At 61.7% G+C, this 115,343-nt stretch carries 89 protein-coding genes, 3 pseudogenes and 1 riboswitch (1 of these 93 only partly in view); of the genes and pseudogenes, 43 read left to right on the top strand and 49 right to left on the bottom strand.

Translation table 11 applies throughout. The features are described 5' to 3' along the window. Positions 1-75 precede the first annotated feature (75 nt). Positions 76-813: an RsiV family protein gene (locus AB4O23_RS01600; RefSeq protein ID WP_017526447.1), complete on the top strand. Its 738-nt coding sequence runs from the start codon at positions 76-78 to the stop codon at positions 811-813. Here the strand turns inward: AB4O23_RS01600 and cytX are convergent. Together cytX and thiC are read right to left on the bottom strand one after the other, a co-directional pair. After that, complete coding sequence (gene cytX, locus AB4O23_RS01605) at positions 782-2,071, bottom strand: putative hydroxymethylpyrimidine transporter CytX (protein WP_065879451.1); 1,290 nt, start codon at positions 2,069-2,071, stop codon at positions 782-784. The two genes, AB4O23_RS01600 and cytX, sit on opposite strands and share 32 nt — an antisense overlap. A gap of 92 nt (positions 2,072-2,163) precedes the next feature. After that, complete coding sequence (gene thiC, locus AB4O23_RS01610) at positions 2,164-4,053, bottom strand: phosphomethylpyrimidine synthase ThiC (protein ID WP_068937579.1); 1,890 nt, start codon at positions 4,051-4,053, stop codon at positions 2,164-2,166. A 148-nt stretch (positions 4,054-4,201) separates the two neighbouring features. Continuing rightward, positions 4,202-4,307: riboswitch (TPP riboswitch) on the bottom strand. A gap of 192 nt (positions 4,308-4,499) precedes the next feature. Here thiC and AB4O23_RS01615 point away from each other — a divergent pair. Beyond that, positions 4,500-5,939 carry a TolC family outer membrane protein gene (locus AB4O23_RS01615; RefSeq protein WP_017526450.1) on the top strand — a complete coding sequence of 480 codons (1,440 nt, stop codon included), beginning with the start codon at positions 4,500-4,502 and terminating at the stop codon, positions 5,937-5,939. A 56-nt stretch (positions 5,940-5,995) separates the two neighbouring features. On the opposite strand, the gene waaA is transcribed toward AB4O23_RS01615, so the two are convergent. Further along, positions 5,996-7,273, bottom strand: a complete 1,278-nt coding sequence (gene waaA, locus AB4O23_RS01620) for a lipid IV(A) 3-deoxy-D-manno-octulosonic acid transferase (RefSeq protein ID WP_065879453.1) — start codon at positions 7,271-7,273, stop codon at positions 5,996-5,998. Positions 7,274-7,296: 23 nt separating this feature from the next. After that, a complete protein-coding gene (locus AB4O23_RS01625) occupies positions 7,297-8,187 on the bottom strand; it encodes a LysR family transcriptional regulator (RefSeq protein WP_065879454.1) in 891 nt (296 codons plus the stop codon). Positions 8,188-8,290: 103 nt separating this feature from the next. Here AB4O23_RS01625 and AB4O23_RS01630 point away from each other — a divergent pair, with 103 nt between their 5' ends. The 4 genes and pseudogenes from AB4O23_RS01630 to AB4O23_RS01645 all read left to right on the top strand — a co-directional run bounded on the left by AB4O23_RS01630 (position 8,291) and on the right by AB4O23_RS01645 (position 11,668). Then, the gene (locus AB4O23_RS01630; RefSeq protein WP_068937577.1) at positions 8,291-8,626 is read left to right on the top strand and encodes a DMT family transporter; all 336 of its coding nucleotides are present in this window, start codon (positions 8,291-8,293) and stop codon (positions 8,624-8,626) included. A 55-nt stretch (positions 8,627-8,681) separates the two neighbouring features. Next, entirely contained in the window at positions 8,682-9,857 is a 1,176-nt protein-coding gene (locus AB4O23_RS01635; protein ID WP_135196333.1) for an NAD(P)/FAD-dependent oxidoreductase, read from the top strand. After that, positions 9,854-10,666, top strand: coding sequence for an aldo/keto reductase (locus tag AB4O23_RS01640; RefSeq protein WP_460150374.1), 813 nt, complete (start codon positions 9,854-9,856; stop codon positions 10,664-10,666). Before AB4O23_RS01635 ends, AB4O23_RS01640 begins: the two co-directional genes overlap by 4 nt. Before the next feature lie 41 nt (positions 10,667-10,707). Continuing rightward, a pseudogene (locus AB4O23_RS01645) lies at positions 10,708-11,668 on the top strand (metal ABC transporter ATPase). Positions 11,669-11,716: 48 nt separating this feature from the next. On the opposite strand, the gene AB4O23_RS01650 reads toward AB4O23_RS01645, so the two are convergent. The 3 genes from AB4O23_RS01650 to msbA all read right to left on the bottom strand — a co-directional run bounded on the left by AB4O23_RS01650 (position 11,717) and on the right by msbA (position 16,002). Then, positions 11,717-12,652 (bottom strand): NAD-dependent epimerase/dehydratase family protein, encoded by a 936-nt coding sequence (locus AB4O23_RS01650; protein ID WP_017526457.1) that lies wholly within the window; start codon positions 12,650-12,652, stop codon positions 11,717-11,719. Then, on the bottom strand, positions 12,645-14,069 hold the full coding sequence (gene hldE, locus AB4O23_RS01655) for a bifunctional D-glycero-beta-D-manno-heptose-7-phosphate kinase/D-glycero-beta-D-manno-heptose 1-phosphate adenylyltransferase HldE (RefSeq protein WP_017526458.1): 1,425 nt from the start codon (positions 14,067-14,069) through the stop codon (positions 12,645-12,647). Before hldE ends, AB4O23_RS01650 begins: the two co-directional genes overlap by 8 nt. A gap of 127 nt (positions 14,070-14,196) precedes the next feature. Further along, complete coding sequence (msbA, locus tag AB4O23_RS01660; RefSeq protein ID WP_017526459.1) at positions 14,197-16,002, bottom strand: lipid A export permease/ATP-binding protein MsbA; 1,806 nt, start codon at positions 16,000-16,002, stop codon at positions 14,197-14,199. Between the two features lie 158 nt (positions 16,003-16,160). Between msbA and AB4O23_RS01665 the strand changes: the two genes are divergently transcribed. Continuing rightward, the gene (locus AB4O23_RS01665) at positions 16,161-18,044 is read left to right on the top strand and encodes an O-antigen ligase family protein (protein WP_460105664.1); all 1,884 of its coding nucleotides are present in this window, start codon (positions 16,161-16,163) and stop codon (positions 18,042-18,044) included. 27 nt (positions 18,045-18,071) lie between these two features. Here AB4O23_RS01665 and AB4O23_RS01670 read toward each other — a convergent pair whose 3' ends face one another. The 16 genes and pseudogenes from AB4O23_RS01670 to glnE all read right to left on the bottom strand — a co-directional run bounded on the left by AB4O23_RS01670 (position 18,072) and on the right by glnE (position 36,759). Beyond that, on the bottom strand, positions 18,072-18,956 hold the full coding sequence (locus AB4O23_RS01670; RefSeq protein ID WP_017526461.1) for a glycosyltransferase: 885 nt from the start codon (positions 18,954-18,956) through the stop codon (positions 18,072-18,074). Beyond that, positions 18,953-20,107 carry a glycosyltransferase family 4 protein gene (locus AB4O23_RS01675; protein ID WP_017526462.1) on the bottom strand — a complete coding sequence of 385 codons (1,155 nt, stop codon included), beginning with the start codon at positions 20,105-20,107 and terminating at the stop codon, positions 18,953-18,955. The genes AB4O23_RS01670 and AB4O23_RS01675 overlap by 4 nt, the downstream gene beginning before the upstream one ends. After that, positions 20,104-20,988, bottom strand: a complete 885-nt coding sequence (locus AB4O23_RS01680) for a DUF6625 family protein (protein WP_460070212.1) — start codon at positions 20,986-20,988, stop codon at positions 20,104-20,106. Before AB4O23_RS01680 ends, AB4O23_RS01675 begins: the two co-directional genes overlap by 4 nt. Before the next feature lie 59 nt (positions 20,989-21,047). Beyond that, positions 21,048-22,463: a PIG-L deacetylase family protein gene (locus tag AB4O23_RS01685; RefSeq protein WP_065879460.1), complete on the bottom strand. Its 1,416-nt coding sequence runs from the start codon at positions 22,461-22,463 to the stop codon at positions 21,048-21,050. Beyond that, complete coding sequence (locus AB4O23_RS01690; RefSeq protein WP_017526465.1) at positions 22,460-23,356, bottom strand: antimicrobial resistance protein Mig-14; 897 nt, start codon at positions 23,354-23,356, stop codon at positions 22,460-22,462. The genes AB4O23_RS01685 and AB4O23_RS01690 overlap by 4 nt, the downstream gene beginning before the upstream one ends. Further along, positions 23,356-24,486: a glycosyltransferase gene (locus AB4O23_RS01695; protein WP_116078998.1), complete on the bottom strand. Its 1,131-nt coding sequence runs from the start codon at positions 24,484-24,486 to the stop codon at positions 23,356-23,358. Before AB4O23_RS01695 ends, AB4O23_RS01690 begins: the two co-directional genes overlap by 1 nt. Next, the gene (locus tag AB4O23_RS01700) at positions 24,470-26,227 is read right to left on the bottom strand and encodes a carbamoyltransferase family protein (RefSeq protein ID WP_017526467.1); all 1,758 of its coding nucleotides are present in this window, start codon (positions 26,225-26,227) and stop codon (positions 24,470-24,472) included. Before AB4O23_RS01700 ends, AB4O23_RS01695 begins: the two co-directional genes overlap by 17 nt. A gap of 134 nt (positions 26,228-26,361) precedes the next feature. After that, the gene (locus AB4O23_RS01705) at positions 26,362-26,697 is read right to left on the bottom strand and encodes a YceK/YidQ family lipoprotein (RefSeq protein ID WP_065879462.1); all 336 of its coding nucleotides are present in this window, start codon (positions 26,695-26,697) and stop codon (positions 26,362-26,364) included. A gap of 105 nt (positions 26,698-26,802) precedes the next feature. Next, a complete protein-coding gene (locus AB4O23_RS01710; protein ID WP_065879463.1) occupies positions 26,803-28,257 on the bottom strand; it encodes a lipopolysaccharide kinase InaA family protein in 1,455 nt (484 codons plus the stop codon). Further along, positions 28,257-29,010, bottom strand: a pseudogene (locus AB4O23_RS01715) (lipopolysaccharide kinase InaA family protein). Before AB4O23_RS01715 ends, AB4O23_RS01710 begins: the two are co-directional and overlap by 1 nt. Then, positions 29,007-29,741, bottom strand: a complete 735-nt coding sequence (locus tag AB4O23_RS01720) for a lipopolysaccharide kinase InaA family protein (protein ID WP_017526471.1) — start codon at positions 29,739-29,741, stop codon at positions 29,007-29,009. The pseudogene AB4O23_RS01715 and the gene AB4O23_RS01720 overlap by 4 nt, the downstream one beginning before the upstream one ends. Then, complete coding sequence (gene rfaP / locus AB4O23_RS01725) at positions 29,741-30,547, bottom strand: lipopolysaccharide core heptose(I) kinase RfaP (protein WP_137220162.1); 807 nt, start codon at positions 30,545-30,547, stop codon at positions 29,741-29,743. The genes AB4O23_RS01720 and rfaP overlap by 1 nt, the downstream gene beginning before the upstream one ends. Beyond that, positions 30,544-31,668, bottom strand: a complete 1,125-nt coding sequence (locus tag AB4O23_RS01730) for a glycosyltransferase family 4 protein (protein ID WP_017526473.1) — start codon at positions 31,666-31,668, stop codon at positions 30,544-30,546. Before AB4O23_RS01730 ends, rfaP begins: the two co-directional genes overlap by 4 nt. Continuing rightward, on the bottom strand, positions 31,668-32,729 hold the full coding sequence (waaC, locus tag AB4O23_RS01735) for a lipopolysaccharide heptosyltransferase I (protein ID WP_017526474.1): 1,062 nt from the start codon (positions 32,727-32,729) through the stop codon (positions 31,668-31,670). Before waaC ends, AB4O23_RS01730 begins: the two co-directional genes overlap by 1 nt. A 1-nt stretch (position 32,730) precedes the next feature. Continuing rightward, positions 32,731-33,765 carry a lipopolysaccharide heptosyltransferase II gene (gene waaF, locus AB4O23_RS01740; RefSeq protein WP_460061917.1) on the bottom strand — a complete coding sequence of 345 codons (1,035 nt, stop codon included), beginning with the start codon at positions 33,763-33,765 and terminating at the stop codon, positions 32,731-32,733. Between the two features lie 54 nt (positions 33,766-33,819). Beyond that, the gene (glnE, locus tag AB4O23_RS01745; protein WP_460061920.1) at positions 33,820-36,759 is read right to left on the bottom strand and encodes a bifunctional [glutamate--ammonia ligase]-adenylyl-L-tyrosine phosphorylase/[glutamate--ammonia-ligase] adenylyltransferase; all 2,940 of its coding nucleotides are present in this window, start codon (positions 36,757-36,759) and stop codon (positions 33,820-33,822) included. Positions 36,760-37,142: 383 nt separating this feature from the next. On the opposite strand from glnE, the gene aceE reads away from it, so the two are divergent. The 4 genes from aceE (at position 37,143) to msrA (ending at position 45,162) form a co-directional block, all read left to right on the top strand. Further along, a complete protein-coding gene (gene aceE / locus AB4O23_RS01750) occupies positions 37,143-39,788 on the top strand; it encodes a pyruvate dehydrogenase (acetyl-transferring), homodimeric type (RefSeq protein ID WP_017526477.1) in 2,646 nt (881 codons plus the stop codon). A 10-nt stretch (positions 39,789-39,798) separates the two neighbouring features. Continuing rightward, positions 39,799-41,445 (top strand): dihydrolipoyllysine-residue acetyltransferase, encoded by a 1,647-nt coding sequence (aceF, locus tag AB4O23_RS01755; RefSeq protein ID WP_460061923.1) that lies wholly within the window; start codon positions 39,799-39,801, stop codon positions 41,443-41,445. Positions 41,446-41,747: 302 nt separating this feature from the next. Beyond that, positions 41,748-44,441, top strand: a complete 2,694-nt coding sequence (locus AB4O23_RS01760) for a putative bifunctional diguanylate cyclase/phosphodiesterase (RefSeq protein ID WP_065879467.1) — start codon at positions 41,748-41,750, stop codon at positions 44,439-44,441. A 73-nt stretch (positions 44,442-44,514) separates the two neighbouring features. After that, positions 44,515-45,162: a peptide-methionine (S)-S-oxide reductase MsrA gene (msrA, locus tag AB4O23_RS01765; protein ID WP_017526480.1), complete on the top strand. Its 648-nt coding sequence runs from the start codon at positions 44,515-44,517 to the stop codon at positions 45,160-45,162. A gap of 71 nt (positions 45,163-45,233) precedes the next feature. On the opposite strand, the gene AB4O23_RS01770 is transcribed toward msrA, so the two are convergent. Beyond that, positions 45,234-46,070: a 23S rRNA (adenine(2030)-N(6))-methyltransferase RlmJ gene (locus AB4O23_RS01770; RefSeq protein ID WP_017526481.1), complete on the bottom strand. Its 837-nt coding sequence runs from the start codon at positions 46,068-46,070 to the stop codon at positions 45,234-45,236. A gap of 173 nt (positions 46,071-46,243) precedes the next feature. On the opposite strand from AB4O23_RS01770, the gene AB4O23_RS01775 reads away from it, so the two are divergent. Next, a complete protein-coding gene (locus tag AB4O23_RS01775) occupies positions 46,244-47,521 on the top strand; it encodes an aminotransferase class V-fold PLP-dependent enzyme (protein WP_116078985.1) in 1,278 nt (425 codons plus the stop codon). Here the strand turns inward: AB4O23_RS01775 and AB4O23_RS01780 are convergent. The 6 genes from AB4O23_RS01780 to putP form a co-directional block, all read right to left on the bottom strand. Continuing rightward, positions 47,507-48,232: a DUF4123 domain-containing protein gene (locus tag AB4O23_RS01780; protein WP_460061930.1), complete on the bottom strand. Its 726-nt coding sequence runs from the start codon at positions 48,230-48,232 to the stop codon at positions 47,507-47,509. The two genes, AB4O23_RS01775 and AB4O23_RS01780, sit on opposite strands and share 15 nt — an antisense overlap. A gap of 72 nt (positions 48,233-48,304) precedes the next feature. Further along, positions 48,305-48,691 carry a hypothetical protein gene (locus AB4O23_RS01785; RefSeq protein ID WP_017526484.1) on the bottom strand — a complete coding sequence of 129 codons (387 nt, stop codon included), beginning with the start codon at positions 48,689-48,691 and terminating at the stop codon, positions 48,305-48,307. A 457-nt stretch (positions 48,692-49,148) separates the two neighbouring features. Further along, the gene (locus tag AB4O23_RS01790) at positions 49,149-49,535 is read right to left on the bottom strand and encodes a hypothetical protein (RefSeq protein ID WP_065879471.1); all 387 of its coding nucleotides are present in this window, start codon (positions 49,533-49,535) and stop codon (positions 49,149-49,151) included. Continuing rightward, positions 49,535-50,386, bottom strand: a complete 852-nt coding sequence (locus tag AB4O23_RS01795; protein ID WP_217855724.1) for a hypothetical protein — start codon at positions 50,384-50,386, stop codon at positions 49,535-49,537. The genes AB4O23_RS01790 and AB4O23_RS01795 overlap by 1 nt, the downstream gene beginning before the upstream one ends. Next, positions 50,343-52,586 carry a type VI secretion system Vgr family protein gene (locus AB4O23_RS01800; RefSeq protein ID WP_241665016.1) on the bottom strand — a complete coding sequence of 748 codons (2,244 nt, stop codon included), beginning with the start codon at positions 52,584-52,586 and terminating at the stop codon, positions 50,343-50,345. The genes AB4O23_RS01795 and AB4O23_RS01800 overlap by 44 nt, the downstream gene beginning before the upstream one ends. A gap of 204 nt (positions 52,587-52,790) precedes the next feature. Then, positions 52,791-54,275, bottom strand: coding sequence for a sodium/proline symporter PutP (gene putP, locus AB4O23_RS01805; RefSeq protein WP_460061935.1), 1,485 nt, complete (start codon positions 54,273-54,275; stop codon positions 52,791-52,793). Between the two features lie 461 nt (positions 54,276-54,736). Here putP and putA point away from each other — a divergent pair, with 461 nt between their 5' ends. Together putA and AB4O23_RS01815 are read left to right on the top strand one after the other, a co-directional pair. Continuing rightward, positions 54,737-58,690 (top strand): trifunctional transcriptional regulator/proline dehydrogenase/L-glutamate gamma-semialdehyde dehydrogenase, encoded by a 3,954-nt coding sequence (gene putA / locus AB4O23_RS01810; RefSeq protein ID WP_460061938.1) that lies wholly within the window; start codon positions 54,737-54,739, stop codon positions 58,688-58,690. A gap of 227 nt (positions 58,691-58,917) precedes the next feature. Continuing rightward, positions 58,918-60,720: an acyl-CoA dehydrogenase gene (locus AB4O23_RS01815; protein ID WP_460150375.1), complete on the top strand. Its 1,803-nt coding sequence runs from the start codon at positions 58,918-58,920 to the stop codon at positions 60,718-60,720. Here the strand turns inward: AB4O23_RS01815 and AB4O23_RS01820 are convergent. Both AB4O23_RS01820 and AB4O23_RS01825 read right to left on the bottom strand, forming a co-directional pair. Next, positions 60,717-61,007: a cell division protein ZapA gene (locus AB4O23_RS01820; protein ID WP_017526490.1), complete on the bottom strand. Its 291-nt coding sequence runs from the start codon at positions 61,005-61,007 to the stop codon at positions 60,717-60,719. The genes AB4O23_RS01815 and AB4O23_RS01820 overlap by 4 nt on opposite strands. Next, entirely contained in the window at positions 61,004-61,234 is a 231-nt protein-coding gene (locus AB4O23_RS01825; RefSeq protein WP_017526491.1) for a hypothetical protein, read from the bottom strand. Before AB4O23_RS01825 ends, AB4O23_RS01820 begins: the two co-directional genes overlap by 4 nt. Positions 61,235-61,594: 360 nt before the next feature. On the opposite strand from AB4O23_RS01825, the gene AB4O23_RS01830 reads away from it, so the two are divergent. The 3 genes from AB4O23_RS01830 to selO are packed head-to-tail and all read left to right on the top strand — an operon-like array spanning position 61,595 to position 68,285. Further along, entirely contained in the window at positions 61,595-63,337 is a 1,743-nt protein-coding gene (locus tag AB4O23_RS01830; RefSeq protein WP_460070203.1) for a potassium/proton antiporter, read from the top strand. 52 nt (positions 63,338-63,389) lie between these two features. Then, positions 63,390-66,773 (top strand): mechanosensitive channel MscK, encoded by a 3,384-nt coding sequence (gene mscK / locus AB4O23_RS01835; RefSeq protein ID WP_017526493.1) that lies wholly within the window; start codon positions 63,390-63,392, stop codon positions 66,771-66,773. Positions 66,774-66,821: 48 nt separating this feature from the next. Next, entirely contained in the window at positions 66,822-68,285 is a 1,464-nt protein-coding gene (gene selO, locus AB4O23_RS01840; protein ID WP_460150377.1) for a protein adenylyltransferase SelO, read from the top strand. A 2-nt stretch (positions 68,286-68,287) separates the two neighbouring features. Here selO and AB4O23_RS01845 read toward each other — a convergent pair whose 3' ends face one another. Continuing rightward, the gene (locus AB4O23_RS01845; RefSeq protein ID WP_017526495.1) at positions 68,288-68,692 is read right to left on the bottom strand and encodes a helix-turn-helix domain-containing protein; all 405 of its coding nucleotides are present in this window, start codon (positions 68,690-68,692) and stop codon (positions 68,288-68,290) included. Then, a complete protein-coding gene (locus tag AB4O23_RS01850; RefSeq protein ID WP_065879476.1) occupies positions 68,689-68,994 on the bottom strand; it encodes a type II toxin-antitoxin system HigB family toxin in 306 nt (101 codons plus the stop codon). The genes AB4O23_RS01845 and AB4O23_RS01850 overlap by 4 nt, the downstream gene beginning before the upstream one ends. Positions 68,995-69,201: 207 nt before the next feature. Here AB4O23_RS01850 and trxC point away from each other — a divergent pair, with 207 nt between their 5' ends. Further along, a complete protein-coding gene (gene trxC, locus AB4O23_RS01855) occupies positions 69,202-69,636 on the top strand; it encodes a thioredoxin TrxC (protein ID WP_460061948.1) in 435 nt (144 codons plus the stop codon). A 137-nt stretch (positions 69,637-69,773) separates the two neighbouring features. Here the strand turns inward: trxC and AB4O23_RS01860 are convergent, their stop codons facing one another. Continuing rightward, positions 69,774-70,544: a ParA family protein gene (locus tag AB4O23_RS01860; RefSeq protein WP_003171256.1), complete on the bottom strand. Its 771-nt coding sequence runs from the start codon at positions 70,542-70,544 to the stop codon at positions 69,774-69,776. Between the two features lie 327 nt (positions 70,545-70,871). Between AB4O23_RS01860 and AB4O23_RS01865 the strand changes: the two genes are divergently transcribed. From AB4O23_RS01865 to AB4O23_RS01960, 20 genes are read left to right on the top strand one after another with little or no spacing between them, the layout of a single operon-like run. Beyond that, positions 70,872-71,591: a beta-ketoacyl synthase chain length factor gene (locus tag AB4O23_RS01865; protein WP_017526498.1), complete on the top strand. Its 720-nt coding sequence runs from the start codon at positions 70,872-70,874 to the stop codon at positions 71,589-71,591. After that, a complete protein-coding gene (locus AB4O23_RS01870; protein ID WP_017526499.1) occupies positions 71,567-72,379 on the top strand; it encodes a lysophospholipid acyltransferase family protein in 813 nt (270 codons plus the stop codon). The genes AB4O23_RS01865 and AB4O23_RS01870 overlap by 25 nt, the downstream gene beginning before the upstream one ends. Further along, positions 72,357-72,626, top strand: a complete 270-nt coding sequence (locus AB4O23_RS01875; protein ID WP_017526500.1) for a phosphopantetheine-binding protein — start codon at positions 72,357-72,359, stop codon at positions 72,624-72,626. The genes AB4O23_RS01870 and AB4O23_RS01875 overlap by 23 nt, the downstream gene beginning before the upstream one ends. A 9-nt stretch (positions 72,627-72,635) precedes the next feature. Beyond that, complete coding sequence (locus AB4O23_RS01880; RefSeq protein ID WP_003187949.1) at positions 72,636-72,890, top strand: acyl carrier protein; 255 nt, start codon at positions 72,636-72,638, stop codon at positions 72,888-72,890. After that, positions 72,887-73,432 (top strand): COG4648 family protein, encoded by a 546-nt coding sequence (locus tag AB4O23_RS01885; RefSeq protein WP_017526501.1) that lies wholly within the window; start codon positions 72,887-72,889, stop codon positions 73,430-73,432. The genes AB4O23_RS01880 and AB4O23_RS01885 overlap by 4 nt, the downstream gene beginning before the upstream one ends. Then, positions 73,429-75,099, top strand: a complete 1,671-nt coding sequence (locus AB4O23_RS01890) for an ApeI family dehydratase (protein WP_460061956.1) — start codon at positions 73,429-73,431, stop codon at positions 75,097-75,099. The genes AB4O23_RS01885 and AB4O23_RS01890 overlap by 4 nt, the downstream gene beginning before the upstream one ends. Beyond that, on the top strand, positions 75,092-75,826 hold the full coding sequence (locus AB4O23_RS01895) for a glycosyltransferase family 2 protein (RefSeq protein WP_460105671.1): 735 nt from the start codon (positions 75,092-75,094) through the stop codon (positions 75,824-75,826). Before AB4O23_RS01890 ends, AB4O23_RS01895 begins: the two co-directional genes overlap by 8 nt. Beyond that, entirely contained in the window at positions 75,823-76,758 is a 936-nt protein-coding gene (locus AB4O23_RS01900) for an LpxL/LpxP family acyltransferase (protein ID WP_065879479.1), read from the top strand. The genes AB4O23_RS01895 and AB4O23_RS01900 overlap by 4 nt, the downstream gene beginning before the upstream one ends. Further along, positions 76,742-78,283 carry an HAL/PAL/TAL family ammonia-lyase gene (locus tag AB4O23_RS01905; protein ID WP_065879480.1) on the top strand — a complete coding sequence of 514 codons (1,542 nt, stop codon included), beginning with the start codon at positions 76,742-76,744 and terminating at the stop codon, positions 78,281-78,283. Before AB4O23_RS01900 ends, AB4O23_RS01905 begins: the two co-directional genes overlap by 17 nt. Further along, positions 78,276-78,701 carry an acyl-CoA thioesterase gene (locus AB4O23_RS01910; protein WP_017526506.1) on the top strand — a complete coding sequence of 142 codons (426 nt, stop codon included), beginning with the start codon at positions 78,276-78,278 and terminating at the stop codon, positions 78,699-78,701. The genes AB4O23_RS01905 and AB4O23_RS01910 overlap by 8 nt, the downstream gene beginning before the upstream one ends. Next, the gene (locus tag AB4O23_RS01915; protein ID WP_068937015.1) at positions 78,698-79,393 is read left to right on the top strand and encodes an outer membrane lipoprotein carrier protein LolA; all 696 of its coding nucleotides are present in this window, start codon (positions 78,698-78,700) and stop codon (positions 79,391-79,393) included. The genes AB4O23_RS01910 and AB4O23_RS01915 overlap by 4 nt, the downstream gene beginning before the upstream one ends. Next, positions 79,383-81,692 (top strand): MMPL family transporter, encoded by a 2,310-nt coding sequence (locus AB4O23_RS01920; RefSeq protein WP_017526508.1) that lies wholly within the window; start codon positions 79,383-79,385, stop codon positions 81,690-81,692. The genes AB4O23_RS01915 and AB4O23_RS01920 overlap by 11 nt, the downstream gene beginning before the upstream one ends. Before the next feature lie 36 nt (positions 81,693-81,728). Then, positions 81,729-82,976: an NAD(P)/FAD-dependent oxidoreductase gene (locus AB4O23_RS01925; protein ID WP_223271432.1), complete on the top strand. Its 1,248-nt coding sequence runs from the start codon at positions 81,729-81,731 to the stop codon at positions 82,974-82,976. After that, positions 82,973-83,707: a class I SAM-dependent methyltransferase gene (locus AB4O23_RS01930; protein ID WP_017526510.1), complete on the top strand. Its 735-nt coding sequence runs from the start codon at positions 82,973-82,975 to the stop codon at positions 83,705-83,707. Before AB4O23_RS01925 ends, AB4O23_RS01930 begins: the two co-directional genes overlap by 4 nt. Further along, complete coding sequence (locus AB4O23_RS01935) at positions 83,704-84,186, top strand: hypothetical protein (RefSeq protein ID WP_017526511.1); 483 nt, start codon at positions 83,704-83,706, stop codon at positions 84,184-84,186. Before AB4O23_RS01930 ends, AB4O23_RS01935 begins: the two co-directional genes overlap by 4 nt. Then, complete coding sequence (locus AB4O23_RS01940) at positions 84,183-85,349, top strand: beta-ketoacyl-[acyl-carrier-protein] synthase family protein (RefSeq protein ID WP_017526512.1); 1,167 nt, start codon at positions 84,183-84,185, stop codon at positions 85,347-85,349. The genes AB4O23_RS01935 and AB4O23_RS01940 overlap by 4 nt, the downstream gene beginning before the upstream one ends. After that, positions 85,346-85,807 (top strand): hotdog family protein, encoded by a 462-nt coding sequence (locus AB4O23_RS01945; protein ID WP_460150379.1) that lies wholly within the window; start codon positions 85,346-85,348, stop codon positions 85,805-85,807. Before AB4O23_RS01940 ends, AB4O23_RS01945 begins: the two co-directional genes overlap by 4 nt. Continuing rightward, complete coding sequence (gene fabG / locus AB4O23_RS01950; protein WP_017526514.1) at positions 85,804-86,532, top strand: 3-oxoacyl-ACP reductase FabG; 729 nt, start codon at positions 85,804-85,806, stop codon at positions 86,530-86,532. The genes AB4O23_RS01945 and fabG overlap by 4 nt, the downstream gene beginning before the upstream one ends. Continuing rightward, positions 86,532-87,758, top strand: coding sequence for a beta-ketoacyl-ACP synthase (locus AB4O23_RS01955; RefSeq protein ID WP_017526515.1), 1,227 nt, complete (start codon positions 86,532-86,534; stop codon positions 87,756-87,758). The genes fabG and AB4O23_RS01955 overlap by 1 nt, the downstream gene beginning before the upstream one ends. Positions 87,759-87,784: 26 nt before the next feature. Next, positions 87,785-88,228, top strand: coding sequence for a hypothetical protein (locus tag AB4O23_RS01960; protein ID WP_065879484.1), 444 nt, complete (start codon positions 87,785-87,787; stop codon positions 88,226-88,228). Between the two features lie 67 nt (positions 88,229-88,295). On the opposite strand, the gene AB4O23_RS01965 is transcribed toward AB4O23_RS01960, so the two are convergent. Beyond that, on the bottom strand, positions 88,296-89,189 hold the full coding sequence (locus AB4O23_RS01965) for a LysR family transcriptional regulator (protein WP_017526517.1): 894 nt from the start codon (positions 89,187-89,189) through the stop codon (positions 88,296-88,298). A gap of 124 nt (positions 89,190-89,313) precedes the next feature. Between AB4O23_RS01965 and AB4O23_RS01970 the strand changes: the two genes are divergently transcribed. Further along, entirely contained in the window at positions 89,314-90,582 is a 1,269-nt protein-coding gene (locus tag AB4O23_RS01970) for an MFS transporter (RefSeq protein WP_065879485.1), read from the top strand. 68 nt (positions 90,583-90,650) lie between these two features. Here the strand turns inward: AB4O23_RS01970 and hemE are convergent, their stop codons facing one another. The 10 genes from hemE to pilM all read right to left on the bottom strand — a co-directional run bounded on the left by hemE (position 90,651) and on the right by pilM (position 105,094). Further along, a complete protein-coding gene (gene hemE / locus AB4O23_RS01975; RefSeq protein WP_017526519.1) occupies positions 90,651-91,718 on the bottom strand; it encodes a uroporphyrinogen decarboxylase in 1,068 nt (355 codons plus the stop codon). A gap of 254 nt (positions 91,719-91,972) precedes the next feature. Further along, a complete protein-coding gene (locus tag AB4O23_RS01980) occupies positions 91,973-93,391 on the bottom strand; it encodes an FAD-dependent oxidoreductase (RefSeq protein WP_010213750.1) in 1,419 nt (472 codons plus the stop codon). Positions 93,392-93,423: 32 nt separating this feature from the next. After that, complete coding sequence (gltB, locus tag AB4O23_RS01985; protein WP_017526520.1) at positions 93,424-97,869, bottom strand: glutamate synthase large subunit; 4,446 nt, start codon at positions 97,867-97,869, stop codon at positions 93,424-93,426. Positions 97,870-98,217: 348 nt separating this feature from the next. Next, entirely contained in the window at positions 98,218-99,774 is a 1,557-nt protein-coding gene (locus AB4O23_RS01990; protein WP_017526521.1) for an SPOR domain-containing protein, read from the bottom strand. Between the two features lie 10 nt (positions 99,775-99,784). After that, positions 99,785-100,885 (bottom strand): 3-dehydroquinate synthase, encoded by a 1,101-nt coding sequence (aroB, locus tag AB4O23_RS01995; protein WP_017526522.1) that lies wholly within the window; start codon positions 100,883-100,885, stop codon positions 99,785-99,787. Between the two features lie 115 nt (positions 100,886-101,000). Then, positions 101,001-101,519 (bottom strand): shikimate kinase AroK, encoded by a 519-nt coding sequence (gene aroK / locus AB4O23_RS02000; protein ID WP_003171222.1) that lies wholly within the window; start codon positions 101,517-101,519, stop codon positions 101,001-101,003. Between the two features lie 4 nt (positions 101,520-101,523). Beyond that, on the bottom strand, positions 101,524-102,852 hold the full coding sequence (locus tag AB4O23_RS02005) for a type IV pilus secretin PilQ (RefSeq protein WP_068935682.1): 1,329 nt from the start codon (positions 102,850-102,852) through the stop codon (positions 101,524-101,526). A gap of 69 nt (positions 102,853-102,921) precedes the next feature. After that, a complete protein-coding gene (locus AB4O23_RS02010; protein ID WP_223495203.1) occupies positions 102,922-103,893 on the bottom strand; it encodes a pilus assembly protein PilP in 972 nt (323 codons plus the stop codon). Next, on the bottom strand, positions 103,890-104,444 hold the full coding sequence (locus AB4O23_RS02015) for a PilN domain-containing protein (RefSeq protein WP_135196341.1): 555 nt from the start codon (positions 104,442-104,444) through the stop codon (positions 103,890-103,892). Before AB4O23_RS02015 ends, AB4O23_RS02010 begins: the two co-directional genes overlap by 4 nt. Continuing rightward, complete coding sequence (gene pilM / locus AB4O23_RS02020; protein ID WP_460061968.1) at positions 104,441-105,094, bottom strand: type IV pilus biogenesis protein PilM; 654 nt, start codon at positions 105,092-105,094, stop codon at positions 104,441-104,443. Before pilM ends, AB4O23_RS02015 begins: the two co-directional genes overlap by 4 nt. Positions 105,095-105,314: 220 nt before the next feature. Here pilM and AB4O23_RS02025 point away from each other — a divergent pair, with 220 nt between their 5' ends. Continuing rightward, complete coding sequence (locus tag AB4O23_RS02025; RefSeq protein ID WP_411736589.1) at positions 105,315-107,774, top strand: penicillin-binding protein 1A; 2,460 nt, start codon at positions 105,315-105,317, stop codon at positions 107,772-107,774. A gap of 146 nt (positions 107,775-107,920) precedes the next feature. On the opposite strand, the gene AB4O23_RS02030 is transcribed toward AB4O23_RS02025, so the two are convergent. The 3 genes from AB4O23_RS02030 to rpmE all read right to left on the bottom strand — a co-directional run bounded on the left by AB4O23_RS02030 (position 107,921) and on the right by rpmE (position 110,425). Continuing rightward, complete coding sequence (locus AB4O23_RS02030; protein ID WP_049710409.1) at positions 107,921-109,189, bottom strand: malic enzyme-like NAD(P)-binding protein; 1,269 nt, start codon at positions 109,187-109,189, stop codon at positions 107,921-107,923. Positions 109,190-109,370: 181 nt separating this feature from the next. Continuing rightward, entirely contained in the window at positions 109,371-110,177 is an 807-nt protein-coding gene (locus AB4O23_RS02035) for a thermonuclease family protein (protein ID WP_065879488.1), read from the bottom strand. Positions 110,178-110,191: 14 nt separating this feature from the next. Further along, a complete protein-coding gene (gene rpmE / locus AB4O23_RS02040) occupies positions 110,192-110,425 on the bottom strand; it encodes a 50S ribosomal protein L31 (protein WP_005784030.1) in 234 nt (77 codons plus the stop codon). Between the two features lie 227 nt (positions 110,426-110,652). On the opposite strand from rpmE, the gene AB4O23_RS02045 reads away from it, so the two are divergent. From AB4O23_RS02045 to AB4O23_RS02055, 3 genes and pseudogenes are all read left to right on the top strand, one after another. Further along, positions 110,653-112,872 carry a primosomal protein N' gene (locus AB4O23_RS02045; RefSeq protein ID WP_017526529.1) on the top strand — a complete coding sequence of 740 codons (2,220 nt, stop codon included), beginning with the start codon at positions 110,653-110,655 and terminating at the stop codon, positions 112,870-112,872. 186 nt (positions 112,873-113,058) lie between these two features. After that, complete coding sequence (gene argS / locus AB4O23_RS02050) at positions 113,059-114,795, top strand: arginine--tRNA ligase (protein ID WP_460150380.1); 1,737 nt, start codon at positions 113,059-113,061, stop codon at positions 114,793-114,795. A gap of 12 nt (positions 114,796-114,807) precedes the next feature. Beyond that, positions 114,808-115,343: pseudogene (locus AB4O23_RS02055) on the top strand (SPOR domain-containing protein); its annotated part runs 154 nt beyond the window's last position; the annotation flags it as partial.

A 115,343-nucleotide genomic window follows, 5' to 3' on the forward strand; every position in this document is an offset into this window, starting at 1 on the left:
TTAGTGGCGAACTGACTGCCTTGCCGGTAGTCGAAGCTGCACAATTTCGCTCTTATCGATAGACGAAGGACATCCATGTCGCTTTTAAAAATCGCCTCCGTGGCCTGCATCGCCTTGACCCTCGGCGCCTGCCAAAGCCTGTTCCAACCCAACTGGCGCACCCCGCTGGAAGCCACCCGAGACACCACCGAACAAACCCGGCCGGGCTGTGCCAGCGCCGATTGCGCGCTGGTGAATATCGACACCGTGCACTTTGCCAAGGAACCCAAGCTGGACGCGCTGATCGAACAGCGCCTGCTGGAGATGACCGGCGCCAACCCGCTGCCGACCAGCCTTGCGACCTATCGCGAGCAATTCCTGCAAACCGCCGCACCGAACAACAGCATGTATTTGCAGGCCAAGGTACGTGAGCAGCATGACGGCTTGGTGATCATCGAGTTGTCCAGCTACCTGGACCAGGGCGCCACCCATGGCGAGCCGGGCCGCGCGTTCATCAACTATTCGCGTCAGCAGCAAAAAGCCCTGTCGCTCAGCGATATGCTGCTGCCCGGCAAGGAAGACGCGTTCTGGAAAGCCGCCCAGGTGGCGCACAACAGTTGGCTGATCAGCACCCGCCTGAGCCTGGAAGCGGAATTCGTCAAAAAATATCCCTTCCAGAAAACCCCAAACGTGGCGCTGACTTACGGTGGCGTGATCCTCAAATACCCCACCACCACCATCGCGCCCTATGCCCTGGGCCATGTCGAGTTGCAGATCCCCTACTCGCGCCTGGACGGCATCCTCAAGCCTGAGCTGGTGCCCGTACGCCGCTGAAAGCCCGACCAAGGATGAACTGCAACAGCCCTGCCAGCACCAGCGCCGGCAGGGTTGCGCCGACATCCGGATACAGGTTGGCCAGCAGATGATAAGTGCCGATGCCACCCAGCCAGGCCAACAGCGCTGGCCAACGCAGGCCGGCGACCACGCCCCGGCCACGACGGCGAAGCACGAAATGATCGACCAGCACCACGCCGAACAGCGGCGCGAACACCGAGCCGATCAGCAACAGGAAGTTCTGGTACTGCGCCAACGGAGCAAAACAGGCGATCAAGGTGCAGATGACGCCGATGGCCAACGCCAGATGCTCGACCTTCAAGCGCAATAGAATCCCGCTGGACACCGCAGCCGAGTGAATATCGGCGAAGGCGTTCTCCGACTCGTCCAACAGGATCAGCAACAGCGGAATCCCCAGGCCCGCGCCGGCCAGCGCCAACAGCAGCGCATTCACCTCGCCACTTGGCGCAAACGCCAGGGTGTAGGCCACGCCCAGGCTCATCAGCCAGAAATTACCGATAAAAAACCCCAGCGCAGTGCCGCCGAATACACTTTTGGCGCGTTTGCCGAAGCGTGAGTAGTCGGCAATCAGCGGCAACCACGACAGCGGCATGGCGATGGCAATGTCAAAGCCCACGGCAAACGGCATCGAACCATCACCCGCCTGGGCCCAGAGCGCCGCCAGGTCGGCCTTGGCAAACAGGTTCCAGGTCAGCCACAGGCACGCGGCGAGCAACAGCCAGATACCCCATTTGCGCAGGATCTGGCGCACAAAGGTCAATGGCCCGCTGACTGCCAGCAAGGTCGCCAACCCCCCGAAAAACAGGGTCCACAGCAACGGGCTGGCCCATAGACCACCCTCGCCGAACGCCCGCGCGCCCAAGAGGCTGGCCGCATCGCGCATCACGATGATTTCAAACGAACCCCAGCCGACCAGTTGCAGCAGGTTAAGCAGCGCGGGCAGGCTGGCCCCCTGGGTACCGAGGCTGAGCTTGAGCGCGGCCATGGCGGACAGGCCAGTGTCGCTGCCGATTACACCGACGGCGGCCAGCAACAGCACGCCCACCAGCGTGCCGAGGAAGATCGCCAGCAACGAGCCGAACAACCCCAGGCCCGGCGCGAGTAGGGCGCCGGTTTGCAGGACCATCAGGCCGATGCCGAGGGAGAACCATAGAGAGAACAGGTCGCGGGCGCCGAACACGCGTTTGTCGCTCGGCACTGCGATATCAGGGGAGTAGGTGCTGGGTTGAATGCTCAAGGGTGTTGTCTCTGAAGAACATTTGTTGTTTGGGAGATTGCTATCGGGGGCAAGCCCCCGATGAGGCCAGTACCAGCACCTCCAATCTTTGATCAGACCTTTTTGTACAACTGACTACCTTCCTGCTTGAACCGCTGCGCCTGCTCCGCCAAACCCTTGGCCACGTCCACGTCCACCGCATCAATGCGCTGGTTGGCGGCGTATTCCCGCACTTCCTGGGTGATTTTCATCGAGCAGAACTTCGGCCCGCACATCGAGCAGAAATGCGCGACCTTGGCCGAGTCTTTCGGCAGGGTTTCATCGTGATAGGAACGCGCGGTGTCCGGGTCCAGGCCGAGGTTGAACTGGTCCTCCCAGCGGAACTCGAAACGCGCCTTGCTCAAGGCGTTGTCGCGGATCTGCGCGCCTGGGTGGCCTTTGGCAAGGTCGGCGGCATGCGCGGCGATTTTGTAGGTGATGATCCCGGTCTTCACGTCATCCTTGTTCGGCAGGCCCAGGTGTTCCTTGGGCGTGACGTAGCAGAGCATGGCGCAGCCGAACCAGCCGATCATCGCCGCACCGATGCCGGAGGTGATGTGGTCGTAGCCGGGCGCGATGTCGGTGGTCAAAGGGCCAAGGGTGTAGAACGGCGCCTCGTCGCAGCATTCAAGCTGCTTGTCCATGTTCTCCTTGATCAACTGCATCGGCACGTGGCCCGGGCCTTCGATCATGGTTTGCACGTCGTGCTTCCAGGCGGTCTTGGTCAGCTCGCCGAGGGTTTCCAGCTCGCCGAATTGCGCGGCATCGTTGGCGTCGGCAATCGAGCCGGGGCGCAGGCCGTCGCCGAGGGAGAAGCTGACGTCATAGGCCTTCATGATTTCGCAGATTTCGTCGAAATGCGTGTAGGTGAAGTTCTCCTTGTGGTGCGCCAGGCACCACTTGGCCATGATCGAACCGCCACGGGAGACGATGCCGGTGACGCGCTTGGCGGTCAGCGGCACGTAGCGCAGCAGCACGCCGGCGTGGATGGTGAAATAGTCGACGCCCTGCTCGGCCTGTTCGATCAGGGTGTCGCGGAACAGCTCCCAGGTCAGGTCTTCGGCGGCACCGCCGACTTTTTCCAGGGCCTGGTAGATCGGCACGGTACCGATCGGCACCGGCGAGTTACGGATGATCCACTCGCGGGTTTCATGGATGTGCTTGCCGGTGGACAGGTCCATCACCGTGTCCGAACCCCAGCGAATGCCCCAGGTGAGTTTCGCCACTTCTTCTTCGATGGACGAACCCAGGGCGCTGTTGCCGATGTTGCCGTTGATCTTCACCAGGAAGTTACGGCCGATGATCATCGGCTCCAGTTCGGTGTGGTTGATGTTGGCCGGAATGATCGCACGGCCGCGGGCGATTTCTTCGCGCACGAATTCTGGCGTGATGATCTTCGGCACGCTGGCGCCGAAGCTGTGGCCGGCGTGTTGCTGGTCAAGCAGGCCGCTGGCGCGGGCCTCTTCGAGCTTCATGTTTTCGCGGATGGCGACGTATTCCATCTCGGCGGTGATGATGCCTTTGCGCGCGTAATGCATCTGAGTGACGTTGGCGCCGGCCTTGGCGCGGCGCGGGTTTTTCACATGGGCGAAACGCAGGGCGGTCAATTCGGCATCGCTCAGGCGTTGCTGGCCGAAGTGCGACGTGAGGCCAGGCAGGCGCTCGGTGTCGCCGCGCACTTCGATCCAGGGTGAGCGCACATCGGCCAGGCCTTTGCGCACGTCGATGATCACGTTGGGGTCGGTGTAGGGGCCAGAGGTGTCGTACACAGTGACGGGGGCGTTGATTTCACCGCCGAAATCGGTGGGGGTCACGTCCAGGCTGATTTCGCGCATCGGCACACGAATGTCCGGGCGAGTGCCCTGCACGTAGATTTTTTGCGAACGGGTAAACGGTTGCACGGAGCCGGAGTCGACCTTGGCCGATTCACTCAGGTGCACGGTATTTTTTTGTGTTGTCGTCATCACGGGCTCTCCAACTTATCCAGGCGGTGGATTTTTGTCGGAGCGAACCTGTGACGGATGGACGCACTGCAAGCAGTGCTGTGCTCAATACAGAGGACTGTTCGATTGTCGAACAGCATCCCGGACGAAGCACAAGAGGACTCGCCGGGTGACGAGAAATCTTGTTCCCTACGCAGGCGCTAACCTGATCAGGTTCAACGGGATCCGGTATTTACCGATCTCAGCCTTCCAACAAGGCACCCCGACAAGAACGCGGCCAGTCTAGACCATGGCGTGGGCAAATTGCCAATGGCGGTGCATTCAGCGTGATGAATGGCGTGATTGCAGATTGTTGAGCCGTGGAACCGCCACTACACTCGGCTACGGCTTAAGGCTTGACGCTCTGGAAGAGTCGCCGTAGCCTTGGCCGATAAATTATAGCCGTAATATTAATCAGGGATCGCCTCATGCTGCGCAAACTTTCACTGGCTGTTGCCGTGTCTTGTGCAACCAACACGATGGTCTGGGCAGTTGAAGCGCCCTTGTCCGCCAAAACCGACCTGGTCAGCGTGTATCAGGAAGCGGTGGATAACAACGCCGACCTGGCCGCCGCCCGCGCGCAGTACGGCGCACAAAAGGAAGTGATACCCCAGGCCCGTGCCGGGTTGCTGCCAAACCTGTCGGCCGGTGCCGATATCAACAATGTCCGCACCCAGATCGACACCCCCGCAGCCACCGCCAACCGGGATGCCCATTCGTGGCGCGCCACCCTGAGCCAGCCGCTGTTCCGCGCCGACCGCTGGTTCCAGTTGCAAGCCGCCGAAGCCGTCAACGAACAGGCCGCGCTGCAACTGTCGGCCACCGAACAGAACCTGATTCTGCAAAGCGCCGAAAACTACTTCGCCGTGCTGCGCGCCCAGGACAACCTGGCGTCCACCAAAGCCGAAGAAAATGCGTTCAAGCGCCAGTTGGACCAATCCAACGAGCGCTTCGATGTGGGCCTGTCGGACAAGACCGACGTGCTGCAATCCCAAGCCAGCTACGACACCGCCCGGGCCAACCGCATCCTCGCCCAGCGCCAGGTCGAAGACGCCTTTGAAGCACTGATCACGCTGACCAACCGCCAATACAACTCGATCCAGGGCATTGTCCATACGCTGCCGGTGTTGCCGCCGCTGCCCAACGACGCCAAGGCCTGGGTCGACACCGCCGGCCGCCAGAACCTGAACCTGCTCGCCAGCAATTACGCCGTCACCGCCGCCGAAGAAACCCTCAAGCAGCGCAAGGCCGGCCACGCCCCCACCCTGGACGCGGTGGCACAGTATGAAAAAGGTGATAACGACGCCCTCGGTTTCAGCAACCCGAACGCCTTCGGCACGCCGTACCGTGGCGACGTAGAGCAACGCACCATCGGTTTGCGCCTGAGCATTCCGCTGTACAGCGGCGGCTTGACCAGCTCACAAGTGCGTGAATCCTATTCGCGCCTGGGCCAGACCGAGCAGCAGCGCGAAGGCCTGCGCCGCCAAGTGGTGGAAAACACCCGCAACCTGCATCGCGCGGTGAACACCGATGTGGAACAGGTGCAGGCACGCCGCCAGTCGATCATCTCCAACCAGAGCGCCGTGGAAGCCACGGAAATCGGTTACCAGGTGGGCACGCGCAATATCGTCGACGTACTCGACTCCCAGCGCCAGCTGTACGCGTCGGTGCGCAATTACAACAACAGCCGCTACGACTACATCCTCGATAACCTGCGCTTGAAGCAGGCGGCGGGGACGTTGAACCCAGGTGACTTGCAGGACCTGGCGCGCTACCTCAAGGCCGACTACAACCCGGACAAAGACTTCCTGCCGCCGGACCTGGCCAAAGCCGCCGCCGAGCAGCTCAAGGCTCGCCCGGGCTACTGACCACAACACAAAACAAATGTGGGATGGGGCTTGCCCCCTCCCACATGTTGAACATGTCAGCGACTTAGCAGTCTGCCCAACCCATCCAGCAAACGCTTCAGCGCGCCCTGGTTCGCCTGCATCACCGTCAGCCCCGCCTGCGCCATCTTGCGCGCGTCCTGCGGCAGTTCGAACAACTGGCGCACGGCTTCAGCGAGTCCTTCAGCGTCATCAACCTCTCGCAGCGCTCCCGCTTCACGCAGCATTGCGGTGATTTCCAGGAAATTGAATACATGTGGCCCCATGATCACAGGCTTAGCCAGGGCCGCCGGCTCCAGCGGGTTGTGCCCGCCCGTCGCAACCAGGCTGCCGCCGACAAAAGCGCTGTCGGCCAAGGCGTATAGAAACAGCAGTTCGCCCATCGTATCGCCGAGCAACACCGCAGTGTTTGCGCTCACCGGCTCACCGGTGGAACGGCGCACCGTGGCAAAGCCTTGCTGCTCGCACAAGTCGAACATCGGGCCAAAGCGTTCCTGGTGACGCGGCACAAGAATCAACAGGGCATTCGGATAGCTGGCGAGCAATTGACGATGTGCCGCCAACACCACTTCATCTTCACCTTCGTGAGTACTGGCGGCGATCCACACCGGGCGCTCGCTGGCGCCCCATTGTTCACGCAGGGCGGCCGCACGCGCGAGCAACTGCGGGTCGATGGTCAGGTCGAACTTGATCGAGCCGGTGACTTCCACGGTTTCCGGCCGGGCCCCAAGGCTCAGGAAACGCTGGGCCTCGGCCTGCGTCTGCACGGCGAACCAACTCATTTGCGCCAGCATCGGCGCCGTCAGCCTGGCAAACCGCCCATACCCCTTGGCCGAACGCGCCGACAGCCGCGCATTGGCCAGCGCCACCGGAATACCGCGCATGGCGCAGGCATGGATGTGGTTGGGCCACAGTTCGGTTTCCATGATCACCGCGAGCGTGGGCTGCACACGGTCGAGAAAACGCTTGGCGGCGCAGGGCAAGTCATAGGGCAAGTAGCAATGCTGAATGCGCGGCTCATTGGCGAACAACGCCTGGATCCGCTCGGAACCGGTGGGCGTCATGCAGGTGACGGTGATCGGCAGCTGTGGATAACGCGCCAGCAACCCACGGATCATCGGCGCCGCGGCAATGCTTTCGCCCACCGACACGGCATGCACCCAGATCCCGCCAGGCTGCATGGCCGGCAAGCCGTAGGAAAATCGCTCGCCCACGCGCCTGGCATAGGCCGGCGCCTTGCGCGCGCGCAGCCACAGACGTAAAGCCACCAACGGCAGCGCCAGGTAAAACAGACAGCTATAGAGAGTTCTATTCATGGCGGCGGAGTTTATCGGCTTTTTTAGTCAATGGCCCGCAGGCACTCGGCAAAACGTTGGGCGAGAAAGCGCGCGGCGGGGCCCAGGGGCTCGTCGCGGCGCCACACCAACTCAACAACCAGCGCGGGCGGGGTCCATTCGCTGTCGAGTTCGACCATATGAGTTTGATAGGCGGGGTATTGCACCACGTGCCTGGGCAACCAGGCCCAGCCCAGGCCACGGATCAACCATTCGGCCAGCACGTAGAAGCTGTCGGCGCGCCATACCTGCGGGCTGGCGGCTTCGCTGCCGGGGTACACGCTGGTCTGGGTCGACATCAGCAACTGCCGAAACTGCGCCAGACGCTGACAATCCACGCTGCTCTGCGCAGCCAAGGGGTGGTTGCGCCCGCAGACAGTGACCATCTCGACACTGCCCACCACCCGCCGCTCCAGCGCTTCAGGGATCTGGTCGTGATAGAACAGCATGCCCAGGTCAGCCTTGCGCTCCACCAGCTTGCGTGCGACATCGCCTTGTGCGGCGCTGGAAAGCTGCACCTCCAGGTTCGGAAATTTCCCGGCCAGGGCATCCAGGCTGTCCAGAACCGGCTGGTACAACATCGCCTCGTCCTGGGCCAGGCGCAGGCAGGCCTCTTCGCCGCGCATCAACGACAGCGCACGGCCATTGAGCCGCTCGCATTGGCGCAAGACCTCCCTGGCTTCTTCAAGCAATACCGCGCCGGCTTCGGTCAGACGGGGCTGACGGCCGCTGCTGCGTTCAAACAGGCTCACGCCCAAGTCGGCCTCCAGCAACGCAATCCCATTGCTCACCGCCGATTGAGCCTTGCGCTGCCCGCGCGCGACCGCCGAAAACGAACGTTGCTCGGCGACACTCACAAACAAGCGCATCTGCTCCAGATTCCACTGCACGCTCATGGCACAACCCATCTCTCAATCGGATAGGTAATGACTTTACCGCATCTGAGCAACCCCTAGAATAGCGGCCATATCAAAGCGCCCAACACTGAGGACCAACGCCATGAACATCGCTTACTACTACCTGGCCATTGCCATTTGCTCGGAAGTGATCGCCACTGTGTCGATGAAAGCCATCAAAGGTTTGAGCACGCCTATCCCGCTGTTGCTGGTGATCGTCGGCTACGGTGTGGCCTTCTGGATGCTGACCCTGGTCGTGCGCACCGTGCCGGTGGGCGTGGCCTACGCCGTGTGGGCCGGCATGGGTATCGTGATGGTCAGCATTGCGGCGTTGTTTATTTACGGGCAAAAGCTCGACCTGCCGGCAATGCTGGGCATGGGCCTGATTGTGCTGGGCGTGGTGGTCATCCAACTGTTCTCGAAAACCGCCGGGCACTGACCGTCACTCAACAGCCTGTATACTGCGCCTCTTGTCTTGAACACTGAGGTCGCCCATGCCATCCGTTATTTCCACCGACGTTCTGATTGTCGGCGCTGGGGTTGCCGGCCTTTGGCTGAACGCGCGCCTGCGCCGCCAGGGCTTTTCCACGGTGGTGGTTGAAAGCGCCACCTTGGGTGGCGGACAAAGCGTGAAGTCCCAGGGGATTATTCACGGCGGCGCGAAATACGCCCTGCACGGCGCCCTCACCGGCGCCTCCGAAGCCATTGCCGATATGCCGCGCCGCTGGCGCGAAGCCCTGGCCGGCACCGGCGAGCTGGACCTGTCCGGCGTGCGCGTGCTCTCCCAGGCTCATTACCTGTGGTCGCCTGGCACGCTCGCCGGCAACCTCACCAGCTTCTTCGCGAGCAAGGCCGTGCGCGGCCGAGTCGACCAGGTCAAGGGCGACGACTTGCCGCCGGCGCTGCAAGACCGCCGTTTCAAGGGCAAGGTGTATCGCCTGTCGGAGTTGGTGGTGGATGTGCCCAGCGTGATCAACCGCCTGGCGCAATTGGCCGGTGACGGTCTGCTCGCCGGGCAACACATCGAACCGCTGCGCGACGGCGAGACCCTGGTGGGCTTGAGGGTCGATGGCCGTGAGATCCGCGCCCAACGCATCGTGCTGAGCGCCGGCGGCGGTACCGCTGATTTACTCGCCGCCCTTGGCCTGAGCCAGCCGGCCATGCAAACCCGCCCATTGCACATGATCATCGCCAAAGGGCCGGGCCTGAAGCCGCTGTACGCGCATTGCCTGGGGGGCGGCACCAAGCCGCGCCTCACCGTCACCACTCACCCCGCGGCCGATGGCAACTGGGTGTGGTACATCGGCGGCGATATTGCCGAAGCCGACGGTGTGGCCCGTACCCCCGAAGAACAAATCGTCACCGCGCAAAAAGAACTGGCGCAACTGCTGCCGTGGATCGACATGAGCCACACCCAGTGGGCCACCCTGCGCGTCGAACGGGCCGAACCGCTGCAGTCGGGCCTGAGCCGCCCCGACAACGCCTTCGTGGCCGAAAACGACCGCCTGCTGGTCGGCTGGCCGACCAAACTGGCCCTGGCGCCGGACTTCGCCGACCGGGTGATCAACAGCCTCGAACGTGACGGCATCCGCCCAAGCGCATCGGCGCCGCTGCCCGACCTGCCAAAACCCAGCGTCGGCGTACCGGCCTGGGAGCATCTGTTGCCATGAGCCTGCCCACCCTGCACGACCTGCATCGCCCCCTGGGCAGCACCGACCTGCTGGTATCGCCACTCGGCCTGGGCACCGTCAAGCTGGGCCGCGACCAAGGGGTGAAGTACCCCAACGGTTTCCAGATCCCGGATGACGACGAAGCGCGGATGTTGCTGCGCCAGGCACACCAACTGGGCATCAACCTGATCGACACCGCGCCCGCCTATGGGCGCAGCGAAGAACGCCTCGGGCCGCTGTTGCGTGGCCAGCGCAAAGACTGGGTAATCGTCAGCAAGGTCGGCGAAGAGTTCGACAACGGCGTGTCCCGCCACGATTTCAGCGCAGCCCATACGCGCCTGTCGATCGAGCGCAGCTTGAAACGCCTGGAAACGGATTTTATCGACCTGGTGCTCGTGCATTCCGACGGCAACGACCTGCACATCCTCAACGACTGCGAGGTTTACCAGACCCTGGCGCAGTTGAAACAAGAGGGCAAGATTCGTGGTTTCGGCTTCTCCGGCAAAACCGTCGAAGGCGGCGTTAAGGCTCTGGAACAGGGCGACTGCGCGATGGTCACCTACAATTTGAACGAACAGGCCGAGGAAGCCGTCATTGACTATGCGGCGGCCCACGGCAAGGGAATCCTGGTCAAAAAGGCGCTGGCCAGCGGCCATGTCTGCCTGGAACCTGGAATGGATCCAATACACGCCAGTTTCATGCTGTTGTTTGCGCACACGGGCGTTGCCAGTGCTATTGTCGGGACCATCAACCCGCTGCACCTGGCCCATAACGTGGCAACCGCCGCCAAGGTCATTCGTCAACTCTGATGCCGCCGACGCGGCCGACCCCGTCGCACAAAGGAGCCGACATGCCGCGAACGCTCATTAGAAAAAACCCGAGCAACTTTAAAACACTGCCGCTGCACGTCGAAGCCACCCCCGAAGGCCTGAGCTACCAAAGCGTGGGCATGCCGCTCAATTTCGCCCAGACCCTGCAACGGCGCAAGCCGGTCGACGTGCCAGACGCCGAGCGCTTCGCCGTCGAACTGGCGAACCTCGGCGTGTCGGTGCGACTGACCCTGCATTGGCAAAATCGCGATTATTGGGTGCTGGTGCGCCAACGCCGCCAAGACCGTGGCGATGTGGTGCTCAAGCTGATCTCCGGCTACGTCCCGGCCCATGAACTGAACCTGCCGCTGCACACGGCCATCCAGGAAATTGCCGAGGAGTGCCTGCTGGAAACACCTGAAGGCTGGCTCGGCGGGCGCTTCAATGACACGTGGCTACCCGCGCCCTACTCCGCCGCGCTGCATTACCGCGAAGCGCTGCCCTTTCGCTTGAGCCCGCTGTCTGGCGCCGCCCGCCCGGTGCGTTGCGCAACCACCCAACTGATTGAACGTCCTCGGGCCTATGTGCATTTGCCCACGGCGTCGCTGCAACTGATTTACGACCTGCGCCTGGAAGTGCCGAAGGAAGCCAAGTCCCTGAGCCTGTTCCATGTGGATGAGCGCTTGGAGGGCGACCAATTGGTCGCACGCCTTGATCGCAAGCGGCCGGATTTGTACCTGATGCCGCTCAAAGATGGCCAGCCGCTTCCGGAGCTTTATACCGTCAAGAAAGACCAGTTGTACCCGGCCAGTACACGGGGTTTGTACCTGGCAGAAAGTTTCGCCCGGCAAGAGGGATGGCTGGTGCGTGAAGAACGCATTCGCTGGAAGGATTGGCTGAGGCAGCAGAAGCCTGGCGGAGCCGGAGAAAGAATCGAAGTTGAAGGGATTGGCGCGGCGCGTGCTGCGTAAGATCGTGCCGAAGAAAAAGGCCAAAGGCTAAATACTCACATGTGGCAGGGGTTGCCCCCCTGCCACATTGAGATCGCGGTTAGCCGTTAAGCAGGCGCTGCAGCCCCACCTTTAACGGTGTTGGCTGCGGCAATGTGAAGTTGGCCAGCAACCGCTGGTTATTCGCCCGCGAATGCCGAATGTCCCCCGAACGCGCAGGCCCGTAGGTCACGGCAGGCAGCGAGCCCACCGCTTCTTCCAATGCCTGCAGCACTTGCTTGAGCGTGGTGGTGCGGTTCCAGCCTACGTTGATCGCGCCCAACGGCGCGTCCGGCGCTTCGATGGCCTGCACCAGTACGTCCACCAGGTCTTCCACGTACATGAAGTCACGGGTCTGCTCGCCATCGCCAAACACGGCAATCGGCAAGCCCTGCTGGGCACGTTCGCTGAAGATACTAATCACGCCGGAGTACGGCGAGGACGGGTCCTGGCGCGGCCCGAAGATATTGAAGAAGCGGAAAATCACCGGCTCCAGACCATGCTGGCGACGGTAGAAATCGAAGTAGTGCTCGCCGGCCAGCTTGTCCACGGCATAGGGCGTCAACGGTGCCTTGGTGGTCTCTTCATTGATTGAAGCACCTTCGCCGTTATTGCCGTACACCGCAGCGCTGGAGGCATACACCACGCGCTTGACGCCCGCTTTGCGCATGGCTTCGCAGACGTTCAAGGTGCCGACGAAATTGCTTTGGTGCGTGCTGACCGGGTCATCCACCGAAGCCTGTACCGACGCCACCGCCGCCAGGTGCACCACCGCCATCGCGCCGACAGCGGCGCGCGCCATCAGCTCGGCATCGGCCACATCACCTTCGATCAGCTCGACACGGGGGTTGTCCAACGCCAGATTGCCGCGCTTGCCCGTGGACAGGTTGTCCAGCACACGCACGGCGTAGCCCTTGGCAAGCAGCGCATCGACCAGGTGCGAGCCAATAAAGCCCGCGCCGCCGGTAATCAGAACCCGTGGATCAGCCTTAGTCATTGCTGCGGATCTTCTCGACAATCGCCGTGGTCGAGCTGTTCTCAACCAGGCCCAGCACTTTGACCGTACCACCGTAGGCGCTGACGATATCGGCGCCGACCACCTGGTCGACGGAGTAGTCGCCGCCCTTGACCAGCACGTCGGGCTTGACCTGGGCCAGCAGGTTTTCCGGGGTCGCTTCAGGGAAGCTGATCACCCAGTCCACCGCGCCCAGCCCGGCCAGCACGGCCATGCGTCGGTCGACACTGTTGATCGGACGGCCCGGACCTTTCAAGCGGCTGACCGAAGCGTCGTCGTTGACCGCGACGATCAGGCGATCGCCTTGGGCGCGCGCCTGCTCAAGGTAGGTCACGTGGCCTGCGTGCAGGATGTCGAAGCAGCCATTGGTGAACACAATGCTTTCGTTATGCGCACGCGCATCGTCAATCGCCAGCAGCAATTGCTCGATGGTCAACACACCGCGCTCCGAACCCTCGGAACGCTGGATAGCGCGGCGCAGCTCAGGCGCGCTGATGGCAGCAGTACCCAGTTTGCCGACCACGATGCCCGCCGCCAGGTTGGCCAGGGCCACGGCGTGGGGCAGTTCTTCGCCGGCCGCGATGGACGCGGCCAGGGTGGAAATCACCGTGTCACCGGCACCGGTGACGTCGAACACTTCACGCGCCCGCGCCGGCAGGTGCATGGCCGGGTGGCCGGGGCGCAGCAGGGTCATGCCGTGCTCGCCACGGGTCACCAGCAAGGCCCCCAGGTCGAGATCGGCCATCAGCGCGGCGCCTTTGCTCACCAGTTCGTGCTCATCGGCGCAACCGCCGACGATGGCTTCGAACTCGCTGAGGTTTGGCGTGATCAGGCTGGCGCCTCGATAAATCGAGAAGTCCTTGCCCTTGGGATCGGCCAATACCGGGATGCCCTTGGCCTTGGCGGCCTGGATCAACGCCTGGTGGTTCTTCAACGCGCCTTTGCCGTAGTCGGACAGCACCAGCACCTTGATGCCTTCGAGCAGTTCGTCGACCTGGCCGCTGAGGGCCAATGCGTCGGTGGCGAAGGGTTCTTCGAAATCGATACGCAGCAATTGCTGGTGACGGCTCATGACCCGCAGCTTGACGATGGTCGGCTGATGGGCGATGCGCTGGAACAGCGCACGCACGCCAGCACCGCGCAGGCTGTTGGCCAGGCTGTCGGCGGCTTCGTCGTCGCCGGTCACTCCCACCAGGGAGGCCGGGGCGCCGAGGGCGGCAATATTGAGGGCAACGTTGGCAGCGCCACCTGGACGGTCTTCGATTTGCTCGACCTTGACTACCGGTACCGGTGCCTCAGGGGAAATCCGTGAGGTACCACCATGCCAGTAACGGTCGAGCATGACATCGCCGACCACCAAGACAGGGGCTTGATCGAATCGCGGCATGGACAACTTCATGGAGCAACCCACATACAAAATGAACAGGGGCGCGATATTAGCACAGGGTTACAGAAGGCTTGTGGGGGGTGTGAAGAAGATGTTGCAGGAGCCACAGGTGAGGCGGATTGCCCGCCTCACCTCAGGTTCAGGTGATATCCGCCGACACTGGCGCATCCAGGCCCATGGCGTGCAGGCGAGCGTAATAGCCATTTTGTGCCAGCAGCTCGCGATGGGTGCCACGCTCGACAATCCGCCCATCGTCCATCACCAGGATCAGGTCGGCTTTCTCGATGGTGGACAAGCGATGCGCAATCACCAGCGTGGTGCGGCCCTGCATGACCTTGTCCAGCGCCACCTGGATGTGCCGCTCGGACTCGGTGTCCAGCGCCGAGGTGGCCTCATCGAGAATCAGCAGCGGCGCATTCTTGAGCAAGGCCCGGGCGATCGCCAGACGCTGGCGCTGGCCGCCGGACAGGAGCACGCCGTTTTCGCCCACCTGCGTGTCGAAGCCTTTGGGCAACTGGTCGATGAAGTCCTTGGCATTGGCATCCGCCGCCGCCGCTTCAACGTCCTCGCGCGGTGCGCCCGCCAAATCGCCATAGGCGATGTTGTTGGTCACGGTGTCGCTGAACAGGGTCACATGCTGGGTCACCTGGGCAATGTGCTTGCGCAGGTTGAGCAGCTTGTAGTCCTCGATCTCGACGCCATCGAGCAGGATCTCGCCGCTTTCATGATGGTAGAAACGCGGGATGAGGCTGGCCAGGGTCGACTTGCCGCTGCCGGAACGTCCGACCAGGGCGATCATCTGTCCGGGCTCGGCGGTAAAGCTGATGTCCTTGAGCACATGGCGTTCGGTGCCAGGATAGGTGAAGTTCAGGTGACGCACTTCCAGGCGGCCGCTGACTTTATCGCGCTCGATGGTGCCGCGATCGACCTCCATCTCCTCGTCCAACTGCTCAAAAATGCTCTCGGCCCCTGCCACGCCCTTCTGGATAGTCGAGCTGACTTCCGACAATTGGCGAATCGGCTTGGGCAACAAGCCGGCCAGCGTGATGTAGGCCACCATGTCACCGGCGGAGGCATCGCCACGCAGGTAAAGCACCAGGAACATCAACACGGCCATTGCGGTGTAGATCACCAGTTGCAGCGCCGGCGTGTAGATGGCGCCGGTGCGGGTCATGCGCAGCTGCTTGTCGGTATTGCTTTGGCTGGCCTTGAGGAAGCGCTTCTCCTCATAGACCTCACCGCCAAAACTGCGCACCACGCGGTAGCCCTGAATGGTTTCCGACGCAACGTGCGTGACATCACCCATCGCCGCCTGGATCTTCTTGCTCTGCTTGCGGAATTTTTTGCTGGCGGTGCTGACCATGACCGCGATCAACGGCAGGATGGCGATCATCACCAGCGTCAATCGCCAGTTCATGTAGAGCAACGAGGCAAACAGGAAGATCACCGTCATGCCTTCACGGATCACCACCTTGATCGCATCAGTGGCCGCCCCCGTGACCATAGTCACGTTGAAGGTGATACGCGAAATCAGGTGCCCGGAGTTGTGGTTGTCAAAGTAGCGGTTGGGCAAGGTCAACAAATTATTGAACAACTGCACACGCAGGTCGTGGACCAGGCCCAGGGAAACCTTGGCCAGCAGGTAGTTGCCCAGGAACGAACCCAGGCCCTGCCAGGCCGCGATCAGAATGATCAGCAGCGGTACCGCCTGCAGCAACTGAAGGTCCCGCAGGTACGGCACGTTCGGGAACAGCACGGCTTGCGGATTGGAAAGGCCATCCACGAAATATTTGAGGATGTAACCCAGCATGGGCTGGGTCGACGCGAAAATCAGAAATCCAACGATACTCAGCGCGAACAAGCCGGCATAGGGCTTAACGTAACTGAGCAGGCGGAAGTATATTTTCAAGCTCGAAGGGCTTGCGCTCGGACTGGAGTCGGTCATATCACGCGGCGTTTTTGAAAAGGATGCTGACTTTAGCACAGCTTCTCTGTTGTACTTGCACCCGGCTTGACCCCACAGCCTGGTTGGATGCGACCGGCGACATTATATAGCCACCACCTTAAGATGGTCGGCTTTCTCTTTCTGGAATGGCTTCATTTATGCAGTCCAAGCGTTTTCTCTACGGTTCCAACCGTGTTTTCGATTTTCTGGTCCTATGGGTTTTGCCGGTCGGACTGCTGTTGTTACTGAGTTCATTGTTCTTTCTGGCCAATCGCAATGGCCTGCACCGGCTCTATTACCTCCTGTTCAGTGCCCCTGCACTTGTGCTGCTTTGCCTGCGCCCCAGCGAACTCAAACAGCTGGTGCGCGAGCCACTGATCATCGCGTTCCTGCTGTTTGCGGGCTGGGCCCTGATCAGCCTGTTCTGGAGCCCGGAACCCGAGGTGGACTCAGGCTTATTCAAAACGCCATTGCACACGTTCATGCTGTTCGCCGGGTGCGGCTTGCTGCTGCACTATCGCAGCGAATTGCTGGCGCCGATTTTTTTCAGCGCCGCCGTGATCGCCCTGGTAGTCAGTGCGTGCAACCTGGTGGCCTTTGCTCCCCACTTTGCTGAAGGCTTGCGCATGGTGGGTGGGCTGGGCGCGCTGGACAACCCGCTGCTGAGCTCCCACGTATTCGGGTTCTTCTGCGTCTATTGGCTATATATCTGCATGACCACCCAGCGCCTGCAGGTGTTCATGTTCAGCCTGCCTGCCCTGGTGATCATGACCGCCGCCGTACTGGCGACGGGCTCAAGAACGCCACTGGTGGCCCTGGTGCTGGCGATACTGTGGATGAGCTTCACCACCCGCAACCGTCGCTCGGCCCTGCTGATTGTCGGCATGGTACTGCTGGGCGCCGCGATCTTGCTGTTTTACCCCGAGCTGATCACCAACCGCGGAAGTTCATTGCGCTTCGAGTTGTGGGGCATGACCCTGCAACGTATCGCCGAGCACCCATGGATCGGGCACAGCTACAACGCCGAACTCTTTCTGACACCTTCCGACGGCTATGAACTTCGCGAACCCCACAGTTTCAGCCTGGGCGTGCTCTATTACGTTGGCATCATCGGCTTTATCCCATGGGTCTTCATGCTCGGCCGTGACCTGTACGTAGGTCTGCAGCAACGCGCACAACCGTTGTTCATCCTGGCCTCTTCGCTGTTGGCCTATGGGATTGGCGGCGGCCTGACCGAAGGCGGCGGGATTCTTTCGCGCCCCAAGGAACACTGGTTCCTGTTATGGATACCGCTGGCCCTGATTGCCGGCTTGAGCATCGCCCAACGCCGTCGCAGCCTGCTACGCGTGCCCGTGCAAACGCTTGCTCCACAGGCTCGCGAACAATTGTGTGCCAACGCCCACGTCGTTGAAGCCGACGGTCTGGGCCCGAAAGTCCTGCGACTGGAAGACGGCAGCTTCCTGAAGCTGTTCCGTGCCCGCCGCTGGTACACCTCCGGCAGGTTCAACCCGCTGTCGGAACGCTTCGCCCGCAACAGCCAACAGCTGCGCGAGCACGGCATTGCCTCACCTTCGGTGCTCAACCTGTACACCCTGCGCGATGGCAGCACTGCGGTTCGCTATCAACCGTTGCCCGGTCAGACACTGCGCCAGGTGCTGCAAGGCCTCGACACCAGCCTGCAGGAATCGCTGGTAGAGCGTTTTGGCCGGTTCGTCGCTCAACTGCACGAACGCGGCGTGTACTTCCGCTCCCTGCATCTGGGCAACGTACTGTTGATGGATGACGGTGAGTTCGGCTTGATCGACCTGGCGGACATGCGCATCTATCCGTCGGCGCTGCGCAACGCCTTGCGCCAGCGCAACTTGAAGCATATGCAGCGCTATCCCCAGGACCGCGGCTGGCTGTTCGAAACTCACTTTGAACAACTGGCCACGGGCTACGCGTGCGTTGCATCCCCACAAGCCACGCTGAGCATCCGCGAGCAGGCCCAGTCGTTCACGCTACGCACGCCGCAGGCTACGGGGCCGGCGGCAACACGCTAACGTTGACCCGGCGTAGCGGCGCCGGGTTCAGTCTTTTTCCAGCGGCGAAAAATACAGACGGGCCAGGCCACGCCAGGTCTTCTTGTTCCAGGCACGGAAAGGAATCTGTGCCAGCAGCTCACGAGCCAACGCCCGATTACGGTTGGAGGTCTTGAGGAACATGGAACTGAGGAACTTGTAACGCACCTCGTCGTACTGCGGATGATCACTGAACAACGCGTAGGAACGCAGGATGTTGTCGACCATGAATCGATGATTCTTGTACGAGTTGGTAGCGTGTTTACGGTACCGGGCCATGAGCACGTTCAAACCGTCGATAAAGTACCCGGCACGGGTAATTTTCAACTCGATCAACAAGTCTTCCAGACGAATCTCAGGGTCAAACCCACCGACCTTTTCCAGCGCCTCGCGCCGGATCATCAGCGTGGGCGCCGGCGGGTAAGGTTTACGCTCCAGGAACATATCGTCGAAGTCCAGGCGCCGGAACGGCACATCACGACGCTGGCGTTTTTCCGGGAAAAGCTCGCCATTGGAATCGATCAGCTCGATGTTGCCCGCGCAGATTCCCACCTCAGGCTTGCCATCCATATACGCAACCTGTATCGCGATACGCTCGGGCAACATGATGTCGTCCGAACCGAACGGCACGATCAGCGTCCCCTTGGCCCGCGCAATAGCACCGTTGAGCGTATTGGTCAGCCCCTGATTCTGCTGGACGCGAAAATCGAACGTGTAGCGCTCCTGCAGGCGGCGGATGCGTTCGACGCTGTCGTCTGTCGAGCCATCATCAATCACCAATAGTTCGATGTTGGGATACGTCTGGTTCAAGGCACTGAGGATGCTGTCCTCAATGTAGGGCCCATGGTTGTAAGACGCGATGATCACTGTGACCAAGGCCTGACTCTGATTCATATGTCGTTCCTGCGTGCTTGAGCCAATCCTGAGTCGATCAATGCCAGGTACTCCTGGCGGAACACCTCGATATCGTGTTGCGCCTGCAGGTACCGGTAGGCCTGCTCGCCTTTCTGCGCGAGCGCTTCATCGGACAGCGCCAGGTAAGTGTCGAGTGCCTGGGTCAATTCAGGCACGTTGGCCGGCTCCACCGCCAGGCCGCCCGCCCCTTCAATCAGTGGAAGCATGGCCGGTACGCTCGAGGCGATCACCGGCAGGCGCCCACTCATGCCCTCCAGCAGCGCGAGCCCCAGGCCCTCCGCCAGCGAAGGCATTGCCCAGATATCAAAGGCGCGCACGTATTGCAGCGCATTCTCCTTGAACCCCAGCAAATGCACGCGACCATCCAGGCCAAGGCTCTGGATTTGCGCGGCCAGGCTGGACGCCTCGCGCCCGGCGCCAATGATGGCGAGTTGCGCGGTCGGGTACTTGTCTTTCAGGGCGGCGAACGCCTGCAACAAATAGGTATGGCCCTTGACGGGCACCAGGCGCCCCAAGGCACCGATCAAGCGTACCGCCGGGTCAATGCCCAACAACTCGCGCGCGGCTTCACGCGAATGCTGCAAGGCTTCGGCCTGCTCGATATCGATCGCATTGGTAATGGCGTAGGTGTTGCGGTCGGTAAACCCGCACTGGCAATCCAGCAGGTACTGCTTGACCGCCGGCGATACACCCACGAAACGCCAGTGTTCATCGATCAGGCGCTGCGCCTGTTTGCGCCGGTAGAGACGGTCATACTCACCAAAACCATGGGAAATGCCGATGCACAACGGGATCTTCAGCCACCGATTGAGCTGCAACATCATGTTGACGGGCTTGAAGCGGTTGCACACCACCACGTCAAACTTTTCCTTGCGACAAAACTGATAAAGCCGCCACATGGCGCGCAATCTCATGCCCTTGAGAGCCTTATCGGGAAACTCGAAGTAGACGGAGGTCGCAGCGCGGCTTGTCGGCTCGCCAGGCCCCGGTCGGCCCCGCAGGAACGCTGCGGTGACTTCGTAGCGGTCAGCGGGCAGCGCTTTGACGATCTGTTCGGCCAGGTCGGCAAAATCATGGGATTTAACATTGTAGTCCGGCTGCAATTGCAGGACTTTGAAACGCCGGCTCATAACTCTCCTCGATGGAAACCTTCGGCATCAACGACCCAGGACATCTCGGCGACCAGCGCCTCGACGTGCTCGGCGCTTGGCGGCGGCAGCGACGACCACTGATTACGCTTCCAACAGACGAAATGAAAATACGGAAATTCCCGGTCGCCATCCCGGTCATTGGTCAAGCGACCCTTCTTCCAAAACCATTGGTGCGGGAAGCGGTCAGTGCCGTCATGCCACTTGATCACACCACCGGGCGTACTGTACGCCTCGGTGAAATCACTGCGACGGCGCCAGGGGTTGAACTTACCCACCAGCTCGAACAACGGCTTCGGAAAGTTCTTACGCCACAGAAAGATCCTACTGAAGGCCCCTTCATCCAGCGCATGATGCTCCTGATCAGTGAAGCGCGCTTCCCAATCCTTCATCTGCATAAACACTTCGCGCTTTCTGGCGGTGTTACGCATCAGGCACAAATGGCCGGCGACCCGTCGCTCATGTGTCGAGAACAGGTCAAAACCAGCCAGGCGCTCGGCGGTGAAATACCGGCGCAGGTTGCCATAGATCAAATCCAGGTCACCAAACGCCCAGAAGTCATAACCCGTGAGGCGATCAGCATGGATATGCCCCAGCGCAGGCTTGATGTCACACAACTTGTAAGCCTGCTGAGGCGCAAACTTGATATTCAACCGCTGTGAAACCAACGCGCAATAATCGGCAAACGTAATGCTTTCAATCCTGACGTTGTCAGGCACGTTATTCGGAACCGGGCAATCGCTGAACAGCAGCCAGTCAATATCGGCGTTATGCCGGCAGCTTTCGAGAAAAAAGGGCATCCAGAACGGCCAACGGCCAAAGTAAGGGATGAGGAACAGAATGCGAGGGCACTGTTTGATCACAAGGAGACTCACTGTCATTTTTTAATGGAGCGCTCTGCGCCCCAGGTACGTGGCATACGTTACTTGTGCTTGATGACCCAAAAAAGTTCATGGCGCCGAATGGCCTTGCGGAAAAATTCGTTCTCGCCCCAGGGCGAGACCGCCCGTGCAGCCAATACGCGTTGAATCAGCCGCCGCACCCGCCGCTTGAACGGCATCCTTGGTTGCAGGTCATGCATCATGCCAAGCGACATCGCCTTGTCACACTGGCGCTGCGCGGATAACGACAGGCAATAAGGTCGCAAAGTGTACGTTGGATCAAAGCAGGGTGGCAAAGCGACACTGGCCCCTGAATCCCCCATCGGCCAGCGGTCATTGTCATGCAGGTGGTTGGCGTAGCCGAGCAATGTGTCCGGCTGCCATGCCAGCCCCTGCAAGGCCTCCAGCACGGCTTGCTGGGCGCAGATATGATCGGGGTGCGGATCGAGCACCGGATGAGGCAGCACGATGACCTCAGGCCGCGCCTTCAGCAGCAGCGCCCGCAGGTCCGCCACCAGGTTGTTCCAGGTCGGTAAGCCATCGGCGTCCGCAGGCAACGGGAACGGATTGAACTGGCGAAATAGGCGGATATCACTCAAATCGGCTTCTCGGGAAGCCACTGCGCGGTCAGGCTCAGCCTTCATCGCCGCCAGTTGCAGGCAGAAATACCCCAACTGCACGCAATTTTCCTGTGCCACCCCGGCCCAGCGCGGCACGGCAATACTGTCCCAGGCTCGCAAACGCCCTTTGAGCCGTGCGGCGTCAGGCTTGCTCAGGCCCATTTGCTGGTAGTGCCCGGCTTCGATCTCGCCGGCCGTCAACGTCACAATCCACGGCTGCGTGGCCTGGCTGTACAGGCCAAAAGCCGCAAGCTCGGCATCATCGGCATGGGGCGCAATGACCATGATGCGTTGCCGGCACACATCGGGCTGACGGAATACAGACAGCACCGGCGCGCCCAACACGCGACAGAAGCGACCGCGCAACACAAGCCGCCCCTCGATCAAGGCTTGCGTCTGGCCGGTGAGGTTCAGGTAGCGCAGCCCATCGACGCCGCGCTCGAAGACCTGACGATCGCCCCCGGGCAATTCAATACAGGGGTCGATAAAGCGGCCCAACCAACCACTCTTGAGGCGCAGCGCCAGGACCAGCGTCTCATCGCCCGACAGCTCCAGCGCCTGGCCCAGCACCAGCCGGCCATTTTCCAAGCTGACTGGCGGCTGCTCATCCGGCGACTCGAACTGATACTGATAGTCGTCGCTGGGCGAGTAAAACAGGTGGTCGGCAAACCAGGCTTCATGGGCCACCCACCCCACGACCGCCAACAGCAGCGGCAGCCACCAGGCCACCATCACACCGATGCAGACCAACAGCAGCAAGCCGACCAACAGGCTTATGCGTTTATTACGACGATGGCGCTTGAGCAGCGCCTGTTTACGGCTCGCGGACTCACTCATACGCTGAATACCGGCACGGGGTTGCACCAACGGTCCTTGTATTCGCGGTCGGCACGCCCAAAGGAAAAACGCAGCGGCTTGCCGAGTTCGCGCGCCTGTTCCCAGGCGCTTTGGGTGTTGAGGAAGCTCAACACGCTACCCGGGCTGAACGCGCGAGTTTGCGGGTCAACACCGCCGTTGACGTATTCCACGCTGATCCACTCGGGCGACTCGACCCGGTACACCAACTGGACGGCGATGGGCGCCTCGTTGAGGAAGATCACCGAGCCGATCAGCCATTCACGCAGCAGCTCGATCACCTCGGCCATGCGCTCGGCGCCCGTGGCGACAAAGCCCCAGCGACGCAGGAACAAATCGCAGTAGATCGCCGCCAGCTCCCGACTGGAAAACTCACTCACCGGTCGCACCACTCCCCCGGCCTCCTCCAGCAGGCGCAGTTCGCGGCGCTGGTTGTAGCGAAACTTCTTCGACAGCTCTTCCGGGGTTCGCGCCATGGCCAACTGCTCGGCCTGCAACTTGAGACCGCTGAAACGGCCTTCGTTCAAGGTCGACAGGTAACGTGCGCGATGACGCAACGGCGCCTGGGCGTTAGCGGCGGCCGGCAGGATCAACTCGGCATTGCCCAGGTCAAACAGGCCTTTCTTGCCCTTTTGCTTGAGCACATCTTTGGACAACGCCAGGTCGCGCCCCCAGGTGGCGATACACGCCTGCAACTCACCGCCCTGTTCCCAGGCCAGGTAGCGCACCGGGATATCGGCCAACCCGGCCAGGCGTTCGATCACCTGCGGATGGGTGGCGACGCTGCCGCCAAAGCGTTGCCAGGCGTCGCTGTAGGCAGGTGCGTCGACGACGGACCAGCCGCGCTCGCGCCAACCTTGGAATCGATTGAGCATCAAGCCCCCGCAGTCAGTTCAATAACATGCGGCAGTTGCCAGAAGGTATCGCGTACCGCCTGATCCGAGAAATGCGTGCGCAGACGCTCCAGCATCATCTCGGCGCACTGCCGTCGCTGGTGGTGATCCATTGCCGCCAGGTGCCGCAGCCCCTGGGCGAGGTGTTCGGCGTCGCCGAAGGGAAACAGGATACCCACGCCTTCGACCACTTCCCGCGCACCGCCACACGCCGTGGCCAGCAACGGCACGCCGGCCGCCATGGCTTCGAGCAACACCATGCCGAACGGTTCGTGATCGGAACTCAGGGCAAACACATCGAACGCGCGAAAATAGCGGCGCGCATCCGGCACCTGGCCGAGGAACAGCACGTTGTCGGCAATACCCAGTTCGCGGGCCTGGCTTTTCAGGTCTTGCTCCAGCCGCCCGGTACCGAGGATCGCCAGGCGGCTTTGCGCCGGTAAGTGCGGCAGCGCAAGGGCAAAGCCCTTGAGCAGCGTGGCCTGGTCCTTGTCCGGGTGCAGGCGGCCGACATTGCCGACTACCCATTCGTCCGGCGACACGCCCAAGGCGTCGCGCGCCTCGTCCACAGGCACCTGAATGGCCTGCAACGCGTCGACATCAATGCGGTTATACAAGGTCTGGATACGCGCCGCAGGCCAGGCCGGCAGACAGCGGCGCATGTCGTCACGCACCGCGTCGGAAACCCCGAGCAGGCTCAGGCGCTTGCGGAAAAACCCGGCAAACAGCTTGCGGCTGCCACGCAGGTAATCCCCAAAGGCGTGATGCACACCGATCACCGGCAGCCGCGTACCGAGCAAGGCGATGTAGATCGGCTTGAAGCGATGCGCAATACAAAAACTGAAGTTGCGCGACGCAGCGATTTTGCGCAGCTCACGGATGGCGCCCAGCTTCAAACCACGAATGGCCTTGGAGCTGAACTCCATGAACAACACCTCATCGGACGCGCAACCGGCGGCCACTTGCGGGTCGGCGACCCCGGTGAGAAACACCGTGGTCACCTTGTAGCCTGTGCCTGCGAACAAACTGGCGTATTGCCGTGCGCAGTCCAGGAACGGCCCATCGTAACCGTGGCAAAACTGCAGGACGTGGCGGTCAGCCGAGCGCGTCATAAGGATCCACGCCGTCTTTGACGACCAGGATGTCTTCCATGATCAGGTATTGCAGGTCAGAGCCGAAGAACATGTCCAGCGCGTCTTTCGGCGAGCAGATCATCGCTTCGCCACGACGGTTGAGCGAGGTGTTCAGCGACACGCCGTTGCCGGTCAGTACTTCGAGCTCTTTCATCATGTCGTAGTAACGCGGGTTGTATTCGCGCTTGAGCACCTGGGCGCGGGAGGTGCCATCTTCATGGACCACTTCCGGCACACGGGCCTTCCATTCTTCGGCGACTTCAAAGGTGAAGGTCATGAACGGCGCCGGGTGATCGACCTTGATCATCTGCGGGGCGACGGTGTCGAGCATCGACGGGCAGAAAGGCCTCCAGCGCTCGCGGAACTTGATCTGGTGGTTGATGCGATCCGCTACGCCGGTCGCGCTCGGGCAACCGATGATCGAGCGACCGCCCAACGCGCGCGGGCCAAACTCCATGCGGCCCTGGAACCAGGCCACCGGGTTGCCGTCGACCATGATCTTGGCGATGCGCTGGGGCATATTTTCGATCTTGCGCCAGTTCGGCTTGCTCTCGTGCCTGGCGCACGCGGCGATCACCTCCTCGTTGCTGTAGGACGGGCCGAGATAGACGTGTTCCATCTTCTCCACCGGCACACCACGGGCGTGGGACACGTAGGCGGCCGCACCGACAGCGGTGCCGGCATCGCCGGACGCCGGCTGCACGAACAGTTCCTTGACGTCGTCGCGGGCGATGATCTTCTGGTTCAGCTTGACGTTCAGCGCGCAGCCGCCGGCGAAGGCCAGCTTGCCGGTGTCCTTGAGGATGTCGCCCAAGTAGTGGTCGATCATCTGCAAGGCCAGCTTCTCGAACAGCGCTTGCATGCTCGCGGCGTAGTGGATGTAAGGCTCGTCGGCGATGTCGCCTTCGCGTTTCGGGCCCAGCCACTCGATCAGTTTTGGCGAAAAGTAGAAACCCTTGCCCTTCTCTTTATAGCGGCGCAGGCCGATGACGTTGGCGTAGTCGGTGTTGATCACCAATTCGCCGTTTTCAAAGGAGGCCAGGCGCGAGAAATCGTATTTGCTGGCATCGCCGTACGGCGCCATGCCCATGACCTTGAACTCGCCGTCGAGCATCTCGAAACCGAGAAACTCGGTGATCGCGCCATACAGGCCACCGAGGGAATCAGGGTCGTAGAATTCCTTGATCTTGTGGATCTTGCCGTTCTCGCCGTAGCCGAAGAACGTGGTTGCGTACTCACCTTTACCGTCGATACCGAGGATCGCGGTTTTTTCCTGGAAACCCGAGCAGTGGTAGGCGCTGGAAGCGTGGGCCAGGTGGTGTTCAACCGGTTCGATCTTGATTTTCTTCGGATCGAAACCCAGTTGCTCCAGGCACCAGACGATCTTGTTGCGGTAGCGCTTGTAGCGACGGTTGCCCATCAGGATCGCGTCGAGCGCACGGTCAGGGGCGTACCAGTAACGCTTGGCGTAGTGCCAGCGCGCCTCGCCGAACAGGCTGATCGGGGCGAACGGAATGGCCACCACGTCAACGTCGCAAGGTTTGATGCCGGCCTGCTCCAGGCAGAACTTCGCCGACTCGTAGGGCATGCGGTTCTTTGCATGTTTGTCGCGCACGAAGCGCTCTTCTTCGGCGGCCGCGATCAGCTTGCCGTCGATATACAGGGCTGCGGAAGGATCATGGCTAAGGGCGCCGGACAGGCCAAGAATCGTCAATGCCACAGGGGTCTAGCCTCTTTTTGGTCAGCATGCAGGCGGGTTGCGCCTGAAAAAAGTGTGCATCCCGCCTGGGCGAGAAACAGCTAAAGGGCGGGATTATAGCGTAAAAGCGTTGAAAAGCAGTTAGCGACAAAGGGCTAGCGAAGCTCAATGCTGCCGTCGGCACTTTGCCGGTAGATCGTATAGGGCAGGATGAGCGTGTCCATGACACCCGAGAGGGGCACATCGATGAAAGCCCAGGGAACGCTATTCAATGTGAACCCCGCTCGCGAATTCGGCGGCCCATGCAATACACACAGGTTGTAGGCCACACCGCTGTAGATACGTGGGACAGACTCGCAATAGGTTTTTTTCGCCTTGAGCGCCTGGACGGTGACGGCGTCTTCGCGCAATGCCGTGGTCACCGTACCGCAGCCACTCACAACCAAGGATGCCCACCCCAATACCCATAACCCGACAATTTTAGTGCGCATGACCCGCTCTTCTTTATAATCAAAAGGGAGCGGAAATCTAGCACCACGAAACCCGTTGTTCAGAGCCTGGATGCGCCAATTGGCGTGGGAAACGTCCTGTTCCGCTTAACGACCAGGGGCGTCGACCTCCCTGGGTAACCGCTGATCGATCAACTGATACAACGCACTCTCCCGCGGCCAGTTCCGCATGAACCGCGCGCGGTCCCGGGCAAACGCCGGCGCGAAGCTGGCGGCCGAGTGGTGCTGGCACATGGCATCGAGGTCGATCAGCGCCCAGCGGCCTTCATGCCAGAACAGGTTATGGCCCTTGAAGTCGCCATGGCTGATGCGCTCGCGGATCAGTTCGGCAAACAGGTGATCCAGCGCCAGCAATTCGTTTTCCGGCGCGTCGCCGTGTTCGACGTAGGGCGCGAAGCGCTCGATGATGTCCGGCCCCGGCAGGTATTCGGTGATCAGGTAAGCACGGCTGCGCAGCCAGAAAAAACGCTTTTCCAGCACGGCCAACGGCGTTGGCGTAGCGATGCCGAGGAACGCCAGGCGGTTGCCTTCGCGCCATGAATGCCAGGCGCGGCTCGGGCGCCAGAAGCGCTTGAGCCAATGAGCGAAGCCCTTGATGTTGTAGCGCTTGATCACCAGCGCGCGACCGTCCACTTCGACCTTGGCCACGCTGGCGGCGCCGCCGGTCTTGTACATGTGGCCGTTGTCGAGCAGCGCATCGGCCTGCTCCAGTACCGGCAGCATCGCAGGCTCTTCTTCACGCCGAATCGCGCGCAAGCCAAATGCGCCGCGAGCCACGCTGAACAGCGTGCATTCGCGGCCGACCTTGTTCAAAAAGTCCTTCAAGCGCCAGGCGCTGACCTTGCGCACCTGTTTCTCCAGCGCTTGCAGCGGCAAAGCATGTTCGCCATTGCCGAGCAGGTAGTACACCAGCAACTCTTCGGTAAACGGCTCGAGGTTTTTGGGCAGCTGGGCGAAAAACACGCCGAGGTTTTCCAGCACTCGGTGACGCGACAGCGGCTTGCCCGCCTCTTCGACACGGATACCGGCACCGTCGATCAAGTACAGCTTGTCGCGCTGACGCAGCAGGTTGTCCAGGTGCAGATCTTCCTGCCACAAGCCTTGCGTGTGCATGTGCGCAATCGCACCTAACGCCTGGGCAAGCACGGCGGTTTGCTCGTCAGCCAATGGCGGCAGGCTTTCGACAGCGTGCCAGGCGTCGGCCAAGCTTTCGGCGCCTTCGATAAACTCGAACAGCAGCCAGCCCCCTTCGCCCTCCTGCAACCCATCGGCCAACAGCAAAGGCGTGGTCAGGCCTTGCTCGGCCAACAGGCGCACGCCGCTGAGTTCACGCTGAAAGTGCCGCGCAGCCTTGCTGCCCACCAACAACTTGGCCAGCACCGGGCGCCCGCGCCACACCGCTGCGCCCACATAACGCTCGCCAGGCATTACGCGCACCAGGCTCAGCAGTTGCAGTTGGCCGGGGCCTGCGGCATCCGCCAGGTCGAGGGTCAGGGGCAGGCTCGGTGTGCGGCCGGCGTTTTTCAGCTCGGACAGGCGCATCAGCGGTTCTCCTTGTGGCTACGCCGCGTCGTCAGGCGTTGCAGCCAGGTGGCGACCAGCGCGCTGTCTTGCGGCTGGTCGGCATAGGCCGCCAGCAGTTGGCGCACCTGCGCATCCGACCACTGCGGCGCGCGGCGCAACAACGGCTCCAGGTCCTTGACCCGGTCACGCCAGCCGAACAACAGCGGGCGGGTTTTCTCCAGGTCGATCAACTGCGCGGCGTAACCGTCACCGGTGGCCTGCAGGAAAATATGCTTGGGATAGAAACAGCCGTGCACCTGACCGACGCCGTGCAACTGACGCGCAAGCTTGCCGCGAGGCCAGCAGAATGGCGCGGTGCTGGGCCTCGCTCAGCGACGGCCATTGCTCGAGCAGCGAATCAAGGTCATTCCAGCCATCCAGGGCCCGGGTCAATAACATCGCGCGGTACTCACCCGCCACTTTTCGCTCGCCATAGAACGCCGCCTGCAACGCCGGGATACCCAGCGTGCGGTAACGGCTGATATTGCGAAACTCACGAGAGAAACTCGGCTCACCCAACGGCTTGCGAAGGCTGCGAGTGAGGTAATTGCTTTGGCGCTTGAGGTAATAAGCGTGGCCGTCGAGTTCCAGCCGAAATACGCTGCTCCAGCCGCCGCCACTGGTATTGGGCTCGTCAACCGCGTCCAACTGCTTGGCCCACAACGCGTCGAACGTCGCCAGGCCATTGCGCTCCAGCAAGGCACGGTCTTCAGCCGCCAGGAAATCACTCATTCGCGCCCCTCGAAAAACTTCACTACGTGGCGAATACGCCGCTTGTCAGACTCGGTCAGTCGCCGACACCCACGGTACTGCATGTAGAAACGCAAGCGCTGGGTAGCCGACAGGTGATATTTGGCCACCTTGTCCAGGCACGCCAGGTCTTTGGTAATGCGGTACTTAAGCCAGAAACCACGCCAGAAATCGCCGTTGGGGCAATCGATCAGGTACAGGGTCTGCTGGTCGTCGACCAACAGGTTGCGCCACTTCAAGTCGTTATGAGTGAAGCGGTGATCGTGCATCGTGCGCGTATATTCGGCGAGCTGGCGGCTGATCACGCTCACCCACTTGGGGTCGCGCAGGCGCGTATCTTTGCGATCGGCCAGGGCGGAGAGGTCTTCTGTTTTCGGCAATTCACGGGTGATCATCGCGCCGCGATCGTAGGCCAGGCCGTTGCGCTCCAAGCCCCAGGCCACCACGTCGGCGGTGGGAATGCCCCACTTGGCGAAGCGTTTGAGGTTCTGCCATTCGGACTTGACCCGCGGCTTGCCCAGGTAGCGACGCAAGCCCTTGCCGGCGCCGACGTAGCGCTTGACGTAGTAATTGACTCCGTCACGCTGCACCCGGATCACTTCCGACAACGGGTCGCGTGTTAGCCGCTCGCCCTGCAGCGCGAACACCGCTTCGAGGCTTCCAAAGTCGTCCGCCAGGGCGGCATAGGCAGGTTCCAGGTTCCAACCCGCCATCAGAGCGCATCCCCGTATCGCTGCTTACGCGCGTAGAGCTTGTCGGCCTTGCCCTGCAGCCACTGCAGCAACGCGGCCTCTTCGGCGAGGATCTGGCGCAGCGGCTGCTGGAAGTAACCCTTGAGGAAGCGCAGTTTGTCGCGGCGCGTCAGGCCGATGTCCAGCGCCGAGAAGTACAGCGCGGCCAGGTCCTTGTCACGCCAGCGATGGCTGATCTTGTCGCGGGTCTGGGCGCGGTGCAGGTCGATCACCGAGAGCCTGAAGTGATCGGCGGTCACCGGCGTGTCGGTGTGCAGCAGGAAGTGGCAGATGTAACAGTCACGGTGGTTGACCCCACCGCGATGCATCATGCCGGTCATGCGCGCCACTTCGGCGATCAGCGCGCGCTTGAGACGCGGCTCGGGCGGCTGCTTGAGCCAATCGATGCTGAAGTCTTCCAGGCTGACGGTGGGCGCCAGCTCCTCGGTGATGATGAACGAGTGCTGGTCGGCCGGGTTGCTGCCGCGCTCGCCGTAGGCCACGGCGGTCATGGTCGGCACGCCCAGTTGCTGCAAGCGCTGGATCGCCAGCCATTCCTGGCCCGCGCCCAGCACCGGAAGCTTGGCGGTGACCAGGTTCTTGACGATCTCGCCCCAGCCGATGCCGCGGTGGATCTTCACGAAATAGCCACGGCCATCGACCACCGTGCGCAGGGTGCGACGCGCTTCAAGCTCACGGTAGACCTCGCCTTCCAGCGCCTCGACGGCGACGAACGCATCACGCCCGGCCCAGAGGGTCTTGAACGGTTCGGCAAGCATCAACTTCATCGTTTTGGCTCCGCCAGGATCACATCCGCCGCGTGCTGCGGCATGCTGTAGAGGTCGGCCGTCTCGGCGAAGGCCAACCCGTTGCGGCCCCAGGCCGCGCGCTGTGCAGAATCACTCAACATGCGCGTCAGGTAGCCGTTGAGCTGGGTTTGTTCGAAGGGCTCATCCAGCACCAGGCCGCTGTCGGCCTCACTGATGTAGTGGGCATAACCACACACCGCCGAGACCAGCACCGGCAACCCGGCCACCAGGGCTTCGAGCAAGACGGTGCCGGTGTTTTCGTTGTACGCCGGGTGGATCAACAGGTCGGCGCCCAGCAGGAAACGCGGGATATCGCTGCGCCCCTTGAGGAACTGCACGTTATCGCCCAAGCCCAACGTGGCGCTCTGCAATTGGAATACTTTGGGGTCGTCCTGGCCAATTACAAACAGGCGCGTACGTTTCTTCAATTGCGCCGGCAACGCAGCCACGGCTTTGAGGCTGCGGTCGACCCCCTTGGTCTTGAAGCCCGAGCCGATCTGCACCAGCAGCAGGTCGTCATCCGCCAGGTTGAATTCCTTACGGAAACCTTCGCGAATGTGCGCCGCATCCGGCGGCGCGCGACGGTCCTGGGCGATACCCGGCGGCAGCAGGTGGAAGCGTTCCAGCGGGGTGTCGTAATGCTTGATGAACAGCGGCTGCTGCACCTCGGAAATCATCAGGACTTCGGTCTTGGCGTCTTTGGCGAACACCGCGCGTTCGTAGTCGGCAAAGTGTTTGTAGCGGCCAAAATAGCGGTACAGCGAATGGCGCAGGTTTTGCGCCTTGTCTTCAAAGCAGCCATCGGCGGCGTAGTACACGTCGAGGCCGGGCATTTTGTTGAAGCCGATCAGTCGATCCACCGGGCGCTTGGCCAGGTCGGCCGCCATCCAGGCGCTGAGTTTCTCGTTGCGCCGATGGTTGAAGAACGCCTTGACCGGCGCCACCAGCACTTCGAAGCCGGGTGGAATGTCGCCTTCCCAGATCAGCGTATACACACGAATCTGATGGCCGCGCTGCTGGCACTCCAGGGCGATGCGCATGAAGTCCCGCTGCAGGCCGCCGAACGGGAAATACTTGTACAGAACAAACGCCAGTTGCATCAGTGCAGCTCCTCAGCCAATAACAACGTGCTCAGTCGGCTGGCCACACGCTCAGGGTTCAAGCGCGTAAAGCACAGGGGCGACTCGCGCTTGATGTCGAACCGACGCAGGTCGTCGGCCGTCGGTTGATAGGTACATAGCTTTTGCAGGCAGGGCGCGCACGGCCAGTCGCTGGCCAAGTGAATCTGGCCCTTGCCATAGGCGCCGGTGAGGCCGGGGTTGGTGGGGCCGAACAAAGAAATGGTCGGCACATCCAGTGCGGCGGCCAAATGGCCGAGGCCAGTGTCCACCGCCACACAGGCGCGGGCGCCGGCCAGCACGCGGGCCACCCCGGCCAGGTTCAACTTGGGCAGTACTTCGGCGTTGCCCAGGCCTTGGGCCAGGCGTTCGGCGCGGGCCTTTTCGGCGGCGTTGCCCCATGGCAGCTTCACGTCCACGCCCAGGCGCCCCATGCGTTCGGCAAGCTCACGCCAGTAGGCTTCGGGCCAGTGCTTGGTGTCCCAGGTGGTGCCGTGCAACAGCAGCACAAACGGCTTTTTCGGCGGCAGGCCGAGCAGTTTGTCGACGCTCAAGCCGTAGTCGCCCAAGCCTTTGGGCAAGTCATAACCCAGCGCTACGGCGAACAACTGGCGCAAACGCTCCACCGCATGCTGCCCACGGGCCACCGCCAGGCGTCGCGAGTAGAAGCGCGCGGCGAGCGGTTCACGGGCGGAGCTTTTGTCGAAACCGGCCACCGGCGCACGCACATAACGGGTCAGCCAGGCGCTCTTGAGCAGGCCTTGGGCGTCGATCACCAGGTCGTATTTGGTCGACTGGACTTGCTGCTTGAAGCGCCGCCATTCACCGCTCTTGATGGTTTGCCAGAGGTTCTTGCGCCAGCGGCGAATCGCCACCTTGATAACCTTGTCTACCGCCGGGTGCCAGGTGGGGATCTCGGCAAAGCCCTCTTCCACCACCCAATCGAATTGAATGCCGGGGATCGCCCGCGCCGCGTCGGTGAGTGCCGGCAACGCATGGATCACGTCGCCCAGGGATGAGGTCTTGATTACCAGTACCCGCAACTCAATTAACCTCGACCACTGTGCCCTGCAACCGCTGCAAGGCATCGTTTACCGGCTGCGGCAGCAACTGGCGCATGCAGTTGTAGTGGCCGAAACGGCAGGTCCGATCAAAACACGGGCTGCAATCCAGGCCCAGGCGCACCACTTCGACCTTGTCGGCCAACGGCGGGGTGAACCCTGGCGAGGTGGAGCCGTACACCGCCACCAACGGGCGATTCAGCGCCGCGGCCACGTGCATCAGGCCGGAGTCGTTGGACACCACCGAATCCGCGCAGGACAGCAGGTCAATCGCCTCGGCCAGCGACGTGTCGCCACTGAGGTTCACCGCCTCCTCGCGCAGGCCCGGTATCAAGCGCTGGCGGATATCTTCACCCACCGGATGATCTTTTTTCGAGCCGAACAACCACACCTGCCAGCCTTCACGAATCTTCGTCTCGGCGACTTTGGCGTAGTGCTCCGCCGGCCAGCGCTTGGACTCGCCAAACTCAGCGCCCGGGCACAGCGCCAATACCGGGCGATCCAGGCTCAGGCCGAACTTGGCCAGCGCCGCGTCGCGGGTGACCGGGTCGATCCGCAGGCGCGGGCGCGGGTACGGCTTGGGCAACTCGGCACACGGCGCATAGGCCAGGGCCATGAAGCGCTCGATCATCAGCGGGTAGCGCGCTTTATCGAGCGTGCGCACGTCGTTGAGCAGCACGTAGCGGAACTCGCCGCGCCAACCGGTGCGCTTGGGGATGCCGGCAAAATACGGCACCAGCGCCGATTTCAGCGAGTTGGGCAGCAGGATGGCCTGGTCATACCGGCCGGCCAGGGATTTGCCGATGCGACGGCGCGTGGCCAGTTCCAGGGCGCCGTGGCCGAGCGGAAAGCTCAAGGCCTCGCGCACTTGCGGCATGCGCTCAAGGATCGGCCGGCTCCACTCGGGGGCGAGCACGTCGATCTGGCAGCCTGGATGGCGCTGGCGCAGGCACTCGAACAGTGTCTGTGCCATCACCATGTCACCGACCCAACTGGGCCCAACGATCAGAATATTCATGTAGTTTCCACAAACGATGCGGGGAGGCTTATGCCTCCCCGCCCTAATAGTGTTTCAGCTCAACCCCAGCTCCTGCCAGATACGCATCACTTGCCGCCGCTCATCGGCGAACTGATCCCCGGCCACCGTACCGGCCTCGTTTTGCAAGGCCTGGCGATGCGCGGCGGAACGGTAGGCCTTATACACCTCGCGCAGCAGATGGGCATCGGCGGCGGGCATCAGCCCCACCTGCTCCAGGCCTTCCAGAATGCGGATATTGTCGGTATAGCGCAGCAACGATGGATGTTGCGCAGACCACGCCAAAGCCGCGTATTGCACCATAAATTCAATATCGACGATACCTCCGGCGTCCTGCTTGAGGTCGAACGCCACCGTGGCTTCGAAGGCATTGGCGCCGGTACCGGCCAGCGTGGCCTTGGTACCCAGGTTATCGCGCATCTTGGCACGCATCTCACTGACTTCCTGGCGCAGCTTGGCAAGGTCCCGTTCACGCCCCAACACTTTAGCCCGTACCTGCTCGAACGCACGGCCCACATCCTGGCTGCCCACCAACACCCTTGCGCGGATCAAGGCCTGATGTTCCCAGGTCCAGGCTTCATTTTCTTGATAGCGATCAAACGCACCGAGGGAACTCACCAACAAACCGGATGCCCCCGACGGTCGCAGGCGCATGTCCACTTCGTACAACTGGCCGGAGTTGGTCTGGGTGGTGAGCAGGTGAATGATGCGCTGGCCCAGGCGCGTGAAGAACTGCGCGCCATCGATCGGCTTGGCGCCATCGGTTTCGGCCTGAGGGTCGCCGTCGTGGATAAACACCAGGTCCAGGTCCGAACCATGCCCCAGTTCAATGCCGCCGACTTTCCCATAACCGACAATGATGAACCCAGGATCGCACAGGGTGCCGTCCAGCCGCTGCGGCGAGCCGTGGCGCGCCACGGTCTGGCGCCAGGCCAGGGCCAGCACTTGTTCGAGGATGGCTTCGGCGAGCCAGGTCAGGTAGTCGCTGACTTTCATCAACGGCAGGCTGCCGGCGATTTCCGAGGCCGCCACGCGCAGGCGGTGAGCGAGCTTGAAGTGACGCAGGGCTTCCATCTGCTGCTCAAGGTCGTCCTCGGGGATGCGCGTGAGGCGCTCGCGCAGTTCGGCGGCCAATTCCGGCGCCAGCGGCGGCTTGAACAGCCGGCCCTCGTTAAGCAACTCGTCCAACAACAGCGGGAAACGGGTGATCTGCTCGGCGATCCACGGGCTGGCGGCGCACAGGGTCAACAGGCGGCGCAGGGCGTCGGGGTTTTCGGTGAGCAGCACCAGATAAGCGGAACGACGGGCGACGGCCTCGACCAACGGCAACACGCGCTCCAGCACCAGGTCCGGGTTGGCGTGTTCGACGGCCTGGGCGAGCAGGCGCGGGATAAACGCATCCAGCCGCTCGCGACCGAGGCGCTGCATGGCGCGCAATTGCGGGCTGCCGCGCAAACTGGCGAGAGCCTTGAGGGCCTTGGGCGCGTCGGTAAAACCGCCTTCAGCCAATTGGCGGCAGGCGGCGTCTTCATCCTGGGATTCCTCCCACAGTGGCAACCATTCACCGCCCACCACCAGTTCGCTTTCGGCGCCGTCTTCTTCATCCGGGTCGGCGATCACTTGGCGAAAGTGCCAATCCACCCGACCACGCCAATACATCAGGCGCTCATGGAACGCGGCCCAGTCGGCAAAGCCCAGCATGAAGGCCATGCGCGCCTGGTCCTGCGGGTTGTCCGGGAGCATTTGTGTCTGCCGGTCGGCAATCGCCTGGATCGCGTGTTCGGTGTAGCGCAGAAATTCATAGCCGTTGCGCAACTCGGCGATCACCGCCGCCGGCAAGTAGCCCTGCCCCTCCAGGGTGCCGAGCACTTTGAGCAACGGTCGCTGTTGCAGGCTCAGGTCGCGGCCGCCGTGGATCAGTTGGAACGCCTGGGCGATAAATTCCACTTCGCGGATGCCGCCCGAGCCCAGCTTGATGTTGTCGGCCATGCCTTTGCGCCGCACTTCCTGCTGGATCAGCTGCTTCATGGTGCGCAGCGCTTCGATGGCAGAGAAGTCCAAGTAACGGCGGTAGACGAAAGGCCGCAGCATCTCCAGCAATTGCGCACCGGCCACCTGGTCGCCGGCAACTACCCGCGCCTTGATCATGGCGTAGCGTTCCCAGTCGCGGCCCTGGTCCTGGTAGTACTGCTCCAGCGCGTTGAAACTGAGCACCAACGCGCCGGCCGAACCATAGGGACGCAAGCGCATATCGACGCGGAACACAAAGCCGTCGACGGTCATCGGGTCCAGCGCCTTGATCAGTTTTTGACCCAGGCGGATGAAAAACTCCTGGTTATCCAGGGCGCGCTTCACGCCCACTGTTTCGCCGCCCTCGGGGTAGGCGAAAATCAGGTCGATATCGGACGAGAGGTTCAACTCCACCGCGCCGAGCTTGCCCATGCCGAGGATGACCATGTGCTGCGGCTCGCCGCTGCGCCGGCCCGTCGGCGTGCCGAACTGTGCGCAGTGGCGCTGGTAGAGCCACTGGTAGGCCTGGTCGATGCTGGCGTCAGCCATGTCGGAAAGGTCACGACAGGTTTGCACCAGGTCCGCCTGGCGGGTGAGGTCGCGCCAGATGATGCGCACTTGCTGGCGGGTACGTTGACGACGCAACAGGCAGCCCAGTTCATCTTCTGTTTCAGCCTGTTGCACGGCGCCGGCGATCTGACCGCACAGCTCGCCTGGGGCGAAGCCACGGTCCAGCTCGCCCCAGGCGGCCAGCTCGAGCAACATCAAAGGGTCACGAACACTCTGTTCAATAACGAAATCACTGGCGGCGCAGACGCGGGCAAAATCGGCCCACCGTTGCGAGGTCCACGTAGAAAGGCCATGATCGTCGTCCAGCGTGGCCACCGCGTCACGAAATGACTGCTCGGCGCGCTGGGCAATCGGAAGAAGAAGGGTGGGCAATTCGGCCAGCGTTGGCAGGCTCATGGTCTATCCTCCATCGGCGCGTAAATGGCTTGTAGTTGTGAAGGCAAGCACCACGCCCGATGGAGGACTGTCGAACAAAGGTTATAAATAGCTGAAAATTCATAATTTTTGGCAGGCAACATTAAACTCATACCTTTTCTTGTTCGCAAAAGATCAACAATAACGATTATGCTCACCAGCCAGACCGAGCAATCCGCTCAGTCTTGTGTAGTTTTACTACTCGTATATACATTCGAAAGGCTGAAATGGCCGACGATTTGTAGTAAAACTACAGGACGCCGAAGCAACCTTCGGCCATCCAAGAATTTATGTCGTCTGCCCACAAGGCCAGTCGCAAACTTCAGGCAACCGATTCTGGTAGCCTTTCCGCCCTGGAGCAAGCCATGCAAGACCTCGATCCCGTCGAAACCCAGGAATGGCTGGACGCCCTGGAATCGGTTCTCGACAAAGAAGGCGAAGACCGTGCTCACTATCTGATGACCCGTATGGGCGAACTCGCGACCCGCAGCGGCTCGCAACTGCCTTACGCCATCACCACGCCATACCGCAACACCATCCCCGTTACCCACGAAGCACGCATGCCTGGCGACCTGTTCATGGAACGCCGCATTCGCTCGCTGGTACGTTGGAACGCCATGGCGATGGTAATGCGCACGAACTTGAAAGATTCGGACCTGGGCGGTCACATCTCCAGCTTCGCTTCCAGCGCAACCCTGTATGACATCGGTTTCAACTACTTCTTCCAGGCCCCGACCGACGAACACGGCGGTGACCTGATCTACTTCCAGGGCCACACCTCGCCAGGCGTCTACGCTCGTGCGTTCATGGAAGGTCGCATCAGCGAAGAACAAATGAACAACTTCCGCCAGGAAGTCGACGGTCAGGGCCTGTCGTCCTACCCGCACCCTTGGCTGATGCCTGATTTCTGGCAGTTCCCGACCGTTTCCATGGGTCTGGGCCCCATTCAAGCGATCTACCAGGCACGCTTCATGAAGTACCTGGAAGCCCGTGGCTTCATCCCTGAAGGCAAGCAGAAAGTCTGGTGCTTCCTGGGCGATGGCGAATGCGACGAGCCTGAATCCCTGGGCGCTATCTCCCTGGCCGGCCGCGAGAAGCTGGACAACCTGATCTTCGTCATCAACTGCAACCTGCAGCGCCTCGACGGCCCGGTTCGCGGCAACGGCAAGATCATCCAGGAACTCGAAGGCGTGTTCCGTGGTGCTCAGTGGAACGTGACCAAAGTCATCTGGGGCCGTTTCTGGGACCCACTGCTGGCCAAGGACGTCGACGGCATCCTGCAACGCCGCATGGACGAAGTCATCGACGGCGAATACCAGAACTACAAAGCCAAAGACGGCGCGTTCGTGCGCGAGCACTTCTTCAACACGCCTGAACTCAAGGCGATGGTTGCCGACCTGTCCGACGACGAGATCTGGAAGCTCAACCGTGGCGGCCACGACCCGTACAAGGTCTATGCGGCTTACCACGAAGCGGTCAACCACAAAGAACAACCGACCGTCATCCTGGCCAAGACCATCAAGGGTTATGGCACCGGTGCCGGCGAAGCGAAAAACACTGCGCACAACACCAAGAAAGTCGATGTCGACAGCCTGAAGTTGTTCCGCGACCGCTTCGACATCCCGGTCAAGGATGAAGAGCTGGAAAACCTGCCGTTCTTCAAGCCGGAGCCAAACAGCGCCGAAGCCCGCTACCTGGCCGAGCGCCGCTCCGCGCTGGGTGGTTTCGTGCCACAGCGCCGCGCCAACAGCTTTGCCGTACCAACCCCGGACCTGAGCACGCTCAAGGCAATCCTGGACGGTTCGGGCGACCGTGAAATCTCCACCACCATGGCCTTCGTGCGGATCCTCGCGCAGTTGGTCAAGGACAAGGACATCGGCCCGCGCATCGTCCCGATCATCCCGGACGAAGCCCGTACCTTCGGCATGGAAGGCATGTTCCGTCAGTTGGGCATCTACTCCTCCGTCGGCCAGCTCTACGAGCCAGTCGATAAAGACCAGGTGATGTTCTACAAGGAAGACAAAAAGGGCCAGATCCTCGAAGAAGGCATCAACGAAGCGGGCGCCATGAGCTCCTTCATCGCTGCCGGTACTTCGTACTCCAGCCACAACCAGCCGATGCTGCCGTTCTACATCTTCTATTCGATGTTCGGCTTCCAGCGTATTGGCGACCTGGCTTGGGCAGCAGGCGACAGCCGTACCCGTGGTTTCCTGATCGGCGGTACCGCCGGCCGCACCACGCTGAACGGCGAAGGCCTGCAACACGAAGACGGTCACAGCCACATCCTGGCTGCCACCATCCCGAACTGCCGCACCTTTGATCCAACCTACGGCTACGAGCTGGCGGTGATCATCCAGGACGGCATGAAGAAGATGACCGAAGAGCAGCAGGACGTTTTCTACTACATCACCGTGATGAACGAGTCCTACCAGCAGCCAGCCATGCCGGCCGGCGTGGAAGAAGGCATCATCAAGGGCATGTACCTGCTCGAAGAAGACACCAAGGAAGCGGCGCACCACGTGCAACTGATGGGCTCCGGCACCATCCTGCGTGAAGTGCGTGAAGCGGCGAAGATCCTGCGTGACGAATTCAACGTCGGCGCCGACGTGTGGAGCGTTACCAGCTTCAACGAACTGCGTCGCGACGGCCTGGCCGTGGAGCGCAGCAACCGCCTGCACCCTGGCCAGAAGCCAGCCAAGAGCTATGTCGAAGAGTGCCTGGCCGGCCGTAAAGGTCCAGTCATTGCCTCTACCGACTACATGAAACTGTTTGCCGAACAAATTCGCCAGTGGGTCCCGTCCAAGGAATTCAAAGTCCTGGGCACCGACGGTTTCGGTCGCAGTGACAGCCGCAAGAAGCTGCGTCACTTCTTCGAAGTCGACCGTCACTTCGTGGTGTTGGCAGCCCTGGAAGCCTTGGCTGACCGTGGTGAGATCGAACCCAAGGTGGTGGCTGACGCCATCGTCAAGTTCGGGATCAACCCGGAAAAACGCAACCCACTGGACTGCTGAGGAGATTTTTGTGAGCGAACTCATTCGCGTACCTGACATCGGCAGCGGTGAAGGTGAAGTAATCGAGCTGTTTGTGAAGGTCGGCGACAAAGTCGAAGCCGACCAGAGCATCCTGACCCTGGAGTCGGACAAGGCGAGCATGGAAATCCCTGCTCCCAAGGCCGGCGTGGTCAAGAGCCTGAAAGTGAAGCTGGGCGACCGCCTGAAAGAAGGCGACGAACTGCTGGAACTGGAAATCGAAGGCGCCGCCGACGCGGCGGCACCTGCTGCCGCTGCCGCACCTGCACCTGCACCTGCCGCTGAAAAGCCTGCCGCTGCTGCCGAGGCTGCCCCAGCCCCGGCCGCCGCACCTGCCGCCGCCACCGTGCAGGATATTCACGTGCCGGACATCGGTTCGTCGGGCAAGGCCAAGATCATCGAGTTGCTGGTCAAGGTGGGCGACACCGTCGAAGCCGATCAGTCGCTGATCACTTTGGAGTCCGACAAAGCCTCCATGGAAATCCCATCGCCGGCTGCCGGCGTGGTGGAGAGCATCGCGGTCAAGCTGGAAGACGAAGTCGGCACCGGTGACTTCATCCTCAAGCTGAAAGTACAAGGCGCTGCGCCTGCTGCCGCGCCAGCACCTGCCGCTGCTCCGGCAACTGCAAAAGCTGAAGCCGCACCGGCCGCCGCACCTGCACCTGCCACAAAAGCCGAGGCCGCACCGGCCCCTGCTGCTGCCGCGCCTGCGCCTAGCGGTGCCAAGGTTCACGCCGGCCCGGCTGTACGTCAACTGGCCCGTGAATTCGGCGTCGAGCTGAACGCTGTGTCGGCCACTGGCCCGCACGGTCGCGTGCTGAAGGAAGACGTGCAGGTTTACGTCAAAGCCATGATGCAGAAGGCCAAGGAAGCTCCGGCTGCCGGCGCTGCAACGGGCGGCGCGGGCATTCCACCGATTCCGGTGGTGGACTTCAGCCGCTTCGGCGAAACCGAAGAAGTGCCGATGACCCGCCTGATGCAAATCGGCGCGTCGAGCCTGCACCGCAGCTGGCTGAACATTCCGCACGTGACTCAGTTCGACCAGGCCGACATCACCGACCTGGAAGCTTTCCGCGTCGCGCAGAAAGCCGTGGCCGAAAAAGCCGGCGTGAAACTGACCGTGCTGCCATTGCTGCTCAAGGCCTGTGCGCACCTGCTCAAGGAGCTGCCGGACTTCAACAGCTCGCTGGCGCCAAGCGGCAAGGCGATCATTCGCAAGAAGTACGTCCACATTGGTTTTGCCGTCGATACCCCGGATGGCCTGCTGGTACCGGTCATCAAGAACGTCGATCAGAAGAGCCTGCTGCAGCTTGCCGCTGAGGCCGCTGCCCTGGCTGCCAAGGCGCGCGACAAGAAGCTGACCGCAGACGACATGCAAGGCGCTTGCTTCACCATCTCCAGCCTCGGTCACATTGGCGGCACTGGCTTCACGCCAATCGTCAACGCGCCGGAAGTGGCGATCCTGGGTGTGTCCAAGGCCACTATCCAGCCAGTCTGGGACGGTAAAGCGTTCCAGCCGAAGCTGATGCTGCCGCTGTCGCTGTCCTACGATCACCGTGTGATCAACGGCGCGGCCGCTGCACGCTTTACCCAGCGTCTGAGCCAGTTGCTGAACGACATCCGCACGATCCTGCTGTAAGCCGCAGCGGCCTCCCCGTAACCGGGGAGGCCTGCTTGCAACGATTTCCGAGCGCCACGCTCGTACCTCAACCCCGTCAATTTGGCGGGGCTTTTTTTGCTTTTCTATACAGACAGGACAGGGTTGTACACCTTCTGTCATTCCGACTGAAGAATTCCCCCGTCCGGCCGATACCCCCCTTATAGCACTTAGCCTTCATCCTCTCTTGTCAGCCCGCGCTGCATGATGCAACCTTGCCGCAGGCAGCAGAAAAGAGGGCGTGAGCCCGGCGCCGTGCGCGTTACTTCAAGTGAGTTCCCCCCATGAAAAGCCAACCCGATGTCGCCCGTATGGCGGCCGAGGTAGTGACGCAGTTACCGGTGCCTTCGCGCCTCGGTATGCTGCGTTTCGAGCGGCTTAATGAGGCAAGCTGGGCCCTGCTGTACCTCGACCCCAACTGCGAGCGCCAATTCGGCCTGTCGGCGGTCGAGCTGTGCGCCCTGATCGGCACACCCTACGCCAGCCTGATGGAACCCCAGGCGCGCTATCAACTGCACGACACCATTCAACAGCAACTGAGCCAAAGCCCGCATTACCTGGTGCGCTACACCTTGCACACCAACGACGGCCCCCTGAGCCTGCTCGAAATGGGCGAGGCCTATAAACAACACAATCGCCATCTGCTGCGCGGCTACCTGATGGTGGTCGACGGCCTGTTCAGCGAAATCCCCTTGCCTGCCCCGACGCAGGACCTGGAAAGCCAGAACAACCGCCTGCAGATCGCCCTCGAACTCAACCAGCGTGCCCAGCAGGAGCAGCTGCAGCATCTGGAACGGGTGCGCGCCCAGCAAGAGTTGATCCTGCTGCTGGCCCGCCAGCGTTACACCGCCAACAACTCGCTGCAGGAAGCCGCCGAGCTGATCACCCGTAGCGCCTGCGATATCTACCAGATCGATTGCGCAAGCCTCTGGAATCTCGAAGGCCAGCGCCTGACGCCGATTTCGGCCTATCACCGCGCCGACCAGCAGTACCATCTGCCGGACCCCATTGATGCCGGCTGCTTCCCGGATTATCTGGAAGCCTTGCACACCAGCCGCGCCATCGACGCCAACAATGCCATGCGCGACCCGCGCACCCGTGAGATGGCCGAGAACCTGCGCGCCAAAGACATCCACGCCATGCTGGATGCGAGCATCCGCGTCGATGGCCAGGTGGTCGGCGTGCTATGCCTGGAACAAGGCGGCAGCTCGCGCGTGTGGCAGGCCGATGAGATTGCCTTCGCCGGTGAGTTGGCCGACCAGTTCGCGCAAGTGATCAACAACCACAACCGCCGCACCGCCACCAGCGCCCTGCATCTGTTCCAGCGCGCGGTGGAGCAAAGCGCCAACGCGTTTTTGCTGGTCAACTGCGACGGCGTTGTGGAGTACGTCAACCCAAGTTTTACCGCGATCACCCAGTACAGCGCCGAAGAAGTCCACGGCCATCGCCTGGCGCAATTACCCGCGCTGGAGAACCTCAGCGAGTTGCTGTTTGACGCGCCGTCGAGCCTGGCCAAAAGCAACAGTTGGCAGGGTGAATTCAAAAGCCGGCGTAAAAACCTCGAACCCTACTGGGGCCAGCTGTCGATCTCCAAGGTGTATGGCGACAACCGTGAGCTGACGCACTACATCGGTATCTACGAAGACATCACCCAGACCAAGCTGGCCCAGCAGCGCATCGAGCGCCTGGCCTATACCGACAACCTGACCAACCTGGGCAACCGCCCGGCGTTTATCCGCAACCTCGACGAGCGCTTTGCCCGCGACAGTGACACCCCGATCAGCCTGCTGCTGGTGGACATCGACAACTTCAAGCGCATCAACGACAGCCTCGGCCACCAGACCGGCGACAAGCTGCTGATCAGCCTGGCCCGGCGCCTGCGCAACAGCCTGAGTACCGGCGGCAGCCTGGCGCGCTTTGCCAGCAACGAGTTTGCGGTACTGCTCGACGACACCGACCTGGAAAGCGGCCAGCAGGTCGCCAGCCAGTTGCTGGCAACCCTGGATAAACCGATGTTCGTCGACAACCAATTGATCAGCGTCACCGGTTCCGTGGGCCTGGCATGCGCCCCCCTGCATGGCCGCGACCCGCAAACCCTGATGCGTAACGCCGGCCTGGCGCTGCACAAAGCCAAGGCCAACGGCAAACACCAGGTACAAGTGTTCACCGAAGCGCTGAACGCCGAGGCCAGCTACAAGCTGTTCGTAGAGAACAACCTGCGTCGCGCCTTGACCCAGAACGAGCTGGACGTGTTCTACCAGCCCAAGCTATGCCTGCGCAGCGGTCGCTTGCTGGGCATGGAAGCGCTGCTGCGCTGGAACCATCCGGAAAAGGGCATGATCCGTCCTGACCAGTTCATCAGCGTGGCCGAAGAGACCGGCTTGATCATCCCCATCGGCAAATGGATCGCGCGCCAGGCCTGCCGCATGAGCAAGCGTCTGAGCGCCGCCGGCATGGGCAACCTGCAGGTGGCAATCAACCTGTCGCCCAAGCAGTTCTCCGACCCGGACCTGGTGGCCTCGATTGCCGCCATCCTCAAGGAAGAAGACCTGCCCGCCAACCTGCTGGAACTGGAACTCACCGAAGGCCTGCTGCTGGAAGCCACCGAGGACACACGCCTGCAACTGGACCAACTCAAGAGCTTCGGCCTGACCCTGGCCATGGACGACTTCGGTACCGGTTACTCGTCACTGAGCTACTTGAAAAAATTCCCCATCGACATCATCAAGATCGATCGCAGCTTTATCCACGAGATCCCGGACAACCAGGACGACATGGAAATCACCTCGGCCGTGATCGCCATGGCCCACAACCTCAAGCTCAAGGTTGTGGCCGAAGGCATCGAGACCGCCGAGCAACTGGCGTTCCTGCGACGGCACCGCTGCGACGTGGGCCAGGGCTACCTGTTCGACCGGCCAATCCCCGGCGCAGAGCTGTTGACGATGCTCAAACGCTACCCGCGCGGGCCAATCGCCTGACAGCGCTGTAACACTCGGGCACACTGGCTGTCTGAATCCTTACCGCTAACTCAACCTGACGAGAGGACTGATCATGGTCTTGCGCTCGGAAATTCTGGTGAACAAAAACGTGCTGCCTACTCAAGAACAAGCGTTGCCTGGCCGTGAAACCCCGATGAACCTGCCCGAGACACACTTCGTCAACGGCAACCCACTGCTCGGCCCGTTCATTGACGATGTCGGTTTTGCGATCTTCGGCCTGGGATGTTTCTGGGGTGCGGAACGCAAGTTCTGGCAGCGCGACGGCGTGGTCAGCACCGTGGTGGGTTACGCCGGCGGCTTCACGCCGAACCCGACCTACGAAGAAGTCTGCTCCGGCCTGACCGGCCACAGCGAAGTGGTGCTGGTGGTGTATGACCAGGCCAAAGTGAGATACGAAGACCTGCTGAAGATGTTCTGGGAATTGCACAACCCGACCCAGGGCATGCGCCAGGGCAACGATATCGGCAGCCAGTACCGCTCGGTGATTTATGCGACCACCCCGGAACAACTGGCGGCGGCGAAGGCCAGTGCCGAGGCGTATCAGCAAGAACTGAGCAAGGCCGGCCTGGGTGAAATCACCACCGAAATCGACGAAGCCCCAACCGTGTACTTCGCCGAGGCGTACCACCAGCAGTACCTGGCGAAGAATCCGCAGGGGTATTGCGGGATCGGCGGCACCGGCGTGACCTGCCCGATCTAAAGGCCAACACAGATCAACATGTGGGAGGGGCGCCCTCCCACATTGGGTCCTGTGCCTGGCTTTAGAGCAGGTTACTCAGCGATCAGCCAATCCATCTGCCACCCACCCTGGGTCTGGCCAAGTTTCTTGGACAGCCACGGCAGCAGCTCGCGCAATTCCTCTTCCAAGCCCCACGGCGGGTTGGCAATCGCCAGGCCCGAGCCGGTCAGGGTGTTGGGCGTGTCCAGGGGATGCACCAGCAATTCCACGCGCAACAGCTTCGGCGCGCCAGTGCCGGCCAGGTCCTGGTAGAAGCGACGCAGCATGCGCTGGTCCTTCACCGGGTACCAGATGGCCGCGACGGTCTGGCGCATGCGGCTGACCGCTTCCTTGAGGGAGGCAGCGCACCGCTGCATCTCATCGAGTTTCTCGAAGGGCGGGTCGATGAGCATCAATGCGCGTTTTTCCGGCACCGGCAACAAGGCGCGCGGTACATGCCAGCCTTCGCCCAGGTGCACTTTGACGCGGCGATCACCTTTCATGTTGTCCTTGAGCAGCACGCCGTCTTCGGGGTGTTTCTCATTGAGCAAAACCCGATCCTGCGGGCGCGTAAGGCGCCGTGCCAGTTCCGGCGAGCCCGGGTAGTAACGCAACTGGCCATCCGGGTTCATCTCTTGCAGCACGCGCATGTAGTCGGCGGTCAGTGACGGCAGGTCGTCCTCGCCCCACAGACGCGCGATGCCTTCCAGGTATTCACCCGTGCGGTTGGCCTGGTCGCCCTGCAGGTCATACAGACCGATCCCGGCATGGGTATCGAGGTAGGCGAACGGCTGTTCCTTGCGCGACATCAGGGCAATGAGGCGGGTCAAGGTCAGGTGTTTGAAGACATCGGCGTGGTTGCCGGCGTGAAAGGCGTGACGATAATTCATGGTTGCTCCTGCGCAGGGGGCGAAGTTTACCTTCTACACGGGCAAAGGTGCAGGGCTGCGTGTCGGGCGGTGCTTATGCCGTAAATACAGGAGGCAGGCCAAAAAAATCTAAACGGCCGTATCACGGTGGACTTATTGTGGCGATCCATTCTCCAGGGAGGTCAATAACAATCATGAAAGACGCCACCATCGCGCTGCACCATGGCTTTAAGTCGGACCCCACCACCAAGGCCGTCGCTGTGCCGATCTACCAGAATGTCGCCTTCGAATTCGATAACGCCCAGCATGGCGCCGACCTGTTCAACCTGGATGTGCCCGGCAACATCTACACGCGGATCATGAACCCCACCAACGATGTGCTGGAGCAACGCCTCGCCGCCCTCGAAGGCGGTATCGCCGCGCTGGCGGTGTCGGCCGGCAGCGCCGCGATCCACTACGCGATCCAGACCCTCACCCGGGCCGGCGACAATATCGTCACCACCCCGCAGCTCTACGGCGGTACCTACACCCTGTTCGCCCACCTGCTGCCGAGCTTTGGCGTCGATGTGCGCTTCGCCCGAGACGACTCTGCCCAAGCCATCGCCGAGCTGATCGACGACAACACCAAGCTGGTGTACTGCGAAAGCATCGGCAACCCGGCGGGCAATATCATCGACATCCAGGCACTGGCAGACGTCGCCCATGCCCGTGGCGTGCCACTGGTGGTGGATAACACCGTGGCCACGCCGATCCTGTGTAAGCCGATCCAATTCGGCGCCGACATCGTTGTGCACTCAATCACTAAATACATTGGCGGCCATGGCAACTCCCTGGGCGGCGTGATCGTCGACAGCGGCACCTTCCCCTGGACCCAATATCCGGAAAAATTCCCCGGCCTCAACAACCCCGAGCCGGCCTATCACGGCGTGATCTATACCGAAAAATTCGGTCCAGCAGCCTTTATCGCCCGCGCCCGCACTGTGCCGCTGCGCAATACCGGCGCGGCGCTGGCGCCGATGAATGCGTTTTTGCTGCTGCAAGGCCTGGAAACCCTGGCTCTGCGCATGGAGCGCCACACCGAAAACGCCCTGAAGATCGCGCAGTTCCTACAAGGCCATGCGGCAGTGGAATGGGTCAGCTATGCCGGGCTACCCGATCACCCACACCACGCCCTGGCGCAAAAATACATGCAAGGCAAACCGTCGGCGATCCTGTCTTTCGGCTTGAAGGGCGGCTTCGATGCCGGCGTGCGCTTCTACGACTCGCTGCAAATCTTCAAGCGCCTGGTCAACATTGGTGACGCCAAATCCCTGGCCTGCCACCCCGCCTCCACCACCCATCGGCAGATGAACGAGCAAGAACAGGCCAAGGCCGGCGTGAAGCCGGAGATGATCCGCCTCTCTGTGGGCATCGAGGCGATTGAAGACCTGATCGACGACTTGCAGCAGGCCTTGGGCTCAAGCCGAGTCTGACGCCAGGGCGCTGGCCAGTGCGTCATAGCTGATATCCGCACCCCGCGCAAAGTAGGCGACCTTGTGCCGCAAGGTCGCCGGCGGGAAGACGGTGTACAGGTCCGGGCGCTGTTCTTCGAGCCGTTGCAGCAGGTTGTCGATCAGGGTTTGCGGTGACTGCTCTGCCAAATGTTTGAGCACGGGCGCAGGCACTCGCCACCACGGGCTGGCTTTAGCCTCGGTCATCGGCCCCGGCGCAACCGTCAGCGGCTGGCCATTAATCAGGTAACGCTGGAACACCGGCAATACCGTTGACGCCGCGTCGCCCAACGCCTGCAACATCGGTAGAAATTGGGCGCCATCCCAGAAGCGCAGAAACACTTCCTGATGATCGGGCAGGTAGACCTTGGTCAAGCCTTGCAGATGCGCAACCACGGTTTGCAACGAGCTGGAGGACACCGCCAGCCAGCCCCAGTCCGTGGATTCGGTGGTCGCTATCCAGTCGAGAAAAGGACTGTCGGGCTCGATGATTGCGACATAGGGCATCACCTCACTCCACTCGGCGTAGGCTGTGCCGGCCCAGATGGGTTGGGGCGGCATGCCGGCAGCGGTGCTTCGCCAGGCGTCGAGAGGTTTGGCGTCACTGGCATTGCTGAGGACGACGAAGAAGCGCTCGCCTGATTCGAGTAGGTGGTGGGCTAGCCAAGTCCGAGGTGCTAGCTGCTTAAGCATTCGAGATAATCCTTTGCACATAGAAGTTAATTAAATAGTCCACCGTCAAACACTGCGACGCCCCGAGAGTTTTTATCCAAGCCAGCCCATATATTCACCGACACACCACAAAGTAACCGCGTACCCCCCCATACCCATCAAAAAAAAACCCCACAGTCTCAACTCACGCATTAGCTGGCGAGGAACATTGTCCAGATCTTCACGCGTAATGGCCCCATCCTTAATATGCAATTTCTGAAAGACAAACATTCCAGCGACGGTATTCACAAAAAAAGTTTTGCTTAAAAAATCGGAACCAATAAAACGCTTACGGTAAGAGATCAATCTTGAAGCACCCAAGCACTCCAATATTTCATCGACTTTACGATATGAAAAATACACCTGCCCCACTAAAACAAGAACGACCCATAACGCCGCGATCATCAAACAATAAAAATACAAAGTCCTTGCGCTTTCCATATTTATTTCACTCCCTCATAAACAACTTCCCCCAACTTGCTCCCCATGCGAGCTCCGGCATTCCCCCCTATTGCGGCTCCGGCACCCACAACCACCACGCCGCAAATTAACCCGCCAACGCCAAGGGTTCCTACACCGATAGCAATACAAACCGGAGTGGCCGCCAATGTGCCCCGGTCGAGCGTACTGCGTAAGGTGTGGATTCAGGCTGCGAAAACGCTCCAGAATAATTGCACCGGGAGACTCGAACAGCGTTTTTTCCAACTCACCACGCTGCATGGCGCGTTGCACGATATGAAAACCCGGCTCTACAGCCGAGGCTTCGCGGCTGAGCCTCCGCGAGCTGATTATCGGGCAGGTGACCTTCGTCAAGCCTTGCAGGTGTGCCAATACGGTTTCCAACGAACTGGAGAGACCTTAATCGCATCAAAAGCAATACGTCGATGTCGTAATTTTTTCATTTCAACCAACCTACGCACTCTCCAACACCCCATAACACCACGCAAACAACCACCAAGAAGAATAAGACATACACCAACGCCCTTAATTGAAACTTAAGTTTCGACGGAACACTTTCAAACTCCTCACGGGTAAACCCACCCTCTCTTATGTGCACTTTCGGAAAAGCAAGCATTCCGGCAATCGTCAGTACAAAACAAGATCTACTAAAAAAATCCTTTCCCAGCAACTGCTTACGAAACACTACAACCTTTGAATTTCCCAAACAGGCCAGTATTTCATCTACTTTCGAATACGAAAAATAAAGCTGCACTAGAAAAGTTAAAAAAATCAAAGCGAACACGCTTATCCAGCACCACATATAAATTACGTAATACTCGTTCATTATGGGTTTCGCACCTCATAAATGAATTCACCGATGTGTTCTCCAACTTTCGCTCCACCCAACCCGGCAATAGATGTACCTGCCCCTATGACCACCAAGACACATAACACTCCTCCTACACCGAAAGTTCCGGCGCCGACGGCAGCGCAAATTGTACTAGCGCCAGCTACTCCGGCGGCGCCACCCAACCAGCCACCGGCAACGCCTCCGACGAAGCTCCCCCCTTCAATGAACTTTACTTTCTTACACTTCGCCGGCGTATCAACGCGGCACGTTTCCTTCACTTTCAACGCTGAGGCTGAAGCCCCGAGCACCATACCAACGAAACCACCAACCTTCATGTATTGGCTTGCACGCGCCACACCCTGAATATGTGTCGCATACCCGGGAATACCTCCTGCCACACCGGCCCTGCTCCAATGATGAACCAGACTACGACTGGAGATTCCCAGCGCGCTTTTGAGCTTTGGGTGATCTGCAATATTTACACCCTTTCGGACTAAGGGTCCCAGGCTGTTATCCAGTCGAGTTAACAACTGCTTGCGCTTTGTAAAGAATTCGACACCTTGCAAACTCCCTTGTGCCTGAAAGGTTCTAACATGCAATTTTTCGAGAGCATCAAGTACCGACTTCGTCCGTATCAGATGACCTTCCACCATCGTCGACCCAATCCCCACCGCCATCGAGCTATCCGCCAAAAACCCCCTAACCACCTCATGGTGCTCCACCATAAACGCCGCTTCCTCATCACTCATCGGCGTCAGCGCATTGCTCACCTCTTGCGCTGCCTCCATCAGCAATGCTTCCTCACGGGTGCATTGGCTGTTGAGTGGATCGCTGAGGACGAGCATCTGCCCCGGTCGGGCGTACTGCGTAAGGTGTGGATTCAGGCTGCGAAAAACGCTCTAGGACAGTTGCACTGGGAGACTCGAACAGCGTTTTTTCCAACTCATCACGCGGCATGGCGCGTTGCACAATATGAAAACCTGGCTCTACAGCCGAGGCTTTCGCCGCAGGGGCTCCTCGAGCGTTATTACCTGCGCTGCCATGCTGCGCGATATCGCACTGCCCATTCTTGCAACGCTCACATTCCTCGCAAAACGGTGCACTACGCTTCAAACTCGCCACTTGCACGGGGCTCAGTGGGGCGGGGATAACCGCCAAGAGTTTTTCCTTGAGCCCCGGTATCAACGGCGCCGGGCCGGGGGCAGGGCCGCCGCCGAGCTGGATCGGCACGCTGCTGAATATGCCGCCCGCTGAAAGCGTGATTGACTGCCCTCCTGCCTGGATCGTGAGGGTGGCGCCCGCGTCGATAACGATGCTCTGCCCTGCGCCAATCTGAATGGTTTGCCCAGCCTTTACCTGCTGCGAGCCGCCGACCACCAGGTGATCATCCAGCTTGAGTTCGGTCAGGCGGTTGCCATGGGTGATGCGCTGTTCTTCGCCCTGCAGTTCATGGTGCGACTCACCCCCAACTTTCACCCGGCGCTGGTTGTCGACCTGTACCTGCTGGTCATGTAACACGTGCTGGGTCCAGTCGCGCTGGGCACGCAGGTAGATTTCTTCGGCGCCCTTGCGGTCTTCGATGCGCAATTCGTTGTAACCGCCGCCACCGGGGCTGCTCTGGCTGCGGAAGATGCTGCGGGTCTTGTCCGCCGGCAGGTCGAGGGGCACCGGCGTCGCCGCGTTGGGCAGGCAACCCATCACCAGCGGCATGTCCAGGTCGCCATTGACGAAGCCCACCAGCACTTCCATGCCCACTCTGGGGATAAGCACCGCTCCATAGCGGTCATGGGCCCAACCGCTGGCAACCCTCAACCAACAACTGGCGTGATCGTCATGGACCCCGGCGCGGTCCCAGGCCAGTTGCACCTTGACCCGGCCGTACTCGTCGCAATGGATTTCGCTGTCGGCAGGCCCCGTGACCACGGCGTTCTGATAACCCGAGATAGCCGGGCGCGCTTGCTCGGACAAAGGCGGGCGGAAGATCACATCCCAAGGCGCGGCGACAAAGTTATTGCGATATCCCTGCCGAAACTCACCGTCGCAGACTTCAGTCACAGCCTCCTCAAGCACTTGCGGCTGCTTGCCTTCGTGGCTTACTTGGCGCACCAGCCACAAGTCATTCCAGCTCTCGCGGGGGTGCCCTGACAACTTGAGGAAACCGCCACTGACCAATGCCGGTTCATCACCCTCGCCATGGGCCAGTCGGTAGTCGCTGCGTTGGCGCTCCAACCCGCGCTGCGCGAGGTGTTTGCCATGGGCACGGTCGCTGAATTGGCCGGGATAGCCTTGCTGTTCGAGCATGGGAAGCTGTTCACCGCTGGCCGCGCTTTCCAGCGCCAGGCGCGGTTTTCGGAAATCGTAATCGCGCAGGTTTACCGCCGTGGTAGCGGTCGCCAACTGCACGGCGAAGCGTTTGATCGCCGGGGTTTGCGCGACCATTCCGGAACCGGGCATGTAGGGAGTGGGTTGCTCCGCCTGGGCAAACACGGTCTGGTCATCGCCGAACACCAGCAGATGTCCTTCGGGTGAATGCTGAAAATGGTAGTGAATGCCCTGCTCGGCACACAGACGTTGAATGAACGCCAGGTCGGTCTCGCCGAACTGCACGCAATATTCGCGCTCGAGGTAAGTACCGCTGAGGCGAAATTCGAACTGATCACTCAGGATCCCCTGCCCCACCAGCACCAGTGCCACCATCTGCGGCACCGTCTTGTGCTGGAAAATACGCTGGTGGCTGCTATGCGCCAGGTAGGCCAATTGCGGTACAAGAGTGATTTGATATCGCGTCAGACGGCGCCCGGAGTCACCCTGCGCCACTCGGTAAACCAGGCCGTGGACGCCATGCCCCCGATCATCGAAACCCAGGTAAACCTGGCGATGCAACACGCTTTGCAGGTCAAGATCGGGCTGCTCGCCTACCAGCTCAAGGTCAAAACAGTAGGGCTGACTAAGCGCCTCGTTACCGTTGAAGCGGTAGACCTTGAGGTCACTGGCAACCCCGTCGAGGGTCAGGGTAAAGGCACTTTGATTGGCAGGAGCGAACATCCGGTGTTTCTCTGCGAGGGGTAGGCGCAAGATTCTGCACCACGATTTCACCTCTCTGAGCGCCCCCCGAGCAAATCAGTAAACCCCTACACGCCAATGTCGGAATCTTCTTCGGAACATCTCAAATCACGCGCAAAAAAAGGCCCGCCATCCGTAGGACGCGGGCCTTCTTTTTAACTCAAACGGCGCTTAACGCCCGGCGAGTTACTTGTTGAGGTTGTAGTCTTTTTCGGCGGCGTCAAAGCGCTCGACCATACCGGCGGTCGGTGCGCCCATCTTGCTCACGAAGTAGATCGCCAGGCTGGCGAAGATGAAGCCTGGGATGATTTCGTACAGGTCCAGCAGCGAGAAGTGCTTCCACACGATCACGGTGGTTGCGCCGACCAGGATGCCGGCCAGTGCGCCGTTGCGGGTCATGCCTTTCCAGATCACCGAGATCAGCACCACCGGGCCGAACGCCGCGCCGAAACCGGCCCAGGCATAGCTGACCAGGCCCAGCACGCGGTTTTCCGGGTTGGCGGCCATGGCGATGGCGATCAATGCCACCAGCAGCACCATGGCGCGACCGACCCATACCAGCTCAACCTGGGAAGCGTTCTTACGCAGGAAGGTCTTGTAGAAGTCTTCGGTCAGGGCGCTGGAGCACACCAGCAATTGGCAGCTCAGGGTGCTCATGACGGCCGCGAGGATGGCCGACAGCAACACACCGGCAACCCATGGGTTGAAGAGGATTTTTGCCAGTTCGATAAACACACGCTCAGGGTTCTCGGTCACAGGACCCGCCACTTCCGGATGCGCCGAAAAGTAGGCGATACCGAAGAAGCCAACGGCCACGGTGCCGCCCAGGCACAGGATCATCCAGGTCATGGAGATGCGGCGCGCCTTGGCGATCGACTTCACCGAATCCGCCGCCATGAAACGCGCCAGGATATGCGGTTGGCCGAAGTAGCCCAGGCCCCAGCCCATCAGCGAGATCACGCCGATGAAGGTGGTGTTTTTCAGCATGTCGAAATTGGTCGGGTCCTTGGCTTCGATGGCAAGGAAGGTGGTGTCTACGCCGCCGGTGGCCAGCAGCACGATGATGGGCGTCAGGATCAACGCAAAGATCATCAGCGTCGCTTGCACGGTATCGGTCCAGCTCACCGCCAGGAAACCACCGATAAAGGTGTAGGCAATCGTCGCCGCAGCGCCGGCCCACAAGGCAGTCTCGTAGGACATGCCGAAGGTGCTTTCGAACAGGCGGGCACCGGCCACGATGCCGGACGCGCAGTAGATGGTGAAGAACACCAGGATCACGACGGCGGAAATGATCCGCAGCAGGCCGCTTTTATCTTCGAAACGGCTGGAGAAGTAATCCGGCAGCGTCAGGGCGTCGCCGTTGTGTTCGGTCTGTACCCGCAGGCGACCGGCCACGAACAGCCAGTTGAGGTAGGCACCGGCGATCAGGCCGACGGCGATCCAACTTTCCGACAGACCGGACATGTAGATCGCGCCCGGCAAGCCCATCAACAACCAGCCGCTCATGTCGGAAGCCCCGGCGGACAACGCCGTCACCACGCTGCCGAGGCTGCGACCGCCAAGGATGTAATCGGAAAGGTTATTGGTGGAGCGATAGGCCATCAGGCCGATCAGCACCATTGCTGCGATGTAGATCACGAATGTGATCAGGGTTGGATTGCTAACGCTCATAGGAGTGACGCCCTGGCTTTGTTTTTATGTGGCAGCGGTCTGTCGGACGGCTACCCACTGATCAGTGAGTAAACGTACCTGCGTGCCGCGCATTTATGACTGACGTTTCCCCAGGAAAGCCGCCAGCCGATGAACCCCGCTTTCGCGTTGGTTGCACCTTGGCCGCGAATGCTATTCAACAAAGCAAATAAGGTGCAACCAGTTTCTTGGGATTAAGTTGCACCTGAGCGCAAATTCGCTCAAACACCCTGTTTTTGCTCCTTTTCGGAGCAAGAACAGCGGATCTCATAAGCAAATGCACCAAGAGAAAGCGCAATCCGCTGAACGCTCAATTTTTTCACCGCATCCATCGAAAATTTCATGGATAAAAAGGGTTGCACCCGGTTGCACCTCTTCTTGGGCGCAGCTAATCTTGCCGCCAGCTAATGCCACTCGGTAGTGGCACCCATGAGGATAAGAAAATGGCGACGACCACCCTTGGGGTCAAACTCGACGACCCGACCCGCGAACGCCTTAAGGCTGCCGCGACCTCCATTGATCGCACGCCGCACTGGCTGATCAAGCAGGCGATTTTCAATTACCTGGAGAAACTCGAGGGTGGTGCAACCCTGGCCGAGCTCAATGGCTTGAGCAGCAAGGATGCCGACGACGCGGGCGAGGTCCAGGCCGACCACGCGCACCAGTGCTTCCTTGAGTTCGCCGAGAGCATCCTGCCGCAATCGGTACTGCGCGCCTCGATCACCGCCGCTTACCGCCGCCCGGAGCCGGAAGTGGTGCCGATGCTGATCGAACAGGCCCGCCTGCCGGCCCCCATGGCTGAAGCCACCAACAAGCTGGCCGCCTCGATTGCCGAGAAACTGCGCAATCAGAAGAGCGCCGGCGGCCGTGCCGGTATTGTTCAGGGCTTGCTGCAGGAGTTTTCCCTGTCGTCCCAGGAAGGCGTGGCCCTGATGTGCCTGGCCGAAGCGCTGTTGCGTATCCCGGACAAGGGCACTCGCGACGCACTGATCCGCGACAAGATCAGCACTGGCAACTGGCACCCGCACTTGGGCAACAGCCCGTCGCTGTTCGTCAATGCCGCCACCTGGGGCCTGCTGCTGACCGGCAAACTGGTCGCCACGCACAACGAAGCCGGCTTGACCTCATCCTTGAGCCGCATCATCGGCAAGAGTGGCGAGCCGATGATCCGCAAGGGCGTCGACATGGCCATGCGCCTGATGGGCGAACAGTTCGTCACCGGCGAAACCATCGCCGAAGCCCTGGCCAATGCGAGCAAGTTCGAAGCCAAGGGTTTCCGCTATTCCTATGACATGCTCGGTGAAGCCGCGCTCACCGAACACGACGCCCAGAAGTACCTGGCCTCGTATGAACAAGCCATTCACTCCATCGGCAAAGCCTCACACGGCCGTGGGATTTATGAAGGCCCGGGCATTTCCATCAAGCTTTCGGCACTGCACCCGCGTTACAGCCGTGCGCAATATGAGCGCGTGATGGACGAGTTGTACCCGCGCCTGCTGTCCCTGACCCTGCTGGCCAAGCAATACGACATCGGCCTGAACATCGATGCCGAAGAAGCCGACCGCCTGGAACTGTCCCTGGACCTGCTGGAACGCCTGTGCTTCGAGCCGCAACTGACCGGCTGGAACGGCATCGGTTTCGTGATCCAGGCTTACCAGAAGCGTTGCCCGTACGTGATCGATTATGTGATCGACCTGGCACGCCGCAGCCGCCATCGCCTGATGATCCGCCTGGTTAAAGGCGCGTACTGGGACAGCGAAATCAAGCGCGCCCAGGTCGAAGGCCTGGAAGGCTACCCGGTGTACACCCGCAAGGTGTACACCGACGTTTCCTACATCGCATGTGCTAGAAAACTGCTGTCGGTGCCGGAAGTCATCTACCCGCAGTTCGCCACGCACAACGCCCACACCCTGTCGGCCATCTACCATATCGCCGGTCAGAACTATTACCCCGGCCAGTACGAGTTCCAATGCCTGCACGGCATGGGCGAACCGTTGTACGAACAGGTTGTAGGCAAGGTTTCCGAAGGCAAGCTGAACCGTCCGTGCCGCGTGTACGCGCCGGTCGGCACTCACGAAACACTGCTGGCGTACCTGGTGCGTCGCCTGCTGGAAAACGGCGCCAACACCTCGTTCGTCAACCGTATCGCCGACCAGTCCATCTCGATCCAGGAACTGGTGGCCGACCCGGTGGCCAGCATTGAGCAAATGGCCACGCAGGAAGGCGGCTTCGGCTTGCCGCACCCGCGTATTCCATTGCCGCGCGACTTGTATGGCAGCGACCGCGCCAACTCGGCGGGTATCGACCTGGCCAACGAACACCGCCTGGCGTCACTGTCGTGCGCCCTGCTGGCCACCGCTCACAACAACTGGAAAGCCGCGCCGATGCTGGGTTGCGCCGCCAGCGAGCAGGCCGCGACAGCGGTGCTGAACCCGTCCGACCTGCGTGATGTGGTCGGCCAGGTGCAAGAAGCCACTATTAAGGACGTCGACAACGCGATCCAGTGCGCCATCAATGCGGGCCCGATCTGGCAGGCCACCCCGCCCGCCGAACGCGCCGCGATCCTGGAGCGCGCCGCCGACCTGATGGAAGGCGACATCCAGCCACTGATGGGCCTGCTGGCCCGCGAAGCCGGCAAGACCTTCGCCAACGCCATCGCCGAAGTGCGTGAAGCCGTGGACTTCCTGCGTTACTACGCGGTGCAGGCACGCAACGATTTCACCAACGATGCCCACCGCCCATTGGGCCCGGTGGTCTGCATCAGCCCGTGGAACTTCCCGCTGGCGATTTTCAGCGGCCAGGTGGCGGCTGCGCTGGCCGCCGGCAACCCGGTATTGGCCAAGCCCGCCGAGCAAACCCCATTGGTAGCGGCCCAGGCCGTGCGCATCCTGCTCGAAGCCGGTATTCCGGAAGGCGTGCTGCAACTGCTGCCGGGCCAGGGCGAAACCGTCGGTGCCCGCCTGGTGGGCGACGATCGCGTCAAAGGCGTGATGTTCACCGGCTCCACCGAAGTGGCGCGCCTGCTGCAACGCAATGTCGCCGGGCGCCTGGATGCCCAGGGCCGTCCGATTCCGCTGATCGCCGAAACCGGCGGCCAGAACGCGATGATCGTGGACTCCTCGGCGCTCACCGAACAAGTGGTCATCGACGTGGTGTCGTCGGCCTTCGACAGCGCCGGTCAACGTTGCTCCGCGCTGCGCGTGCTGTGCCTGCAGGAAGATTCGGCGGACCGCGTCATCGAAATGCTCAAGGGCGCCATGGCGGAATGCCGCCTGGGCAACCCGGAGCGACTGTCGGTGGACATCGGCCCGGTGATCGACGCAGAAGCCAAGGCCGGCATCGAAAAACACATCCAGGCCATGCGCGACAAAGGCCGCAACGTTTACCAAGTGGCGATTGCCGATGCTGAAGAGATCAAGCGCGGCACCTTCGTGATGCCAACCCTGATCGAACTGGAAAGCTTCGACGAACTGCAACGCGAGATCTTCGGCCCTGTGCTGCACGTGGTGCGCTACAAGCGTAAAGAGATCGACCAGTTGATCGGCCAGATCAATGCGTCCGGCTACGGCCTGACCCTGGGCGTGCACACCCGCATCGACGAGACCATCGCCAAGGTGATTGATAACGTCAACGCCGGTAACGTTTACGTTAACCGCAACATCGTCGGCGCCGTGGTCGGTGTGCAGCCGTTCGGTGGCGAAGGCCTGTCGGGCACCGGCCCGAAAGCCGGTGGCCCGCTGTATCTGTACCGCCTGCTGTCGACACGTCCTACCGATGCGATCGAACAATCCTTCGTACGTGGCGACAAGCTGGCAGCACCCGATGTGCGCCTGCGCGATGCCATGAGCCAACCACTGACTGCCCTGAAAACCTGGGCCGACAGCAATAAGTTCAGCGAGCTGAGCACCCTGTGCACTCAATTCGCCGCGCAGTCGCAAAGCGGCATCACTCGCCAACTGGCCGGGCCGACCGGCGAGCGCAACAGCTACGCCATTCTGCCCCGCGAGCATGTACTGTGCCTGGCGGAAGTAGAAGGCGACCTGCTGACCCAACTGGCCGCGGTGTTGGCGGTAGGCGGCTCGGCGGTATGGCCGGAAACCGACCTGACCAAGGCCGTGTTCCCACGCCTGCCGAAGGAGATTCAGGCGAAGATCCAGCGCGTGGCTGATTGGGCCAAGGACGAGGTGGTGTTCGACGCGGTCCTGCACCACGGCGATTCCGACCAACTGCGCGCGGTGTGCAAGCAAGTGGCCCAGCGTGGCGGTGCGATTGTTGGCGTGCATGGTTTGTCGCAAGGTGAGACGGCGATTGCACTGGAGCGCCTGGTGATTGAGCGGGCGTTGAGTGTTAACACCGCAGCAGCGGGTGGCAACGCCAGCTTGATGACCATCGGCTAAAAAACGCAGTTGCACAATGTGGGAGGGGCTTGCCCCCGATAGCGGAGTTTCAGTCAGCACACCTGGTGCTGACACACTGCTATCGGGAGCAAACCCCCTCCCACTTTTTTGATCGTGTTTCAATTCCCTCCCCGCGTTCTGCCCCTTCATCACCCAGATCAATCTTGCTATCCACCCTCCATTTGCGCACTTAGACTCCGGCCTATTCCCCTAAAAGGTAAGCCGCCATGTCCGAGACGCTGCTCAGTTCCCGCAATCTGGCTTTCGAGCTCTACGAAGTCCTCGATGCCGAGGGCCTGACCCAGCGCGAGCGGTTTGCCGAGCACAACCGCGAAACCTTCGACGCGGCCATCAGCACCGCGCGCAGCATCGCCGAAAAGTACTTCGCCCCCCACAACCGCAAAAACGACGAAAACGAACCGCGCTACGAAGACGGCAAGGCCATCCTGATTCCCGAGGTCAAGCCGGCCGTGGATGCGTTCCTTGAGGCGGGCTTCCTCAACGCCGCGCGCAGTTTCGACGCGGGCGGCATGCAGTTGCCCACCCTGCTGTCCCAAGCCTGTTTCGCCCACTTCCAGGCGGCCAACGCGGCGTCCACGTCCTACCCGTTCCTGACCATGGGCGCGGCCAACCTCATCGAAAGCTTCGGCACCGAAGAGCAGAAACAACGTTTTCTGCAGCCCATGATTGATGGGCGCTTTTTCGGCACCATGGCCCTGACCGAGCCCCATGCCGGCTCATCCCTGTCGGATATTCGCACCCGCGCAGAGCCGGCGGCTGACGGCACCTATCGGCTCAAGGGCAACAAGATCTTCATCTCCGGCGGCGACCACCCGCTGTCGGAAAACATTGTGCACATGGTGCTGGCCAAGCTGCCGGACGCCCCGGCCGGGGTGAAGGGCATTTCGCTGTTTATCGTGCCCAAATTCCTGGTCAACGAGGATGGCAGCCTCGGCGCACGCAACGATGTGTTGCTGGCCGGGCTGTTTCACAAGATGGGCTGGCGGGGCACCACGTCCACCGCGCTGAATTTCGGCGATAACGGCAACTGCGTCGGCTACCTGGTAGGTAAACCGCACCAAGGCTTGAGCTGCATGTTCCAGATGATGAACGAGGCCCGCATTGGGGTTGGCATGGGCGCCGTCATGCTCGGTTACGCGGGCTACCTGTACTCACTGGACTACGCTCGCGAACGCCCGCAAGGGCGCCTGCCTGACAACAAAGACCCCAGCACCGCGCCGGTCTCGATCATCCAGCACGCCGATATCAAACGCATGCTGCTCACCCAAAAAGCCTATGTGGAAGGCGCCTTCGACCTGGGCCTGTACGCCGCGCGGTTGTTCGATGACACCACCACGCTGGGAACCGACACCGAGCGCAAACAAGCTCACGAACTGCTGGACCTGCTCACGCCCATCGTCAAATCCTGGCCGTCGGAGTTCTGCCTCAAGGCCAACGAACTGGCGATCCAGATCCTCGGCGGCCACGGCTACACCCGCGAATATCCGGTGGAGCAGTACTACCGCGACAACCGCCTGAACCCGATCCATGAAGGTACCCATGGCATCCAGTCCCTGGATTTGCTGGGTCGCAAGCTGGCGCAAAACGGTGGCGCGGGGCTCAAGCAACTGATCCGCCTGATTGCCGAAACCGGTGCGCGGGCGCACAAATACCCGTCACTCACCGCCTTGAGAGAGCCGCTGGAACAACTGGTGGCGCGCCTGCAAGAAGTCACGTTGGGACTGCTGACGGATCTCGCCCAGGGCAGCGTCAACAACAGCCTGGCGAACTCGGCGCTGTACCTGAAGGTATTCGGGCATACGGTGATTGGCTGGCGCTGGCTGGAACAGGCGATTCGCGCCGAAGAAGGGCTGGCCCGGGGCAATGCGACGGACATGGCCTTCTATAAAGGCAAGCTCCAGATCGCCCGTTACTTCCTGACCTGGGAAGTACCGGGCTGCCATCATGAACTGGCGATTCTTGAGGCACGCGACGATACGTGCCTGGGGATGCAGGATGGATGGTTCTAAGGCTGGATCGCCTTGGAAATCACTTCGACCGTGGCGCTGACTTGCTCTTGGTAACGGTCGAGTTCCTGTTGGTGCGCCTGCTGCATTTCGATCTGCTCGGCGCACAGGTTCAGCGCCGCCAGCACCAGTAATTTGTCACCGATCAGGGTCGGGTACTTTTTCTTGGTGGTGGCCAGGGAAGCCTTGAGCATGGTCACGGCGTGCATCAGGGTTTTATCCTCCCCGGCCGGCGCCTTGATCGAGTAATCCTCTCCGAGAATCGAAACGACCTTTATGCCTTCATTCATGCGCCGACAGGCCCCGCGCTCACGCGCTCAACCAACGCCTGGATACGGGCCGCGGTGGCGCCATGCTTTTCTTCCTGCTCCATCAGGCTCAGTTGCAGGCTGTCGTTCTCATCCTTGGCGCTGGCAAGTTGCGCCTTGAGGGATTCGTTGCTGCCCAACAGGTCTTGATTCTGCTGTACCAGGTCGCTGACCAGTTGTTCCAATTGGCTGAGGGATGCTTCTAACATTTTGATTTCTCGGGCTTTTTCAAAGGGCGGTGACGATAAAGAAAATTCACCTCGGATGCCAGGGTTATCCCCGGCGCGCAGCTCGATTTTTAAGGGGCCGGGCCACACTTTCGAGCCTTAGTGACTGCATATCCCCCATCTGGTTCCTGAAACCATAAAACCTCTGGTCGGGCGCTTGCGCCTCCAACTGAACGTACTCGGTTAAAAATGTGGGAGGGGGAGTTTGCCCCTTACACATTTGGATCCCTGCGAATCAGAAAAAGCTTTTTGACAGCGCAGCAATTCAACAGGTTAGAATCGCTGGCACGCAGACTGCATGGTCAGTCCGCGCCTGTCTTGTTTGCCCACGGAGTACTGCCTTTGAATGCGACGACCATCAACAGCCTGTTCTTGATCGGCGCGTTGCTGGTGAGTGCGAGCATTCTGGTAAGTTCTCTTTCGTCGCGCCTGGGGATTCCGATCCTGGTGATCATCCTGGGCGTAGGCATGCTGGCCGGTGTCGATGGCGGCGGCATCATCTTCGACAACTACCCGACCGCCTACCTGGTGGGCAACCTGGCCTTGGCCGTGATCCTGCTCGACGGCGGCCTGCGCACACGGGTAGCGAGTTTTCGCGTGGCGCTCTGGCCGGCGTTGTCGCTGGCCACGGTGGGGGTATTGATTACCACCGGCCTCACCGGCATGGCGGCGGCATGGCTGTTTAACCTCAATATCATTCAAGGCTTGCTGATCGGCGCCATCGTCGGCTCCACCGATGCGGCGGCGGTGTTCTCGCTGCTGGGCGGCAAGGGGCTTAACGAACGGGTCAGCGCCAGCCTCGAAATTGAATCCGGCAGCAACGACCCGATGGCGGTGTTCCTCACCGTGACACTGATCGACATGCTCGCCAGCGGCCAGACCGACCTGCACTGGAGCCTGCTGACCCATCTGGTGCGCGAATTCGGTATCGGCGGCATCGTCGGCCTGGGTGGCGGCTGGTTAATGCTGCAAATGGTCAACCGCATCAACCTGGCCAACGGCTTGTACCCGATCCTGGTGATCGCCGGCGGCCTGTTCGTATTTGCCCTGACCAACGCCCTGCACGGCAGCGGCTTCCTCGCGGTGTACCTGTGCGGCCTGGTGATCGGCAACCGTCCGGTGCGCAGCCGTCATGGCATTTTGCATATGCTCGATGGCATGGCCTGGCTCGCGCAGATCGGCATGTTCCTGGTGCTGGGCCTGCTGGTCACCCCCCACGACTTGCTGCCGATCGCCCTGCCGGCGCTGGGCCTGGCGCTGTGGATGATCCTGTTTGCGCGGCCGCTGTCGGTGCTGGTCGGCCTGCTGCCGTTCAAGGCGTTCCACGGCCGCGAAAAAGCCTTTATCGCCTGGGTCGGCCTGCGCGGCGCGGTGCCGATCATTCTGGCAGTGTTCCCGCTGATGGCCGGGCTGCCCCATGCGCAGCTGTATTTCAACCTGGCGTTCTTTATCGTGCTGGTGTCGTTGCTGGTACAGGGCACGAGCCTGCCGTGGGTGGCCAAGTTGTTGAAAGTGACGGTACCGCCGGACCCCGCGCCGATCTCCCGTTCCGCCCTCGAAGTACATGTCACCAGCGAGTGGGAACTGTTCGTCTACCGCCTGGGCGCGGAAAAATGGTGCATCGGCGCAGCCCTGCGCGAGCTGAAAATGCCCGAAGGCACACGGATCGCTGCCCTTTTTCGTGGCCAGCAACTGCTCCATCCGTCGGGTAGTACCGTGCTGGAAGTCGGCGATCTGCTCTGCGTGATCGGCCACGAACACAACCTGGCGGCCCTGGGCAAACTGTTCAGCCAGGCACCGCAACGCGGCCTCGACCTGCGCTTCTTCGGCGACTTCGTCCTTGAAGGCGACGCCCAACTGGGCGCGGTTTCGGCGCTGTATGGCCTCAAGCTCGAAGGGATCGACCCGGACATGCCGTTGAGCCGTTTCATCACCCAGAAAGTCGGCGGCGCGCCGGTGGTCGGCGACCAGGTGGAGTGGAACAACACCATCTGGACCGTCGCGGTCATGGACGGGAACAAGATCGGCAAAGTGGGCGTCAGATTCCCCGAAGGAAGTCGCCCGGGCCCCGGTCTCTTCCTCTAAACTGCCGAGCGACGCAACGCTCCCGACTCTTCACCTAGCTCAATCGGTCTCTATGCCAACCCTGCGCACATTTCTCGCCACCGCCCTGCTGGGCCTGACCCTTTGTGTCGGCAACGTCTACGCCGCCGACCCGCCCAGCGCCGACGCCATCCAGCAAACCCTGGACAAGCTGCCCGACCGCAAGCTGCCCGACGCCGACATGAAGGCGCTGCAAACCGTCCTGCAGCAAACCCTGACGTACCTGGGCAACAAGCAGGACTACGAGCAGCGCCTGGCCGACGTCAAGCGCCAGTTGGAAGATGCCCCGCGCCAGACCAGCGAAAATCAGCGCGAACTGACTCGACTCAAAGCCACCAAGGTCATTCCGGTGGCCCAGCGCTATGCCACGCTGCCCGTACCGCAACTGGAACAACTGCTGGTCCAGCGCAGCACCCAGCAAGGCGACCTGCAAAAAGAACTGGCCGACGCCAACAGCATGACCATCGCCGCGCAGACCCGCCCCGAGCGTGCGCAGACCGAAATCAGCAGCAGCCAGGCGCGCATCCTACAGATCAACTCGACGCTCAAGGCCGGCAAGGACAATGGCAAAGCCCTCAACGCAGACCAACGCAACCAGCTGAATGCCGAACTGGCGGCACTGAATGCCTTGATCCCGCTGCGCCGCCAGGAACTGGCCGGCAACAGCCAATTGCAAGACCTGGGCAACAGCCAGCATGACCTGATCCAGGAAAAAGCCGCGCGCCTGGAACAAGAGATCCAGGACCTGCAAACCCTGATCAACCAGAAGCGCCTGGCGCAATCCCAGCAGACCGTGACGCAGCAGTCCATCGAGGCACAGAAGTCCGGCGGCAGCAGCATCCTGGCCACGGAAAGCGCAGAGAACCTGAAGCTGTCCGACTACCTGCTCAAAAGCACCGACCGCCTCAACGACCTGACCCAGAAGAACCTGCAAACCAAGCAACAACTGGACACGGTGACCCAGAACGACGCCGCGCTGGACGACCAGATCAACGTGCTCAAGGGCAGCCTGCTGCTGTCGAAGATCCTCTATAAGCAAAAACAGGCCTTGCCACGCCTGACCGTCGACCGCGACCTGGCCGACGACATCGCCAACATTCGCCTGTACCAGTTCGAGGTCAACCAGCAACGCGAGTTGATCAGCTCCCCCAGCGCCTATGTGGAAAATCTGCTGGCCAACCAACCGCCGGATGACGTGACGCCACAGCTGCGCCGCACCTTGCTGGAACTGGCGATTACCCGCAGCGACTTGCTGGAACGCCTGAGCCGCGAACTGAGCGCGCTGCTCAACGAATCCATCACCCTGCAACTGAACCAGAAACAACTGCTGAGCACCGCCACCACCCTGCGCGCGACGCTCGACGAACAGATGTTCTGGATCCCCAGCAACAAGCCGCTGGACACCGAGTGGCTGGAAAGCGTGCCGGCGCACCTGAGCAAGCAAGTCACCAGCCTGCCGTGGGCGTCCAGCGTCAGCGAACTGTATGACGGCCTTACCCAGCGCCCACTGTTGTTTCTGCCGCTGCTGCTATTGATTGGCGCCCTGCTGTGGCGACGCAAGGCGCTGTACCAGCGGCTGAGTAAAGTGCATCTGGACATCGGCCACTTCAAGCGCGACAGCCAATGGCATACGCCGCAGGCCATCCTGATCAACATCCTGCTGGCGATGCCGGTGTCCCTGGGGCTGGCATTGTGCGGCTACGCATTGCAGATCGACGCCCGCGGGCAAAACGCCAACCTGGGTTCAGCGCTGCTGCAACTGGCCCAGGCATGGTTGGTGTTCTACACCGCCTACCGGATTCTCGCGCCAGGTGGCGTGGCCGAACTGCACTTCCGCTGGGAAAAACCCCAGGTTGAATTCCTGCAAGGCTGGGTCCGCAAGCTCGGGCTGGTGGTACTGGCCCTGGTGGCCGTGGTGGCGGTTGCCGAGCACCAGCCGGCGGCGCTGGCCGATGACGTATTGGGCATCGGCGTCGTGCTGACCTGTTATGCCCTGATGGCCTGGCTGCTGGGCCGCCTGCTGCTCAACAGCCCCACCCACGAAAAAGCCTCGCTGTTTCGCAAAGCCATGGGCCTGCTGTTTACCGCTTTGCCCGTCGCATTGTTTATCGCCGTGTGCTTCGGCTATTACTACACCGCCCTCAAACTCAGCGACCGCTTGATCAACACCCTGTACCTGCTGATGTTCTGGCTGGTGATCGAAGCCACCTTCGTGCGCTGGCTGAGCGTCGCCGCACGACGCCTGGCCTATGCGCGCGCCCTGGCCAAACGCCAGGCGGCCAAGGAAGCGGGTGAAGGCGAAGCGGTGGTTGAAGAGCCGACGCTGGACATCGAAAAGGTCAACGAACAATCCTTGCGCCTGATCCGCCTGGCCCTGCTCGGTGGTTTTATCGCGGCGCTGTACTGGGTATGGTCGGACCTGATCTCGGTGTTTTCCTACCTGGATAACGTCACCCTGTACGAATACACCAGCGGCACCGGGGCCAATATCAGCATGGTGCCCATCAGCATCGGCGACTTGCTCGGCGCGCTGATCATCATCGGTATCACCTTCGCCCTGGCGCGCAACTTGCCCGGCTTGCTGGAAGTATTGGTGCTATCCAAGCTCGACCTGGCCCAGGGCAGCGCCTACGCCACCACCACGTTGCTTTCGTACGTGATTGCCGGGGTGGGTTTTGTCTCCACGCTCTCTACCCTCGGCGTGAGCTGGGACAAATTGCAATGGCTGGTGGCCGCGCTGTCGGTAGGCCTGGGCTTCGGCATGCAGGAGATCTTCGCCAACTTTATTTCCGGCATCATGATCCTGTTCGAACGCCCGGTGCGCATCGGCGACACCATCACCATCGGTAACCTGTCGGGCACGGTGAGCAAAATCCGCATCCGCGCCACCACCATCACCGATTTCGACCGCAAGGACATCATTGTCCCGAACAAAACCTTCATTACCGGGCAACTGATCAACTGGTCGCTGACCGACACCATTACCCGCGTCACCCTGAAGCTGGGTGTGGACTACGGCTCCGACCTGGACCTGGTAAAGGAGTTGTTGCTCAAGGCCGCCAGGGAAAACCCACGGGTACTCAAAGAACCCGAGCCTCACGTGTATTTCCTCAATTTCGGCGAAAGCACCCTCGATCACGAACTGCGCATGCACGTACGTGACCTGGGCGACCGTAACCCGGTGCTGGACGAGGTCAACCGCTACATCAACCGTGAATTCAAGAAACAGCACATCAACATCTCCTTCCGGCAGATGGAGGTGTACCTGAAAAACCTGCACGGCCAGGAATACAAACTGGTGCCGGTGGAAGACGAGCGCAAGACCCTTATCGGTCCCGCGCCGGTGCAGGACGCACCCGAGCCGCCCGCCGGAAAGGTCGAGGATGCGCCGGAACCGCCACCGAGCAAACTCGACTAACGCATCTAGCCCCAGCACAATGCCGGGGCATTCTGCTGGAGATGGCCGGTGAAAGCCCTAGACGAACTGACCTTCGACAACCGCTTCGCCCGTTTGGGCGACGCGTTCTCAACCCACGTCCTGCCAGAACCGCTCGATGAGCCGCGCCTTGTCGTGGCGAGCGATGCTGCCATGGCCCTGCTCGACCTCGACCCGGCGGTGGCCGAAACGCCGGTGTTTGCCGAGCTGTTTGGCGGCCATAAGCTATGGGCCGAAGCTGAGCCGCGGGCGATGGTCTATTCGGGGCATCAGTTCGGCGGCTATACCCCGCAACTCGGCGATGGCCGCGGACTGTTGTTGGGCGAGGTGTACAACAATGCCGGCGAGCACTGGGACCTGCACCTCAAGGGTGCCGGGATGACGCCGTACTCGCGGATGGGCGATGGCCGCGCGGTGCTGCGCTCCTCGATTCGTGAATTCCTCGCTTCCGAGGCGCTGCATGCGCTGGGTATCCCCACCAGCCGCGCCTTGTGCGTGATCGGCTCCAGCACGCCGGTATGGCGCGAGAAGCAAGAGCGCGGCGCCATGGTGTTGCGCCTGGCGCCGAGCCATATCCGCTTCGGGCATTTCGAATATTTCTACTACACCAAAAAGCCCGAGCAGCAGGCAGAACTGGCCGAGCACGTCTTGAATCTGCATTACCCCGAATGTCGCGAACAGCCCGAGCCGTACCTGGCGATGTTCCGCGAGATCGTCGAGCGCAACGCCGAACTGATCGCCAAATGGCAGGCCTACGGTTTCTGCCATGGCGTGATGAACACCGACAACATGTCGATCCTCGGCATCACTTTCGACTACGGGCCGTATGCGTTTCTGGATGATTTCGACGCGCACTTTATCTGCAACCATTCGGACCATGAAGGGCGCTATTCCTTCAGCAACCAGGTGCCCATCGGCCAATGGAACCTCAGCGCGCTGGCCCAGGCGCTGACGCCGTTTATCAGCGTTGAAGCCTTGAAGGAGGCGCTCGGCCTGTACCTGCCGTTCTACCAGGCCCACTACCTGGACCTGATGCGCCGCCGCCTGGGGCTGACCACGGCCGAAGACGACGACCAGAAATTGGTAGAGCGCCTGCTCAAGCTGATGCAGAACAGTGGCGTGGATTACACGCTGTTCTTCCGCCGTTTGGGGGATGAATCTGCGGCGCTGGCCGTGGCGCGGCTGCGCGATGACTTTGTCGACATGGCCGGGTTCGATGCCTGGGTCGACCTGTACAAGGCCCGTGTTGCGCGGGATGGGGAGTACAGCGAAGAACAGCGCCGTGGGCGGATGCACGCGGTCAACCCGCTGTACATCCTGCGCAACTATCTGGCACAAAACGCCATCGCCGCCGCCGAATCCGGGGATTACAGCGAAGTACGGCGGCTGCATGCGGTGCTGTCCAAGCCGTTTGAGGAGCAAACGGGGATGGAGCAATACGCGCAGCGGCCGCCGGATTGGGGCAAGCATTTGGAGATTAGTTGTTCGTCGTAATGTCACCGAATGAAGGTTTCAACCGAAACTCCAAAGCGCTCAGCCAGCCAACGAATTTGCCGCACGTTGAGCTGGCGCTTTCCGCTCAATACTTCAGAAACAACCGATTGGGCACCCACGCCCGGCAGATCGCTTTGGGTGAGGTTGTGCTCACGCATCATGTAGCGCAACACGTCTACACCGCTGGCCTCGGGCATAGGGCGATGCTTATGATCGTAGGCTTCGATCCAGTCGCTGAGGATATCCACCAAGCTCATCAGAGGGCTGTTTTCATCTTCACCGACCAGGCTCAGTAACTCGTCCAAGCCGCACACCAGGGCGTCGTAGGCCGCCTCGTTTTCTGGTTTGCGCAGCACGGGCGAAACGTATTGCCAGTGCTCTGCCGCCACTCGCATAAGCGCGCTCATCTGGTTTTTTCCTTCCACTTATCTTTCTCATAATCACGATGATCAAGCAGCTGCTTGATATAGACGCGCTGCACCTGATAGGCCACGCAAGCAATCAATCTCAGCTTGTTACCTCCGATATCAAACACATGAAACTTTCCGACCTTATCCGTGGCAGGGAACATGGTTTTCATCGACGCGAAGTCTTTGGGGGAGTTGCGCCTGATCAAGCGATACCACTGATCCAAAGCCGTTGCTGAGCGCAGCCACTTTTCCTTTGCTTCCCAAATCTTTTTTTCACTGTCCTTATCGCATCTTGCTATGAAGGTTAGACCTGTACCTCGAATATCTCAATTTGCTATAGCTGCAAACAGACCGATGGCACAAAACGGAACAGACTCCAACAGACTAGATAGCGGGGCCTTCACTAGCATGAGCAAACTATGAGCGAATAAGTCGCCCACTCGTTTCCTTGATAAATCCAAGGCCTGGCTCCAGATAGATCCCATTGGCCAAACCAAGGAGCCCCCATGTCCGAACCTCTCGTCATCCCCTGCCCCCATTGCAACGGCCTCAACCGCATCCCCGGCGAACGCCTGGGTGATACGCCCAAGTGCGGGCGTTGCAAGCAACCCGTGTTGTTGAACAAGCCGTTTGAGCTTAAGCAAGGCGACTACGCCAGCCAGATCAAGGGCGACCTGCCGCTGTTGGTGGATGTGTGGGCCGACTGGTGCGGGCCGTGCAAGTCGTTTGCGCCGGTGTTTGAACAGGCGGCTGGGCAGCTTGCGGGCAAGTGCCGACTGGCCAAGCTCGACAGTGAGGTCAACCAGCAGTTGTCGGGGCAATTGGGGATTCGTTCGATCCCCAGTTTGATTCTGTTCAAGAACGGCCGCGAAGTGGCGCGCCAGAGCGGGGCGTTTCCGTTGCCGCAGTTGATGAGTTGGTTGCGTAGCCAGGGCGTGTAACCGATCGGGAAAGCACCACCGGACAGTGTGGGAGGGGGCTTGCTCCCGATAGCGATGGGTCAGTCAGTCCATCCGAAACTGATACACCGCTATCGGGAGCAAGCCCCCTCCCACAAGTTTTTGTGTCGTCGGCAAAATCAGCCGTTTTCCAGCAAGTTATGCAATTCCACAAACTGCTGCGTCAGCTTGTGTCGCGGGTCCAAGTGGATCAGCGGTTTGCTCTCTTGGTGCGACTCGCGCATGCGCACCGAGCTGGCCAGGTACACCGGCAGCACCGGCAGCCCTTCGGCAATCAGTTCGTCCAATATCTGCTGTGGCAGGCTTGCCCGAGCCTGGAACTGGTTAACCACGATGCCTTCCACTTCCAGGCCTTCGTTGTGGTCGTCCTTCAGTTCTTCGATTTCCGCCAGCAGGCCGTAGAGGGCTTGGCGCGAGAAGCTGTCGCAATCGAAGGGGATCAGTACGCGATCAGCGGCAATCAACGCCGAAACCGCATAAAAATTAAGTGCTGGCGGCGTATCCAGGTAAATCCGGTCGTAATCCTCGCCCAGTTCATCCAACAGCTTTCTCAGCTTGTTGATCTTGTGCTTAGCCTCAAGCTTGGGCTGCAGATCAGCCAATTCGGCAGTGGCGGTAATCACATGCAGGTTGTCGAACGGCGTTTCGTAGATATCCACCTTGTTCTTCTTCGAAAACGGCCCGGAAGACAGGGTTTGCTTGAAAAAGTCCGCGATCCCCATGGGGATATCATCGCCAGTCAGCCCGGTGAGGTACTGCGTTGAGTTGGCTTGTGCATCGAGGTCCACCAACAGGGTTCGATAGCCTTCGCTGGCGCTGACCGCCGCCAGGTTGCAGGCGATGCTGGACTTGCCCACGCCGCCTTTCTGATTGAACACCACACGCCGCATGGAAAAACCTCCGTGTATCAATAATTGTCCGAGTGTAGAGGGCAAAAGCGCCTGTTAGCTACCTCGTTCATCGATGCGTTGCGGCAACAAAGGCAGGCCACGCACAGGTGATTAGGAATAGTCCGACAATCCAAGCCGACCTCGGCTAGGGGACAATCTGTAAATCTCTCCCACTATTTTGTAATCAGCCGTGAACAATTATTTACCAAAGTTTGCTAGAACCCCACGGCACCGGGATAATGCGCGCCATTCGGCGATTGCTCCCTGTCCCGGTATTCGGGGCCAAAAGCCGCACATGGAAGCCCGCAGGGGCGGGATAACTTCTCAGTGATCAACTTCAACATCGCCCAATGGCGCGCCTGGGCCCCTGGCCTGGAGCGTGCGGACGACTGGCACGCCTGGTGTCGGGCCCCGGTGTTGCTGCCCGCCAGCGAAGCCTCGCCCGACGTGTCGTTTTTGCCGGCCATGCAGCGCCGGCGCCTGAGCCGTCTGGCGCGCATGGCGTTCAGCGTGGGCTGGCCGCTGGCCGAGGGCCTGCAAGACCTGCCGTTGGTGTTTGTTTCCCGGCATGGTGAAACCCCGCGCACGCTCGACATTCTCAGCGACCTGGCCAACGACCAGCCGCTGTCGCCGACCCAGTTCAGCCTGTCGGTGCACAACGCGGTGATTGGCCTGTGGTCGATCCTGCGCGATGAAACCAGTGAAATGACCGCCCTCGCCGCCGCCGGCGACGGCCTGGAGCACGGCGTGCTTGAGGCTGCCGCGCTGCTCAACGAAGGCACGCCGGCGGTGTTGCTGGTGATTACCGAAGAACAGCCCCCCGAGGCCTACGCCAACTGGATTGTCGATGTGCCGTTCCCTTACGCCCTTGGCTTGCTGCTGACACCAGGCGACGAGTGGCAACTGGAACTCACCTCGGGCACTGTCCAACCCACTCGAACCCAGTGGCCCCACGCCCTGAACCTGCTGCGCACCCTGCTCACCGAACAGGGCGCCTGCCAACATGCCTGGAAGAACCGCGTATGGAACTGGCAACGCAAGGCCTGACCAGCAAGCCACGGGATGCCTACTACTGGCGCCTGCTCGCCACCGCCGCCAGCTTCACGCTGTTCGGCTTCGGTGGGCTGTGCCTGCGCTTGCTGATTTTTCCGTTACTAAGTTGCCTGCCGGGCAGCGCAGAAAAACATCAGCGCCGTGCCCGCCATACCATCAGCAAACTGTTCTGGTTCTTTGTCCGCATGATGTATCGCGCAGGCGTGCTGACCTACAGCGTCGAAGGCGCCGAAAAGCTCGGTCGCCCCGGCCAGATGATCATCGCCAACCACCCTTCGCTGATCGACGTCGTGTTCCTGATCGGCCTGATGCGCCAGACCAACTGCGTGGTCAAGCAGAGCCTGTTCCAAAACCCATTCATGCGTGGCCCGGTGCGCGACGCCGGCTACATCAGCAATGACGGCAGCTCGGACATGCTCGACGCCGCCGCAGACGCCCTGCGCGCAGGCCAGACCTTGATCATTTTCCCGGAAGGCACCCGCACCACACCCGGCGCAGCGCCTGCCTTTCATCGCGGTGCCGCCGCCATTGCACTGCGAGGTGCGACACTCATCACCCCGGTGGTGATCAAAGTAAGCCCCACCACGCTGACCAAAGCCGAACCCTGGTATCGCATCCCCAAACGCCGCTTTCATTTCAGTTTGCGCGTGGGTGCCGATATAGAACCACAGGCGTTTGCAACACTGGGACCCGCACCCCAGGCCTCACGCAAGCTCAACGATTACCTGCATGACTATTTTATTAAGGAGCTCGCCGAAGATGAGCGACCAACACCGCCTTGAGCACGACATAAAAACGCTGATTATCGACGCCCTGGGCCTGGAAGATATCAACCCCGACGACATCGGTAGCGACCAAACCCTGTTCGGCGAAGGCCTGGGCCTGGATTCGGTAGACGCCCTGGAATTGGGCCTGGCGATCCAGAAAAAGTACGGCATCAAAATCGATGCCGACGCCAAAGACACGCGCAATCACTTCACCAATGTGGCCAGCCTTGCGGCATTCGTCACAGCCAGACAGGCAGCTTGAGACCGGACCATGCAAACTCGTGACGATATTTTCAACACCCTGCGCGATGCCTTGGTGGAACTGTTTGAACTGCCCCCGGAACGCGTCACTCTGGACGCCAACCTGTATCAAGACCTGGAAATCGACAGCATCGACGCTGTCGACCTGATCGACCATATCAAGCGCCAGACCGGCAAGAAAATCGCCGCCGAAGAGTTCAAGGCGGTGCGCACTGTCAACGATGTGGTTGAGGCGGTGTACCGTCTGGTCCAGCCCGCCGCATGAGCCGGCTGATCGGCCTTGGCCTGTTGTTGGCGGGGCTGCTGTACCCCTTTGCGGTGTATTACGGCACCGAACATTTTGCACCCTGGCAATTCGGCCTGCTGTTGGGCGGCCTGTGGCTGCTGCGCGCCTTCACGGGTACGCGCCGCCCCGGCAGCCGCTGGATGGCGCTGGCGGTGATCGTGTTCTGCCTGTTGCTGGCCTGGTTCGATAACCCGTACTTGCTGCGCTGGTACCCGAGCCTGGTCAGTGCGTTCATGCTGGCGCTGTTTGGCCTGAGCCTGAAATACGGCCCGCCGATGGTCGAGCGCCTGGCACGCATGACTGAACCGGACCTGCCTGCGAATGCGGTGGTGTATACGCGCCAGGTCACCGTGGTGTGGAGTGTATTTTTTCTGTGCAATGGCCTGCTCGCCGCCGCCCTCACCCTGTGGGCGCCGCTGAGCTGGTGGACGTTGTACAACGGCTTGATCGCCTACGGGCTGATGGGGCTGTTGTTTGCCGTGGAATGGCTGGTACGACAAAGGGTTCGAGGCCGCGTATGAATGGGTTGAAACTTGAGCACCTGCTGCTTGAGCCGCTGCAACAACGCAGGGTCACGACTGAACCTGCGATGAATCACGCCCAGCTGTGGGAATATTCCCTGAGCCTGGCGGCCGGCCTGCAAGCGCGCGGCATTCGACGCCTGGCCGTGTACCTGGAAGATGCCGGCAGCCTGGCGATCGCCCTGCTGGGGGCCTGGCGTGCCGGAGTCAGCGTGCTGCTACCCGCCGACCTGCAACCGCAAACCCGCCAACGCTGGGCCGATGCCGTCGACGCCTGGCTGACTGAAGCGGCGGACCTGGACGCGCTCTACCAAGCCCCCTTGAGCCCTGCCGCCCTCAGCCTCGATACCTGCCAACTGAGCCTGTGCACCTCCGGCTCCAGCGGCGAGCCCAAGCGCATCGATAAAACCCTGCGTCAGTTGGCCAACGAAGTCCAAGCCCTTGAGGCGCTGTGGGGCGCCGATCTCAAGGATGCGTGCATCATCGGCAGTGTCGCCACCCAGCACATCTACGGTTTGCTGTTCCGCGTACTGTGGCCGTTGTGTGCCGGTCGCACCTTTGTGCGCAAGCAGCTGGCCTTCCCCGAAGACTTGCAACGCGCCAGCCGCGAGCATGCGCAGTTCGCCTGGGTGGCGAGCCCGGCGCTGCTCAAGCGCATGGGCGACAACCTCGACTGGCCCGCGTTGAGCCAGGTTTCACGGGTGTTTTCCTCCGGCGGCGCGCTGCCGTCCGAGGCCGCCGGCAGCCTCTACGATCGCTTGCAACAATGGCCGACGGAAATCCTCGGCAGCTCAGAAACCGGCGGCATTGCCTGGCGCCAGGGCGCGCAACCCTGGCAGCCGTTTGCCGATGTGCAGTTGAGCCAGGATGCCGACGGCGCCCTGCGCATCGCATCCCCCTACCTGCCCGCCGGGCATATCGAACACACCGCCGACGCTGCGCGCATTCATGCCGATGGCAGCTTCGAGCTGCTCGGCCGCCTGGATCGCATCGTCAAGCTGGAAGAAAAACGCATTTCCCTACCCATGCTCGAACAGGCGTTGATGACTCACCCCTGGGTCGCCGAAACGCGCCTGGGCGTGATCCAGGAAAGTCGCGCCTCCCTCGGCGCCCTGGTGGTATTGAGCGCCGCCGGCCTGCACGCCCTGCGCAATCAAGGCCGACGCAGCCTCACCCAGACCCTGCGTCAGCACCTGAGCCAACATTGCGAAGCCCTGGCGCTGCCGCGTCGCTGGCGTTTGCTGCGCCAACTGCCGCTGAATGCCCAGGGCAAACTGCCCCAGGCCGAGGTGACCGCGCTGCTGTTGGCGCCTCGGCCGAAAGCGCCTGAAGTACTGGAGCAAGTCGAGGCCAATGGCGAATGGACCCTGCAGTTGAGCGTGCCGCCGGACCTGGCCTATTTCAACGGCCACTTCCCGGCCACCCCGGTGCTGCCGGGCGTGGTGCAGGTGGAATGGGCCGTCAACCTCGGCCGGCAACTGCTTGATTTGCCCGCGACCTTTGCCGGCATGGAAGTGCTCAAGTTTCAGCAACTGGTGCGCCCCGGCGACACGGTCGAACTGCACCTGCGCTTCGACCGCGAACGCAGCAAGCTGTATTTCGCCTACCGCAACGGCGTTGCCGCGTGTTCCAGTGGCCGGATAGTGCTGGAGGCCACACATGCATAGCCCCTGCGCACTGATCCCGGTCTACAACCACGAGGCCGCCGTGCCTGCGGTGGTCCAAAGCCTGTTGAACAGTGGCCTGCCGTGCCTGCTGGTGGACGACGGCAGCAGCTCGGCGTGCGCGGCGGTGTTGGCGCAATTGGCGACCCTGGAGCACGTCACCCTGGTGACCCTGCCCCATAACCTGGGCAAGGGCGGCGCCGTCATGGCCGGTTTTCGCGAAGCGGCGCGCCTGGGCTACAGCCATGCGCTGCAAGTCGACGCCGATGGCCAGCATGACCTGCGCGAAGTCGAGACCTTTATCGACACCTCGCGCAGGCACCCCGATGCCATCATCTGCGGCTACCCCGAATACGATGAAAGCGTGCCCAAAGGCCGTCTCTACGCACGCTACCTGACCCACGTGTGGGTGTGGATCAACACGCTGTCGCTGCAGATCCGCGACTCGATGTGCGGCTTTCGCGTATACCCCCTGACGCCGGTGCTGGCGCTGATGGACTCGGCCTACATCGGCACGCGCATGGACTTCGACTCGGACATCCTGGTGCGCCTGACCTGGCGCAACCAACCGATGCGATGGTTGCCGACGAAGGTGCACTACCCCGCCGACGGCCTGTCGCATTTCCGGCTGTTCCACGACAACGTGCGCATCAGCGCCATGCACACCCGGCTGTTCTTCGGCATGTTGGTGCGCGCGCCGATGATTCTGTGGCGACGGTGGCAGGTATGACCGACAGCACCAAGCACTGGGCCGACCGCGAAGAGCGCGGCAGCTACTGGCTGATGAGGCTCACCGCCATCGCCGCCAAAGTTCTCGGCCGACGCGTGCTGAGCCCGGTGCTGTACGGCATCGTCTTGTACTTTTTCCTTTTTGGCCGCACGGCGCGCCAGAGCGCCTGGCAATACCAACGGCGCCTGGCCGAGTGGAGCGAGCGCAAGGAGTTGCGCCCGTCCCATTGCAGCGTCTTCGGCCAGTTCATGGCCTTCGCCGACGCCCTGCTCGACAAGCTCGACGTGTGGAACGGCAAGCTGCGCCTGGAACAGATCCACATCAACGACCCGGCGCAATTACGCGGGCAACTGCGCGGCGAGCGCGGGCAGATGCTGGTGGGCGCGCACTTGGGCAACCTCGAAGTGTGCCGCGCTCTGGCCGAGATTGGCGAACAAGTCACCATGAACGTGCTGGTGCACACCAAGCACGCCGAACGTTTCAACCGCTTGCTCGGTGAAGCCGGCGCGACCCATTTGCGCCTGATCCAGGTCAGCGAGCTGGACCCGGCCACCATGCTGCTGCTCAGCCAGCGCCTGGACGACGGCGAGTGGCTGGCCATTGCCGGCGACCGCGTACCGCTGCACGGCGGGCGCACGGTGCGCGTGGATTTCCTCGGCCATGACGCGGCATTTCCTCAAGGCCCGTGGCTGCTGGCGGGCCTGCTCAAATGCCCGGTGAACCTGCTCATGTGCCTCAAGCAGCAGGGCCGCTATCACTTGACTATTGAGCCGTTCGCGCCATCGATCGAATGGAAGCGCAGCACCCGCGAGCAGGTCATCGCTCAATGGACCGCGCGCTACGCCGCGCGCCTGGGCCAGTTCTGCCTGCAAGCGCCCCAACAATGGTTCAACTTTTACCCTTTCTGGAAGACCGATGACGACGCATCTTGAGCCGGTAACCTTTGGCGAACGCCCCCTGCGCATCGAAGACGTGCTGGCCCTGGCCAACCGTCAGGCGCCCACGCAGTTGCAGGGCGATGCCGCGTATCGCCAGCGCATCGCCAAGGGCGCGCAGTTCCTCGACTCGCTGCTGGACAAGGAAGGCGTGATCTACGGCGTGACCACCGGCTACGGCGACTCGTGCGTGGTGGCCGTGCCGTTGCAGCACGTCGAAGCCTTGCCGCGCCACCTGTATACCTTCCACGGCTGTGGCCTGGGCAAGTTGCTCGATGCCCAAGCCACTCGCGCGGTGCTCGCCGCGCGGTTGCAGTCGCTGTGCCACGGCGTGTCCGGGGTGCGCGTGGAACTGCTGGAGCGCCTGCACGCGTTCCTGGAGCACGACGTACTGCCGCTGATCCCGGAAGAAGGCTCGGTGGGCGCCAGCGGTGATTTGACGCCGCTGTCCTATGTAGCCGCGACCCTGTCCGGCGAGCGCGAGGTAATGTTCCGTGGCGAACGCCGCCAGGCCGCCGATGTACATCGCGAACTGGGCTGGACCCCGCTGGTTTTGCGCCCCAAGGAAGCCCTGGCGCTGATGAACGGCACCGCTGTGATGACCGGCCTCGCCTGCCTGGCCTTCGCCCGCGCCGACTACCTGCTGCAACTGGCCACGCGCATCACCGCGCTCAACGTGGTGGCGCTGCAAGGCAACCCGGAACACTTCGACGAACGCCTGTTCGCCGCCAAACCGCATCCGGGGCAAATGCAAGTCGCCGCGTGGCTACGCCAGGACTTGGCCATCGACGCACCGACCGCGCCGCTGCACCGCCTGCAGGACCGCTACTCCCTGCGCTGCGCGCCCCATGTGCTTGGCGTGCTGGCCGACAGCCTGAACTGGCTGCGGTCCTTTATTGAGATCGAACTGAACAGCGCCAACGACAACCCGATCATCGACGCTGAAGAAGAGCGCGTGTTGCACGGCGGGCACTTCTACGGCGGGCATATCGCCTTTGCCATGGACAGCCTCAAGACCCTGGTGGCCAACGTCGCCGACCTGCTGGATCGCCAGCTCGCGCTGCTGGTGGATGTGCGCTACAACCACGGCCTGCCGAGCAACCTGTCCGGCGCCCCGGCCGACCGCGCAATGATCAACCACGGCTTCAAGGCCGTGCAGATCGGTACCAGCGCCTGGACCGCCGAAGCCCTTAAAAACACCATGCCGGCCAGCGTGTTCTCGCGCTCCACCGAATGTCATAACCAAGACAAAGTCAGCATGGGCACCATCGCCGCCCGTGATGCGATCCGCGTGCTGGAACTGACCGAGCAGGTCGCCGCCGCCACTTTGCTCGCCGCCAACCAGGGCGTGTGGCTACGCGCCCAGGCCGCGGATGCACGCCCATTGCCGCCCGCACTGGCCGCAATGCACGAAGCGCTGGCCAAGGACTTCCCGCCGGTCATCGAAGACCGTGCCCTGGAAGGCGAACTGCGCCTGTGCCTGCAACGCATCGCCGAACAACACTGGAGGCTGCATGCGTAGCCAAGGCGTATTGCACAGCGACACCGAAATCCTCGTGCCGTTTTTCGACGTCGACACCATGAACGTGGTCTGGCACGGGCATTACGTGAAGTACCTGGAAGTGGCGCGTTGCGCGCTGCTGGACAAGATCGGCCACAACTACACGGCCATGCTCGAAGCCGGCTACGCCTGGCCGGTGATCGACATGCAACTGCGCTATGTGCGCGGGGCGATCTTTGGCCAGACCATCAACGTGCGCGCCAGCCTGGTGGAATGGGAGAACCGCTTGAAGGTCAACTACCTGATTACCGACCTGGCCAGCGGCGAGCGCTTGACCCGCGCCAGCACCGTGCAAGTGGCCGTGGAAATGGCCAGCCGCGAGATGCAGTTGGCCTCGCCCAAAATATTTACAGACGCCGTAGAGAGAGCCTTGAAATGAGATCCCCTGTGGGAGCGGGCTTGCTCGCGAAGGTCGTTAACGATATCGCTGGGTACCTGACACGCTGCGGCGCCCTCAAGTCCTTCGCGAGCAAGCCCGCTCCCACAGTGATCGGGTTTATGCTGTTGTTGAGCGTTTCAGGCACAGCATGCGCTTTTGACCTGCAACAACTCAGCGACCAGTTGGCAAAGCCTTCAGTGATCCACGGCAGTTTCATCCAGGAAAAACACCTGCGTGCCCTGCCGCAACCGCTGGTCAGCCAGGGCTCCTTCGTCCTCGCCAAAAACCACGGCCTGTTGTGGCTGCTCAAGACTCCGTTGCAGCAGGACTACCGCATCAGCGCCCAGGGCATTGCCCGTCGTGACGCCAATGGCTGGCAACTGCTGCCGAACAAGAGCGCCGGCGCCGAGCAGAATCGCTTGTTCCTCGCCGTGTTGCAGGGCGACAGCAGCGGCTTGCAGCGCGACTTCGAACTGCAACTGCAAGGCGAGGCCACGCAGTGGAAGCTCACGCTGATCCCCCGCTCTATGTTGCTCAAGCAGGTGTTCAACCAGATCAACATCGACGGTGGCGCCTTGGTGCACACCATCGAACTGCTGGAAACCCAGGGCGACAGCACCCTATTGCGCCTGCAAGGCAGCGCCGCCGATCAACCGTTGAGTGAAGCGGAGCAACACGACTTTGCCCAGTGAGCGTCTGTTGCCGCGCCTGTTCCTGATCCTGCTGGTGGCCGTGCTGGCCCTGGCCGGCTGGCAGTGGCGCCATGGCGCGCCGCTGTCGGCCAACCTGATGGAGCTGGTGCCGGGCAGCACGCCGGATGCCTTGGAACTGCAAGCCGAACAGCGCGTGCAAGAGCCGCTCAACCGCGAAATGCTGGTGCTGGTGGGGCACGCCGACCGCCAGCAAGCGGTGGCCGTGGCGCAGCAGTTGGGCGAGCGCTGGCAGGCCAGTGGCCTGTTTGAAAAGGTGCAGTGGAACCTGCAGGCCGACCTGCCGGCGCTGCGCGAACAATTGCTGCGCGGCCGCCTGGCAATGCTCTCGGCCAAGGACCGCGAGCAACTGATCGAACACCCCGACGCGTTTATCCAACAACGTGTGCAGTCGCTGTTTGACCCCTTCACCGGCTTCAGCCTGGTGCCGAGCCAGGAGGACTGGCTCGGCCTCACCGGGCGTATCCAGAACAGCCAGCCGCAACGCGGCGCGGTGCAGTTGGATATCGGCAGCGGCGCGTTGATCGCCGATGCCGACGGCAAAAGCTGGGTGCTGCTGCGCGCGCGCACCACCGGCAATGCCTTCGACATGAAACTGCCGCTGCAGGTGGCGGACTTGCTCCAGGCCAGCCGCGCACAGGCCGGCCAGCAGGGTGCGCAACTGCTGGCCGCCAGCGGCTTGCTGTATGCCGCCAACGGTCAACGGCAAGCCACCCGGGAAATCACCTGGGTCGGCGGCGGCGCGACCGTGGGCATCCTGTTATTGCTGTTACTGGCGTTCCGTCGTTGGCGGGTGTTGCTGGCCTTCGTGCCGGTGCTGGTGGGCATGCTGTTTGGCGCCGTGGCCTGCGTGGCGCTGTTTGGCCGTATGCATGTGATGACCCTGGTACTCGGTTCCAGCCTGATCGGCGTGGCGGTGGATTACCCGCTGCACTACCTGACAAAAAGCTGGAGCCTCAAGCCATGGCGCAGTTGGCCGGCGTTGCGCCTGACCCTGCCGGGGCTGAGCCTGAGCCTGGCGACCAGTTGCATCGGTTACCTGGCGCTGGCCTGGACGCCGTTCCCGGCGCTGACGCAAATCGCCGTGTTCTCTGCCGCAGGCCTGGTCGGGGCCTACCTGTGCGCCGTGTGCCTGTTGCCGGCGCTGCTCAAGGGCGTGGAGCTGCGCCCGGCGCACTGGCCACTGCGTATCGCCGAATGCCTGTGGCTGTTGCGTGAGGCCTTGCTCAAGCGTGTACCCAGCCCGGTGTTGCTGGCGCTGGTGCTGCTGTTTTGCGCCGGGGGCCTGTGGCAACTGAACAGCAAAAACGATATCCGCCAGTGGATCGGCGCGCCGCCGCAATTGCTGCAAGAGGCCCAGGCCGTGGCGCGCATCACCGGGTTCCAGCCCACCAGCCAGTTCTTCCTGGTGCGCGCCGAGAACCAACAACAGTTGCTGGAGCGCCAACGCGCCTTGAGCCAGCGTCTGGACCAACTGGTGAACATGGACAAGCTCCAGGGTTACCTGGCACTGAATCAACTGGTCAACCTGCCGGCCGAGCAGCAACAGCTGCGCGAGGCCCTGAACGCACTCGCACAGCATTGGCAGCCGTTGCTGGACCTCGGCGTACCGGCGAGCGCCCTGCAAGCCGAAGTCGCGCACCTGCAAGCGCTGCCCACCGAAGACATCGACTCCGCGCTGACAGGGCCGTTGGCCGAACCCTGGCGCACCTTGTGGCTCGGCCCGGTGGATGGCGGCGTGGCGGCGATGGTCAGCCTGCAGGGCCTGAACAATCCGGCGCTGCTGCGTGTGCAGGCGGTGGACTTGCCCGGCGTGCAGTTAGTCGACCGCCTCGGTGACTTGAACCGCGTGTTCGCCGACACGCAGGTCAGCGCCGCCGAATTGAAACTGATGTCGTGTGTACTGATCGTGCTGTTGCTGATCTTGCCGTTCGGCTTCGGGGGTGCCTTGCGCATCGTCGCCCTGCCGTTGCTGGCCGCGCTGTGCAGCCTGGCCAGCCTCGGTTGGCTGGGCCAGCCGCTGACGTTGTTCAGCCTGTTTGGTTTGCTGCTGGTCACGGCGATCAGCGTCGATTACGCGATCCTGATGCGCGAACAGATCGGCGGCGCTGCTGTCAGCCTGTTGGGTACACTGCTGGCGGCGCTGACGACCTGGTTGTCGTTTGGCCTGCTGGCCGTATCCAGTACGCCCGCGGTGAGTAATTTCGGCCTATCGGTCAGCCTGGGCCTGGCCTTCAGCTTTATGCTGGCGCCCTGGGCCGGCCAGCGGAAATACGCCTAATGAATGTGATTATCGCCAATGTGGCAAGGAGCCCTCGTGCCCATAGTTGAAATGGAACGTCGCCAAGTGGTGGTGATCGGCGCCGGCCCGTCCGGAGCCATCGCCGCCGCGCTGCTGAAACGCAAAGGGCATGACGTATTGATCATCGAGCGCCAGCATTTCCCGCGGTTCTCGATCGGCGAAAGCCTGCTGTCCCACTGCATCGACTTTATTGAAGAAGCCGGCATGCTTGATGCCGTGCAGGCCGCCGGTTTCCAAGTGAAAACCGGCGCCGCGTTCGCCTGGGGCGAGCGCTACAGCGCCTTTGACTTCAGCGACACCTTCAGCAACGGCAAGCCGACCACCTTCCAGGTGCAGCGCGGTGAATTCGACAAGTTGCTGGCCGACCAGGCCGCACAGCAGGGCGTGGAGATCCGCTACGGCGAAACCATCGTCGGCGTGGATTTCAAGGGCGAAACCCGTTACCTGCACGTGCGTCGCGAGAACGGCAGCGAGTACCACCTCAAAGCCAAGTTCGTGCTCGACGCCAGCGGTTATGGCCGCGTGCTGCCGCGCTTGCTGGACCTGGAGGCGCCGTCGAACTTCCCGGTACGCCAGGCGGTGTTCACCCATGTCGAAGACCGCATCGAACACCCCGGTTTCGACCGCACCAAGATCCTGATCACCACCCACCCGACCCAACGCGATATCTGGTTCTGGACCATCCCCTTCAGCAACGGCCGCTGCTCGGTGGGCGTGGTGGCGGCCAAGGAACATTTCGACGGCCGCGACGCCGACCTTGACGCTTGCCTGCGTGGTTTTATCGACGAAACCCCAAGCCTGTCCGGCGTGCTGCACAACGCCGTGTGGGATACGCCGGCGCGCACCATCGGCGGCTACTCGGCCAATGTCAAAGCGTTGCACGGCCCAGGCTTTGCCTTGTTGGGCAATGCTGCGGAGTTCCTCGACCCGGTATTTTCATCCGGCGTGACCATCGCCATGCGCTCGGCGAGCATGGCGGCCGGCCTGCTGGACCGTCAGCTCAAAGGCCAGGCCGTGGATTGGCAAACCGAGTTCGCCGCCCCCTTGAAGCGCGGCGTCGACACCTTCCGCTGCTACGTCGAAGGCTGGTATGCGGGCACGTTCCAGGACGTGATCTTCCACCCGGACAGTTCGCCGGATATTCGCCGCATGATCAGCTCGATCCTCGCCGGTTATGCGTGGGACGAACGCAACCCGTTTGTCAGCGAACCCAAGCGGCGGTTGCGGATGTTGTCGGAAATCTGTGCGAGTGAACCGGTATGAGCGCTCAATATTTGAGTAAAAACTACGTCGAAGAAACCCGATTCGGCTTCTGGTTCCTGCGCAGCCACACCTGGCAGCACCATGTGCTGCGCGTGGCGATCAATGACCTGCGCAGCTTGTTCACCGAGCCGCTGCCGGCAGCGCCGGTGCTGTTGGACGCCGGTTGCGGCCAGGGCAAGTCGTTTCAGTATTTGCAGCAGGTGTTCGCCCCCCAGCGCCTGATCGGCCTGGATGCCGACCCTCACAGCCTGGCACTGAGCAAGGCCGAAGCCGCACGCCAGGGCCTGGAAGTGGAGCTGATCGGCAGCGATTGCGCGACGCTCAACGTGCCGGATGCCAGCGTCGACATCCTGTTCTGCCACCAGACTTTCCATCATCTGGTTGAACAGCATCGCGCCCTGCAAGAGTTTTATCGGGTACTCAAGCCGGGCGGCTATCTGCTGTTCGCCGAATCCACCGAGGCCTATATCGACACCTGGGTGATCCGCTGGCTGTTCCGCCACCCCATGCATGTGCAGAAAAGCGCCGAAGAGTACTTGGGGATGCTTCGCGAGCAGGGCTTTGAATTTGGCCCGCAGAACGTCTCGTACCCGTATTTGTGGTGGAGCCGCTCCACCGATTTCGGCCTGCTGGAGCGCTGGGGCCTGCGTAACCCGCCGCCGGTGGGCCAGCGGGAAGAAACCCTGGTCAACTGCGTGGCACGCAAACCCCTGGCGAGCGCCACGCCATGATGCGCAGCCTGCTGATCGCTTGCCTGTTGCTGCTGAGCGCCTGCGCCGGCCAACCGCCGTTGCCGGAAAAAACCCCGGCCTTGGCGCTGCCGATGCAACTGCATGTGCAGCGCCTGGCCGAGGGCCAGAGCCAAGACTGGCTGCTGGTGATCCAACGTGAGGACGGCGCGATCCGCTGGTCAATGATGGACCCGCTGGGCATCCCCCAGGCCCGGCAAAAACTGCTCAATGGGCAGTGGCAGGCCGACGGCCTGCTGCCGCCCAACCCCCAGGCGCGCGAATTGTTTGCCGCGCTGCTGTTTGCCCTGACCTCGGCGGATGACCTGCGCGCGCTCTACCCCGACGCCCAGGCGATGGACCTCACGCGTACGCTGCCGGGCCATTGGCAGATCGTGTATCAGTCGTCCGAAGTGTTCAGCGTGAACATGACCGGCCAGCCGTTGAGCTACCGCATCACACCGCTGGGTGCCGCGCGATGAGCGCTTACCTGAATGCCCTTGGGGTGATTTGCGCCCTCGGCCGGGGCCAGGCCGAAGTGAGCCGCAGCCTGTTTGCCGGCGATTGCTCCGGCATGCGCGCCGAAAGTGGCTGGGTGCCGGAACGCGTGTTGCCAGTGGCGGGCGTGCAGGGCGAGTTGGCGGCCATCCCGCTGGAGCTCGGCCAACAGAGCAGCCGCAATAACCAGTTGCTGCTGGAGGCGGCGTTGCAGGTCGAACAGCCGATTCGCCAGGCGATCCACACCTACGGCGCCTCGCGGGTCGGCATCGTGCTGGGCACCAGCACCTCGGGCATCGACGAAGCCAGCCGTGGCATCGCCGAGTACCTGCGCGATCGGCAATTCCCCGGCGACTACGACTATCAGCAACAGGAACTCAGCGCGCCGGCGAACTTCCTCGCCGACTGGCTGCAATTGAGCGGCCCGGCCTATGTGATTTCCACCGCTTGCACCTCCAGCGCCCGCGCGCTGCTGAGTGCCCAACGCCTGCTCGACCTTGGCGTATGCGATGCGGTGATCTGCGGCGGCGTGGACAGCCTGTGCAAGCTGACCCTCAATGGCTTCAGTGCGCTGGAAGCGGTGTCGAGTGAACGTTGCAACCCGTTTTCGGCGAACCGCGATGGCATCAATATCGGCGAAGCGGCGGTGCTGTTTCTGATGACCCGGGCACCGGGCCCCATCGCTCTGCTCGGCGGCGGCGCCAGCTGCGACGCCCACCATATTTCCGCGCCCGAGCCCACCGGCAAAGGCGCATTGCAGGCAATGCGCAAGGCCCTGGCCAGTGCAGGGCTTGTGCCCGAGCAGATCGGCTACCTGAACCTGCATGGCACCGCCACCCAGCACAACGACGCGATGGAAAGCCTGGCCGTCGCCAGCCTCTTCCCCGATGGCGTCGCCTGCTCATCGACCAAACCCATGAGCGGCCATACCCTGGGCGCGGCCGGCGCATTGGAAGCTGCCTTCTGCTGGCTGAGTCTGGCCCACGGCCGCGTGCCGCCCCACGTGTGGGACGGCCAGCCCGACCCCGCGCTGCCTGCCTTGCAATGGGCGCGCCGCGGCGACACCCTGGAAAAACCCTGCCTGATGAGCAATTCATTTGCCTTCGGCGGCAACAACATCAGCCTGATTATCGGAGAGGCCCCATGACCCACTGGCCACTCGCCGAACTGCTGCCTCACGCCGGCGACATGATTCTGATCGACCACGTGCTGTCGTTCGATGACGAGCAGATCCACACCCGCACCACCGTCAAGCCTGGCGGCCTGTTCAACCAGGTCGACGGCAGTCTGCCGGCGTGGGTCGGCGTTGAGTTGATGGCGCAAAGTGTCGCCGCCTACGCCGGTTGCCACGCACGTCAAAAGGGCGAAGCGGTGGAACTGGGGTTCCTGCTGGGCACACGTAAGTTTGAATGCAACGTGGCGCACTTCCCTGCCGGCGCCGAGTTGACCATCCACGGTTTGCGCTCCCTGGAAGACGACAACGGCATGGGTGTGTTCGAATGCCACCTTACCGGAATCGGCATCCAGGCCAGCGCCCGTTTGAACGTATTTCGACCGCCCCAGGCGGCCAACTATTTAGCTGAATCGAAGGACGAAACGCCATGACTGAATCCGTACTGGTCACCGGCTCCAGCCGTGGCATCGGCCGCGCCATTGCCCTGCGCCTGGCCCAGGCCGGGCATGACATCGTGCTGCATTGCCGCAGCGGCCGTGCCGAAGCCGACGCAGTACAGGTCGAAATCGAGGCCCTGGGACGCCGGGCGCGGGTGCTGCAATTCGACGTGGCGGACCGTACGGCCTGCAAGGCAATCCTTGAAGCCGATGTGGAGCAACACGGCGCCTACTATGGCGTGGTGCTCAACGCCGGCCTGACCCGCGACGGCGCGTTCCCGGCCTTGTCCGAAGACGATTGGGACGTCGTGATGCGCACCAACCTGGACGGCTTCTACAACGTGCTGCACCCGGTGATGATGCCGATGATCCGGCGCCGCGCCGCCGGGCGTATCGTGTGTATTACGTCGGTCTCGGGGCTGATCGGTAACCGTGGCCAGGTTAACTACAGTGCCTCCAAGGCCGGCCTGATCGGCGCCGCCAAGGCCTTGGCCATCGAACTGGGCAAGCGCAAGATCACCGTCAACTGCGTGGCACCGGGCTTGATCGATACCGCCATGCTGGATGAAAACGTACCGGTGGAAGAACTGATGAAGATGATCCCGGCGCAGCGCATGGGCACCCCGGAAGAAGTCGCCGGTGCGGTGAATTTCCTGATGTCGGCCGAAGCCGGCTATATCACTCGCCAGGTATTGGCCGTGAATGGGGGCCTGTGCTGATGAAACGCGTCGTCGTCACCGGCATGGCCGGCATGACCTCCCTGGGCGGTGACTGGGCCACCATCTCGGCCAACTTCCGCGCCAACCGCAGCGGCATCCGGCGCATGGACGAGTGGGATCGGTTTACCGAACTGAACACGCGCCTGGCCGGGCCGATTGATGATTTCGTGGTGCCGGCGCATTGGACGCGCAAGCAATTGCGCAGCATGGGCCGCGTCTCGCGCCTGGCGGTGTGGGCGGCGGAGCAGGCGCTGCAGGACGCCGGCCTGCTCGGTGACGAGTCGATCAAGGACGGGCGCATGGGTGTGGCCTGCGGCTCGTCCACCGGCAGCACCGACGAGATCAAGGCCTTCGGCAACATGCTGCTGAACTCCGTGGCCGAGGGGCTCAACGCCAACTCCTATGTGCGCATGATGCCGCACACCACCGCGGCGAATATCAGCATCTTTTTTGGCCTGACCGGGCGCCTGATCCCCACCTCCAGCGCCTGCACCAGCGGCAGCCAGGGCATCGGCTATGCCTACGAGGCGATCAAGTTCGGCCGCCTGCCGTTGATGCTCGCCGGCGGCGCCGAAGAGCTATGCCCCACCGAAGCCATGGTGTTCGACGCGCTTTACGCCACCAGCCTGAAAAACGACGCGCCGCAAACCAGCCCACGCCCATACGACAGCGGCCGCGACGGCCTGGTGATCGGCGAAGGCGGCGGCATGCTGGTGCTTGAAGAGTTGGAGCACGCCCTGGCGCGCGGTGCGCATATCCACGCAGAGATCGTCGGCTTCGGCAGCAACGCCGACGGCCAGCACACCACTCGCCCGGAACAGAAGACCATGCGCCGCGCCATGGAGCTGGCCCTGGAAGACGCCGGGCTGGCACCGTCCGCCATCGGCTACGTCAACGGCCACGGCACCGCCACCGATCAAGGCGACATCGCCGAAACCCAGGCCACCAGCAGCCTGTTCGGCCCGCGCATGCCCATCAGCTCGCAGAAAAGCTTCTTCGGCCACACCCTCGGGGCGTGCGGGGCGTTGGAGTCGTGGTTCAGCATCGAGATGATGAACAGCAACCAGTACGTGCACACCTTCAACCTGGACTCCGTCGACCCGCAATGCGGCGAGCTGGATTACCTGCAAGGTGAGTTTCGCGAGATGCATCACGACTACGTGATGAACAATAACTTTGCCTTTGGCGGCGTGAACACGTCGCTGATCTTCCGCCGCTGGTCCTGACTTTTTAATCGATTGGAGAATACGGAATGTCTTCCTTGCTACGCGCCACCCTGATCACCCTGGCCCTGCTGACCACTGCCGGCTGCACCAGCAAACCGGTGCTCAACACCCAGCACGACCTGCAGGCCGACACCCAGGTCAGCGAAGAAAAAATGAAGCAGGTCATCGTCAACGCCCTGCAAAAACGCGAATGGACCGTACAACGCCTGAGCCCGCAACTGGTGCAGGCCGAGATCACCGTGCGCAACCAGTATTACGCAGCCATCGACATCCGCTACACCCGTAACAGCTACGCCATCACCTACCGCGACAGCCGCGCGCTGGGCTACAAGGACGGCAAGATCCACCGCAACTACAACCGCTGGGTGAACAACCTGGACAGCGACATCATGGCGGGCTTGCGCAACGGTGGCGTGAATGAATCGGGCTCGGCGGCACAGTTGTTCGAGCAGACGGGTACCTCCAAGTAGAACCGACGCGCTCTGTTCTTCAGCAACGACAAAGGGCGCCTTTCGGCGCCCTCTTCCCTGCCAGTGCCTACACCAGCGCCTTACGCGTCAGCAGCTCCACAAACGCCGCAGCCATGGGCGTCTGCGCACCCTTGCGCTGCACCAGCCACACCGACGTCACCGCCTCCGGGTCGAGCAAGGTGCGATACACCACACCATCAATGCGAATGCGCTGGTAAGACGCCGGCAACACCGAAACTCCCAGCCCTGCGGCCACCAGGCCGATGATGGTCATCGCCTCTCCCGCTTCCTGGGCGACGTGTGGGCTGAAGCCGGCGTCGCGGCACAGGCTGAGCAGTTGGGCATACAAGCCACTACCGTAACTGCGTGGGAAAAACACAAATGGCTCGTCAGCCAGTTGCGTCAGATGCAAGCCACGCTCGCTGCCTTGCGCCAATGGGTGGCCTGCGTTCAATACCGCGACCAGCGGCTCACGCATCAGCTCGACAACACTCAACGAGTCCGCCAACGGCAACGGCCGCATCAGCCCCACCTGGATCGACTCATCCAGCAGCGACTCGGCCACTTCGGTGCTGCTCATTTCCTGCAAGTTCAGGTGTACCGCCGGGAAGGCCTGGCGAAACGCAAAGATCGCCTGGGGAATGCTGGAATTGAACGGCGCCGACGACGTGAAGCCGATCTTCAATTCCCCCAGTTCGCCCAATTGCGCACGCCGGGCCACGTCAGCCGCCTTGTCCACCTGCGCCAGCACTAATCGCGCTTCGTGCAGGAACAGCCGTCCCGCCTCGCTCAGCTCGACCCGACGATTGGTACGCTCGAATAACCGTGCGCCCACCTCCTGCTCCAGCGCCTGGATCTGCTGGCTCAGCGGCGGTTGCGAGATGCCCAGCACCTGCGCCGCTCGACCAAAGTGCAGCTCTTCGGCGACGGCGATGAAGTACCGCAGATGACGCAATTCCATGCCCACCTCATTAGGTCGTAAAAGCTATCAAACAGGTCGAACAATATATTGGAAAGAATCATTAGCCAGCTATATTCTTTTTTGCATTGCCTGCCCTGGCAGACCATTGCTCAACGAGGCCCCTGTGAAATCTGCTGTCGCGCCACTCGCTCACGAAGTACCGCCCACCGCCCTGGATGAAGGGGTGGCTCAACCGAGCGACGCCTACATCGAAAAAGGCACGCCGATGTTCATGCGTACGGTGCTGGCGCTGTTCTGCGGCGGTTTCGCCACGTTTGCCCTGCTGTATTGCGTGCAACCGATGATGCCGGCGCTGTCCCACGAGTTTTCCATCAATGCGGCGCAAAGCAGTCTGATTCTGTCGGTCGCCACCGCGATGCTTGCCCTGGGCCTACTGATCACCGGGCCGATTTCCGACACCCTGGGACGTAAACCGGTGATGGTGGCTGCATTGTTCTGCGCGGCGCTGGCCACGATTGCCAGCGGTCTGATGCCATCCTGGGAAGGGATCTTGCTGATGCGTGCGCTGGTCGGGCTATCGTTGAGCGGCTTGGCCGCCGTTGCCATGACCTACCTGAGCGAAGAGATCCACCCACACCACATTGGCCTGGCCATGGGCCTTTACATCGGCGGCAATGCGATAGGCGGCATGAGCGGGCGCTTGATGATCGGCGTATTGATCGACTTCGTCAGCTGGCACACCGCGATGCTGATCATCGGCGCCCTGGCGCTGATTGCGGCCACGGTGTTCTGGAAGATCCTCCCCGAATCGCGCAACTTCCGCGCCAGCAGCCTCAAGCCGCGCAGCCTGGTTGACGGCTTTGTCATGCACTTCAAGGACGCCGGCCTGCCATGGTTGTTTCTGGAAGCCTTCCTGTTGATGGGTGCCTTCGTGACGATGTTCAACTACATCGGCTATCGCCTGCTGGCCGATCCCTACGACCTGAGCCAGGCGGTGGTCGGCCTGCTGTCGTTGGTGTACCTCTCGGGTATCTACAGCTCGGCGAAAATCGGCTCGCTGGCCGACCGCCTCGGCCGCCGACGCGTGCTGTGGGCCACCATCGTGTTGATGCTCGGCGGAATGACGTTAACCCTCTTCACGCCATTGTGGCTGGTGGTGCCGGGCATGTTGGTCTTCACCTTCGGCTTCTTCGGCGCCCACTCGGTGGCCAGCAGTTGGATCGGCCGCCGCGCGGTCAAGGCCAAGGGGCAAGCGTCCTCGCTGTACCTGTTCAGCTATTACGCCGGCTCCAGCGTCGCGGGCACCACGGGCGGTTTTTTCTGGCACCTTGCCGGGTGGAACGGGATCGGCGCGTTTATCGTGGCGTTGTTGATCGGCGCGCTGCTGGTGGCATTGAAGTTGGCGAAGCTGCCGCCGTTGGGGCATGTCTGAAGGTTTCTGGCTATTAATGTGGGAGGGGCGAATCGTCGCACCGCCCCTCCCACATTTTGGTTTGCGTTTTATTCGTGGTATTGCGCGGACAGTTCATGCACCGCCTGCAGGAACGCGCCCGCGTGCTCCGGGTTCACTTCCGGCGTGATGCCATGACCCAGGTTGAACACATGCCCGCTGCCCTTGCCATAGCTGGCCAGGATGCGGCCGACTTCGGCGCGGATCGCTTCCGGCTTGGCGTACAGCACCGTCGGGTCCATGTTGCCTTGCAGCGCAACCTGGTTGCCGACGCGACGGCGGGCTTCGCCGAGGTCGCAGGTCCAGTCCAGGCCCAGGGCATCGGCACCGGCGTCTGCAATGCTCTCCAACCATAGGCCGCCGCCTTTGGTGAACATGATTACCGGCACTTTGCGGCCTTCGTGTTCGCGGATCAGGCCGCCGACGATCTTGCGCATGTAGGCCAGGGAGAATTCCTGGTATGCCGCCGCCGACAGGTTGCCGCCCCAGGTGTCGAAAATCTGCACCGCTTGCGCGCCGGCCATGATCTGGCCGTTGAGGTAGGAGGTCACCGACTGCGCCAGCTTATCCAGCAGCAGGTGCATGGCCTGCGGGTTGTCGTAGAGCATGGCCTTGGTTTTGCGGAAGTCTTTCGACGAGCCGCCTTCGACCATGTAGGTGGCCAGGGTCCAGGGGCTGCCGGAGAAACCGATCAGCGGCACGCGGCCGTTCAGTTCGCGGCGGATGGTGCTTACGGCGTCCATCACGTAGCCGAGGTCTTTGTGCGGATCGGGGATCGGCAGGGCTTCGATATCGGCCAGGGTGCTGACGACCTTCTTGAAACGCGGGCCTTCGCCGGTTTCAAAATACAGGCCCTGGCCCATGGCGTCGGGGATGGTGAGGATGTCGGAGAACAGGATGGCCGCGTCCAGTTGTGGGTAGCGGTCCAGCGGCTGCAGGGTGACTTCGCAGGCGAATTCCGGGTTCATGCACAGGCTCATGAAGTCGCCGGCGTGGGCGCGACTGGCGCGGTATTCCGGCAGGTAGCGACCGGCTTGACGCATCATCCACACCGGAGTGACGTCTACGGGCTGCTTGAGCAGGGCACGAAGGAAACGGTCGTTCTTGAGGGCAGTCATGTCGGCATCCGCAAAAAAAGTGCGGGCATTTTCTCAGAGCGCGACGCAAAAGGCACGGAGTGAGCCGTGCCTTTTGTCTATCGGGTTGATTTACGACAATATCTTGAACCTGCGCAAATCAAATGTGGGAGGGGCGGTGCGACGATTCGACTTGCCCCGATTGCAGTGTGTCAGTCTGAGTATCTTTAACTGAACCACCGCTATCGGGGGCAAGCCCCCCCCACATTTTGGCCACATTTCAAAGGTGAAATGGGTCAGACCTGAAGATAGTCCAGGATGCCTTCGGCGGCGTTGCGGCCTTCGAAGATCGCCGTTACTACCAGGTCAGAGCCGCGCACCATATCGCCACCCGCAAAAATCTTCGGGTTGCTGGTCTGGTGCTTGTACTGGCCTTGTTCCGGGGCGACGACGCGGCCCTGGCTGTCGGTCTGGATCTGGAACTGCTCGAACCAGGGCGCCGGGCTTGGGCGGAAACCGAAGGCGATGACCACGGCGTCGGCCGGGATGATCTCTTCGGAACCCGGGATCGGCTCGGGGCTGCGGCGGCCACGGGCGTCCGGTTCGCCGAGACGGGTCTCGACCACCTTCACGCCTTCGACACGGTCTTCACCGACAATCGCGATCGGCTGGCGGTTGTAGAGGAATTTCACGCCTTCTTCCTTGGCGTTCTTCACCTCTTTGCGCGAGCCGGGCATGTTGGCTTCGTCACGGCGATACGCGCAGGTCACCGACTTGGCGCCCTGGCGGATCGAGGTGCGGTTGCAGTCCATCGCGGTGTCGCCACCGCCCAGCACCACGACCTTCTTGCCCTTCATGTCGACGAAATCTTCCGGCGACTTTTCAAAGCCCAGGTTGCGGTTGACGTTGGCGATCAGGAAGTCGAGCGCGTCATACACGCCCGGCAGGTCCTCACCGGCAAAGCCGCCCTTCATGTAGGTGTAGGTGCCCATGCCCATGAACACCGCATCGTATTCTTCGAGCAGTTGCTCCATGGTCACGTCTTTGCCGATCTCGGTGTTCAGGCGGAACTCGATACCCATGCCGGTGAACACTTCACGACGGTTGCTCAACACGGTTTTTTCCAGCTTGAACTCTGGGATACCGAAGGTCAGCAGGCCGCCGATTTCCGGGTTCTTGTCGAACACCACCGGGGTCACGCCGCCACGCACCAGTACGTCGGCACAACCCAGGCCGGCAGGGCCCGCGCCGATGATCGCCACGCGCTTGCCGGTCGGCTTGACCTTGGACATGTCCGGGCGCCAGCCCATGGCGAAGGCTGTGTCGGTGATGTACTTCTCCACCGAACCGATGGTCACCGCGCCGAAGCCGTCGTTGAGGGTGCACGCGCCCTCGCACAGACGGTCCTGCGGGCACACCCGGCCGCAGACTTCCGGCAGGGTGTTGGTCTGGTGCGACAGCTCGGCGGCGGCGAGGATGTTGCCCTCGGCCACCAGCTTCAGCCAGTTGGGAATGAAGTTGTGCACCGGGCACTTCCATTCGCAATACGGGTTACCGCACCCCAGGCAGCGGTGGGCCTGGTCGGCCGAGTGCTGGGGTTTGAAGGGTTCGTAGATTTCCACGAACTCTTTCTTGCGTTGACGCAACAGTTTCTTCTTCGGATCTTTGCGCCCGACATCGATGAACTGGAAGTCGTTATTCAGACGTTCAGCCATGTTAAAACCTCATCAAACTCTTCAGGCGCATATCACTGCGGGTTGGCACGGATGCTGGAAAGCAACGATTTCAGGTTGGCAGCCTTGGGCTTGACCAGCCAGAAACGACGCAGGTAATCATCGAGGTTTTCGGCGAGGTTACGACCCCATTCGCTGCCGGTTTCCTCGACGTATTCATCCAGCACGTGCTGCAAGTGGTTGCGATAGGATTCCATGGCTTCGCCGCTGATGCGCTGGATCTCGACCAACTCGTGGTTGACCTTGTCGACGAAGGTGTTGTCCTGGTCGAGCACGTAGGCGAAACCGCCGGTCATGCCCGAACCGAAGTTGTAACCGGTTTTGCCCAGTACCGCGACAAAGCCACCGGTCATGTACTCGCAGCAGTGATCGCCGGTGCCTTCCACCACGGTGTGGGCACCGGAGTTACGCACGGCGAAACGCTCGCCGGCGGTGCCTGCGGCGAAGAGCTTGCCACCGGTGGCGCCGTACAAGCAGGTGTTGCCGATGATGGCGCTGTCCTGGGTCTTGTACACGCTGCCTTTGGGCGGAACGATGACCAGCTTGCCGCCGGTCATGCCCTTGCCCACGTAGTCGTTGGCGTCGCCTTCCAGGTACATGTGCAGGCCGCCGGCGTTCCACACGCCAAAGCTCTGGCCCGCAGTGCCCTTGAAGCGGAAGGTGATCGGCGCCTTGGCCATGCCCTGGTTGCCGTGCTTGCGCGCGATTTCGCCGGAGACACGTGCACCGATGGAACGGTCGCAGTTGCAGATATCCAGGGCGAATTCGCCACCGCTGGCGTCGCTGATCGAGGAGCCGGCCATCGCGACCATCTGCTCGGCCAGCAGGCCTTTGTCGAACGGCGGGTTGCGTTCCACGCCGCAGAACTGTGGCTTGTCGGCCGGGATGTGATCACTGCCCAACAACGGCGTCAGGTCCAGGTGGTGCTGCTTGGCGGTCTGGCCCTGGAGGATCTCCAGCAGGTCGGTGCGACCGATCAGCTCTTCGAGGGAACGCACGCCCAGCTTGGCCAGCCACTCACGGGTTTCTTCGGCGACGTAGGTGAAGAAATTCACCACCATGTCGACGGTGCCGATGTAGTGATCCTTGCGCAGTTTTTCGTTCTGCGTCGCCACGCCGGTGGCGCAGTTGTTCAAGTGGCAGATGCGCAGGTATTTGCAGCCCAGGGCGATCATGGGCGCCGTGCCGAAGCCGAAGCTCTCGGCACCGAGAATCGCGGCCTTGATCACGTCCAGGCCGGTTTTCAGGCCGCCGTCGGTCTGTACCCGCACCTTGCCGCGCAGGTCGTTGCCGCGCAGGGTCTGGTGGGTTTCCGCCAGGCCGAGTTCCCATGGCGCACCGGCGTATTTGATGGAGGTCAGCGGCGAAGCGCCGGTGCCGCCGTCGTAGCCGGAGATGGTGATCAGGTCGGCATACGCCTTGGCCACGCCGGCGGCGATAGTGCCCACGCCGGCTTCCGCCACCAGTTTCACCGAGACCAGGGCCTGCGGGTTGACTTGCTTGAGGTCGAAAATCAGCTGCGACAAGTCTTCAATCGAATAGATATCGTGGTGCGGCGGTGGCGAAATCAGAGTCACGCCCGGCACTGCATAACGCAGCTTGGCGATCAGGCCGTTGACCTTGCCGCCCGGCAGCTGGCCGCCCTCACCGGGCTTGGCGCCCTGAGCCACCTTGATCTGCAGCACTTCGGCGTTGACCAGGTATTCCGGGGTCACGCCGAAACGGCCGGTGGCGACCTGCTTGATTTTCGAGCTTTTGATGGTGCCGTAGCGCGCCGGGTCTTCGCCGCCTTCGCCGGAGTTGGAACGCGCACCCAGGCGGTTCATGGCTTCGGCCAGGGCTTCGTGCGCCTCAGGCGACAAGGCGCCGAGGGAAATACCGGCGGAGTCGAAGCGCTTGAGGATCGATTCCAGCGGTTCGATTTCGCTGATGGCCAACGGTGTGTCCAGGGTCTTCACCTTGAACAGGTCGCGGATCATCGACACCGGGCGGTTATCCACCAGCGCGGTGTATTCCTTGAACTTGGCGTAGTCGCCCTGCTGCACGGCGGCTTGCAGGGTGCTGACCACGTCCGGGTTGTACGCGTGGTATTCGCCACCGTGCACGAACTTGAGCAGGCCGCCTTGCTGGATCGGCTTGCGCGCGCTCCAGGCTTCGGCCGCCAGCGCTTTCTGTTCGGCTTCGATGTCGACGAAACGCGCGCCTTTGATACGGCTTGGCACGCCACGGAAGCTCAGGTCGCAGACTTCTTCGGACAGGCCGATGGCTTCGAACAGTTGAGCGCCGCGATACGACGTGACGGTGGAGATGCCCATCTTCGACAGAATCTTCAGCAGGCCCTTGGTGATGCCCTTGCGGTAGTTCTTGAACACCTCGTAGAGATCGCCCAGTACTTCACCGGTACGGATCAGGTCACCCAGCACTTCATAGGCGAGGAACGGGTACACCGCCGAAGCGCCGAAGCCGATCAGCACCGCAAAGTGGTGCGGATCGCGAGCGGTGGCGGTCTCGACGAGGATGTTGGAGTCGCAACGCAGGCCTTTTTCGGTCAGGCGATGGTGCACGGCGCCGGTGGCGAGCGAGGCGTGGATCGGCAGCTTGCCCGGCGCGATGTGGCGGTCGGTCAACACGATCTGGGTGCGGCCGGCGCGCACAGCTTCTTCGGCCTGGTCGGCGACGTTGCGCACCGCGGCTTCAAGGCCGAGGCTCTCGTCGTAGTTCAGGTCGATGATCTGGCGGTCGAAGCCCGGGCGATCCAGGGTCATCAGCGAGCGCCACTTGGCCGGGGAAACGACCGGCGAGCTGAGGATCACGCGGGAGGCATGCTCAGGCGATTCCTGGAAGATATTGCGCTCGGCACCGAGGCACACTTCCAGGGACATCACGATGGCTTCGCGCAGCGGGTCGATCGGTGGGTTGGTGACCTGGGCGAACTGCTGGCGGAAGTAGTCGTACGGCGTGCGCACGCGCTGGGACAGCACGGCCATCGGCGTATCGTCGCCCATGGAGCCGACGGCCTCGTAGCCTTGCTCACCGAGCGGGCGCAGCACTTGGTCGCGCTCTTCGAACGTGACCTGATACATCTTCATGTACTGCTTGAGCTGGTCGATGTCATAGAAGGCCGAACCGTGGTCGTTGTCTTCCATGGTCGCCTGGATACGCAGGGCGTTCTTGCGCAGCCATTGCTTGTACGGGTGACGGGACTTCAGGCGGTTGTCGATGGCGTCGGTGTCGAGGATCTGCCCGGTTTCGGTGTCCACGGCCAGGATCTGCCCAGGGCCGACACGGCCTTTGGCAATCACGTCTTCGGGCTGGTAGTTCCACACGCCGATTTCCGACGCGAGGGTGATGAAACCGTTGGTGGTGGTGACCCAGCGCGCCGGGCGCAGACCGTTGCGGTCGAGCAGGCACACCGCGTAGCGACCGTCGGTCATGACCACGCCGGCCGGGCCGTCCCACGGCTCCATGTGCATCGAGTTGTACTCATAGAACGCACGCAGGTCCGGGTCCATGGTCTCGACGTTCTGCCACGCGGGCGGAATGATCATGCGCACGCCACGGAACAGGTCGATGCCGCCGGTGACCATCAATTCGAGCATGTTGTCCATGCTGGAGGAGTCCGAACCCACGCGATTGACCAGCGGGCCGAGCTCTTCGAGGTCCATCAGATCGTTGGCGAACTTGGTGCGACGGGCCACGGCCCAGTTGCGGTTGCCGGTAATGGTATTGATCTCGCCGTTGTGGGCGAGGAAGCGGAATGGCTGGGCCAGCGGCCATTTCGGCAGGGTGTTGGTGGAGAAGCGCTGGTGGAACACGCAGATCGCGGTTTGCAGGCGCTCATCGCTCAGGTCCGGATAGAAGGCGGTGAGGTCCGCCGGCATCATCAGGCCTTTATAAATGATGGTCTTGTGGGAAAAGCTGCAGATGTAGTGGTCGGTGTCCGCGGCGTTGGCCACGGACGAGCGACGGCGCGATGTAAACAGCTTGATCGCCATGTCCTGGTCGCTCAGGCCGTCGCCTGCGATGAATACCTGTTCGATCTGCGGCAGGCGCTCCAAGGCCAGGCGGCCGAGCACGCTGGTGTCGATCGGCACTTTGCGCCAGCCGACGAGTTGCAGGCCGGCTGCGACGATTTCGCGGTTCATGTTCTCGCGAGCGGCTTCGGCTTTGACCGGGTCCTGGTTGAAAAACACCATGCCCACGGCGTACTGCTTGGGCAGGTCGACCGCGAAATGCTCTTTGGCGACAGCGCGCAGGAACTGGTCGGGCTTTTGAATCAGCAAGCCACAACCGTCACCGGTCTTGCCGTCGGCGTTGATCCCACCACGGTGGGTCATGCAGGTCAGGGCCTCGATGGCCGTTTGCAAAAGGGTATGACTGGGCTCGCCCTGCATATGGGCTATCAGGCCGAAACCGCAGTTATCCTTGAATTCATCGGGTTGGTACAGACCTGCTTTCATAGACACTTTCTCACCAGGCTGCCTCTTTTACCGAGGCAAATTTCTTTTCAATTCAACCGGTTACCTTCCACGCCGAACGTACGCCGGCTTAGCGGGGGCAAAAGGGAGGTCATTGTACACACCGACACAGACGCTCACAAATTTAGCGACGAAATGTCGCAAATCTATGTCGCATTTATGAAAGGTTTAAAGCGATATGCTGTGCTAGTCAAAACTTTTTTAATTCTGACCGCTACGACTCAAAAGCTACATGCGCAGACACCACAAAGCGCGCGGCCTTCAGGGCTGCACGCTGTTGTAGTTTTTTTGAGGTGCCGGGAGGGCGACCTGGGTAAGGTCGCCGGATCTTCAGCGAGTTGTTGCCAGTTCTTGTTGAACGCTGGCAACAGTGCGAGGCCAAGGTTTACCAGCCTGAACCTTCGCTGGCAAGGTTTTGATCGCAGAATCAGCTGCGGCACGGCTTGCGAAGTTGCCGTAGGTGATCACGTAGAGAGGCTTGCCGTTGAGCACTTTCTTGAAATAACGGTACTCGCCCCCCTGCTCCTTCACGAACGCCTGGGCGTTGGCTTCGGAGCTGGTGCCGAGGATCTGCACCACAAAATTCCCGGTAGGCTGGCTGGCGTACCAACTGCTGCCGGCCGCACCGGCCTTGGCCACGGTGGCCGGTTTTTCAGCCGGCTTGGTCACAGGCGCTGGCTTGGCGGCTGGAGCAGGCGCGACAGGCTTGGTCACAGGTGCGGGCTTGGCGGTAGCAACGGTAGGCGCAGGTGTTGGCACTGGCTTGGCGGCCGGCTGACCCGCCGGCACGCCCGCAGGTGGTGCGGTGGTGGTCACCGTCGGTGGGGTAGCGCTGGAACCTTCCACAGGCACGCCGTCGTCGCCTTCGGAGATACCGCCGGCTTCTTCGGCGAGCGGGCCGCGCATTACAGGCTGGCCGACCATCGGCAGGTTGGTCGGCTGGCCGGAGTTGGCGAACTCGACATTCGGCGTGGGTTTACCCAGTGGCAGTTGCGCCTGTTCAGCCGGGGCGCCGGCCGTGGTGGGTGCCTTACTGCGGCCTGGGATCAACCAGGCGGCCGCAACAGCGACCACGACAACAGCGGAAATCGCCAATACGTGCTTCTTAGGCATAGTGAACCCCATCTTTGGACGCTTGACCGCTGAGCGGCTGGCAATCATGGCTTCGATCATGGCATCGCGGGCAACCTGGTTGATGGTGCCAGGCCAGCCGCCTGCGCTTTCGTGAATATCAGAGATCTGTTGAGCGGAGAAAAGTTCGATACCCGCCCCTGCGCCTTCGAGGCGTTGAGCCAGGTATTCGCGGGTTTCTTCCTCTTCGTAGGGCTGTAATTCGATGACGTGGAACAGTTCTTGATCGCCACTGATCTGCTCCAGATCGGCGATGAGCGACGACTCACCAAACAGGAACACATGGGGGCGGCCTTCCGGCGTACCCGCCGCCAGCGCCAGCAGCGCTTCCAGGGCTGATTCATCGAGCTGCTCGGCGTCATCCACCAGCAGGTAGACTTCCTGGCCGGTGAGACCCAACTGCACCACTTGCTTGAGGATCGCGTTCGGTTCGGCAGTAGACACGTCCAGGGCTTGTGCCACTTGGCGCAGCACGCCCGCCGCATCCCCGGCACCACGGGCCGACACCACCAGGCTTTGGACCGATTGCTTATTGGTGCTCGCCACCAGGGCCTGGCGCAACAGCGTCTTGCCGCTGCCCAACGGGCCCGTCACCACCAACAGCAACTGGCTGTAGCGTGCGAGGTGATGCAACTGCCCCAGCACCGGCTTGCGCTGGGCCGGGAAAAATTTGAAACCAGGCACCCGTGGCGCAAAAGGGTCATGGCTGAGGTGGTAATGGCCGAGGAACGCCTCGTCGGCATGCAAACTAGTCATCGCGATCTTATTAACCTTTAAGCTGGGCCAGGGCGCGGTAATCCGCTCCCAGCGTGGCCTGTAAAATCTCTTTCGGATAATCGTCGGTCACCACCGCTTCACCCATATGGCGCAGCAGCACCAGTCGCAGTCGACCGTCGATCACTTTCTTGTCTATCGCCATATGCTCGAGGAAGTCCGCCTCGCTCATCTCTTCGGGCGGAATAACCGGCAAACCGGCACGCTGGAACAGGCGGATACCACGGTCACGCTCCTGGGCACTGATCCAGCCCAGGCGTTGCGACATCTCCAACGCCATCACGGTGCCAGCCGCCACGGCCTCACCATGCAACCACACACCATAGCCCATGTGCGTTTCGATCGCGTGGCCGAAGGTATGGCCCAGGTTCAGGGTGGCCCGTACACCGGACTCGCGCTCGTCGGCATTCACCACCAGCGCCTTGGCGGCGCAGGAGCGGGAAATCGCCTCGGTCAGTGCCGCTTGATCGAGGTTGCGCAGCGCATTCACATGTTCTTCGAGCCAGGCCAGGAAAGGCTCATCGCAGATCAACCCATACTTGATGACTTCCGCAAGGCCCGCCGACAGCTCGCGCGGCGGCAAGGTGTTGAGGGTCGCGGTATCAATCAGCACAGCCTGCGGCTGGTAGAACGCGCCGACCATATTCTTGCCCAGCGGGTGGTTGATGCCGGTCTTGCCGCCCACCGACGAATCGACCTGGGACAGCAGGGTGGTCGGCACTTGGATGAAGTCCACGCCACGCTGGTAGCAGGCCGCCGCAAACCCGGCCATGTCGCCGATCACACCGCCGCCCAGGGCGATCACGGTGGTACGCCGATCATGGCGTGCGGTCAGCAGGCCATCGAAAATCAGTTGCAGGGTTTCCCAATTCTTGTGGGCTTCGCCGTCAGGCAAAATCACCGAGATCACCGAGTACGCCGCCAGGCTGCGGCTCAAACGCTCAAGATATAGCGGCGCAACCGTTTCATTGGAAATGATCGCCACTTGCCGCCCGGCAATATGCGGCGCCAGCAATTCGGGCTGGTCCAACAGACCTTCGCCAATATGGATCGGGTAGCTGCGCTCGCCTAGATCGACCTTAAGTGTCTGCATGTGTCCCCGCGTTAGAGATGATTGACGACCGGCAACGTCCGCTGCCTGATGGCTCTACGCCACACCCCTTGGGGTCATAGCGCGCCGCCGAGAATAGCGCATTTCGGGCCTGGCTTTAACGGGGTGGCAGCCGTTGCAGACGCTCCAGGATGTCGAGAACCACCATCCGAGGCGGCCGCTCATCGGTTTCCACCACCAGATCGGCGATTTCCCGATACAGCGGATCGCGCAACGCCAGCAGGTCGCGCAAGGTTTTTTCCGGGTTGGCCGTGCGCAACAACGGGCGATTGCGATCGCGTGCCGTACGGCCCACCTGCTGCTCGACCGACGCATGCAAATAGACCACCCGACCACCGGCATGCAGCGCCCGACGGTTTTCATCGCGCATCACCGCGCCACCCCCGGTAGCCAATACCACGCCATCGCAGCCGCACAGCTCGGCGATCATCGCCTGTTCGCGGTCACGAAAGCCCAGTTCGCCTTCTTTATCGAAGATCCACGGGATATTGGCACCCGTGCGCAATTCAATTTCCTTGTCGGAGTCTTTGAATGGCAGGCGCAGCTCTTTGGCAAGCAAACGGCCGATGGTGCTTTTTCCAGCCCCCATCGGTCCTACAAGAATCAAATTTCGCACAGAATCAACGACTCACAGCAATCGCCTGGTTATTCATAATACGCGGAGTCAGGAATACCAGCAGCTCGGATTTTTTCTCCGCCAGCACATCGCGCCGGAAAAGGCGGCCAAGATACGGCACATCGCCCAAAAATGGCACTTTATCTACCACTTTGCTCTGGGTATTGGAGAAAACTCCGCCAATAACGATGGTCTCGCCATCCTTGACCAGCACCTTGGCGTTGACCTCGTTTTTCTTGATGGGCGGTACGTCATTGAGTTTGTTCAGGTAGTCGGGCTCATCCTTGGTGACTTTGACCACCATGATCACATGGTCGTCGGGGGTGATTTGCGGCGTAACCTCCAGGGACAGCGAGGCCTCCTTGAATGACACGGAGGTTGCACCCTGGGAGGTGGATTCCTGATAGGGAATTTCGGTGCCCTTCAGGATACGTGCGGTCTCCTTGTCGGAGGTGACCACCTTGGGCTGCGAGACAATCTCGCCGTTGCCGGTTTTCTCCATGGCCGTCAGTTCCAGGTCGAGCAGCAAATTGTCGGTGATGTAGGCAATACCCAGGCCTGAAGCAGCGGTGAGCGACCCCATGTCGACAAACGGCGAGCTGGGTGGGTTTTCCGGCGGCTCCGCCCCCTCGGCCAAGGGTTTATTGATACCGCCGGCACTCCAATGACCACGATTGAGCCGCCCACCCCAGCGCACACCCAGGCTTTTGTCGTAGTCGACATTCGCCTCGACAATCCGCGCCTCGATCATCACCTGACGCACCGGGATGTCCAACTGCGCCACGATCCGCCGCAGCTCTTCAAGCCGCTCGTGGGTCTGGTAAGCGATGATATTGTTCGTGCGATCATCCACTGCCACCGAGCCGCGCTCATCGGTCGTGCCTTCCAGCCCGTTCACCGACTGAAACAACTTGGCCAGGTCCGCCGCCTTGGCGTAATTGACCTGCAGCAACTCACGACGCAGTGGCGCCAGGTCAGCCATTTGCTTGCGTGACTCCAAGGTGAGCAACTCGCGCGCAGCCAACTCTTCAGCGGGCGCCACCAGCAATACGCCGGCTTTTACCCGTTTATCCAACCCCTTGGTTTGCAGCACCAGGTCCAGGGCCTGATCCCAAGGCACGCCCTTGAGTCGCAGCGTAATCGAGCCTTGCACGTCGTCGCTGGCCACCAGGTTGAGGCCCGCCACATCGGCAATTTGCTGCAAGACGGCGCGCAACTCGATGTTCTGGAAGTTGAGATTGAGTTTGTCACCGGTATAGGCATCCAATACCGCGGCGCTCACCGGAGGTGGTAGTTGGATCAGATCCACACGATTGGGCACAGCAATAACCATCGGTGTCGTGAACGCTATCCATAGCGCCACACCGAAGGACGAAAACATCCTTTTCATTGTTTTATTCCGTTATGAATTGACGTTTAGCACGAGGGTTCGCGGGCGCTCCAGCCATGCGCCCTGTTCATCGGGGAACAATTCGACCAATTCGAGATGGCGCTCATCGATGGCCGTGACCCGCCCATGATCCCGCCCCAGGTAATCGCCGACCGCCAGGCGATACACCGTTGAGGCGGCACGCAGCAACGCGAAGGTCTGCGTTCCACGGGACAGTGTGCCGACCATTTCGAACTGATCCACCGCAAAACCTTCCAGCAAGCCTCGTGATCGAGCGAGGTCTGGCGCAAGGCCCGCCCTCAACGGCACACGATCGACTTGCATGGCCAGCGGCTGGAACGGATCGCGCAGCGCGCCAGCGTCATAGACAAAGGACGGCGCCTGTGCGACCGGCCTGCCCCGCGTGGCGCCTGGCCGTGCAAGCCAATAGGTCCTGGCCAGCAGATCAAGTCGCAACAACGCGCCATCCCGCTGCAGGGCAACATCGTGCACCGTCGTCATTCGCGAAAGGCCACCCAAGGTACTGACGAACGTCGCCAGGTCGTGGTAATTCCCGGTAACGCCGACTTGCACGGGCTGTTCAACATAGAACGCTTGAGGGCGCTCATCCAACGGCGTGACGCTCTCGACCACCAGCCCATTGGCCAGCGCCAACCGAGCAATATCCTCCAGCAGGCCGGGCATTTCGGACTCGCCTGGCAATTGCTGCAAAAGCTGCTCAGCGTTCTTCTGCACATGCTGGAACTGCCGGGCCTTCGCCTCAAGGCCAGCGGCCAAGGCAGTTTTTTCTGCGAGCTGGCGCCGTAGGACCACTTCCTGCGCCTGGACCTGGGACAAGCGCTCGCGCAACGGGCTCAGGAGCACAAGGTCGGCCGCCGCCAGTACCAAGCCCGCCAGCGCGCAGCCAAGCAAGACCTTGCCAGGTAGGGGCCATTTTGCGGCGTTGTGGGTCAGTGCGTAGAAATCGAGCCTGGGCAGGCTCATGGCTGGGCCTCAGCGGACTCTCCATGACGCACCATCAATTGAAATTCGTTGGTGCCATGCGTGCCTTCGGTTCGCACATGCTGCAACCGCGTCGCGTGGCCGCCTTCGGATGCTTCCAGGCGGCGCATCAGTTGAGCGATATCCTGGCTGGACTCAGCACTGCCACTGATACTCACCGTATCGCCCTTGGCCACCACTTCATGCAGATGCACGCCGTCGGGTACCGCGCGCGCCAATTGGTCCAACAGCTGGGCGCTGGATGAGCGGGCATCGTGCAGGTCCTGCACAACCTTCATGCGCTTTGCCAATAGCTGGCTTTGCTCCCGCAGGTCGTCGAGGGTCTTGATGCTGGAATCCTGAAGGGCCACGTCCTGAGCCACGTGGCTATTACGCGTCACTTGCCGATCGATCGCCTGGTCGATCACCTGATCGGCCAGCCACACGGCCGCCAGCGCCATGCAGGCAAACGCCAGCAGAAACGCCAGGAAGTATTTGCGCCGCCGCTCCGCCAGCGCCTGGCGCCAAGGCAAAAGGTTGATTCGTGTCTTCAAGCGAAACTCCTCAGGGCCAGCCCGCAAGCAACTCCCATCCCTTGGGCATCCACGGCCCATTGTGCACCATCGACTCGATGGCCCGGCGTGAAGCTGGCGAAATCCTGACTGCTCGCGCGCGCCAATGCAAACGCTTCAACATCAATCACCGCCGGCACCAGCCCCGCCAGTGCCAAAACCGCTTCTCGGGCTTCCACGTGCGCCTTCAGGCACGCCGCCAGCAGCACCTCGACCCGCGCAGGATGGTGAGCTGACGGGCCCTGGACCTGAAAGTCGATGGCCATGTCGTCCAGCGGATACGGAATGTACTGCTCGGCCTCCATCTGGATCATCCAGCTCATCTCATCATCGCCGAGCCCGGCGTCCAACTCGACCACCCGCGTGATGACCGATGGCCCAGTCACCGCCACTGCCGCTGCGCGGGCCGAGGTCTGCATGCGCGACAACGCCGTGCGCAGAGCAAGGCCTGCGCCTTCGAGGTCCAACACCGAGCCATCCACCACAGCTTGGGCAGGCAGCCCCTGCGTGGCATAGGCTCGGATACTGTAGCCGCTGCCTGAACGCGCCAGCTCGACCAACCTGATAGCCGTGTCACTGATATCGACGCCCAGCAAGGTATCCACTTTGCGCCGGAAAAATCTCTTTCCCATAAAACTCCCCAAAACTTTACCTGTCATACCGCTTGATTGCTGTTGTGCACCCTGCATTCGGTCGACTTGTTAAAGAGCCGCGAATGACGTCCCAAGGCGAAAATGCTTTAATGCCCAGCGTTTTTCCCCGCTTTTTATCTGCAGCTCGGGTTGATCCATCGTTTGCCATGCATGCCCCGACGCGTAACTCATTCTTTTCTCTGGAAATCCAAAAGCCTTGATTCGTCTGCTGAAGTTTTTCGGGTACTCCATTGTCGCCATCGTCTGCGGGCTGCTGCTCGTGCTCAGCGGGGCTTACCTCTACCTTAGTCCGGGTTTGCCATCGGTAGAGGCCCTTAGAAGTATCCAGTTGCAGATTCCTTTGCGGGTCTACAGCAGCGATGAAAAATTGATCGCGGAGTTCGGCGAAATGCGCCGCACACCGATCCGTTTTGCCGACATTCCGCCCAATTTCATCAGCGCCCTGCTGTCCGCCGAAGATGACAATTTCGCCAATCACTACGGCGTCGATCCGAGCAGCCTGGTGCGCGCCGCCACGCAGTTGGTAAAAAGCGGACACATTCAATCCGGTGGCAGCACCATCACCATGCAGGTGGCGAAGAACTTCTTCCTCACCAGCGAACGCAGTTTTTCGCGCAAAGCCACCGAGATCCTGCTGGCCCTGCAGATCGAACGCCAGTTGACCAAGGACGAGATCCTTGAGCTGTACGTCAACAAGATTTACCTGGGCAACCGCGCCTACGGCATCGAAGCCGCTTCGCAGGTGTACTACGGCAAGTCCATTCGTGACGCCAGCCTGGCGCAGATGGCGATGATTGCCGGCCTGCCCAAGGCCCCTTCGCGTTTCAACCCCCTGGCCAACCCGGCGCGCAGTAAAGAGCGTCGCGACTGGATCCTGGGGCGCATGTACAAGCTGGGCAAGATCGACCAGGCCGCCTATGAAAGCGCGGTCGCCGAACCGCTGAACGCCAGCTACCACGTCCCGACGCCGGAAGTGAATGCACCGTACATCGCCGAAATGGCCCGTGCCGAAATGGTCGGCCGTTATGGCAGCGAGGCCTACACCGAGGGCTTCCGCGTGACCACGACCGTTCCGAGCAACCTGCAGGAAATTGCCAATGATTCGGTGCATTCCGGCCTGATCACTTACGACCAGCGCCATGGCTACCGTGGCCCTGAGTCGCGCCTGCCGGGCAAGACTCTGAGCGCCTGGACCACCGAACTGGGCAAGCAACGCGCAATCAGCGGCCTGGAGCCGGCGATCGTTACCCAGATAAAGAAAGACGGCCTGCAGGTGCTGACCCGCGCCGGCGAAGCCCATGTGACATGGGACAGCATGAAGTGGGCGCGCCCTTTCCTGAATACCAACAGCATGGGCCCGATGCCCAAGCAGCCATCGGACGTCGCTCAAGTGGGTGACCTGATCCGCGTACAACGCCAGAAAGACGACAGCCTCAAATTCAGCCAGGTGCCGCTGGCCCAGAGCGCGCTGGTATCGCTGGACCCGCAGAACGGTGCGATCCGTGCCCTGGTGGGCGGCTTTGCGTTCGAGCAGAGCAACTACAACCGCGCCACCCAGGCCAAGCGCCAACCGGGTTCGAGTTTCAAACCGTTCATTTACAGTGCTGCATTGGATAACGGCTACACCGCCGCCAGCCTGGTCAACGATGCACCTATCGTGTTTGTCGACGAGTACCTGGACAAGGTCTGGCGCCCGAAGAACGACACCAATACCTTCCTTGGCCCGATCCGCATCCGCGAGGCCCTGTATAAGTCGCGCAACCTGGTCTCGATCCGCCTGCTGCAAGCGATGGGCGTAGGCAAGACCATCGACTACATCACGCGCTTTGGCTTCGCCAAGTCGGACCTGCCACCGAACCTGTCCCTGGCCCTCGGCACCGCGACGCTCACGCCAATGGAAATCGCCACCGGCTGGAGCACCTTCGCCAACGGCGGCTACAAGATCACGCCGTACCTGATCGACAAGATCGAAAGCCGCAACGGAGACACCCTGTTCACCGCCAACCCGCCACGGGTGCCGGGCGATGTGGTCAACGGCGTGGCGGCCACCGATGGCCTGGCAGCGCCAAGCAACGGTGGCATTACCATTGAGCCGACTCCAGGCGCCGCGCCGTCCACGACGGCCGCCCCGACGGAACCGCAGACACCGGCCGTTGCCGAGCGCATTGTGGATGGCCGTACCACTTATATCCTCAACAGCATCCTCGAAGACGTGATCAAGAAAGGCACCGGCCGTCGCGCCCTGGCCCTGGGCCGCGCGGATATCGCGGGCAAGACCGGTACCACCAACGAGTCCAAGGATGCCTGGTTCTCCGGTTATAACGCGGACTACGTGACCACCGTGTGGACCGGCTACGACCAACCGGAAAGCCTCGGCCGCCGTGAGTTCGGTGGCACCGTCGCACTGCCGATCTGGATGAGTTACATGGGCGCGGCCCTGAAGGACAAGCCGCTGCATACCCAGCCGGAGCCGGAAGGCATCCTCAGCCTGCGGATCGACCCAGTGAGTGGTCGTGCAGCCTCGCCAAGCACGCCGAATGCTTACTTCGAGCTGTTCAAGAGCGAAGACACGCCGCCGTCGATCAACGAGCTGGGCAATGGCGTGGTACCGGGCAGCCCGCTGCCGGCGGATGAAGCGGCGCCGATCGATCTGTTCTAATCGCTACTTCAAGCCAATAGAGATCCAAACGTGGGAGGGGGCTTGCCCCCTCCCACATTTAGATCTTCACAAGGCTCAATTAAAAGCCCACAAAAAAGCCCCGACTCGCAAGAGCCGGGGCTTTTTTGTGGGTGCGCTACAACGGCTTAGCCGTTGAACACATCATCCACGCTTTGCAGCGGGTAGTTCTTCGGATACGGCAGGGTGGCCACACCAGTCTCGATTGCGGCTTTGGCCACGGCATCGGAGATCAGGGTGATCAGGCGCTTGTCCATTGGCTTCGGAATGATGTACTCACGGCCGAATTCCAGTTTGGCGCCACCGTAGGCGTCGCATACATCCTGAGGTACCGGCAGCTTGGCCAGTTCACGCAGGGCGTTGGCGGCCGCGACTTTCATCTCTTCGTTGATGCGCTTGGCGCGAACGTCCAGGGCACCACGGAAGATGAACGGGAAGCCCAGTACGTTGTTGACCTGGTTCGGGTAGTCCGAACGACCGGTGGCCATGATCACATCGTTACGAGTGGCGTGGGCCAGCTCCGGCGAGATCTCTGGGTCTGGGTTGGAGCAGGCGAACACGATCGGGTTGGCCGCCATGGACTTCAGGCCTTCAGCGCTCAGCAGGTTCGGGCCGGACAGGCCGACGAACACATCGGCGCCGTCGAGGGCGTCAGCCAGGGTGCGCTTGGAGGACGGGTGGGCAAACATCGCCTTGTACTGGTTCAGGTCGGTACGCTCGGACTGGATCACGCCCTTGCTGTCGACCATGTAGATGTTTTCCAGCTTGGCACCCATGCTCACGATCAGCTTCATGCAGGAGATAGCCGCAGCGCCGGCGCCCAGGCAGACGATCTTGGCATCAGCCAGGGTTTTGCCGGCGATTTCCAGGGCGTTGATCATGCCGGCCGCGGTAACGATCGCGGTGCCGTGCTGGTCATCGTGGAATACCGGAATGTCACATTGCTCGATCAGGGCCTTTTCGATTTCGAAGCACTCAGGTGCCTTGATGTCTTCCAGGTTGATGCCACCGAAGGTGATGGAGATGCGCTTGACGGTATCGATGAAGGCCTGCGGGCTTTCGGAGTCGACTTCGATGTCGAATACGTCAATGCCGGCGAAGCGCTTGAACAGCACGCCCTTACCTTCCATGACTGGCTTGGATGCCAATGGGCCGAGGTTTCCCAGGCCGAGAATCGCGGTGCCATCGGAAATCACTGCAACCAGGTTGCCCTTGCCGGTGTACTTGTACGCCAGCTCAGGGTCACGGGCGATTTCACGTACGGGCTCGGCCACGCCGGGGCTGTAGGCCAGCGACAGGTCGCGGGCGGTAGCGGTGGCCTTGGTGAGCTCTACACTCAGCTTTCCTGGACGAGGATGGGCATGATATTCGAGAGCGGCAGTTTTCAAATCAGACATATCGGCATTCCGCTTTTACTGTTGGTCGACGGACCGCCGAGGATACTCGTGTCGTAAAGCCCCTACAAGACTGGGCAGTCACAGGTGTCAAGGCCCCAAAGCGCCGTACTTTGGTCTAAGGCCACGGGATACAAGGGCTCAACTGTTCACAATTGAATAAAAAAATGTCTACAATTTTTTATTAATCTGTCGATTTGAGCATACCGGGATCGGTCAGCGGCAGCAGCCAACGCGCTTGACCGTTTTTCAGGCGCCCCTGCCTGGAGCGATCCTGCACCCAACCGCGCGCCTCGATTGTCTTGCCTTGCAGACCATTGAGCAAGCCACTGTCGAACTGGCGGGCAAGATCGGGCGCCACGCGCAATACCAGTGAGCCCTGCAATTGAATCCAGATGCCGCCGCGATTGCGCTCGATCTTGCTCACCCGGCCGCTGACCAGCGCAAAACCGGATTGCCTGAGGTCGCTCACCGATTGCACCGGCGATTGCCGCCAGAGCCCCAACCCGGCCTGGCGGGCGCTGTTTTCCGCCGCCTGCTGGCAAGCGACGAGGTCAACATTGGGCGCGACCCCCACTTGAAACCCCAAGCCTTCGGCGAGCAAGCGCGCCTCGAGGTTTTCGCCATCGGCACCGTAAAGGTGGGCCAGGGTACGTCCGTAGCGGTCTTTTCGCTCGCGCCCCGGCACCAAGCCGACGCGACCGTCACTGGCCGCCACCAACGCCTGCAAACGCTGGCGGGCAGCGACCGCATAAGGCTCGTCGCCACGCCCCTTTTTAGCGGTTTCCGGGGCGTTGACGCCGATCATGCGCACGCTGCGGCCATCCTTGAGGCGCACGGTGTCGCCATCGACCACGCGCTGTACTTCAACCCGGACCACAGACGCCGGCGCAGGGCAAAACACCTCGGCCTGGGCGGCCTGCTGCCAAATCCCAGGCACAAAAAAGGCGCCCGCGAGGGACGCCTTTTTCAACAGCTGGCAAAAGCCCATAAGGCTTTTGAGCCTTACTCTGCTGGAGTAGCAGCAGGCTTCTTGCCGAAAGCACCAAAGCGATCTGCGAAGCGCTGTACGCGGCCGCCGGTGTCCAGAGTCTTCTGCTTACCGGTGTAGAACGGGTGGCACTCGTTGCATACGTCAGTACCCAGTGGCTTGCACAGGTTCGAACGGGTTTCGAACTTGTTGCCGCAGCTGCAGGTAACTTCGATGGTTTCGTACGCTGGATGGATATCGGCTTTCATGGTGACTTCCTCGGGCTAGCGTGCCGCCACTCGACACTATTGTCGAATACCGCACGTAATTAGGCCGCGGATTCTACCAGACCTTTTTAAACGCGCAAGCTGCGGCACCTATCGCCTGTCAACATAAAAGCACCTTTCATCAGAAAACCATGGCATACCCAACACCCCCCTCGTCTGCTAGGCTCGCGCCCCTGCACCGTCACCCGCCTTTATATGAGACTCCCCGCGTGCCCGACGCCATTTTGCGCCTAGCCCTGCCCTCGCCCCTGCGCCGCCTGTTCGACTATCGAGCCCCGGCCGGCGTGCTGCGGGCGCAGTTGCAGCCGGGCATGCGCGTACGCGTGCCGTTTGGCCGCCGGGAGATGATCGGCATCCTGATCGAAATCGCCGATCACAGCGAAGTGCCCGCCGAAAAGCTCAAGCCCGCCCTGGCGATCCTTGATGCCACGGCGCCACTGCCGCACGCGCTGTTCAAGCTGTGCCTGTGGACAGCCCAGTATTACCAGCACAGCCTGGGCGACACCCTGAGCTGGGCGTTGCCAGTGCTGTTGCGGCAGGGCGAACTGGCCGAGGCGCGTCAGGAGCGCTTCTGGTCGATGGCCCCCGGCGCACGCCTCGATGACCCGCGCATCGCACGCGCGCCGCGTCAACGCGAAGCCCTGGCGACACTGGCCCAGCACCCTCACGGCGTGGCCCATCAGCTTTTAAGCAAGCTGATGCTGAGCAAAGACAGCCTCGACCTGTTGCTGGCCAAAGGCTTGGTACAGGTCGAAATCCGCAAACACGCCCCTGACCCACGCCACGAACATTGGCTGGCCCAGCCGGAACTGCCGCTGAACCCCGAGCAACGCGCCGCTTACGAGGCGATTCGCGCAGGTTTCGACAGTTTCCATGCGTTCCTGCTGGCCGGCGTCACCGGCAGTGGCAAGACCGAAGTCTATTTGCAGTTGATCCGCGAAACCCTGCAAGCCGGCAAACAGGCGCTGGTACTGATCCCTGAGATCAACCTCGGCCCGCAGACCCTGGCGCGTTTCGAGCAACGCTTCAATGCCCGCATCGCCCTGGTGCACTCGGCGGTCAACGACCGTGAGCGCCTGGAGTCATGGCTGGCGGCACGGGATGGCGAGGCCGACATTATTATCGGCACGCGTTCGGCGCTGTTCACGCCAATGAAGAACCCCGGGCTGATCATCATCGACGAAGAACACGACGGCTCCTATAAGCAGCAGGAAGGCCTGCGCTACCACGCCCGCGACCTGGCGCTGGTGCGCGCCCGCCAGGAAGACATCCCGATCGTGCTCGGTTCGGCCACGCCGTCCCTGGAGAGCCTGCACAACGCCTACACCGGCCGTTACGGACTCCTACGCCTGAATGAACGCGCCGGCGGCGCCAAACAACCGCGCTTCCTGCGCCTGGACGTAAAAAGCCGCCCGCTGGACAGCGGTATTTCCGGGCCGATGCAGCAAGCAATAGGCCAAACCCTCGCCGCCGGCCAGCAAGTCCTGGTGTTTCTTAACCGCCGCGGCTTTGCGCCGACGCTGCTGTGCCATGACTGCGGCTGGATGTCCGAATGCGAGCGCTGCGATGCGCGCATGACCGTGCACCAGCGCTACGGCGAGTTGCGCTGCCATCACTGCGGCCATGTGGAGCGCGTGCCCCGCCACTGCCCGCAGTGCGGCAAGGTCGACCTGCGCCCGGTTGGCGCGGGCACCGAGCGCGCCGAAGAGCGCCTGGGCATTCTGTTCCCGGACTACCCCGTGCTGCGGGTCGACCGCGACAGCACCTCGCGCAAAGATGCGATGAACCAACTGTTCGCGACCATCCAGAAGGGCCAGCCATGCATCCTGGTGGGCACGCAGATGCTCGCCAAGGGGCACCACTTTCCCCGGGTGACCCTGGTGTCGATCCTGGACGCCGACGGCGGCCTGTTCTCCGGCGACTTCCGCGCCAGCGAGCGCATGGCGCAGTTGATCGTGCAAGTGGCCGGGCGCGCCGGGCGTGCCGAAGAGCCGGGCAAAGTGATTATCCAGACGCACCTGGCCGACCACCCGCTGCTGATTCAACTGACCGAACAAGGTTATTTTGCCTTCGCCGAACAGGCCCTGAGCGAACGCCGCTCCGCCGGCCTGCCGCCGTTTGCCCACCTGGCCTTGCTGCGCGCCGAGGCGCACAAGCCGGGGCAGGCCGAAGGTTTCCTGGACGAGGCGTGCAGTGCCGCCGAGCGGTTGCTAGGCGAACTGGGCCTGAGCGGCATCGAACTGCTCGGCCCGGTGCCCGCGCCCATGGAACGCCGCGCGGGACGTTATCGCGCTCAGCTACTGTTACAAGCCACCTCGCGCGCGCCACTGCATCGCTTATTAAGTAGCTGGTTACTTGCTCTGGAGCAAATACCCAGCGGGCGGCAGGTGCGATGGTCGTTGGATGTGGACCCGGTAGATTTGTATTAGTAGCAAGCCAACTCCCACATTTTGAAAGGTGAACACCGTTAAATGCGGGAGCGGGCGTGCCCGCGATGAGGCCCGCAGGTCCGCCATCTGGTCTGAACGGTTGGCAAGCCCGCCCTCGCCACGGATAATGCCCAGTTTTTCCACCTGCGCATCGCGCGCCGCCGCTTGCGGTCGAAAGAGAACACCATGAAAGACACCATTCGCCAGCTGATCCAACAAGCCCTCACCCAACTCGTCAACGAAGGTGTGTTGCCTGAAGGCCTGACGCCGGCGATCCAGGTGGAAAACACCCGCGACAAGACCCACGGTGACTTCGCCAGCAACATTGCGATGATGCTGTCCAAGCCCGCCGGCATGAAACCGCGCGACCTGGCGGAAAAAATCATCGCCGCGCTGCCGGTCGACGAGAGTGTCACCAAGGCCGAAATCGCCGGCCCCGGCTTTATCAACTTCTTCCAGAACACCCAGGCCCTGGCCTCGCGCCTGGACGCCGCGCTGGCTGACGCAAAAATAGGCGCCCGCAAGGCCGGCGCCACCCAGCGCGTGGTCGTCGACCTGTCGGCACCGAACCTGGCCAAAGAGATGCACGTGGGCCACCTGCGCTCCACCATCATTGGCGACGGCGTGGCGCGGGTGCTGGAGTTTCTCGGCGACAACGTGATCCGTCAGAACCACGTGGGCGACTGGGGCACCCAGTTCGGCATGCTGATGGCGTACCTGCAAGAGAACCCCATCACCAGCAATGAGCTGTCGGACCTGGAGAACTTCTACCGCGCCGCCAAGAAGCGCTTTGACGAATCCGAAGAATTCGCCGACCGCGCCCGTGACCTGGTGGTCAAGCTGCAGGCCGGCGACGCCGAATGCCTGGAGCTGTGGAACCGCTTCCGTGAGATTTCCCTGTCCCACTGCCAGGAAATCTACGAACTGCTCAACGTCAAATTGACCATGGCCGACGTGATGGGCGAAAGCGCCTACAACGACGACCTGATCAATGTGGTCAACGACCTCAAGGCCAAGGGCCTGTTGGTGGAGAGCAACGGCGCGCAGTGCGTGTTCCTTGAAGAATTCAAGACCGCCGACGGCGAGCCGTTGCCGGTGATCATCGTCAAGGCCGATGGCGGTTACCTCTATGCCACCACCGACCTGGCCGCCGTGCGCTATCGCAGCGGCGTGCTCAAGGCTGACCGTGCGTTGTACTTCGTCGACCAACGCCAGGCCCTGCACTTCCAGCAGGTGTTCGAAGTGGCGCGTCGCGCGGGCTTCGTCACCCACCCGATGCACATGGAACACATGGGCTTCGGCACCATGAACGGCGCCGATGGCCGCCCGTTCAAGACCCGCGATGGGGGCACCGTCAAGCTGATCGACCTGCTCAACGAAGCCCAGGATCGCGCCTACAGCCTGGTCAAGGAAAAGAACCCGGAACTGGCCGAAGCCGACCTGCGCAACATCGCCCGCGTGGTGGGCATCGGCGCGGTCAAATATGCCGACCTGTCCAAGCACCGCACCAGCGACTACAGCTTCAACTTCGAACTGATGCTCAACTTCGAAGGCAATACCGCGCCGTACCTGCTCTACGCCTACACCCGCGTGGCCGGTGTGTTCCGCAAGCTGGGCAAGGACTTCAGCGAAGTCGAAGGCCAGATCGTGCTGGATGCGCCCCACGAACAGGAGCTGGCGGCGAAACTGGCGCAATTTGGCGAAGTGTTGAACAGCGTCGGCGAGAAAGGCACGCCGCACATCCTGTGCAGCTACCTGTATGAAGTGGCCGGCCTGTTCTCCAGTTTCTACGAGAATTGCCCGATCCTCAGCGCCGACGACGAAGCCCAGAAGCAAAGTCGCCTGCGCCTCGCCGCACTGGCTGGACGGACCCTCAAGCAAGGCCTGGAACTGTTGGGCCTGGAAACTCTGGAGCGTATGTAAGTTGGCTGCCAAGAAAAACCTGCACCCAAGCGCGGCGCCAGCCGCTACCAGGCCCCGGCGAAAAAGCCGATCCCAGGCTGGTTGTGGATGGCCATCGGCCTCTCGGTCGGCGCGTTTGTGGTGTTCCTGATGAAGCTGGATCCGGGCCAGGGCGATGACGTCAAACGGGTCAAGCAGGAACAGCAGAAGGCCACCAAAATCGCCGAAGCCAACAAGACCGCGCCGAGCCCGACCGCACCAGTGAAGCCCAAATACGACTTCTACACGCTGCTGCCGGAATCGGAAGTGATCGTGCCACCTGACGCCGTGCCGGAGAAAACCCTGCCGACTCCGCAGGTGCCGACCACCCCGGTGACGCCGGCGGAAGCGGCGAAAATCGACACCGCACGCGCCCAGGCGGCACTGGCCGGCATCACCCCGCCACCTGCTCCGCCGGTTGCCGAAACCAAGGCGGCGCCGGTGACCAAGTTCTTCCTGCAGGCGGGTTCGTTCCCCAAGCAGGCGGATGCGGACCGTGTACGCGCGCAGATCATCCTGCTGGGCCAGTC

It is taken from the genome of Pseudomonas sp. H2_A10 (assembly GCF_054680085.1).

Excerpts from the sequence above, each read along its gene's own strand:
- pilM (WP_460061968.1), bottom strand. The coding sequence starts at position 105,094 with ATGGGAAAGAGATTTTTCCGGCGCAAAGTGGATACCTTGCTGGGCGTC.
- AB4O23_RS01650 (WP_017526457.1), bottom strand. The coding sequence starts at position 12,652 with ATGACTAAGGCTGATCCACGGGTTCTGATTACCGGCGGCGCGGGCTTT.
- aroB (WP_017526522.1), bottom strand. The coding sequence starts at position 100,885 with ATGCAGACACTTAAGGTCGATCTAGGCGAGCGCAGCTACCCGATCCAT.
- AB4O23_RS02030 (WP_049710409.1), bottom strand. The coding sequence starts at position 109,189 with ATGTCTGATTTGAAAACTGCCGCTCTCGAATATCATGCCCATCCTCGT.
- rfaP (WP_137220162.1), bottom strand. The coding sequence starts at position 30,547 with ATGAAGTTGATGCTTGCCGAACCGTTCAAGACCCTCTGGGCCGGGCGT.
- msbA (WP_017526459.1), bottom strand. The coding sequence starts at position 16,002 with ATGACCGACTCCAGTCCGAGCGCAAGCCCTTCGAGCTTGAAAATATAC.
- AB4O23_RS01785 (WP_017526484.1), bottom strand. The coding sequence starts at position 48,691 with ATGGAAAGCGCAAGGACTTTGTATTTTTATTGTTTGATGATCGCGGCG.
- AB4O23_RS01770 (WP_017526481.1), bottom strand. The coding sequence starts at position 46,070 with ATGAATTATCGTCACGCCTTTCACGCCGGCAACCACGCCGATGTCTTC.
- AB4O23_RS01775 (WP_116078985.1), top strand. The coding sequence starts at position 46,244 with ATGAAAGACGCCACCATCGCGCTGCACCATGGCTTTAAGTCGGACCCC.
- AB4O23_RS01875 (WP_017526500.1), top strand. The coding sequence starts at position 72,357 with ATGAGCGACCAACACCGCCTTGAGCACGACATAAAAACGCTGATTATC.
- AB4O23_RS01870 (WP_017526499.1), top strand. The coding sequence starts at position 71,567 with ATGGAACTGGCAACGCAAGGCCTGACCAGCAAGCCACGGGATGCCTAC.
- AB4O23_RS01790 (WP_065879471.1), bottom strand. The coding sequence starts at position 49,535 with ATGAACGAGTATTACGTAATTTATATGTGGTGCTGGATAAGCGTGTTC.
- AB4O23_RS01615 (WP_017526450.1), top strand. The coding sequence starts at position 4,500 with ATGCTGCGCAAACTTTCACTGGCTGTTGCCGTGTCTTGTGCAACCAAC.
- AB4O23_RS01760 (WP_065879467.1), top strand. The coding sequence starts at position 41,748 with ATGAAAAGCCAACCCGATGTCGCCCGTATGGCGGCCGAGGTAGTGACG.
- waaF (WP_460061917.1), bottom strand. The coding sequence starts at position 33,765 with ATGAATATTCTGATCGTTGGGCCCAGTTGGGTCGGTGACATGGTGATG.
- AB4O23_RS02035 (WP_065879488.1), bottom strand. The coding sequence starts at position 110,177 with ATGGGCTTTTGCCAGCTGTTGAAAAAGGCGTCCCTCGCGGGCGCCTTT.
- AB4O23_RS01945 (WP_460150379.1), top strand. The coding sequence starts at position 85,346 with ATGACCCACTGGCCACTCGCCGAACTGCTGCCTCACGCCGGCGACATG.
- AB4O23_RS01885 (WP_017526501.1), top strand. The coding sequence starts at position 72,887 with ATGAGCCGGCTGATCGGCCTTGGCCTGTTGTTGGCGGGGCTGCTGTAC.
- AB4O23_RS01795 (WP_217855724.1), bottom strand. The coding sequence starts at position 50,386 with ATGCTCGTCCTCAGCGATCCACTCAACAGCCAATGCACCCGTGAGGAA.
- AB4O23_RS01880 (WP_003187949.1), top strand. The coding sequence starts at position 72,636 with ATGCAAACTCGTGACGATATTTTCAACACCCTGCGCGATGCCTTGGTG.
- AB4O23_RS02005 (WP_068935682.1), bottom strand. The coding sequence starts at position 102,852 with ATGGTTATTGCTGTGCCCAATCGTGTGGATCTGATCCAACTACCACCT.
- trxC (WP_460061948.1), top strand. The coding sequence starts at position 69,202 with ATGTCCGAACCTCTCGTCATCCCCTGCCCCCATTGCAACGGCCTCAAC.
- AB4O23_RS01910 (WP_017526506.1), top strand. The coding sequence starts at position 78,276 with ATGCGTAGCCAAGGCGTATTGCACAGCGACACCGAAATCCTCGTGCCG.
- AB4O23_RS01600 (WP_017526447.1), top strand. The coding sequence starts at position 76 with ATGTCGCTTTTAAAAATCGCCTCCGTGGCCTGCATCGCCTTGACCCTC.
- aceE (WP_017526477.1), top strand. The coding sequence starts at position 37,143 with ATGCAAGACCTCGATCCCGTCGAAACCCAGGAATGGCTGGACGCCCTG.
- AB4O23_RS01900 (WP_065879479.1), top strand. The coding sequence starts at position 75,823 with ATGACCGACAGCACCAAGCACTGGGCCGACCGCGAAGAGCGCGGCAGC.
- thiC (WP_068937579.1), bottom strand. The coding sequence starts at position 4,053 with ATGACGACAACACAAAAAAATACCGTGCACCTGAGTGAATCGGCCAAG.
- AB4O23_RS01815 (WP_460150375.1), top strand. The coding sequence starts at position 58,918 with ATGTCCGAGACGCTGCTCAGTTCCCGCAATCTGGCTTTCGAGCTCTAC.
- AB4O23_RS01625 (WP_065879454.1), bottom strand. The coding sequence starts at position 8,187 with ATGAGCGTGCAGTGGAATCTGGAGCAGATGCGCTTGTTTGTGAGTGTC.
- hemE (WP_017526519.1), bottom strand. The coding sequence starts at position 91,718 with ATGACTGCCCTCAAGAACGACCGTTTCCTTCGTGCCCTGCTCAAGCAG.
- AB4O23_RS01895 (WP_460105671.1), top strand. The coding sequence starts at position 75,092 with ATGCATAGCCCCTGCGCACTGATCCCGGTCTACAACCACGAGGCCGCC.
- AB4O23_RS01710 (WP_065879463.1), bottom strand. The coding sequence starts at position 28,257 with ATGCGCCTGTCCGAGCTGAAAAACGCCGGCCGCACACCGAGCCTGCCC.
- AB4O23_RS01665 (WP_460105664.1), top strand. The coding sequence starts at position 16,161 with ATGCAGTCCAAGCGTTTTCTCTACGGTTCCAACCGTGTTTTCGATTTT.
- AB4O23_RS01905 (WP_065879480.1), top strand. The coding sequence starts at position 76,742 with ATGACGACGCATCTTGAGCCGGTAACCTTTGGCGAACGCCCCCTGCGC.
- AB4O23_RS02010 (WP_223495203.1), bottom strand. The coding sequence starts at position 103,893 with ATGAGCCTGCCCAGGCTCGATTTCTACGCACTGACCCACAACGCCGCA.
- AB4O23_RS01845 (WP_017526495.1), bottom strand. The coding sequence starts at position 68,692 with ATGAGCGCGCTTATGCGAGTGGCGGCAGAGCACTGGCAATACGTTTCG.
- AB4O23_RS01990 (WP_017526521.1), bottom strand. The coding sequence starts at position 99,774 with ATGACTAGTTTGCATGCCGACGAGGCGTTCCTCGGCCATTACCACCTC.
- AB4O23_RS01860 (WP_003171256.1), bottom strand. The coding sequence starts at position 70,544 with ATGCGGCGTGTGGTGTTCAATCAGAAAGGCGGCGTGGGCAAGTCCAGC.
- AB4O23_RS01635 (WP_135196333.1), top strand. The coding sequence starts at position 8,682 with ATGCCATCCGTTATTTCCACCGACGTTCTGATTGTCGGCGCTGGGGTT.
- fabG (WP_017526514.1), top strand. The coding sequence starts at position 85,804 with ATGACTGAATCCGTACTGGTCACCGGCTCCAGCCGTGGCATCGGCCGC.
- AB4O23_RS01675 (WP_017526462.1), bottom strand. The coding sequence starts at position 20,107 with ATGAGCCGGCGTTTCAAAGTCCTGCAATTGCAGCCGGACTACAATGTT.
- AB4O23_RS01690 (WP_017526465.1), bottom strand. The coding sequence starts at position 23,356 with ATGCTCAATCGATTCCAAGGTTGGCGCGAGCGCGGCTGGTCCGTCGTC.
- AB4O23_RS01670 (WP_017526461.1), bottom strand. The coding sequence starts at position 18,956 with ATGAATCAGAGTCAGGCCTTGGTCACAGTGATCATCGCGTCTTACAAC.
- AB4O23_RS01820 (WP_017526490.1), bottom strand. The coding sequence starts at position 61,007 with ATGAATGAAGGCATAAAGGTCGTTTCGATTCTCGGAGAGGATTACTCG.
- AB4O23_RS01705 (WP_065879462.1), bottom strand. The coding sequence starts at position 26,697 with ATGCGCACTAAAATTGTCGGGTTATGGGTATTGGGGTGGGCATCCTTG.
- AB4O23_RS01800 (WP_241665016.1), bottom strand. The coding sequence starts at position 52,586 with ATGTTCGCTCCTGCCAATCAAAGTGCCTTTACCCTGACCCTCGACGGG.
- AB4O23_RS01930 (WP_017526510.1), top strand. The coding sequence starts at position 82,973 with ATGAGCGCTCAATATTTGAGTAAAAACTACGTCGAAGAAACCCGATTC.
- rpmE (WP_005784030.1), bottom strand. The coding sequence starts at position 110,425 with ATGAAAGCCGATATCCATCCAGCGTACGAAACCATCGAAGTTACCTGC.
- AB4O23_RS01640 (WP_460150374.1), top strand. The coding sequence starts at position 9,854 with ATGAGCCTGCCCACCCTGCACGACCTGCATCGCCCCCTGGGCAGCACC.
- AB4O23_RS01965 (WP_017526517.1), bottom strand. The coding sequence starts at position 89,189 with ATGGAATTGCGTCATCTGCGGTACTTCATCGCCGTCGCCGAAGAGCTG.
- msrA (WP_017526480.1), top strand. The coding sequence starts at position 44,515 with ATGGTCTTGCGCTCGGAAATTCTGGTGAACAAAAACGTGCTGCCTACT.
- AB4O23_RS01980 (WP_010213750.1), bottom strand. The coding sequence starts at position 93,391 with ATGGCTGAACGTCTGAATAACGACTTCCAGTTCATCGATGTCGGGCGC.
- AB4O23_RS01960 (WP_065879484.1), top strand. The coding sequence starts at position 87,785 with ATGTCTTCCTTGCTACGCGCCACCCTGATCACCCTGGCCCTGCTGACC.
- AB4O23_RS01685 (WP_065879460.1), bottom strand. The coding sequence starts at position 22,463 with ATGAGTGAGTCCGCGAGCCGTAAACAGGCGCTGCTCAAGCGCCATCGT.
- AB4O23_RS01825 (WP_017526491.1), bottom strand. The coding sequence starts at position 61,234 with ATGTTAGAAGCATCCCTCAGCCAATTGGAACAACTGGTCAGCGACCTG.
- AB4O23_RS01730 (WP_017526473.1), bottom strand. The coding sequence starts at position 31,668 with ATGCAACTGGCGTTTGTTCTGTACAAGTATTTCCCGTTCGGCGGCCTG.
- gltB (WP_017526520.1), bottom strand. The coding sequence starts at position 97,869 with ATGAAAGCAGGTCTGTACCAACCCGATGAATTCAAGGATAACTGCGGT.
- AB4O23_RS01720 (WP_017526471.1), bottom strand. The coding sequence starts at position 29,741 with ATGGCGGGTTGGAACCTGGAACCTGCCTATGCCGCCCTGGCGGACGAC.
- AB4O23_RS01940 (WP_017526512.1), top strand. The coding sequence starts at position 84,183 with ATGAGCGCTTACCTGAATGCCCTTGGGGTGATTTGCGCCCTCGGCCGG.
- waaA (WP_065879453.1), bottom strand. The coding sequence starts at position 7,273 with ATGAATAGAACTCTCTATAGCTGTCTGTTTTACCTGGCGCTGCCGTTG.
- glnE (WP_460061920.1), bottom strand. The coding sequence starts at position 36,759 with ATGAGCCTGCCAACGCTGGCCGAATTGCCCACCCTTCTTCTTCCGATT.
- AB4O23_RS01890 (WP_460061956.1), top strand. The coding sequence starts at position 73,429 with ATGAATGGGTTGAAACTTGAGCACCTGCTGCTTGAGCCGCTGCAACAA.
- AB4O23_RS01780 (WP_460061930.1), bottom strand. The coding sequence starts at position 48,232 with ATGCTTAAGCAGCTAGCACCTCGGACTTGGCTAGCCCACCACCTACTC.
- putP (WP_460061935.1), bottom strand. The coding sequence starts at position 54,275 with ATGAGCGTTAGCAATCCAACCCTGATCACATTCGTGATCTACATCGCA.
- AB4O23_RS01955 (WP_017526515.1), top strand. The coding sequence starts at position 86,532 with ATGAAACGCGTCGTCGTCACCGGCATGGCCGGCATGACCTCCCTGGGC.
- AB4O23_RS01695 (WP_116078998.1), bottom strand. The coding sequence starts at position 24,486 with ATGACGCGCTCGGCTGACCGCCACGTCCTGCAGTTTTGCCACGGTTAC.
- argS (WP_460150380.1), top strand. The coding sequence starts at position 113,059 with ATGAAAGACACCATTCGCCAGCTGATCCAACAAGCCCTCACCCAACTC.
- AB4O23_RS01935 (WP_017526511.1), top strand. The coding sequence starts at position 83,704 with ATGATGCGCAGCCTGCTGATCGCTTGCCTGTTGCTGCTGAGCGCCTGC.
- mscK (WP_017526493.1), top strand. The coding sequence starts at position 63,390 with ATGCCAACCCTGCGCACATTTCTCGCCACCGCCCTGCTGGGCCTGACC.
- AB4O23_RS01915 (WP_068937015.1), top strand. The coding sequence starts at position 78,698 with ATGAGATCCCCTGTGGGAGCGGGCTTGCTCGCGAAGGTCGTTAACGAT.
- putA (WP_460061938.1), top strand. The coding sequence starts at position 54,737 with ATGGCGACGACCACCCTTGGGGTCAAACTCGACGACCCGACCCGCGAA.
- AB4O23_RS01630 (WP_068937577.1), top strand. The coding sequence starts at position 8,291 with ATGAACATCGCTTACTACTACCTGGCCATTGCCATTTGCTCGGAAGTG.
- hldE (WP_017526458.1), bottom strand. The coding sequence starts at position 14,069 with ATGAAGTTGTCCATGCCGCGATTCGATCAAGCCCCTGTCTTGGTGGTC.